The sequence below is a fragment of the Bacillus sp. GW821-FHT01G09 genome (assembly GCF_059422205.1).
The window spans coordinates 168,451-282,229 of sequence record NZ_JBWKWL010000004.1; the positions used below are offsets into that span (position 1 = coordinate 168,451).

General features: G+C 43.1%; 128 protein-coding genes, 1 other RNA gene and 2 riboswitches (2 of these 131 running past the window's edge). Of the genes, 16 read left to right on the top strand and 113 right to left on the bottom strand.

What is annotated here, in order from left to right:
* On the top strand, positions 1-87 hold the 3' end of the coding sequence (locus tag AC07VD_RS14345) for a DUF2564 family protein (protein ID WP_004398863.1). Its footprint begins 183 nt before the window's first position; only the last 87 of its 270 coding nucleotides appear in the window; the start codon falls outside the window, past its left edge; its stop codon occupies positions 85-87.
* A 27-nt stretch (positions 88-114) separates the two neighbouring features.
* On the opposite strand, the gene AC07VD_RS14350 is transcribed toward AC07VD_RS14345, so the two are convergent.
* Together AC07VD_RS14350 and AC07VD_RS14355 are read right to left on the bottom strand one after the other, a co-directional pair.
* Positions 115-297 carry a zinc-finger domain-containing protein gene (locus AC07VD_RS14350; RefSeq protein WP_004399003.1) on the bottom strand — a complete coding sequence of 61 codons (183 nt, stop codon included), beginning with the start codon at positions 295-297 and terminating at the stop codon, positions 115-117.
* Positions 290-970: a ribonuclease H family protein gene (locus tag AC07VD_RS14355; RefSeq protein ID WP_014477138.1), complete on the bottom strand. Its 681-nt coding sequence runs from the start codon at positions 968-970 to the stop codon at positions 290-292. The genes AC07VD_RS14350 and AC07VD_RS14355 overlap by 8 nt, the downstream gene beginning before the upstream one ends.
* Before the next feature lie 82 nt (positions 971-1,052).
* Here AC07VD_RS14355 and AC07VD_RS14360 point away from each other — a divergent pair, with 82 nt between their 5' ends.
* From AC07VD_RS14360 to sspL, 3 genes are read left to right on the top strand one after another with little or no spacing between them, the layout of a single operon-like run.
* The gene (locus AC07VD_RS14360) at positions 1,053-1,742 is read left to right on the top strand and encodes a queuosine precursor transporter (RefSeq protein ID WP_024572337.1); all 690 of its coding nucleotides are present in this window, start codon (positions 1,053-1,055) and stop codon (positions 1,740-1,742) included.
* On the top strand, positions 1,742-2,140 hold the full coding sequence (locus AC07VD_RS14365) for a reverse transcriptase-like protein (protein ID WP_494721827.1): 399 nt from the start codon (positions 1,742-1,744) through the stop codon (positions 2,138-2,140). The genes AC07VD_RS14360 and AC07VD_RS14365 overlap by 1 nt, the downstream gene beginning before the upstream one ends.
* A 41-nt stretch (positions 2,141-2,181) precedes the next feature.
* On the top strand, positions 2,182-2,310 hold the full coding sequence (gene sspL / locus AC07VD_RS14370; protein WP_003218255.1) for a small, acid-soluble spore protein L: 129 nt from the start codon (positions 2,182-2,184) through the stop codon (positions 2,308-2,310).
* A gap of 7 nt (positions 2,311-2,317) precedes the next feature.
* On the opposite strand, the gene exnP is transcribed toward sspL, so the two are convergent.
* From exnP to kdgR, 14 genes are all read right to left on the bottom strand, one after another.
* Positions 2,318-3,208 (bottom strand): 5'-3' exonuclease ExnP, encoded by an 891-nt coding sequence (exnP, locus tag AC07VD_RS14375; RefSeq protein WP_003230763.1) that lies wholly within the window; start codon positions 3,206-3,208, stop codon positions 2,318-2,320.
* Between the two features lie 100 nt (positions 3,209-3,308).
* Positions 3,309-3,455 carry a hypothetical protein gene (locus tag AC07VD_RS14380; RefSeq protein ID WP_003230761.1) on the bottom strand — a complete coding sequence of 49 codons (147 nt, stop codon included), beginning with the start codon at positions 3,453-3,455 and terminating at the stop codon, positions 3,309-3,311.
* 74 nt (positions 3,456-3,529) lie between these two features.
* A complete protein-coding gene (locus AC07VD_RS14385; RefSeq protein WP_003230757.1) occupies positions 3,530-3,787 on the bottom strand; it encodes a YpbS family protein in 258 nt (85 codons plus the stop codon).
* A gap of 64 nt (positions 3,788-3,851) precedes the next feature.
* Entirely contained in the window at positions 3,852-7,433 is a 3,582-nt protein-coding gene (gene dynA, locus AC07VD_RS14390; protein ID WP_494721826.1) for a dynamin GTPase, read from the bottom strand.
* A 175-nt stretch (positions 7,434-7,608) separates the two neighbouring features.
* Positions 7,609-7,698 carry a Fur-regulated basic protein FbpC gene (fbpC, locus tag AC07VD_RS14395; RefSeq protein WP_100069434.1) on the bottom strand — a complete coding sequence of 30 codons (90 nt, stop codon included), beginning with the start codon at positions 7,696-7,698 and terminating at the stop codon, positions 7,609-7,611.
* Positions 7,699-7,768: 70 nt separating this feature from the next.
* Complete coding sequence (gene bpsB / locus AC07VD_RS14400; RefSeq protein ID WP_004398552.1) at positions 7,769-8,275, bottom strand: alkylpyrone methyltransferase; 507 nt, start codon at positions 8,273-8,275, stop codon at positions 7,769-7,771.
* A gap of 3 nt (positions 8,276-8,278) precedes the next feature.
* The gene (gene bpsA / locus AC07VD_RS14405; protein ID WP_250635618.1) at positions 8,279-9,376 is read right to left on the bottom strand and encodes a type III polyketide synthase BpsA; all 1,098 of its coding nucleotides are present in this window, start codon (positions 9,374-9,376) and stop codon (positions 8,279-8,281) included.
* 72 nt (positions 9,377-9,448) lie between these two features.
* Positions 9,449-10,765, bottom strand: coding sequence for a xanthine permease PbuX (pbuX, locus tag AC07VD_RS14410; RefSeq protein WP_217018379.1), 1,317 nt, complete (start codon positions 10,763-10,765; stop codon positions 9,449-9,451).
* Entirely contained in the window at positions 10,762-11,346 is a 585-nt protein-coding gene (gene xpt, locus AC07VD_RS14415; protein ID WP_217018377.1) for a xanthine phosphoribosyltransferase, read from the bottom strand. Before xpt ends, pbuX begins: the two co-directional genes overlap by 4 nt.
* Before the next feature lie 89 nt (positions 11,347-11,435).
* A riboswitch (purine riboswitch) is annotated at positions 11,436-11,535 on the bottom strand.
* Between the two features lie 141 nt (positions 11,536-11,676).
* A complete protein-coding gene (gene ypwA, locus AC07VD_RS14420) occupies positions 11,677-13,182 on the bottom strand; it encodes a carboxypeptidase (RefSeq protein ID WP_047182781.1) in 1,506 nt (501 codons plus the stop codon).
* A gap of 111 nt (positions 13,183-13,293) precedes the next feature.
* A complete protein-coding gene (gene kdgT, locus AC07VD_RS14425) occupies positions 13,294-14,286 on the bottom strand; it encodes a 2-keto-3-deoxygluconate transporter (RefSeq protein ID WP_040082818.1) in 993 nt (330 codons plus the stop codon).
* 44 nt (positions 14,287-14,330) lie between these two features.
* Positions 14,331-14,921: a bifunctional 4-hydroxy-2-oxoglutarate aldolase/2-dehydro-3-deoxy-phosphogluconate aldolase gene (gene eda / locus AC07VD_RS14430; protein ID WP_015383933.1), complete on the bottom strand. Its 591-nt coding sequence runs from the start codon at positions 14,919-14,921 to the stop codon at positions 14,331-14,333.
* Position 14,922: 1 nt separating this feature from the next.
* On the bottom strand, positions 14,923-15,897 hold the full coding sequence (kdgK, locus tag AC07VD_RS14435; protein ID WP_015251846.1) for a 2-dehydro-3-deoxygluconokinase: 975 nt from the start codon (positions 15,895-15,897) through the stop codon (positions 14,923-14,925).
* Positions 15,898-15,934: 37 nt separating this feature from the next.
* Positions 15,935-16,954 (bottom strand): pectin utilization transcriptional regulator KdgR, encoded by a 1,020-nt coding sequence (gene kdgR, locus AC07VD_RS14440; RefSeq protein ID WP_015383935.1) that lies wholly within the window; start codon positions 16,952-16,954, stop codon positions 15,935-15,937.
* 221 nt (positions 16,955-17,175) lie between these two features.
* Here kdgR and kduI point away from each other — a divergent pair, with 221 nt between their 5' ends.
* On the top strand, positions 17,176-18,003 hold the full coding sequence (gene kduI, locus AC07VD_RS14445) for a 5-dehydro-4-deoxy-D-glucuronate isomerase (RefSeq protein WP_130572497.1): 828 nt from the start codon (positions 17,176-17,178) through the stop codon (positions 18,001-18,003).
* A 1-nt stretch (position 18,004) separates the two neighbouring features.
* Complete coding sequence (gene kduD / locus AC07VD_RS14450; RefSeq protein WP_130572498.1) at positions 18,005-18,769, top strand: 2-dehydro-3-deoxy-D-gluconate 5-dehydrogenase KduD; 765 nt, start codon at positions 18,005-18,007, stop codon at positions 18,767-18,769.
* A 41-nt stretch (positions 18,770-18,810) separates the two neighbouring features.
* Here kduD and AC07VD_RS14455 read toward each other — a convergent pair whose 3' ends face one another.
* Both AC07VD_RS14455 and AC07VD_RS14460 read right to left on the bottom strand, forming a co-directional pair.
* Complete coding sequence (locus AC07VD_RS14455; RefSeq protein WP_216998863.1) at positions 18,811-20,736, bottom strand: ATP-dependent DNA helicase; 1,926 nt, start codon at positions 20,734-20,736, stop codon at positions 18,811-18,813.
* 102 nt (positions 20,737-20,838) lie between these two features.
* The gene (locus AC07VD_RS14460) at positions 20,839-21,030 is read right to left on the bottom strand and encodes a hypothetical protein (RefSeq protein WP_003246090.1); all 192 of its coding nucleotides are present in this window, start codon (positions 21,028-21,030) and stop codon (positions 20,839-20,841) included.
* A gap of 163 nt (positions 21,031-21,193) precedes the next feature.
* Between AC07VD_RS14460 and AC07VD_RS14465 the strand changes: the two genes are divergently transcribed.
* Complete coding sequence (locus tag AC07VD_RS14465; RefSeq protein ID WP_010327933.1) at positions 21,194-21,346, top strand: YpzG family protein; 153 nt, start codon at positions 21,194-21,196, stop codon at positions 21,344-21,346.
* A gap of 52 nt (positions 21,347-21,398) precedes the next feature.
* Here the strand turns inward: AC07VD_RS14465 and AC07VD_RS14470 are convergent, their stop codons facing one another.
* The 9 genes from AC07VD_RS14470 to AC07VD_RS14510 all read right to left on the bottom strand — a co-directional run bounded on the left by AC07VD_RS14470 (position 21,399) and on the right by AC07VD_RS14510 (position 28,764).
* Complete coding sequence (locus tag AC07VD_RS14470; RefSeq protein ID WP_009967571.1) at positions 21,399-22,556, bottom strand: THUMP domain-containing class I SAM-dependent RNA methyltransferase; 1,158 nt, start codon at positions 22,554-22,556, stop codon at positions 21,399-21,401.
* Positions 22,557-22,656: 100 nt separating this feature from the next.
* An RNA gene (rnpB, locus tag AC07VD_RS14475) (RNase P RNA component class B) lies at positions 22,657-23,037 on the bottom strand.
* A 65-nt stretch (positions 23,038-23,102) separates the two neighbouring features.
* Complete coding sequence (gpsB, locus tag AC07VD_RS14480) at positions 23,103-23,399, bottom strand: cell division regulator GpsB (protein ID WP_003225629.1); 297 nt, start codon at positions 23,397-23,399, stop codon at positions 23,103-23,105.
* A 75-nt stretch (positions 23,400-23,474) separates the two neighbouring features.
* Positions 23,475-24,020: an SLOG family protein gene (locus AC07VD_RS14485; protein ID WP_169072847.1), complete on the bottom strand. Its 546-nt coding sequence runs from the start codon at positions 24,018-24,020 to the stop codon at positions 23,475-23,477.
* Positions 24,021-24,108: 88 nt separating this feature from the next.
* Complete coding sequence (cotD, locus tag AC07VD_RS14490) at positions 24,109-24,336, bottom strand: spore coat protein CotD (RefSeq protein ID WP_010886551.1); 228 nt, start codon at positions 24,334-24,336, stop codon at positions 24,109-24,111.
* Positions 24,337-24,419: 83 nt separating this feature from the next.
* Entirely contained in the window at positions 24,420-24,548 is a 129-nt protein-coding gene (locus AC07VD_RS14495; protein ID WP_003230707.1) for a hypothetical protein, read from the bottom strand.
* Positions 24,549-24,648: 100 nt separating this feature from the next.
* Entirely contained in the window at positions 24,649-25,890 is a 1,242-nt protein-coding gene (mrfB, locus tag AC07VD_RS14500; protein WP_128737976.1) for a metal-dependent exonucleaseMrfB, read from the bottom strand.
* Between the two features lie 15 nt (positions 25,891-25,905).
* On the bottom strand, positions 25,906-28,155 hold the full coding sequence (gene mrfA, locus AC07VD_RS14505) for an ATP-dependent helicase MrfA (protein WP_494721825.1): 2,250 nt from the start codon (positions 28,153-28,155) through the stop codon (positions 25,906-25,908).
* A 102-nt stretch (positions 28,156-28,257) separates the two neighbouring features.
* Positions 28,258-28,764 (bottom strand): PTS sugar transporter subunit IIA, encoded by a 507-nt coding sequence (locus tag AC07VD_RS14510; RefSeq protein WP_015483368.1) that lies wholly within the window; start codon positions 28,762-28,764, stop codon positions 28,258-28,260.
* A gap of 137 nt (positions 28,765-28,901) precedes the next feature.
* Between AC07VD_RS14510 and AC07VD_RS14515 the strand changes: the two genes are divergently transcribed.
* Entirely contained in the window at positions 28,902-29,321 is a 420-nt protein-coding gene (locus AC07VD_RS14515; RefSeq protein ID WP_004398640.1) for an Hsp20/alpha crystallin family protein, read from the top strand.
* Positions 29,322-29,341: 20 nt separating this feature from the next.
* Here the strand turns inward: AC07VD_RS14515 and AC07VD_RS14520 are convergent, their stop codons facing one another.
* Positions 29,342-29,719 carry a YppG family protein gene (locus AC07VD_RS14520; protein ID WP_014477159.1) on the bottom strand — a complete coding sequence of 126 codons (378 nt, stop codon included), beginning with the start codon at positions 29,717-29,719 and terminating at the stop codon, positions 29,342-29,344.
* A 187-nt stretch (positions 29,720-29,906) separates the two neighbouring features.
* Between AC07VD_RS14520 and AC07VD_RS14525 the strand changes: the two genes are divergently transcribed.
* The gene (locus AC07VD_RS14525) at positions 29,907-30,095 is read left to right on the top strand and encodes a YppF family protein (protein ID WP_003230690.1); all 189 of its coding nucleotides are present in this window, start codon (positions 29,907-29,909) and stop codon (positions 30,093-30,095) included.
* Positions 30,096-30,133: 38 nt separating this feature from the next.
* Here the strand turns inward: AC07VD_RS14525 and AC07VD_RS14530 are convergent, their stop codons facing one another.
* Positions 30,134-30,505 (bottom strand): YppE family protein, encoded by a 372-nt coding sequence (locus AC07VD_RS14530; protein WP_063335219.1) that lies wholly within the window; start codon positions 30,503-30,505, stop codon positions 30,134-30,136.
* A gap of 45 nt (positions 30,506-30,550) precedes the next feature.
* Positions 30,551-30,796 (bottom strand): YppD family protein, encoded by a 246-nt coding sequence (locus AC07VD_RS14535; RefSeq protein WP_004398488.1) that lies wholly within the window; start codon positions 30,794-30,796, stop codon positions 30,551-30,553.
* A 198-nt stretch (positions 30,797-30,994) separates the two neighbouring features.
* On the opposite strand from AC07VD_RS14535, the gene sspM reads away from it, so the two are divergent.
* Positions 30,995-31,099, top strand: a complete 105-nt coding sequence (sspM, locus tag AC07VD_RS14540; RefSeq protein WP_003225606.1) for an acid-soluble spore protein SspM — start codon at positions 30,995-30,997, stop codon at positions 31,097-31,099.
* A 24-nt stretch (positions 31,100-31,123) separates the two neighbouring features.
* Here sspM and AC07VD_RS14545 read toward each other — a convergent pair whose 3' ends face one another.
* Positions 31,124-32,086, bottom strand: coding sequence for a DUF2515 domain-containing protein (locus tag AC07VD_RS14545; protein ID WP_217018369.1), 963 nt, complete (start codon positions 32,084-32,086; stop codon positions 31,124-31,126).
* 40 nt (positions 32,087-32,126) lie between these two features.
* Between AC07VD_RS14545 and recU the strand changes: the two genes are divergently transcribed.
* Together recU and AC07VD_RS14555 are read left to right on the top strand one after the other, a co-directional pair.
* On the top strand, positions 32,127-32,747 hold the full coding sequence (recU, locus tag AC07VD_RS14550) for a Holliday junction resolvase RecU (protein WP_024571847.1): 621 nt from the start codon (positions 32,127-32,129) through the stop codon (positions 32,745-32,747).
* Between the two features lie 21 nt (positions 32,748-32,768).
* Positions 32,769-35,507: a PBP1A family penicillin-binding protein gene (locus AC07VD_RS14555; RefSeq protein ID WP_217018368.1), complete on the top strand. Its 2,739-nt coding sequence runs from the start codon at positions 32,769-32,771 to the stop codon at positions 35,505-35,507.
* Positions 35,508-35,583: 76 nt separating this feature from the next.
* Here the strand turns inward: AC07VD_RS14555 and AC07VD_RS14560 are convergent, their stop codons facing one another.
* The 18 genes from AC07VD_RS14560 to AC07VD_RS14645 form a co-directional block, all read right to left on the bottom strand.
* Positions 35,584-36,078: a YpoC family protein gene (locus tag AC07VD_RS14560; protein WP_024571845.1), complete on the bottom strand. Its 495-nt coding sequence runs from the start codon at positions 36,076-36,078 to the stop codon at positions 35,584-35,586.
* Complete coding sequence (gene nth, locus AC07VD_RS14565; protein WP_009967580.1) at positions 36,075-36,734, bottom strand: endonuclease III; 660 nt, start codon at positions 36,732-36,734, stop codon at positions 36,075-36,077. Before nth ends, AC07VD_RS14560 begins: the two co-directional genes overlap by 4 nt.
* A gap of 18 nt (positions 36,735-36,752) precedes the next feature.
* Positions 36,753-37,451, bottom strand: a complete 699-nt coding sequence (gene dnaD, locus AC07VD_RS14570; RefSeq protein ID WP_004398499.1) for a DNA replication protein DnaD — start codon at positions 37,449-37,451, stop codon at positions 36,753-36,755.
* Positions 37,452-37,543: 92 nt separating this feature from the next.
* Positions 37,544-38,836, bottom strand: a complete 1,293-nt coding sequence (gene asnS / locus AC07VD_RS14575) for an asparagine--tRNA ligase (protein ID WP_004398777.1) — start codon at positions 38,834-38,836, stop codon at positions 37,544-37,546.
* A 143-nt stretch (positions 38,837-38,979) separates the two neighbouring features.
* Positions 38,980-40,161, bottom strand: a complete 1,182-nt coding sequence (gene aspB, locus AC07VD_RS14580) for an aspartate transaminase AspB (RefSeq protein WP_003230667.1) — start codon at positions 40,159-40,161, stop codon at positions 38,980-38,982.
* A gap of 22 nt (positions 40,162-40,183) precedes the next feature.
* Positions 40,184-40,669, bottom strand: a complete 486-nt coding sequence (gene tseB / locus AC07VD_RS14585; RefSeq protein ID WP_014477164.1) for a cell wall elongation/penicillin-binding protein regulator TseB — start codon at positions 40,667-40,669, stop codon at positions 40,184-40,186.
* A gap of 8 nt (positions 40,670-40,677) precedes the next feature.
* Entirely contained in the window at positions 40,678-40,848 is a 171-nt protein-coding gene (locus tag AC07VD_RS14590; RefSeq protein ID WP_003225588.1) for a YpmA family protein, read from the bottom strand.
* 142 nt (positions 40,849-40,990) lie between these two features.
* Positions 40,991-43,786, bottom strand: a complete 2,796-nt coding sequence (gene dinG / locus AC07VD_RS14595) for an ATP-dependent DNA helicase DinG (protein ID WP_494721824.1) — start codon at positions 43,784-43,786, stop codon at positions 40,991-40,993.
* Positions 43,787-43,911: 125 nt separating this feature from the next.
* Positions 43,912-44,295: an aspartate 1-decarboxylase gene (gene panD, locus AC07VD_RS14600; RefSeq protein ID WP_003225586.1), complete on the bottom strand. Its 384-nt coding sequence runs from the start codon at positions 44,293-44,295 to the stop codon at positions 43,912-43,914.
* A 1-nt stretch (position 44,296) separates the two neighbouring features.
* Positions 44,297-45,157 carry a pantoate--beta-alanine ligase gene (panC, locus tag AC07VD_RS14605; protein ID WP_024571841.1) on the bottom strand — a complete coding sequence of 287 codons (861 nt, stop codon included), beginning with the start codon at positions 45,155-45,157 and terminating at the stop codon, positions 44,297-44,299.
* A 1-nt stretch (position 45,158) separates the two neighbouring features.
* On the bottom strand, positions 45,159-45,992 hold the full coding sequence (gene panB, locus AC07VD_RS14610; RefSeq protein WP_003230652.1) for a 3-methyl-2-oxobutanoate hydroxymethyltransferase: 834 nt from the start codon (positions 45,990-45,992) through the stop codon (positions 45,159-45,161).
* 245 nt (positions 45,993-46,237) lie between these two features.
* On the bottom strand, positions 46,238-47,215 hold the full coding sequence (locus AC07VD_RS14615) for a biotin--[acetyl-CoA-carboxylase] ligase (protein WP_114523467.1): 978 nt from the start codon (positions 47,213-47,215) through the stop codon (positions 46,238-46,240).
* A complete protein-coding gene (locus AC07VD_RS14620; RefSeq protein WP_217018364.1) occupies positions 47,200-48,393 on the bottom strand; it encodes a CCA tRNA nucleotidyltransferase in 1,194 nt (397 codons plus the stop codon). The genes AC07VD_RS14615 and AC07VD_RS14620 overlap by 16 nt, the downstream gene beginning before the upstream one ends.
* Positions 48,394-48,397: 4 nt before the next feature.
* Positions 48,398-49,531, bottom strand: a complete 1,134-nt coding sequence (gene bshA, locus AC07VD_RS14625) for an N-acetyl-alpha-D-glucosaminyl L-malate synthase BshA (RefSeq protein ID WP_217018362.1) — start codon at positions 49,529-49,531, stop codon at positions 48,398-48,400.
* A complete protein-coding gene (gene bshB1, locus AC07VD_RS14630) occupies positions 49,528-50,238 on the bottom strand; it encodes a bacillithiol biosynthesis deacetylase BshB1 (protein ID WP_014480112.1) in 711 nt (236 codons plus the stop codon). Before bshB1 ends, bshA begins: the two co-directional genes overlap by 4 nt.
* Positions 50,231-50,644: a methylglyoxal synthase gene (mgsA, locus tag AC07VD_RS14635; RefSeq protein ID WP_014477171.1), complete on the bottom strand. Its 414-nt coding sequence runs from the start codon at positions 50,642-50,644 to the stop codon at positions 50,231-50,233. Before mgsA ends, bshB1 begins: the two co-directional genes overlap by 8 nt.
* Positions 50,645-50,659: 15 nt before the next feature.
* Positions 50,660-51,463 (bottom strand): 4-hydroxy-tetrahydrodipicolinate reductase, encoded by an 804-nt coding sequence (gene dapB / locus AC07VD_RS14640; protein WP_024573475.1) that lies wholly within the window; start codon positions 51,461-51,463, stop codon positions 50,660-50,662.
* An 11-nt stretch (positions 51,464-51,474) separates the two neighbouring features.
* Positions 51,475-51,810 (bottom strand): nucleotide pyrophosphohydrolase, encoded by a 336-nt coding sequence (locus tag AC07VD_RS14645; protein WP_004398044.1) that lies wholly within the window; start codon positions 51,808-51,810, stop codon positions 51,475-51,477.
* Positions 51,811-51,949: 139 nt separating this feature from the next.
* Between AC07VD_RS14645 and AC07VD_RS14650 the strand changes: the two genes are divergently transcribed.
* The gene (locus AC07VD_RS14650) at positions 51,950-52,822 is read left to right on the top strand and encodes a YitT family protein (protein ID WP_003230635.1); all 873 of its coding nucleotides are present in this window, start codon (positions 51,950-51,952) and stop codon (positions 52,820-52,822) included.
* 41 nt (positions 52,823-52,863) lie between these two features.
* Here the strand turns inward: AC07VD_RS14650 and ypjB are convergent, their stop codons facing one another.
* The 36 genes from ypjB to AC07VD_RS14830 all read right to left on the bottom strand — a co-directional run bounded on the left by ypjB (position 52,864) and on the right by AC07VD_RS14830 (position 84,673).
* Positions 52,864-53,658 carry a sporulation protein YpjB gene (gene ypjB, locus AC07VD_RS14655; RefSeq protein WP_015251822.1) on the bottom strand — a complete coding sequence of 265 codons (795 nt, stop codon included), beginning with the start codon at positions 53,656-53,658 and terminating at the stop codon, positions 52,864-52,866.
* 68 nt (positions 53,659-53,726) lie between these two features.
* Positions 53,727-54,320, bottom strand: a complete 594-nt coding sequence (gene lhaT, locus AC07VD_RS14660) for a lipoprotein heptaprenylglyceryl N-acetyltransferase LhaT (RefSeq protein WP_217018357.1) — start codon at positions 54,318-54,320, stop codon at positions 53,727-53,729.
* A gap of 110 nt (positions 54,321-54,430) precedes the next feature.
* Positions 54,431-55,198, bottom strand: coding sequence for a menaquinol-cytochrome c reductase cytochrome b/c subunit (locus tag AC07VD_RS14665; RefSeq protein WP_003225562.1), 768 nt, complete (start codon positions 55,196-55,198; stop codon positions 54,431-54,433).
* Positions 55,199-55,232: 34 nt separating this feature from the next.
* Positions 55,233-55,907, bottom strand: coding sequence for a menaquinol-cytochrome c reductase cytochrome b subunit (gene qcrB, locus AC07VD_RS14670; protein ID WP_003225560.1), 675 nt, complete (start codon positions 55,905-55,907; stop codon positions 55,233-55,235).
* Position 55,908: 1 nt separating this feature from the next.
* On the bottom strand, positions 55,909-56,412 hold the full coding sequence (locus AC07VD_RS14675; protein WP_003230627.1) for a Rieske (2Fe-2S) protein: 504 nt from the start codon (positions 56,410-56,412) through the stop codon (positions 55,909-55,911).
* Positions 56,413-56,554: 142 nt separating this feature from the next.
* A complete protein-coding gene (locus AC07VD_RS14680; RefSeq protein ID WP_124058507.1) occupies positions 56,555-57,001 on the bottom strand; it encodes a YpiF family protein in 447 nt (148 codons plus the stop codon).
* Between the two features lie 54 nt (positions 57,002-57,055).
* Positions 57,056-57,595 carry a ReoY family proteolytic degradation factor gene (locus tag AC07VD_RS14685; protein WP_015251820.1) on the bottom strand — a complete coding sequence of 180 codons (540 nt, stop codon included), beginning with the start codon at positions 57,593-57,595 and terminating at the stop codon, positions 57,056-57,058.
* Between the two features lie 71 nt (positions 57,596-57,666).
* Positions 57,667-58,938, bottom strand: a complete 1,272-nt coding sequence (locus AC07VD_RS14690) for a tetratricopeptide repeat protein (protein WP_021481536.1) — start codon at positions 58,936-58,938, stop codon at positions 57,667-57,669.
* A gap of 334 nt (positions 58,939-59,272) precedes the next feature.
* Positions 59,273-60,559 (bottom strand): 3-phosphoshikimate 1-carboxyvinyltransferase, encoded by a 1,287-nt coding sequence (gene aroA, locus AC07VD_RS14695; protein WP_015251819.1) that lies wholly within the window; start codon positions 60,557-60,559, stop codon positions 59,273-59,275.
* Between the two features lie 10 nt (positions 60,560-60,569).
* The gene (locus tag AC07VD_RS14700; RefSeq protein ID WP_014480118.1) at positions 60,570-61,685 is read right to left on the bottom strand and encodes a prephenate dehydrogenase; all 1,116 of its coding nucleotides are present in this window, start codon (positions 61,683-61,685) and stop codon (positions 60,570-60,572) included.
* A gap of 48 nt (positions 61,686-61,733) precedes the next feature.
* Positions 61,734-62,816, bottom strand: a complete 1,083-nt coding sequence (gene hisC / locus AC07VD_RS14705) for a histidinol-phosphate transaminase (protein ID WP_004399129.1) — start codon at positions 62,814-62,816, stop codon at positions 61,734-61,736.
* 10 nt (positions 62,817-62,826) lie between these two features.
* On the bottom strand, positions 62,827-63,630 hold the full coding sequence (gene trpA, locus AC07VD_RS14710; RefSeq protein WP_130572509.1) for a tryptophan synthase subunit alpha: 804 nt from the start codon (positions 63,628-63,630) through the stop codon (positions 62,827-62,829).
* Positions 63,623-64,825 carry a tryptophan synthase subunit beta gene (gene trpB / locus AC07VD_RS14715; protein ID WP_494721823.1) on the bottom strand — a complete coding sequence of 401 codons (1,203 nt, stop codon included), beginning with the start codon at positions 64,823-64,825 and terminating at the stop codon, positions 63,623-63,625. The genes trpA and trpB overlap by 8 nt, the downstream gene beginning before the upstream one ends.
* Positions 64,806-65,453, bottom strand: coding sequence for a phosphoribosylanthranilate isomerase (locus AC07VD_RS14720; RefSeq protein WP_024573431.1), 648 nt, complete (start codon positions 65,451-65,453; stop codon positions 64,806-64,808). Before AC07VD_RS14720 ends, trpB begins: the two co-directional genes overlap by 20 nt.
* A gap of 4 nt (positions 65,454-65,457) precedes the next feature.
* Positions 65,458-66,210 carry an indole-3-glycerol phosphate synthase TrpC gene (gene trpC / locus AC07VD_RS14725; protein WP_003230601.1) on the bottom strand — a complete coding sequence of 251 codons (753 nt, stop codon included), beginning with the start codon at positions 66,208-66,210 and terminating at the stop codon, positions 65,458-65,460.
* Positions 66,203-67,219: an anthranilate phosphoribosyltransferase gene (trpD, locus tag AC07VD_RS14730; RefSeq protein ID WP_134981823.1), complete on the bottom strand. Its 1,017-nt coding sequence runs from the start codon at positions 67,217-67,219 to the stop codon at positions 66,203-66,205. The genes trpC and trpD overlap by 8 nt, the downstream gene beginning before the upstream one ends.
* Complete coding sequence (gene trpE / locus AC07VD_RS14735) at positions 67,191-68,738, bottom strand: anthranilate synthase component I (protein ID WP_032722040.1); 1,548 nt, start codon at positions 68,736-68,738, stop codon at positions 67,191-67,193. The genes trpD and trpE overlap by 29 nt, the downstream gene beginning before the upstream one ends.
* Positions 68,739-68,953: 215 nt before the next feature.
* Positions 68,954-69,337 (bottom strand): chorismate mutase, encoded by a 384-nt coding sequence (gene aroH / locus AC07VD_RS14740; RefSeq protein ID WP_004398675.1) that lies wholly within the window; start codon positions 69,335-69,337, stop codon positions 68,954-68,956.
* Positions 69,334-70,422: a 3-dehydroquinate synthase gene (aroB, locus tag AC07VD_RS14745; protein WP_494721822.1), complete on the bottom strand. Its 1,089-nt coding sequence runs from the start codon at positions 70,420-70,422 to the stop codon at positions 69,334-69,336. The genes aroH and aroB overlap by 4 nt, the downstream gene beginning before the upstream one ends.
* Positions 70,422-71,594 carry a chorismate synthase gene (aroC, locus tag AC07VD_RS14750; protein WP_004398727.1) on the bottom strand — a complete coding sequence of 391 codons (1,173 nt, stop codon included), beginning with the start codon at positions 71,592-71,594 and terminating at the stop codon, positions 70,422-70,424. The genes aroB and aroC overlap by 1 nt, the downstream gene beginning before the upstream one ends.
* Before the next feature lie 74 nt (positions 71,595-71,668).
* Positions 71,669-72,439 (bottom strand): protein-glutamate O-methyltransferase CheR, encoded by a 771-nt coding sequence (gene cheR / locus AC07VD_RS14755; RefSeq protein WP_029726766.1) that lies wholly within the window; start codon positions 72,437-72,439, stop codon positions 71,669-71,671.
* Between the two features lie 236 nt (positions 72,440-72,675).
* Positions 72,676-73,125 (bottom strand): nucleoside-diphosphate kinase, encoded by a 450-nt coding sequence (gene ndk, locus AC07VD_RS14760; RefSeq protein ID WP_010886554.1) that lies wholly within the window; start codon positions 73,123-73,125, stop codon positions 72,676-72,678.
* A gap of 115 nt (positions 73,126-73,240) precedes the next feature.
* Positions 73,241-74,203 (bottom strand): heptaprenyl diphosphate synthase component II, encoded by a 963-nt coding sequence (gene hepT / locus AC07VD_RS14765; protein ID WP_003246013.1) that lies wholly within the window; start codon positions 74,201-74,203, stop codon positions 73,241-73,243.
* Positions 74,204-74,228: 25 nt separating this feature from the next.
* Complete coding sequence (gene menG / locus AC07VD_RS14770) at positions 74,229-74,930, bottom strand: demethylmenaquinone methyltransferase (RefSeq protein ID WP_086344019.1); 702 nt, start codon at positions 74,928-74,930, stop codon at positions 74,229-74,231.
* A 6-nt stretch (positions 74,931-74,936) separates the two neighbouring features.
* Positions 74,937-75,692 carry a heptaprenyl diphosphate synthase component 1 gene (gene hepS, locus AC07VD_RS14775; RefSeq protein WP_004398550.1) on the bottom strand — a complete coding sequence of 252 codons (756 nt, stop codon included), beginning with the start codon at positions 75,690-75,692 and terminating at the stop codon, positions 74,937-74,939.
* A 163-nt stretch (positions 75,693-75,855) separates the two neighbouring features.
* The gene (gene mtrB, locus AC07VD_RS14780; protein ID WP_003230576.1) at positions 75,856-76,083 is read right to left on the bottom strand and encodes a trp RNA-binding attenuation protein MtrB; all 228 of its coding nucleotides are present in this window, start codon (positions 76,081-76,083) and stop codon (positions 75,856-75,858) included.
* A 21-nt stretch (positions 76,084-76,104) separates the two neighbouring features.
* Positions 76,105-76,677, bottom strand: a complete 573-nt coding sequence (gene folE / locus AC07VD_RS14785) for a GTP cyclohydrolase I FolE (protein WP_003225516.1) — start codon at positions 76,675-76,677, stop codon at positions 76,105-76,107.
* Between the two features lie 187 nt (positions 76,678-76,864).
* On the bottom strand, positions 76,865-77,143 hold the full coding sequence (gene hbs, locus AC07VD_RS14790; RefSeq protein WP_003153447.1) for a non-specific DNA-binding protein Hbs: 279 nt from the start codon (positions 77,141-77,143) through the stop codon (positions 76,865-76,867).
* 372 nt (positions 77,144-77,515) lie between these two features.
* A complete protein-coding gene (spoIVA, locus tag AC07VD_RS14795; protein ID WP_003230572.1) occupies positions 77,516-78,994 on the bottom strand; it encodes a stage IV sporulation protein A in 1,479 nt (492 codons plus the stop codon).
* Between the two features lie 180 nt (positions 78,995-79,174).
* Entirely contained in the window at positions 79,175-79,909 is a 735-nt protein-coding gene (locus AC07VD_RS14800; RefSeq protein ID WP_015714176.1) for a YphF family lipoprotein, read from the bottom strand.
* 21 nt (positions 79,910-79,930) lie between these two features.
* On the bottom strand, positions 79,931-80,134 hold the full coding sequence (locus AC07VD_RS14805; protein WP_024572571.1) for a DUF2768 domain-containing protein: 204 nt from the start codon (positions 80,132-80,134) through the stop codon (positions 79,931-79,933).
* A gap of 339 nt (positions 80,135-80,473) precedes the next feature.
* Complete coding sequence (locus tag AC07VD_RS14810) at positions 80,474-81,511, bottom strand: NAD(P)H-dependent glycerol-3-phosphate dehydrogenase (RefSeq protein WP_144483039.1); 1,038 nt, start codon at positions 81,509-81,511, stop codon at positions 80,474-80,476.
* Positions 81,512-81,528: 17 nt separating this feature from the next.
* On the bottom strand, positions 81,529-82,839 hold the full coding sequence (gene der / locus AC07VD_RS14815; protein ID WP_003230565.1) for a ribosome biogenesis GTPase Der: 1,311 nt from the start codon (positions 82,837-82,839) through the stop codon (positions 81,529-81,531).
* Positions 82,840-82,992: 153 nt separating this feature from the next.
* Positions 82,993-83,187, bottom strand: a complete 195-nt coding sequence (locus AC07VD_RS14820) for a capping complex subunit for YIEGIA (protein WP_003230563.1) — start codon at positions 83,185-83,187, stop codon at positions 82,993-82,995.
* Positions 83,184-84,077, bottom strand: a complete 894-nt coding sequence (locus tag AC07VD_RS14825; RefSeq protein ID WP_003230562.1) for a YIEGIA family protein — start codon at positions 84,075-84,077, stop codon at positions 83,184-83,186. Before AC07VD_RS14825 ends, AC07VD_RS14820 begins: the two co-directional genes overlap by 4 nt.
* Positions 84,074-84,673 carry a YphA family membrane protein gene (locus AC07VD_RS14830; protein WP_032726048.1) on the bottom strand — a complete coding sequence of 200 codons (600 nt, stop codon included), beginning with the start codon at positions 84,671-84,673 and terminating at the stop codon, positions 84,074-84,076. The genes AC07VD_RS14825 and AC07VD_RS14830 overlap by 4 nt, the downstream gene beginning before the upstream one ends.
* Before the next feature lie 77 nt (positions 84,674-84,750).
* On the opposite strand from AC07VD_RS14830, the gene AC07VD_RS14835 reads away from it, so the two are divergent.
* Complete coding sequence (locus tag AC07VD_RS14835; protein ID WP_003225499.1) at positions 84,751-84,882, top strand: YpzI family protein; 132 nt, start codon at positions 84,751-84,753, stop codon at positions 84,880-84,882.
* Between the two features lie 42 nt (positions 84,883-84,924).
* Here the strand turns inward: AC07VD_RS14835 and fni are convergent, their stop codons facing one another.
* From fni to AC07VD_RS14920, 17 genes are all read right to left on the bottom strand, one after another.
* On the bottom strand, positions 84,925-85,974 hold the full coding sequence (fni, locus tag AC07VD_RS14840) for a type 2 isopentenyl-diphosphate Delta-isomerase (RefSeq protein ID WP_217018347.1): 1,050 nt from the start codon (positions 85,972-85,974) through the stop codon (positions 84,925-84,927).
* 12 nt (positions 85,975-85,986) lie between these two features.
* Complete coding sequence (gene rpsA / locus AC07VD_RS14845) at positions 85,987-87,135, bottom strand: 30S ribosomal protein S1 (protein ID WP_014477197.1); 1,149 nt, start codon at positions 87,133-87,135, stop codon at positions 85,987-85,989.
* A gap of 232 nt (positions 87,136-87,367) precedes the next feature.
* On the bottom strand, positions 87,368-88,042 hold the full coding sequence (gene cmk / locus AC07VD_RS14850) for a (d)CMP kinase (protein ID WP_024572170.1): 675 nt from the start codon (positions 88,040-88,042) through the stop codon (positions 87,368-87,370).
* Between the two features lie 78 nt (positions 88,043-88,120).
* A complete protein-coding gene (locus AC07VD_RS14855; RefSeq protein WP_003230553.1) occupies positions 88,121-88,297 on the bottom strand; it encodes a YpfB family protein in 177 nt (58 codons plus the stop codon).
* A gap of 44 nt (positions 88,298-88,341) precedes the next feature.
* Positions 88,342-88,995: a cyclic di-GMP receptor DgrA gene (dgrA, locus tag AC07VD_RS14860; protein ID WP_494721821.1), complete on the bottom strand. Its 654-nt coding sequence runs from the start codon at positions 88,993-88,995 to the stop codon at positions 88,342-88,344.
* A 93-nt stretch (positions 88,996-89,088) separates the two neighbouring features.
* Positions 89,089-90,441, bottom strand: a complete 1,353-nt coding sequence (gene ypeB / locus AC07VD_RS14865) for a germination protein YpeB (protein WP_029726759.1) — start codon at positions 90,439-90,441, stop codon at positions 89,089-89,091.
* 34 nt (positions 90,442-90,475) lie between these two features.
* Positions 90,476-91,393, bottom strand: coding sequence for a spore cortex-lytic enzyme (gene sleB, locus AC07VD_RS14870; RefSeq protein WP_015714181.1), 918 nt, complete (start codon positions 91,391-91,393; stop codon positions 90,476-90,478).
* A 138-nt stretch (positions 91,394-91,531) separates the two neighbouring features.
* On the bottom strand, positions 91,532-92,188 hold the full coding sequence (gene prsW / locus AC07VD_RS14875) for a glutamic-type intramembrane protease PrsW (protein ID WP_014480144.1): 657 nt from the start codon (positions 92,186-92,188) through the stop codon (positions 91,532-91,534).
* 119 nt (positions 92,189-92,307) lie between these two features.
* Positions 92,308-93,282 carry a YpdA family putative bacillithiol disulfide reductase gene (locus AC07VD_RS14880; RefSeq protein WP_217018340.1) on the bottom strand — a complete coding sequence of 325 codons (975 nt, stop codon included), beginning with the start codon at positions 93,280-93,282 and terminating at the stop codon, positions 92,308-92,310.
* Between the two features lie 108 nt (positions 93,283-93,390).
* Positions 93,391-94,665, bottom strand: coding sequence for an NAD-specific glutamate dehydrogenase (gene gudB / locus AC07VD_RS14885; RefSeq protein ID WP_003230536.1), 1,275 nt, complete (start codon positions 94,663-94,665; stop codon positions 93,391-93,393).
* A gap of 155 nt (positions 94,666-94,820) precedes the next feature.
* Positions 94,821-95,405: a genetic competence negative regulator gene (locus AC07VD_RS14890; protein WP_003230533.1), complete on the bottom strand. Its 585-nt coding sequence runs from the start codon at positions 95,403-95,405 to the stop codon at positions 94,821-94,823.
* A 158-nt stretch (positions 95,406-95,563) separates the two neighbouring features.
* Complete coding sequence (locus AC07VD_RS14895) at positions 95,564-96,343, bottom strand: metallophosphoesterase (RefSeq protein ID WP_494721820.1); 780 nt, start codon at positions 96,341-96,343, stop codon at positions 95,564-95,566.
* Between the two features lie 86 nt (positions 96,344-96,429).
* Positions 96,430-96,873, bottom strand: coding sequence for a YpbF family protein (locus AC07VD_RS14900; protein WP_003230531.1), 444 nt, complete (start codon positions 96,871-96,873; stop codon positions 96,430-96,432).
* A 62-nt stretch (positions 96,874-96,935) separates the two neighbouring features.
* Positions 96,936-97,673: a LysM peptidoglycan-binding domain-containing protein gene (locus AC07VD_RS14905; protein WP_046663505.1), complete on the bottom strand. Its 738-nt coding sequence runs from the start codon at positions 97,671-97,673 to the stop codon at positions 96,936-96,938.
* A complete protein-coding gene (locus AC07VD_RS14910; RefSeq protein WP_024573135.1) occupies positions 97,624-98,226 on the bottom strand; it encodes a CPBP family intramembrane glutamic endopeptidase in 603 nt (200 codons plus the stop codon). The genes AC07VD_RS14905 and AC07VD_RS14910 overlap by 50 nt, the downstream gene beginning before the upstream one ends.
* Positions 98,227-98,252: 26 nt before the next feature.
* The gene (locus tag AC07VD_RS14915; protein ID WP_494721819.1) at positions 98,253-99,743 is read right to left on the bottom strand and encodes a RecQ family ATP-dependent DNA helicase; all 1,491 of its coding nucleotides are present in this window, start codon (positions 99,741-99,743) and stop codon (positions 98,253-98,255) included.
* Positions 99,736-100,794 (bottom strand): YpbB family protein, encoded by a 1,059-nt coding sequence (locus AC07VD_RS14920; RefSeq protein WP_494721844.1) that lies wholly within the window; start codon positions 100,792-100,794, stop codon positions 99,736-99,738. The genes AC07VD_RS14915 and AC07VD_RS14920 overlap by 8 nt, the downstream gene beginning before the upstream one ends.
* A gap of 265 nt (positions 100,795-101,059) precedes the next feature.
* Here AC07VD_RS14920 and AC07VD_RS14925 point away from each other — a divergent pair, with 265 nt between their 5' ends.
* On the top strand, positions 101,060-101,308 hold the full coding sequence (locus tag AC07VD_RS14925) for a ferredoxin (RefSeq protein ID WP_003225461.1): 249 nt from the start codon (positions 101,060-101,062) through the stop codon (positions 101,306-101,308).
* 37 nt (positions 101,309-101,345) lie between these two features.
* Here AC07VD_RS14925 and fmnP read toward each other — a convergent pair whose 3' ends face one another.
* Positions 101,346-101,918, bottom strand: a complete 573-nt coding sequence (gene fmnP, locus AC07VD_RS14930; protein ID WP_124058524.1) for a riboflavin transporter FmnP — start codon at positions 101,916-101,918, stop codon at positions 101,346-101,348.
* A gap of 153 nt (positions 101,919-102,071) precedes the next feature.
* Positions 102,072-102,206: riboswitch (FMN riboswitch) on the bottom strand.
* A gap of 208 nt (positions 102,207-102,414) precedes the next feature.
* On the opposite strand from fmnP, the gene serA reads away from it, so the two are divergent.
* Positions 102,415-103,992: a phosphoglycerate dehydrogenase gene (gene serA / locus AC07VD_RS14935; RefSeq protein WP_014664444.1), complete on the top strand. Its 1,578-nt coding sequence runs from the start codon at positions 102,415-102,417 to the stop codon at positions 103,990-103,992.
* 42 nt (positions 103,993-104,034) lie between these two features.
* Here serA and aroD read toward each other — a convergent pair whose 3' ends face one another.
* From aroD to spmB, 10 genes are all read right to left on the bottom strand, one after another.
* A complete protein-coding gene (gene aroD, locus AC07VD_RS14940) occupies positions 104,035-104,802 on the bottom strand; it encodes a type I 3-dehydroquinate dehydratase (RefSeq protein WP_342819521.1) in 768 nt (255 codons plus the stop codon).
* Positions 104,803-104,913: 111 nt separating this feature from the next.
* Entirely contained in the window at positions 104,914-106,020 is a 1,107-nt protein-coding gene (gene rsiX, locus AC07VD_RS14945) for an anti-sigma-X factor RsiX (protein WP_077671402.1), read from the bottom strand.
* A complete protein-coding gene (sigX, locus tag AC07VD_RS14950) occupies positions 105,956-106,540 on the bottom strand; it encodes an RNA polymerase sigma factor SigX (RefSeq protein ID WP_003230521.1) in 585 nt (194 codons plus the stop codon). The genes rsiX and sigX overlap by 65 nt, the downstream gene beginning before the upstream one ends.
* Before the next feature lie 203 nt (positions 106,541-106,743).
* On the bottom strand, positions 106,744-108,513 hold the full coding sequence (gene resE / locus AC07VD_RS14955; protein ID WP_029726754.1) for a sensor histidine kinase ResE: 1,770 nt from the start codon (positions 108,511-108,513) through the stop codon (positions 106,744-106,746).
* Positions 108,510-109,232 (bottom strand): DNA-binding response regulator ResD, encoded by a 723-nt coding sequence (gene resD, locus AC07VD_RS14960; protein WP_003246107.1) that lies wholly within the window; start codon positions 109,230-109,232, stop codon positions 108,510-108,512. Before resD ends, resE begins: the two co-directional genes overlap by 4 nt.
* An 80-nt stretch (positions 109,233-109,312) precedes the next feature.
* On the bottom strand, positions 109,313-110,488 hold the full coding sequence (resC, locus tag AC07VD_RS14965; RefSeq protein WP_015714189.1) for a cytochrome c biogenesis protein ResC: 1,176 nt from the start codon (positions 110,486-110,488) through the stop codon (positions 109,313-109,315).
* A gap of 19 nt (positions 110,489-110,507) precedes the next feature.
* Positions 110,508-112,136 (bottom strand): cytochrome c biogenesis protein ResB, encoded by a 1,629-nt coding sequence (gene resB / locus AC07VD_RS14970; RefSeq protein WP_086344030.1) that lies wholly within the window; start codon positions 112,134-112,136, stop codon positions 110,508-110,510.
* The gene (gene resA / locus AC07VD_RS14975) at positions 112,133-112,672 is read right to left on the bottom strand and encodes a thiol-disulfide oxidoreductase ResA (protein WP_003230513.1); all 540 of its coding nucleotides are present in this window, start codon (positions 112,670-112,672) and stop codon (positions 112,133-112,135) included. Before resA ends, resB begins: the two co-directional genes overlap by 4 nt.
* 94 nt (positions 112,673-112,766) lie before the next feature.
* Positions 112,767-113,501 (bottom strand): 23S rRNA pseudouridine(2605) synthase RluB, encoded by a 735-nt coding sequence (gene rluB / locus AC07VD_RS14980; protein ID WP_004398815.1) that lies wholly within the window; start codon positions 113,499-113,501, stop codon positions 112,767-112,769.
* Positions 113,502-113,592: 91 nt separating this feature from the next.
* Positions 113,593-113,779 carry the end of a spore maturation protein SpmB gene (gene spmB / locus AC07VD_RS14985; RefSeq protein ID WP_003230509.1) on the bottom strand. 350 nt of this gene lie beyond the right edge of the window, so 187 of the gene's 537 nt are visible here — the last part of the coding sequence; its start codon lies beyond the right edge, outside the window; it ends in the stop codon at positions 113,593-113,595.

Here is a 113,779-nt window from a genome sequence, read left to right on the forward strand (position 1 = left end):
GCAGCTCTCGATGATCCTGAATTTGTAAAGCAGCAACAGCAGCTGCTAGATGACAGCGAGCATCAGCTGGATGAATTCAAAGAATAAAAACCGCAGCTTCTGCGGTTTTTATTTTTAGTGATTGGTTAAGACATCTCCGTATTGTTTCAGCTTTTCACCAACCGTACATTTATTGATACAAAATGAATGCGCATAAGTTTTGCCAAATTCTTTGCGAAACTGCTTCTTAATAAAACAGTCCTTGCAATATTCATCGTGCAGTTCTGTCAGTTCTTTAAAGATCATTTTCTTATCCAATATCGTCATCTCCGTTACGGTCTAATTTCGTGTGGCTTTCTACGAATTGATGGGATAGAATTTTTTTAGCGAGGCCGTCAGCTTCCTGATTGTCTTTTCGTTGTATTGTTTCGTAGGTTGGAGTAAGCTTCAGCGATTCAAGGAGTGCTTCTATTTTGTCCAGCCATTCATTATGAGATGGATCATAACAAGGCCAGCTGCCGTCAAGCTGATTCAGCACAACAAGCGAGTCCCCTTTGATTGTAATTGAATTTCTGCTTGCCCCAAGCTCTCTTACTTCTCTTATTGCTTCATAAAGCGCTGCGTATTCAGCTTCATTATTGGTTTTCAGCCGGAAGCTTTTATTTTTTCTCAAGCGATGCCGGGTTCCTCCCAGTGAATAATAGATGACGATCCCGAGACCGGCCAGTTCGCTCTCCTTATCGAAACTGCCGTCAAAATAAACAGTAATGTCATCAGGCTCTTGAGCAAGCTCCTCTGTCAGCTTTTCCAATTCCTTCAGCGTCCAGCTGCCGCCTTTCTCGTCTTCGAACTCTAGCTCTTTCATGTATGGAAAACGTCCAAGTTCTCTGGCGAGCATACGTGCCTGCTGTGCTGTCAGCCAGTCTTCGCTAAAAAATGAGACGGATCCTGTTCCTTTTGCTTCTATTTTCAAATGCGGTCTGAGCTTCATTACAATCACCTTACCATTCATTAGTTGCCGGGCATATGCTATAATCAAACCAATCTTACCCCGGAAAGGAAGCTTTTTCATCTTGTTTAATAATTCGTTTTGGATCTTTTTTGCGATCATTCATTTTATCATTGTTCTTTTATTTTATAAAGGATTTGGCAAAATGGGACTGTTTGTTTGGATCGGTTTTGCGACAGTCTGCGCCAACCTCCAAGTCGTCAAAACAGTCGAACTGTTTGGCTTAACAGCGACACTCGGGAATGTGATGTATGGCACAATCTTTTTTGCGACAGATGTGCTGAATGAAAAATACGGACCAGCTGAAGCCAGAAAAGCGGTATGGCTCGGATTCTCAACGCTCCTGACGCTGACATTTGTCATGCAGGGCGTGCTGCTTTTCGAACCGGCTTCCAGCGACATATCACAAACAGCGCTGGAAACGATTTTCGGATTCCTTCCGCGAGTTGCGTTAGGAAGTCTGCTTGCCTTTATCTTCAGCCAAACGCTGGATGTTTATGTATATTCGGCAATTAGAAGGATATTTCCTTCTGATCGGCTTTTATGGCTCAGAAACGGCGGCAGTACAGCAGTCAGCCAGTTGTTTGATACATTCATATTCACTGCAGTCGCCTTTCTCGGCATTTATCCGGCAGGCGTGTGGCTTCATATTTTTATTTCTACATATTTGATTAAGTTTGCGGTATCTTTAATTTCATTGCCTTATGCCTATGCAGCCAAAAAAATGATACCTAATGATGAAAGGAGTTTATAATGCCTACAGAAATATATGTAGACGGCGCAAGCGCCGGTAATCCAGGGCCTTCCGGTATCGGCATTTTTATCAAACATGAGGGAAAAGCAGAATCCTTCTCTATTCCAATCGGAGTGCATACAAACCAGGAAGCGGAATTTCTTGCATTAATTGAAGGGATGAAGCTATGTGCAACGCGCGGGTATCAATCGGTTTCCTTTCGAACCGATTCAGATATTGTGGAACGCGCCACTGAGCTTGAAATGGTTAAAAATAAAACGTTTCAACCGTTCGTAGAAGAAATCACCCGATTAAAAGCGGCATTCCCTCTTTTTTTCATCAAATGGATACCGGGCAAGCAAAACCAAAAAGCCGATCTTCTGGCAAAAGAAGCGATTCAGCTGAATGAAAAGAATTAAATCTTGATCATTGGTTCATCCTAATGGCGAGGTGAACTAACATGAAAAAGAAAGATAAAGGCCGGCTGACCGGCGGTGTTACTCCGCAAGGCGACCTGGAAGGCAATACACATAATGACCCTAAAACAGAGCTTGAGGAGAGAGCAAAAAAAAGCAATACAAAACGCTAGAGAAGATCTAAACGATCTCTCTAGCGTTCAGCTTTTCAAGCATACGCTCAATTCCTTTAATTTGGTGGCGGCGAAGCATGTCAGCCGCCTGCTCCATTTGCAAAGTAAATAAAGCGTCTTTCAGTGTGCAGGCCAGCGGCACTGAGCAATGGATTTCCGCAAGCTTCCTCGACATCTCCAAATCGCTTAAACCTTGCTGAATTTTTCCCTGCTGTCCTTTTGGAAGAAGAGAAAGATTTTCCAATAAACGGTCAATCGTTTCGTATTCACGAATCAGTTTGTAGGCTGTTTTTTCTCCAATGCCTTTGACTCCGGGATAGTTATCACTGGAATCACCCATAAGCGCTTTAATATCAATCAAAGCCTTCGGCATTACGCCTGTTTCTTCATAAAAAGTCTCTTTTGTATAGACTTTATAATTTCCGATTCCTTTTTGAAGCAAAGCAACGCTTACTTTATCCGTTAACAGCTGAAGTAAATCTCTGTCCCCTGTTACGACCGTAATGTCCGCTTCATTCGCAAATAAATCGGCAAGAGTGCCGATACAGTCATCCGCTTCATAGCCGGCAAAGCCAATATTCATGATTCCAAGCTCTGCGGCTGCTTCCTTTGCCAAATCAAACTGCGGAATCAGCTCCACAGGCGGCGCGCTGCGGTTGGCCTTATAATCTTGAAACAAGTCATTTCGGTACGTTTTGCTCCCCATGTCCCAGCAGCAGACGACGTGTGTCGGCTGGAATGTTTCCACAGCTGTAATCAAATGCTTTAAAAAGCCGTTGACGCCGTTCGTCGGCACCCCGCTGTCATTTATCATAAAGTTGCGATGTACGGCCGTGGCAAAAAAGGCCCGGAATAAAAGAGCCATGCCGTCAACCAGCAATAGTTTATTATTATTCATCAAATAACTCCCTTTTCTTTCATTCCTTCTATTTTATCATAAAGCAGCCCAAAAATAAAAAACAGTATCTCTTTAATTAGAGATACTGTTTGGATATTTATCAATCGTTGTGTCTTTTGTTGCTGGCGATCAGCTTTTCAGCTTCGCGTCCTGCGTAAGAGTCAAAATGGGTTTGAAATCCGTTTTTCTTTTTGGCATTGTTATTCGCCTGTGCATTTCTGTTTCCGAGCTTTGTTCTGCCCAACATGAATCCCCCCTTACGTCGGATGCATATAGTATATGCTTCCGGCAGGAGGTTCACTCGCGACAGGATCATCCAGCTTACATGCGGCTTACGTATTCTCTGACCATTTCTTTTGATACAAGCCGTCTTGTCGGGACGATGCCTTTTTTAGCGAGCTGATTCATTTGCTCGGTAATTTCATTAATTGCATCTGTAGTATAAGGCTCATCGTTTCTGCATTTAGCAACAGCTTCTTCAATCGCCAATTCACGCATATTTTCAAGACGCATAAATGCTTTGATATGCTCGTGCTGTTTTGATGAATGTGCTGAAATTGCTTTATGTACCTCTGACATTAATCGTTCATCTCGCTTTTTTCTATTTAGTCTATCATGACTTGAAATACAAGCCAACTGAAATTTACATTTTTATTGTATTGTCTGAATTTTTCCAGGAGATGCACGCCTGATACGCCATTTCAATCTCTTTCGCATGTTCCCCTTCCGCATATCCTCTTAAATATGTCTCTTTTTGATCCGTTATTTGCGCGATTGCTTTTTCACCCATATCTTCCTGTAAGCGTCTGAGGTGAGCTGTGTAATGAGAGATCAGGCTTTCTTCTTCATTTTTTATCCATGCCTCTGTGATTTTCGTAAGTTTCATCCGTACAGCTTCGATAAAGGCCGCTTTTCCTTTCTGCTCAAAAAACTGCTTCGGTGATCTGATCTCTTTTAGTTCCTGCTCAAAAGCACGTTCTTCTATTTCCGGTTCAACTTCCTTCAACTGTATGCCGTTCGAATGCTGATCACCCGCATAAACGGAAAAATAACCGTCCTCGTTTAATGTTTTTTGAAAATGATCCAGCCATTCTTCATTGATATGCCGTTCGATGAAACCGCTCATGCGAACATCAAGCGTTTTGATTTCCTGAATATATTCAAATTGATATTCATGTAAGGCTGTTGTCATCGCTTTACTGACGTTCTTTTTCCAATCCCCGTTTTGCAGCCCGGGATGAAATGCCGATTTTAATAAATCATTTGCAAAATATGATAATCGCTGTGCAATGTGATATAGCTGCTCTCTTGTATCTTTTTTTACTTTTTCAATGATGGTTTTTGAGTTCCGCCGTTTCTCGATATCGGCCGCTGTCCGCTCAAATGACAGCATAAGGCGCTGTTTCTGCGCTTCCTTCTCTTCTCGGGACTGATGCTGGGATTGGTGAAGCTGAAAAACAGTTTCGCATAGTTTGTCTGCCTCCGAACTGAGCTGCGCTGCTGACGCTTTTTTTACATCCACTTCGATAAACCGGTCTAAGTGTTTTCTTACTTTCGAGAACTGATTGTAAAATGACTCCGGTTTTCCCACCAGTTCCTCCTTACTTGATACGGTAAAGAGCTGCGGCTCATAAACCCCTTCTTTTACAAGCTCTGCGCTGACATAATCGGTCACTGTTTCGAGCTCTGTTTTATCTTTTGCAAGGTCTGCAGCATTAATAATAAAAAACATTTTATCCATGCTGAGCGATTCTTTCACAAGTCCAAGCTTTCGCAAAAATGAACGGTCTCCTTTTGAAAAAGAGTGCTGATAATAAGTCATATAAAAAAATGCATCAGCATCTTTGATATATTGGAATGCCAGTTCTGTATGCCGTTTATTCATGCTGCTCGCGCCGGGTGTATCAACGATCGTAATCCCTTTTTCAGTTAGCGGGCATGTATAGTAGACCGTTACCTCTTTCACAGCACAGGCCGTTGTTTCCTCTGCTACATACGGCTTTAATTCAGAGAGCGGAATCGTTAATTTCTTCTGTTCCTGTATATACTGCTGATACTTCTCGTATGCAAGCAGGAAATTGCTGATCAATTTCACGTGTTCTTCCTGCAGCCTGTTTTTTTTGACTGCCTTTTCCCACTTCTCTGTGAAGGAACGGCCTGCCGGTTCCTTTGGTATTCCGGTGAGCTGCAAAATTTCAGCCGTTATGTCATCCTCTGTCTTAAACACTACATCCGCTGTTTTGTTTAAGTTGCCATTGATTGGCTTTGTGATCTTGTTAATTGTCGCTGTGGTTGGCGTTGGTGAGGATGGCAGCACTCTTTCGCCGACAAGCGCATTGGCAAATGATGATTTCCCCGAGCTAAAGCCTCCAAAAAGAGCGAGTGTAAATTTCCGTTCCTCAAGCCTTTTCACCCTTTCACGAAACGCTGAAGTTTGCTTTAACAACATGCTGTATTCGCCTAAAAGGTCAGACAAAGTGTAAAAGCGTTTGATTTGGTCTTGAAGCGGCATTTCTTGTTCCATTTTGATTTCTGATTTCGGCATCGGCTGCGCCGTCAGCTGGCTTCGGCCTTGTTTCTGCTCTGGAGCCGCCACTCTTGTTTTCTTCGATTTAAACCATTCTGTGTCTATATGCATTGGGCATGCGGACTCTTCTTCCCAAATGGCCCACAGGCGATCGGTTTTCTCTCGGACATTATTCTCTAAACGCGCCTGTTCTTGAAGAAATACAAGTTTTTCTGATTCTTGGACGAGCCGGTCGTTAATTGTTTGCACATCTTTGGAAACACGCTCTTTCACCATAGCGGAGAGCACCTTTATGATGTCTGCAGCTTCTCTTTTCGCCTCTTTCCTGATGAGCTCTGCTAAGTCTTTTGTATATTGCAATACATATTCAGAGGAAAAGGCTGCACCATGCTTGACCGCGCGTTTAATGATGGTTATATCAAGCGGTGTGCGATAGGCCTGAATCAGCTTTTCACTTTCAGCGGTATAGACATCAAATACCTTGGCGAGTTTATGAAGCGTGTCTATCATATGCCAATCCGCTTCGGCCTCTGTTCGTTTTGCCACATCAGAGAAAAAAGCATTCCGCCTTTTATCTCTTTCCTGTGCAGTTTTCGCTTTAGAAAAGAAAAAGCCGGTTTTAAAAGAAGGCTCTTGTGATTCTAAAAATGCAGCCGCCAATTCACGCATTTCAAAAGGCGTCAGGTTGGCGTTTTTTAAAATACGATTGATTTCTTCCTGCATCCTCTTCTCTGCCTCAGTCGTTTGTTTTTCGGCCTCATCCAATTGATCACGCAGCGATTGGACCAGTCCAGTTTGGATATTAAGCTGTTCAGCGAAACTCGGAGCGCCTGTTTCGTCTTTCTTCAGCATTTCCGTATGTTCCTTTAGCAGATTACGGACTTTTTGTTCGGTTAAAGCCTGCATATTGCTTTTTGATTGCTGTTCTATTCTTCTTAACTCTTCTCTCAGGGCCCCCATCTGATTGAACGGGTGGTCCGGTTCTGTTACTGACGTAAAATAGAGCGCTTCCTTTGAAATCCCTTCATTGCAAAGCATCTCCTCTACCTGCGCTTGATAGTCTCCAAATTTCGTCTCCGTCTCATCATGGCGGTCAATTTGATTGACGATAAAATACACATTCGGAATGCTTTCTTTTATTGATCTGAGAAACTTTACATTTTCCTCAGAGTGCACGTGATTATAGTGAACGACGTAAAACAGCGCATCCGCTTGGTGAAGAATAGAAGCAGCCGATAGAAAATGAGCATCATCTGTTGAATCTATCCCTGGAGTATCAATATACGCAACCCCGGAATCGATCTCAGTATACCTGTCAAAAATTTCGACGCTTTCAATCTGTTCCCCGTCTTTACAATATTGCTGCACCTTGTCTTTCTGGTAAGTCCCTTCCAGCTCAGCACACGTTCCGTCTGTTGTATGAAGCCGAACTCGCTTTTCTCCGTTTCTGATCACAACAAGGTTAGCGCTTGTCGGAATCGGGCTTGTCGGCAAAATATTCTCCATTAACAGGCAGTTCAGCAGTGACGATTTTCCCGCTGAATAATGCCCGGTAAACGCGATATAAACCTCTTCATCAGCCGCTTTTTTCATGACTGCAGCCAGTTTAGCAGCCCTTTGTTCATCTTGATTCTCAATAAATTGCTTATAAATTTCCCCGGTTTTATGCAAAAGCTCTTTTCTGTTTTGATCTGTCATAAGTCTGAACCCCTTTGTGCCATTTCAATTGTGAACCTTTTTCGAAAGATCTGAATTCATTCCCTTTTCATTTTACACAAGAATAAACCAAATTTCTTTAGGAGAATAGAAAAAAGCCGCCATTACGGCAGCTTCTATAAAAGAAAATCTGCAACTTTTACAAGTTCCAGATTCATCAAACAGATTTATTAGAGATTCCTTTTAATACAAAACCAATTAATACACTATATGTACAAACCGCTCCAAGCAAAAACAGCATTGTCATTTGCTTCACCATCCTGATTGAGAATCTTTTTCAAATTCATTTTAACATGGTTGAGAATGATTTTCAATCGCTATTTTACGCTGTATTCCTGTAATGCTTTGTCTTCTGCGCGAATTCTGACGCTTAACAACACGGCATTGAAAATGGAAAACAGACACATGGTGACGTATGCTTGATAAAGCAGCGGAATCAGCAAAATTTCAAGTATAACAACGGCATAGTTTGGATGTTTCATCCATTTATATGGACCTTTTTTTACAAGCTCTACACCTGGAACAACAAGGATTTTCGTATTCCAATATGCCCCTAAGGAACAAAGCGCCCAATACCGTACGATCTGTACGCTTAAAATCACTGCAGCGATACCGAGCCACCAGCTGGACGGCTGTTTATTCATCAGCAGCACCTCGGCAATTAAGGACAGGAAAAAAAGGATATGCATCGTAATGATATACGGATAGTGGCTCTCGCCAAATTCAATTGCTCCTTGCTTCTTTACCTTTTGTTCGTTTTGCCTGGCCACTGCCATTTCTGCTGCTCTTTGAACAATGAGAATGGCGATCAACAACCAAAACATGAGTCAGGCCCCCTTTTCCCAGCTGAATAATAGCAACTCTGATGAAAAACCTGGCCCTAATGCGCCAATCAGTCCTCGTTCATCTTCCTTTTTATGTCCGTTCTGCAGATGGTCTTTGATCACATACAAGATTGTGGCTGAAGACATATTTCCGTGCTTTTGCAAAATACTTTGCGCAGATGAAAGCTTTTCTGACGACAGCCCGAGACTTTTGATGTATGCATCGATCACTTTTTTTCCGCCTGGATGCGCCAAAAAAACACTGATATCATGGAATGACAACTTATGTTTGTCCAAAAAAATCTGTACATTTGTTTTGAGCCATTTTTCCACCAAGGTCGGAATATCTCGTGAGAAAATGACTTTGAATCCTTGATCGGTAAAGTCCCAACCCATGACATCTTCTGATTGTTTCATCAAAACAGATTGGGCGTCCATTATCTTCGGCGCAAGTTGCAGCTTTGACATCCTGCGGTCCGCCTTCTCTCCGCATAATAAAGCTGCGGCAATGCCGTCACCAAAAAGCGAGGTGCCGATCAGATTGCTTTTTGTTTTATCTTCCGGCTGGAATGTCAGGCTGCACAGCTCGGCAGCAATGACAAGCACAAAAGCCTTAGGATACGCTTTGCAGTATTCGGCTGCACGCGCAAGTCCGCTGGCTCCTCCTGCACAGCCAAGCCCCCAAATCGGAATCCGCTTCGTATATGGAGAAAACGGAAGTTCATTCATAAGCCGCGCCTCGATACTCGGTGTGGAAAGGCCTGTGCTGGAGACGAAAAAAACAGCTTCCACTTTCTCATAAGGAATGGCTTCTTGAAAAAATTCCGGATGAGAGAGGCACTCACGAACAGCCGCTCTGCTGTGTTTAAGTGTTTCTTCTATGTATATTTGATTTTTTTCTTCAAAGCTGTGCCCCTCTTTATACCATTCAATCGGCTTAACAAACTGTCTCGAATGGATTTGCCCGTTTTTAAAGGAGGATAACAGCCGGTCAATATCCTTAAAAGAATGCTGAAACATATAGCGGGCGAACTCGGCCGCTTTCTCTTGGTTTACATTATACGCAGGAAGACTTGTTCCAATGGATAAAATAAACGCCATGCGATCACCTCTTTGCATACATTGTGCCGCAACAATCTTTTTTATATGCAAAAAAACTCCGCCGCGGCGGAGTTAGACTGCTGTTTTTTGTTCAGCGAGGTCAGCTTCTTGTTCTGATTTTTTAGCTTTAGAAAAAACGTTATATACAATATTTAAGACGACTGCAGTAAAGCTGCCCGCCACAATGCCATTCGTTGTAAGCAGCGTTAAGGCACTCGGAAGCTGTTTGAAAATATCCGGCACAACGGTCACACCGAGCCCCAATCCCACTGAGCAGGCAACAATCAGAAGATTTTCCTGTTTCGCAAAATCAATGCGGCTGAGCATTTTAATTCCGTAAGCAATCACCATTCCAAACATCGCCACCATTGCACCGCCCAAAACAGCGGATGGAATAATGGTCGTGAAAGCAGCGATCTTTGGGAACAGCCCAAATGCCATTAGGATCACACCTGTGACCACAATGACGGCATTTTTTTTGATCCCTGTGAGCTGAACAAGCCCGACATTTTGAGAGAATGCCGTGTAAGGAAAAGCGTTAAAAATACCGCCCAGAAGCACAGCCAGTCCTTCAGCTCGATAGCCTTTAGACAAATCTTTCTCTGTCAAACGGCGGTTTGTCAGGTCACCTAAAGCAAAGTAAACACCAGTTGACTCCACAAGGCTGACAATTGCAACGATGGACATCGTAATGATAGGCGCTGCATGAAAAGACGGCGCTCCGAAGTAAAATGGCTGAATCATTTGAACAACTGCCGCGTCCGAAACATTATCAAATTGAACTTTCCCCATAAAATAAGCGATGAAGGTGCCAATCAAAATACCGATCAAAACCGAGACGGACTTGATAAAGCCTTTTGTAAAACGGTATAGAAGCACAATGATACTCAACACGGTAAAAGCAAGAGCAAGATTGGAGAGATCTCCGAAATCTGCACTTCCTTCTCCGCCGGCGATGTTATTCATGGCAACCGGCATCAGTGTAATACCGATAATCGTAACAACAGAGCCTGTCACGACCGGCGGAAAAAATGATACGAGCTTTCCAAAGAAAAATGAAATAAGAATGACAAGAATGCCTGAAGCGATAATGCTGCCGTAAACTGTTGAAACCCCATATTCAGATCCAATCGCTATCATCGGCGATACAGCTGTAAAGGTACAGCCAAGCACTACCGGAAGCCCGATCCCAAAAAATCGGTTGCTCCACACTTGCAGAAGTGTAGCCACACCGCACATAAAAATATCAATCGATACTAAGTAAGTCAGCTGCTCGACAGTCAGTCCCATTGCTTTTCCGACAATCAGAGGAACGACAATGGCGCCGGCATACATGGCAAGAACATGCTGAATCCCTAAAGACAGCGTTTTGCCGAATCCATTTCTCATGAATAAACCTCCTGTACGAAGGACACTTTTCCTTCTTCTAAAGACTGAATTCTTGCCAAAGATTCCACTCGATAGCCCAGTTTCACAAGTTCATCTCTTCCCGGCTGAAATGACTTTTCAATAACAATGCCAATTCCCGCAATAGAAGCTCCCGCTTGCTTCACAATCGACACAAGCCCGTGCGCTGCCTGTCCATTTGCCAAAAAATCATCGATAATCAGTACATGATCCTGATCCGACAGATGGGTCCCAGACACTGCGATTTGGCTTTCTGTTTGCTTCGTAAAGGAATAAACAGACGCTGTCAGCAAGTTGTCGGTGAGTGTTAACGATTGATGCTTTCTCGCGAAGACAACTGGCACACCCAGCTTCAAGCCCGTCATTACAGCGGGAGCGATACCTGATGATTCGATTGTCACAATTTTGGTAATACCGTCTTTTGCAAACCTGGACGCAAATTCGTCACCAATTCTCTGCATAAGCAGCGGATCAATTTGGTGATTCAAAAAAGAATCCACTTTCAATACCTGATCAGATAATACGATGCCTTCTTCCTCTATTTTCCGTTTCAGTGCTTCCATCCTGTCTACCTCCGTTATGAGAATAAAAAAAGCATTGCCCGCTCAAATAAAGAGCAAGCAATGCTGATATCACAAAAAACCGTACACGTGCGGTTCCATTGCTCACCCATAGTCGGACATTTACGGTGCCCGGTAGAAACTTGCGTGCCATATCCACGCGATTATATGAGTGTTCCTATTATATTGTAATAAATTATATCAAGATTCTAATCTCTTGCATAGGCTGAAAATAAAAATTCCCGAACTTTAATTTTGTTTTTTTAGATATCATTCGTATTTCAAGGGGATTCGATATAAAAGAGCCTGACGACCGCGCCGCCAGGCTTTTGATTATGACAGATAGAGATTTGAATATTTGTTTGATAAATAATCAATTAAATAGCGAACATTCAGCTCTTCTCCTGTTGCATCTTTAATAATGTCTAACGGCTTTTTCCGTTTTCCGTGAATGTGCACCTTTTCCGTCAGCCATTGCTTTATCGGATGGAACTCTCCTCTTTCCAAGAGAGCGTCAAATTCAGGGAGATCCTCAAGCATTTTTTGTTTCAGCTGAGCCGCATACATGTAGCCGAGCGCATAGGATGGGAAGTAGCCGAAATCTCCACCTGCCCAATGGACGTCCTGTAAAATCCCCTCTGCGTCGGTCTGCGGTGTAATCCCTAAATAATCTTGGTATTTTTGATTCCAAAGCGACGGCAGATCTTCCACAGACACTTCATTGCTGAAAATCGCTTTTTCAATTTCATAACGGATGATGATATGAAGAGGATACGTCAATTCATCCGCTTCGACCCTGATAAATGAAGGTTTTGATTCATTGATTGCCCGGACAAAATCATCCAGGGAGATGTCCTTGAACTGTTCAGGTGATGCTTCTTGAATCTTCTGATAGTACGGTGTCCAAAAATGCTTGTTGCGGCCGATAAAATTCTCGTAAAATAATGATTGCGATTCATGAATTCCCATTGATGCGCCGTCTGACAAATTCGTGCCACTGAGTGCTTCATCAATATTTTGCTCGTATATCGCGTGCCCGCACTCATGAATGGTGCCAAAGATCGCCGTCCGGAAATCTTTTTCATCATATCTCGTCGTGACCCGAACGTCTCCCCGATTCAGCGTAGTTGCAAACGGATGAACGGTTTCATCAAGTCTTCCGCCATCAAAATCGTAGCCAAGCTCCTGTAAAAAATACAGACTGAGCTCTTTTTGCTTTTCTTTCGGGAACGCTTTTGTAATAAAGCTTGTATCTGGTTTATTTCCGGAAGCTGTCACCTGTTTAACAAGAGGGATAATCGCTTCCTTCAGCTCAGTAAACAGCTGATCAAGCACCTTTACCGTGACGCCGGGCTCAAACAAATCAAGCAATGCATCATAAGGATGCTCTTGATATCCCCAATACGTAATAAAACGTTTATTGAATTCAATCAGCTGTTCTAAATAAGGAGAAAACAAGCTGAAATCAGATTTTCCTTTCGCTTCCTCCCACGCTGTTTCTGCCTTTGAACACAGAATCACGTATTCTTTGTATTCAGCCTCAGGGATTTTCTTATTCTCTTCATACTCTTTTTTCGCCAGTTCCACTGCTTTTTTCGTATCTTCCGACAAGTCATCAAATCGTTCATACAGGACATCGATAAGCTCCTTCATTCGATCTGATGTTTGGATATTGAATATATCTGTTGAAAGCTGGCCGATGCTTTCGGCACGATCCTCTGAGCCGTTTTTCGGCGCGCCTGTTCTGGAGTCCCAGTGCATTAACGCAACTGCTTCGCTGTAATGTGAGATTCTTTTTAAAAGATCAAAAAATTCTTTTTCATATGTATGTATCTCCATATCCATTCCCTCCCTATTATAGCCGTTCCATTACAGGCTAATGGAAGGGGGTATGAAAGTCAAATTGTTTGTATAAAAGGCTGCCGGTATGTTTTGCGGCAGCCTTTTTATTCAGTTGATCGTCATTTGATTTTTTGGCGGAGGTGTTCTTCGCTTTTTCTGCTTGATTTTTTTATCCACCCACACTGTTGCCAGCGGGGTTAAGAGCGAGGTGACAATAACGCTTGTCGCGATGATTGCAGTTGCCGATTCAGCAACTGGCGCAAATGAGGCATTCGCTTCCGCTAATGCGTATGGCACAGCTACAGCAGCCCCCGCCGTAGAAGAAGCGGCCACACCCGCGACACCGTCTCCCCGCGCGACAAAACGATCAAGTAAAAACAAGGAACTGCCCGATAAAATGACGACAGAAACTCCGATAAAAATGCCGAGCAGCCCTGATTGGATCAGCATTCCAAAATTCAAGGTATTGCCGAGCGAAAAGGCGAAAAATGGAATGATCGCCGGCACAACCTTGCTGAATAAGTCTCTGAGATCGTGATCCAGATTTCCAAGTATACATCCAAGTAAAAACGGGATAACTGTCGCTGCCAGCGTTTCCCATGGGAATGCGGCAAGTCCCGTCACACCAAACGTCACCATGGTCATAAAAGGACCAGATTCTGTACTGATAAAGGCGAAAGCGCCCGCATCCTCTTTTCTTCCCATATGGTTCATGAGCGCCAAATATAGTCCGCCGTTCGTTTCATTCATTACCGCGACAATTGCTAAAACAGAAAGGCCTGCAAAAAAGCCGGATTGTATGCCTTCGTCAGGTATAAATTGCGCTGCGATCACGCCGAGCAGCGCCGCAAATCCGACCTTTCCCAATAATAACGTGATTCCTTTTCTTGCGATATAGCCTGAAGAACGAAAATCAATCGTTGCTCCTACGCAAAAGATAAAAACACCCAGTATCGGCAGCGTTCCGGTAATCAAAGCACCCGTAAACCCTCCAAAGAACTCCGCTGTTCCAGGCGCAAACGTGTTGAGCGCCGCTCCAAGAAATAGCGGAATAATCATCATTCCGCCAGGTACCCGTTCAATTGTCGCCTTGATTTTCATATTGTGGATTCTCCCATCCTCCGGTTATGAAAAAACAATTCCACTTACACTTGGAAAACAGCCTGCAAATCCTCTTTTGAACAGCTGCCCAGCTGGCTGCCGACTCCGACGGCGCCAGCTCCGGCTCTAAGCCAATCCGGCACTTCAGACGGATGTATCCCGCCTGTCGGAATAAAGGTCACCTGCGGGAAAGGACCCGCTAAATTTTTCATAAACGGGATGCCAAACACACCGCTTGGGAACAGCTTTAATGTCGTAAAACCGAATGTCAGCGCTTCCATAATTTCGCTCGGAGTCAAGACGCCGGGGATATAATGTGTCTTTACAAAAGATAGATGTTCAGCAAGATCAGCTGAAAAACCCGGACTGACAATAAACTGCGCGCCAGCCTCAGCAGCTTCCCCAGCTTGCTGCGCGGTGATGACAGTGCCCGCGCCAATTAAAATATCTTCCCTATTACGGAAGGATTCGATAATATCTGATGCCCCGGGGGTCGTATACGTCACTTCAACTGCACGAATCCCTTTATCTAATAAACTCTCAATCTGCTGACAGGCCTCCTGCTTATCCTTTGAACGAATGACTGCAATCAGCTTTGCTTCTTTCAGACGGTTTTCAACGACTTTGGACTCCATATTAATAATCCCCTTTCTTTTGGTGAACCGTTCTTTGAGCAGATAAAAAAGAAGCTAATTTCTCCCTGGTCGGCAAACCGTCCATATCCCCCGGTGCCTGCACTTGCAAAGCGCCAATCGCATTTCCCCTTTGCACCGCATCCTTGTACGACAAACCGTCTAGGATACCGCTGATTACACCGACTGCAAATCCGTCTCCGGCGCCGACCGTATCAACCACCCGGTCGACCCGGCAACCTTCTAGAAATCCTTCACTTGTCCCCGTTTTAAAGTAAGCGCCTTCTTTTCCGAGTTTAATAGCGACAAAGCTGGCACCTTTTTTCAAATAATAGTCGGCAATGCCTTCAGGTGTTTTTTCTCCGGTCAATAGCTCTCCCTCTGCGATACCCGGGAAAAACCAGTCTGCAAGCCCAGCCAGATCGTTGATTGTGTGTACCATTGTTGCTTGATCAGGCCAAAGCGAAGGTCTTACATTAGGGTCGAATGAAATGGTTTTCCCTGCGTTTCTCATGTCGTTCATGACATGGTACGTGAAGTCTTTCATCTCGGCTGATAAGGCAGGCGGAATACCTGTCACATGCAAATGGCCTGCGCATTGAAAATAATCTCTCGGATATTCAGCAGAAGTTAATGTGCTTGCAGCTGAGTTTTTCCTATAGTAGGTAACTTGCGGGTCGCCTTCTTTCACTTTTGACTTAAGCAGCAGCCCGGTGGGATTTTCGTCCTGCGAGCGGATCACGCGGGACACATCCACTCCCTCTTTTTTAAGCTCTTGTAAAATAAACGTTCCGAGCTGATCATTGCCGACCTTGCTCATCCATCCCATTCGGAATCCGAGTCTGGCAAGGCCGCAGGCGACATTGCTTTCAGCTCCGGCAAGCCCTTTAGAAAAAGTGGATACTTCATGAAGGCCTCCATACTCATTTGCGTAAAACATGGCCATTGATTCCCCGAATGTCACCGCATCAAGCTTCATCTCTTCCCAACCTCCTCTTAGTTGAGGGCACCTAAGATTAAAGTGACTTTCTCATGATGACTTTTGCCTCTAATTCAATGGTTTGAGGCGCTCCTTTGTCACCTTCAATCCTTTTTAATACACGTTCCATCGCCGTCCTGCCCATATCATGTGACGGCTGGGCGATCGTTGTAATGCCTGGACCGATCAGTTTGTACCACTCCGTATCATCGAATCCTGCAATCCCTATATCTTGAGGGATGCGCAGGCCAAGCTCTTCCATACAGCTGATGATTTTCAGCATAATCAAGCCATTCAAAGCCAGAATCGCTTTTTTTTGCTCCGGCATTTCCTTGTGAAAAGAACGAAGCGCCGCCTTAAGCTGCTCCTTGTCTTTTACGTCAATTTCATGCAATCTGACAAGCCCGTTCACATTTTGAACCGAAGCCATTTCCTGATACACAGCTGCTCTTTCTGCACGAGGGCTGATAGAGGAAATCGGTTCGGTAAACAGCGCGACATCAGTATACCCTTTGCTGTAAACCTTCTGAAGAATCTCTTTTGTGATCCATCTGTTGTCAGTCGTTACGGTATCCAGTTTCAGATCCGGCAGTTTCCGGTCAATTAAGATTGTTGGAATTTGCTGTTCAGCAAAAGCGCGGAGTACATCCTTGTTTTCCCCTGTTGCGTTTAAAATCAAGCCCTCAACCGAATGGGCTTCTAGCTTTAAGAGCATTTCCCGCTCTTTTTCAGGACTGTTATCTGTGTTGCACACCATAATGCTGTATCCATATTGATCACAAACCTCTTCGACTCCCCTGAAAGCAGCGACCGAAAAAGGATTTGTAATGTCAGCTACAACAAATCCGATTAACTTGCTTTTTTTTATTTTCAAACCTTGTGCCATTTTACTCGGCCGATAATTCAATTCTGCGATTGCCTTTTTAATGTTTTTCACTTTTTCAGGAGAAATCGCGTCAATTTTTCCGTTAATATAGCGGGAAACTGTCGATTTCGAAACTCCTGCACATTCAGCTACGTCTTTGATGGTTGTATGGCCTGTTGTTTTCTTTTTCATTCAAGTGCTCCTGTATCTCATATATTTGAAACCGATTTCAAAACCGTTACAACAAAAGAATACCATAATTTTAAAATTTGGGAAGAGTTTTTTTAATAATGTGTCAATTCATTATTTTTTCGTTGACTCTTTTCACTATTTATCCTAAAATTTTCTTTGAAACCGTTACCAAAATATTTTCATTCAAGTGATGCTGAAATCCTAACCAAGGGGGAAATATAATGGAAAATCGTTATTCTGTACATCCTGAACAAGTAAAACGCTTTACAACAGAGGAGCTTCGCAGTCATTTCTTAATGGATTCTTTATTTACAGAAAACAAACTTACGATGTATTACTCACATGAAGACCGGGTTGTCATCGGCGGAGCGGCTCCAGGGCAAAGTGAACTGAAGCTTGATGCAGGTGATTTTCTAAAAACAGACTTCTTTTTGGAACGGCGTGAAATCGGGATTATTAATGTCGGCCAGCCTGGCGCTGTCAGGGTTGGCGATGATGAATATGTGCTTCAAACAAAGGATTTTCTCTATATTGGAATGGGCAATCAGGATGTATCGTTTTCAAGCCTGAACGGGGAAAAAGCGAAGTTTTACTTCGTCTCCGCTTGCGCCCACAAAAGCTATCCGACACAAAAAGCCGCCCTATCTGAACTGACACCGGACCGCCTTGGTGATGATGCAGCGTCTAATGTCAGAAGTCTGTACAAAGTCATTCATCAGGATGGCATTAAAAGCTGTCAGCTGATGATGGGAATAACGATGTTAGATCAAAACAACAACTGGAATACCATGCCAGCACACGTTCATGACCGTCGGATGGAGGCTTATCTTTATCTGGATCTTGAAAAGGACTCAAAGGTATTTCATTTCATGGGCCAGCCGGACGAAACACGCCATCTTGTTGTTGGAAATGAGCAGGCTGTCCTTTCTCCCGCCTGGTCTATTCATTCTGGCGCAGGAACATCAAACTATAGCTTTGTATGGGCGATGGCTGGAGAAAATTACACATTTACGGACATGGATCTCGTTCCGATGGATGGGCTGAAATAAGATGGGTTATCTACATGACGCCTTTTCATTAAAAGGAAAAACAGCGCTGGTGACAGGCCCGGGAACAGGGATCGGTCAAGGAATAGCCAAAGCCCTAGCCGGGGCTGGCGCTGATATTATCGGCACATCACATACAAGCAGTCTGTCTGAAACACAGCAGCTTGTGGAACAGGAAGGCCGGATATTTACATCTTTTACATTGGACATGAGCAAGCCGGAAGCGGTAAAGGATTCTGCAGCTGAGCTGTTTGAAAACAGGCAGATCGACATCCTTGTCAATAATGCCGGCATTATTCATCGGGAAAAAGCGGAAGATTTTCCAGAAGAGAACTGGCAGCACGTACTGAATGTCAATCTAAACAGCCTGTTTATTCTGACACAGCTTGCTGGCAGGCACATGCTGAAAAGAGGTCATGGAAAGATTATTAATATTGCCTCTCTCCTGTCTTTTCAAGGCGGCATCCTCGTTCCGGCTTACACCGCGAGCAAACACGCTGTAGCCGGTTTGACAAAATCATTTGCAAATGAGTGGGCAGCGTCAGGTATTCAGGTCAACGCAATCGCCCCAGGCTATATTTCTACTGCGAATACAAAGCCTATTCGGGATGACGAAAAGCGAAATGAGGACATTTTAAAGAGAATTCCTGCCGGCCGCTGGGGCCAAGCGGATGATATCGGGGGGACTGCAGTCTTTTTGGCATCACGTGCTTCAGATTATGTAAATGGACATATTTTAGCAGTTGATGGCGGCTGGCTATCCCGCTGACAAATAAAAAAAGCTGACGAACGATCGTCAGCTTTTTTCCATTACATCATGTGCGGTTCAACAGGCAAGACCTTTTTGACCTCATCAATGATGCGTTCATTTTCTCCGCCAGCGTAAATGTGAATCGAGCCGCTGTCTTGATTCGAGCGAATCAGGCGCCCGATGCCCTGCCGTACACGTAACAACATATATGGCAGATCAACTTCTTCGAACGGATCTTTTTTCGCTCCGTTGCGCTTCGCTGTAAATACAGGATCGTGTGGCGGGAACGGCAATGACCAAATGGTAACATTCTTCAATGCGTCACCGGGAATGTCGAGTCCTTCCCATAAGTGAACTGAACAAAGTACTGTTTCCTCTTCCTCTTGGAATTTCTCTACTAAGCTGCTGATTTCCTCATCACCTTCAAAGAAAATTGGATACGGCAGCTCCCATGCCGCCGACAGCTCTTTAAACTCGTTTAATTCTTCAAAAGAAGGGAAAAGCACCAGCGTTCTTCCTTTGTAACGTTTGATTGTTTCAATCGTTTCAGCCGTTTTTTGTTCAGCGGCCATATCTGTTTTTGCGTATAGATTAATACTCATTTGCTTGTCATAATCATAAGGGGAATCAACAGTTAATGACAAATAATCATGAATCCCAAGACTGTCGGCAATATAATCAAACGAACCGCCTTCTGACAGCGTAGCAGAAGAAAAGATATAAGGAATTTTCTTAGAAAACACTTTTTCGCCAAGTACTTCTGCTACCGTTCTCGGCATCACGACAAAAGTTGATTCTGCTTCCTTTTTCTCCAGCCAGCTGATCGCATCCTTTTGATATAGAGATAATGAATACGCCATTTGTTCAACATATTCTTCCACTACTGACAGCTCGTATTGATCAATCGTATACATTTCAGACTCAAATACAAGTGCCTCACCGATTTTATCAAGTAAACGGCAAAGCTCGTCCGCCGCCTTTTTGACACGCTGGTCATTTTTTATTTCTAAACGGTGTGAACCGGCTACTTCCTTTGATTCTTCAGAAAGAACATAGAAAAATTCGTCGTTTGCGAGAAGCGCATCTTCAATCAATTCTGCAAACTCTTCTCTGATGTCATTTTGCAGCAATCGTTCTAAAAACAATTCAAGAGTAGACTGCTTCACTCTATAGGTTAGCGCTTTTTGCGCAGCAAACTCTAACAAATGCCCCTCATCAAATACAACTGCACTATGATCAGGCAAGAGCGGCAGCTGGCCCTCTCGTTTGCGTGATTCTTCCGTCCACACATGCTCCATATAAAAATCATGGGAACAAATGATTAAGTCCGTTGACTTGCGGTAGTAATCTCTGGAAAGCGTCAGACCGCATCTGTGTCTCATATCACAAGTCAGACAGTCCTGAAACGAGTCGTAGCTTACGTCAGACCACTCTTCATTCGATAGATTTGCGTACTGCTTACGGTCGCCATACGGATAAAAGCGCTGCATTGCCTGTGACTCGTGGACAAATGACGGTAACGACTCATAAAGATCCAGCCATTTATCATCATCAGAACGCTGCATTGTTTTTTCAAGCTTCTTCAAGCATAAATATTGCTCATGCGATTTTGACAGCCTTGTATCAATTTTCAGATCAAGATGCTCAGCCAGCTTAGAAATATCGCCCTCTTTTTTCACCAGCTGTTCAATTAATGTTTCATCTGCACAAGCGATGATGGCGGGTTTGCCGACATATCTTGCATAGCTGATTGCAAAAAGAAGATAAACCAGCGTTTTCCCCGTTCCCACTCCAGCTTCGGCGAACATGACTTTTTTCTCTTTAAACGCCCGCTCCAGCTGAAAAGCCATAAATACTTGCTCATCCCGAAGATCAAACCCTTTTTCGGGAAGGATATCGTAAAACACGTCACCAATCCAATTGTTCAATTCTTCATAAAAATTCTTTGTTTTCGTTAAAGAAAAAGGCAAACGTGATGTTGTCACCTAGTTCCAACCCCCAACTATTCGACATTCAGACCACCAATAATATCATTTTCCGCTGATGAATACAATAAAAAAACTTGGCAATGCCAAGTTTTTTGCAGTTTACTTACGATTGATCACATGCGACGATAAAAAAGGATGGTCTGTTGAATAAATATGTTCTACCGCTTTTTCTAAATCAGTTTGCGCATGCGAAATCACAGACGGAGACGAATCAGTCCCGAGCTCCTTCAGCTCGTTTGCTGTTGCGTCAAGCGCCCTTTGAATAAGATTAAAATGTTCGCTGTTCAGCATGAGATCACCTCTGATGGAAATAATCATCATTGTATGCGAACTTTTCATTTTATATACATGCTTTACCGCATGTTATCACCGAAACATGCACAAACTACACTTGATATTCCGTCTCCGGATTATCCGTCTTATCAACAATATTCTATCAGGGAGTGATGTTGACATGAGTTATAGAAACCGATTAGATCAGCATTCTGAACTGTTTCATCACAATTGGACGCGGCCTAAACGTTCTAAGTCTCAAGTAAACGGTCACACTGAAATGTCCCAAACCAACATTATATTGAGAAGCAACGCGAAAGCTCACCGTTGGTAACGATAGAATAGGGCTGAAAGATGAAAGAAGACGCATGCAGAGCGTCTTCTTTTTATGCGTTTTCTGTTTTCTTGCGCTGCGGTCTTACTTTTGACCAGTATTGATAATAATCCGTTTTAATAAACCCGTTAAAGAGTTTTCGTTTCTTCGTTGCTTTTCTGCCATATGCTTCCTCAAAGTTTTCATTTGATGTCAGCATATACACAGACCAAGTATCAAGCGGCTCGAACGCCTGCCCCATTTCTTTGTACATCTGTTCAACGGCTTTTTTCTCGCCGAGACGCTCTCCATATGGCGGGTTGCCAACAATTACGCCAAACTCCAGATTTGTGGTAAAGTCTTTGACCTGCATCTGTTTGAACTGGATTAGATCTCCCAGTCCTGCTTCCTCTGCATTTTCTTTTGCGATTTGAACCATGCGGTGGTCTATGTCGCTAGCGAAAATTGTAAGCGGCTGATCATAATTTGCCTTTTCTTCGACTTCAAGCCGCGCTTTGTTCCACAGATCTTTACCGATCCATTCCCAATCCTCTGATACAAAATCGCGGTTGAATCCCGGGGCGATGTTTTGGCCGATTAACGCCGCTTCTATCGCGATTGTTCCGGAGCCGCAGAAAGGATCAACAAACGGGCGGTCAGGCGTCCAATTGGTTAATTGCACCAAAGCGGCAGCAAGTGTTTCTTTAATCGGCGCACCGCCCTGATCGACACGGTATCCTCGTTTGTGAAGGCCCGTCCCTGATGAGTCCAGTGTAATCAAAGCCTGATCTTTCAATAAAGATATTTCCACTTTATACTCAGCACCTGTTTCTTCAATCCAATCATTGGCTTTGCCGGACTGCAGCTTGAGCTTTTCGACAATTGCTTTTTTGACGATCCGCTGACAGTCGGGAACGCTTGCAAGTGTTGATTTTACCGATTTTCCGATGACAGGGAATTTCCCGTTTTCAGGTATAAACGAGCGCCAGTTAATCGCTTTCGTTTTTTCAAACAGTTCATCAAATGTTTTCGCTTTAAAAGAAGCAACCTGAACCTTTATGCGGTCGGCTGTTCTAAGCCAAAGGTTCGCACGGCAGATGGCAAGTGCATCACCTTCAAAAATAACTTTCCCGTTATCAACCTTGCATTCGTATCCTAAATCTCGTACTTCCTTTGCGACAACAGCTTCAATGCCCATCGGCGCCGTTGCAATTAGTGTATACTTCTTCATCGTATCACCCTGTCTTTTAAAACTTTTCTCTTTTCAAGATAAAAGCTCTCCTTATACGGGAGAGCTTGTTTTCATCATTTTAAATGTAAGTGGTCTAACGTTCTGTAAGCCATGTTTTGTTCCGTCGTACTGCAAACGGCTCATCACCTCGTACTCAGGCGGCAATCATCTATCTACAGAAAGCATTCTGTCCTTCTCTCCGTTGAATTCCGTTAAGAAGGTTCCCCTACCAAAATTTGGGTTTCTCGCTCGAGGGGTTTACCGCGTTCCACTCTCACCATTTCTAGTGAGACTTCGTCACTGTGGCACTTTCAAGGATACTCAGCCATATCCGAAGACGTAGGCTTTTTTCCTGCCGTCAGCCTCTAAAGACTGCCCTAGCTTATGACTTCGCTAGGCACGAACACTACGGGCATCTCAGCACCGTGCGAGCATGGACTTTCCTCTACAGATTCAAGATCTGCAGCGATTACCCGAACGTTAAGAACATGAATTATTATATAACAACTGATTACAATTTACAAGCGCCATTTTTTTCAAGCGTGATCAATCATAAAGCTTGCTGCCAAAAACGTGTTTTTCTAAGTTAGACAGCCGTTTTAAAATATCAAAGTTTGTTGTGTTAGATTGCACAGGCTGTTTTTTGCTGGCTTCTTCAAGCTGTTTTTTCAGCTGCAGATTTTCCTGCTGCAGTTCTTCAATTTCTTGATGGAAGGTTTCATAATCCTTAATAATCATATCTAAAAATTTGTCAACGTCTTCTTGCTTGTAGCCTCTAACGCCTGTTTTAAATTCTTTTTCCAAAATTTCTTTCGCAGAAAGCTTTACTTTATCAGCAAGCATCTTTTTCACCTCGTATCGTGAATCATCACATATATTTTTTCAGAAATCTGTACGGTTGTCAAATTTCTCTTATTGCTATGAGTAGCTGTCTTCCTCTACTGTCACTCTCAAGTCATCCATTGTAATAAAGTAGATGGGATAGCCATCCTGTTCGCGCCTTTTTTCCGCTGTCCCAAGCATATACTTAGGGGAGCCTTCCTTTTCCGGGTCATATAAAAGCAGAAGCCCGTCGGACTTATCAATGAAGAACTGATTTTTTTGTTTGAATTGAAGCGGGCTTTCATAAGGACGGTGAGTCAGGCTTGCTTCATAGTCTGCCTGAGCCAGAACTGCTTCATACTGTTCCTTATTCGGTTCTTTCCAGTTCTTTTCCTGCTCGTAAAATGGTGTGATGACAGCTACCTTTAAGTCAGGGTATTCTTCCTGCAAATCATATGCAGCTTCTGCCGCCCACAGCTCTGCTCCAAGCTGGCCCGAAATTAAAATCCATTCTAATCCTTCATCCAAAAAAGCAATCAGCCGGTTCTTAATGGCTTTTTTTATGTAATACAGCGCCTTGTCATCCTGCTTAAATATCCCGAGTTCAAACGGTTTATAGCCCGTTATTGCCAATACTTTCATCATTTCACCTGCTTTAAAAAATGGGGCTCCCGTGGGCCCCATTTGTTGTCCTGCATTGTTTACACCATCAAGCTGCACGTTTTCCATACTAGTAGTCGCAGCAAGGTTTTCCTGCTTGAAAATGCTGATGCGTAGCCGGGTCAACATTTGAGAAAGTGTGTGGAAAGTAGTGAACGTGCTGAAAATGCTGGTGGTTTACGTTTGTTGTATGCTGTGGGTGAATGTGCGGCACGATAGTCTTCGAAAACGTATGGTGTTCACAGCAATGAGTAGGATGGACAATTGGCGCCATCATATGCGGTCTGCAGTGATGCATGATAAAATCCCCTTTCCATAAACTTTATTACAATACTAAGCTATGAAAAATAAGGGGTACATGTTCTGATGCAAAGACCTATTTTAAAAGTGTGCAATTAAGCTGTCTTTAAAGTTTGAAAACACAAAAGCAATCAAAAATACCACAACAAAGAACAAGTAAAAAACACCCTTATACATACCAACTCTCCCTTTAAAAATAACTAACGTCATTTTACAGGATTCGCCGCTATTCTACAACAAAATCAATGTGAATTCAGCAAAAAAAATTCATGGCGAAACAAGTCGTCTTTTGCGCTTTCCCGGGGAATATTCAAGAGGAATATTTCCTCTTTAGCCGGGCAATTCTCACATGCAGTTTTTCAGTTTCTTTCTCTGATAAGCATGCCGCATCGCTAAGCAATTGCTCTGCTATTTGCAATGCTTTTCCGAATTCTTTTTTCTTATGCTCAAAATATTTCGCGAGCTCTATTACAGCAGCGTATCTGCACTTCTGGTTATGCGAGCGGGACAGCTTTTCCCAAAGCGGCACTGCTTCTTCCAAGCGGTTTTGTTTTTTGTACAGAAGCGATAAATCCAGCTGTGCACTGTCCTGGTCCTCAAACGATTTTTCTATAAGCCTTTCCAACTGCTTGATCGCTTGGTCCGTTTCTTTATGAGCCATAAACCATTTCGCCATAGCATAGGCTTCACTGTGTTCTTTTGGCGCATGTGATTCTGAAAGGATTTTTTTAGACATATGGATGTACAATGAAATGAGCGATAACACATCCATTTCATTATGATGCAGGACACCTTTTAAAAGATCCGGCTCTTGCGCCTTTATAAAATGAAAGTAAAGCATTGGCGCCAAGTAGCCCGGTGTGTCTTCTAGTCTGCGGATGCCGAGCTCCTCTTTTTCAACCGTGCCAAGAGATACGCGGTCCATTTTGTGTTTCCACAGGCGTCTAGCTCCATGCAAAAGATCAAAGTGGCCAAACTCCGGAAGCTTCGGAAGTCTGTCACGGATCAAGGTGTGCCTTGTTTTCACCTGCGGCCAATCAAAGGCTTTGCCGTTGTAGGTCACAAGTGATGTAATGTCAACCTCGCTTAAAAAGCTTTGGTACAAGGCGACTTCGTTCCCCGGTTTGGGCAAAAGATGCTGTTTGACTGTCACTCGGTCTTCATATACTCTCGCATGCCCAAGCAAAAAAATGGTATTCCCAGCTCCACCCCCAAGACCGGTTGTTTCTGTATCAAAGAAAAAGAGGTTGTTTTTGTTATACCCTTTTGCTGACAATGTATGCGACAGGCCGCTTTGATTCCACAGTGTGATCACTTCCTCAAGCTCAGAAAAGCTGTATAACCCATGGCGGTGAGAAAGCGGATATTCCACTTCTCTGATAAGGCAGTATTCATCTTCGAAGATGAAAGGCTTCATGCCAAAAGCCTCCCACTCTTCTAAAAACGGGATGTCATCAAAGTGGTTTTCTTGTTTGCCTGCTTCTATTTTTTGTTCTCCTTCATCGAGCACCATGTGCTTTTTCATCCGCTGGAGTTTCCCTTTTAATGACATATCCGGCCCCCCTCCTTACGACATTTGATCCAACAGCTGCAAAATTCTTTTCTTTGCTTTTATCCCTTCTATTTCCGTACCTATACAAGACGGACAGCCGTCATGACAAGGACAATGTGTAATCAGTTGTTTCGCCGCTTCATTAATGTCTGAAAAACGTTTAAAGACTTCCTCCGCCAAACCGATACCGCCCGGATAATGATCATATAAAAATATGGTTGGCAATCCGGTATGGGCTGCTTTAATTTGAGAAACTACATGAACATCATTTCGATCACACATGATATACACAGGGACAATATGCTGCAGCACATTCGAGATGCCAAGAAGCAGCTGTTCCAGTGTCTTTTCCCCGATGTCTTCATCCGCTGTTTTGATTTCGAGCCAAGCTGCACTTGTATGCAGTTCTTCTTCCGGCAAATGAATAGGTCCAGACCCAATATTTTCAAAAGTGGTCATTTTTATTTTTTTAAAAATGGTCGGCAGGGCATTGACAGTGACGTCTCCGTAGTGCAATGACGTACGGCTTTTTTCTTTCGTTTTATCGATTTCTAATACCTTCAGCTGAACTGCCAGGTTTGCATCCGTATAATATTCGACATCGACTTTTCTGACATACGCCTTTTTATGGTCCCAATCGAGCTTCTCAACTTGATACTGAACACCTTCATGCAAATAAATTGCTTCATCATGTAAAAGCGTCATCGCGCTAAAACGGTCCATTTCACCGATAATCCTTACATTTGCAATATCCGACTGATCAACTATAACGACATTTTCCTGGGAGGCGGAACGCAAACTGATGTTTGAAGCAGGGAACGACTCACTTGCCCAATGGTACCGTTCGCCGTTGCGGTGAAGAACAGCCTCTTCCTGAAGATACTCAAGAATATCACTGACTTCTATGGCTCCAAATTCTTCATCAGCTCTAAAAGGAAGCTCATAAGCCGCACACTTTAAGTGGTCTACTAAAATAATCAAATTCTCCGGATTGATTCTTGCAGATTCCGGCGAACGATTAAAGAAATATTCAGGATGCCGCACAATATATTGGTCAATCGGTGTTGAATTGGCTACCATGATAATCAAAGATTCACCGTGTCTTCTGCCGGCCCGTCCCGCCTGCTGCCAAGCACTTGCAACACTTCCGGGATACCCCGTCATTACACACACTTGCAGCTGGCCGATATCAACACCAAGCTCTAAGGCATTCGTACTGACCACTCCTAAAATGTCGCCTTCTCTCAGGCCTCTTTCGATTTCTCTTCTCTCTTTCGGCAGATAGCCTCCCCGATAGCCTCTGATTGATTTTGTTCCAATCTCTTTTTTCACAAGCTCCTGGATATGGCTTAAAATAATTTCCACCCGAACTCTGCTTCTGGCAAAAACAATGGTCTGCACTTTGTTTTTAAGGAACTCTTTCGCCAGTTCATTCACTTCTGCGGTTGCGCTCCTTCTAATATTCAGCGGTTTGTTCACAATTGGCGGATTGTAAAACACAAAATGCTTGCGTCCGCTCGGTGCGCCGTTGTCATCGACCAGCCGCATCGGTTTGCCTGTCAGCTGCTCTCCCAATTCCTTTGGGTTGGCAATCGTTGCGGAAGTACAAATAAAAACTGGATCACTTCCATAAAACCGGCAGATCCGCTTCAGCCGCCGGATCACATTTGCCACATGGCTGCCGAACACACCTCGATACGTATGAAGCTCATCGATGACGATATACTTAAGGTTTTCAAACAAGCTGACCCATTTCGTATGATGCGGTAGAATGGCAGAATGCAGCATATCGGGGTTTGTAATGACAATATGACCTGCTTTTCTCACCTTTTGTCTGATTGCCGGAGACGTATCCCCGTCATATGTAAAGCTTTTAATATCAATGCCCATTTCATCAATAATTTCATTTAGCTCGCTCTTTTGGTCTTGTGCCAGCGCTTTAGTCGGAAATAAATATAACGCCCGGTTTGTTTCATCTTGGGCGATGGACTGCAGGACTGGGAGGTTGTAGCATAACGTTTTTCCTGATGCTGTTGGCGTTACGGTAACGATGCTTTCTCCTTTTTGCACATATTGAAAAGCGGAATATTGGTGAGTATATAGTTCATCAATGCCCCTTTTCGAAAGGGCCGCTTTGATTCTCTCGTCTATACTTTCGGGCATAGGCCTTGTTTTTGCTTCCCGAGGCTCAATTTCATGCCAATTCACAACGTTTTCATTTCCTTTTAAATCAGAAATGAGTTCAGTCAGTGATTTCTTTTTCATTCTTTACACCTCTTTGTCAAGTACAGTTTACCGAATATTTGTTTGCATGGCTAGGTGCAAATTTTATACAGTTGAATAAAAAAAGCAAGGCATACGCCCTGCTTATTTCGCTTTTATTGTAAGGAGCTTTGATTCGCCTTTACGAGCAGCCTTTTCGCCTGCCGGCACAATTGACCCTACAGCCTCACCATTCATTATAACGATTGGGATGACTGTGCTGCTCGCTTTTTCTTTTATTAATTCCAAATCACATGTAATCAGCGGGTCACCGACCTTCACTTTATCCCCTTCTTTAATGTGGGCAGTAAATCCTTCTCCGTTCATATTGACTGTCTCCAGCCCGACATGAATTAACAGCTCAATTCCCGAGCGAGTCCGAATGCCAACGGCGTGTTTGGTGTGGAAAATCTGAATGACTTCACCTTCAGCGGGAGAAACGATTTCACCGCTAGAAGGTTCCACCGCTATTCCTTCTCCCATCATTTTCTGTGAAAAAACAGGGTCCGGCACATCTGACAGGTCCATTACTGTACCGTCTGCCGGAGAATAAATAACCTCTTCTGTCACCTTTTCCTGAGTTTTGCCCATTCCGAATAATTTTTTCAGCAATGTATTTTCTCCCTTCTCATTCACTTCAACCGTTATCCCTTCATTCACCACTATTTAACCACACTTTCAATTTTGCTTCAATTTATAACAACATCTGGCATAGACGCATAATCTGGTTAAAAAAGGCGGTGGCGAAATTGGAATTCCATGATGACAAAAAGAACGAACTGCAAAAGAAAGAAGAAATCATAACGGAGGCAATCGACACTCTTTTTCAATCCTCAGCGTTCGGCAACCTTATAAACGGATTTCAGAACCTGATCAACTCGAGTTTAAAGGATGTGCAGACGACCATACATGTCAGAGAAAGAGATACTGGGCTGTATATCGATATTACCATTCCGGCGACGTTTCGAGATGGCGAGATCGTCGTTGATGTTAAATCGAGGTATCTCCATGTAACACTCCAAGAAAAACAGAAACACCAAAATGAGGCTACCTTTACAAGCATGACAAGAACAGTTCAGCTGCCTTATGAAGTTCGCCAAGAAGATATGGAAACGTCTTGGAACGAGCAGACAATGACACTTTTCTTTCCAAAAAATAAGCATGAATGAACGATTCATTCATGCTTCTATCATTTAAAAAAGCTGGTAAATCCCTTTATTAAAGATCCGACCTGATTCATTGCACTCATTACTTGACCTGTCGTATCCATCATTTTATTAAAATCAAATTGCCCATTGGCTTTTTTGAACTGCGACATAATGCTTTGAAATTGCGAAGGCTGCTGTTGATTAGGCCTTGGGATAGGATAAGGGTTAGAAAATACAGGCGGCTGCATAGGCATAGGCTGGATCGGAGCATAGGGCTGATAATAATCCTGCTGTCCATAATGCTGCTGAGGCAGTTGTTGCTCTAAATAACCGGGTGCAGCCTGCTGATAATATCCTTGCATTTGCTGAGGATAATAATAGCCCATTTGCCGAGGATAGCTTCGAGAGCTCCTGTTCATTGCGATTCCCCCCTAAACACAACATATTTCTCTTCTATATATGTATGAATGACTTCTATTGTTTGTGTCACAAGTGATGATTAGCATTTGTCAAATTGTGTCGAAAGTTTAAATTTTTTAAAAACAGAAAAAAGTCGAATCATTATGGTACCATATTTTCAATACAGATGAGAGGGGATGCACCATAATGAACGTATCATACTTAAGCAAACGTTTTGCAGAAATGAAGAAATATGAAACAGACTGTATGAATAAACTGATGGACTTTGCCAAGTTCCTCTATATTCAAGGACATCTCAGCATAACTGAGTTTCGTAACAGTATGAAGGTTCTCGAAGCAAATGGAGCAGAAAGCCCGGCATATGAGATGAATTAACGTCCGGCCCCCTATAAAAACGAAAAGAAGACAGCCTTTTACCGGCTGTCTTCTCTTGCAATTTCATCCTTTACTGCGTGCAATGTATAAAGGACTGATTCAGTGATGTCCTTGAACCGTTTTTTATGAATATGATGAACATATGATTGAAGGACCAATTCCAGGAAATTATCCTTTACGGTCTCAATTTGCTCTTTATGCACATATTTTGGCCGGCGGGCTTTTATCAATTCAAGAGCACCCTCTGCCCAGCGAGCCGCCAGTTCATCATTCTCTTCAACTGCAGGCTTTATCGTCTCAAAAAAATCATAAGAATGATTACTGTTTTTTCCTTCCTGATACCGATCAGCGCCTTTTTCAGCAACTTCAATCATTTGCTCGGTCATTTCCAGCAATGTTTGTGATAGCAATACCTTTCACCTCAATGCTTATCGTACCAAATTTCACTCACAAATTCAGCCGATGCGGTATACCTTCTCAAACGCATACCTGTGTTCAGGCGATTGATACAGCTCATTTATACAAATATGAAGATCTATGATTTCTTCTTCAAGCACACTTAGGCGATCGTTTTCCGTTTCCCGCATCTCAGCCTCTAATGCATTTACAGAATGATTCAGGCTTTGCTCAGCTCGCGTTAATTCATCTTCTATATCAGAAAGCATACGGAGAATATCTGTCTTGCATACATAACCGGACATTCGTGTACCTCCCTTTCCTTGTCTCTCCCGGTTAAAATTCTTTGCTCTCCAGGCTCTTTCCTTCCTCATGACAAAACTAGAAGCAAATCGCCAAACAAACAGGTATTCCACGAAAAGCTGAAGTTTTCGACAAAAACACCCGCAAAAATTGTATGATCCTCCTCCTTAATGCAAACGATACTTGTGAGGAGGTGCCGTATGAAAACAAGACCGAAAAAAGCCGGCCAGCAAAAAAAGACTGAATCAAAGGCAATCGATTCTTTAGATAAAAAATTAGGCGGCCCGAACCGCCCTTCTACGTAAGAAGCAAGGAATTTCCTTGCTTCTTTATTTTTTTAGCCACTGCTCCACCGCAAAAAGCGCATGAAGCTGGCGCTTTTTATGTAAATACCAGTCTGTCAATTCAATCTGCTTCGGCAATTCCTCGCGCCTAAAGAACGTTTTCTTTATCTTTCCATGAAACCAATCTGTTTTCGTTCCGTCTAATGAGTGGATTAACTCAGGGTAGCATGTCCTTAGCATAGGAGATGTTCTTTTTGTAATCCCGATCATCTTTTCCATATCAAAACGGGAACCTGTGTGCGGCACTGTGTGCAAAAAGTGATAAAAAGAGGAGAACAATTCTGGCTTGAACAGCAATTGAGACAGCTGCTTTCCCAGCCTTATCCTTTCCTCCGCCTTTGAAAAGCGTTTCACTGAAATGCCGTAAAGAAACCCATTTGAGGAAGGAAAAATAACGGTGTTAAAATGAAACCAGTCACTTAAATAAAAAGGAATCGTGTCAAAAACATTCTTTTTAAACGAAGGATTTTGTATAATAGGTGTTTGGATAGTGTTTTGTTCATTTATAATGAGGGCATACATTAGCCGCTCCGTATTTCGCTCATGCCAAAAACGGGTCCATTCTTCCGACATAAATTGTGAGACGCCAAACACATGCAGAAGATGAAACAGCGGTTTCCCAACTCTTTTTGACCAGTGGTATAGTAGAAGCTGCGGATAGGCATCCGAAAAAATAAGCCAGTTCGCTCTTTCATAGGCTAAAAAGAACCATTTTTGCTGTCTCTCACGAAGTCCAAGCTGAAACAGACTGCCTTTTAAGTCAGTCATTGACCAGCCGGCATTACGAGAAACGAAAGAAGCCAAAAGCGACCATTTGATTTCCGGATGACGGTCGTAAAATGCTTTATAAGCATTTGTTCTTGAAATGTTATCCGCGTTTTTTATTTTTGTCTGCCGCTCAATCCGGCTCAGAAGCTTTATGATGGTCTGTTGTTCTTGCACGTTCATTCACTTCCGTCATGATTAGTTTAATAAGGAGGATGAGAAAGTGATTCGGTATCCTAACGGAAAAACATTTCAGCCGAAACATTCGGTTTCATCCCAAAACAGTCAGAAAAGGTCCCCGTCTTACAGTAATCGCGGAATGACCCTCGAAGATGACTTAAACGAAACGAATAAGTATTATCTGACAAACCAAATTGCCGTTATACACAAAAAGCCGACACCTGTTCAAATTGTAAATGTCCATTATCCAAAAAGAAGTGCCGCAGTGATTAAAGAAGCTTACTTTAAACAATCATCGACAACAGACTACAATGGGATTTACAAAGGGCGGTATATTGATTTTGAGGCGAAAGAAACGAAAAACAAGACCTCTTTCCCCCTGCAGAATTTTCATGACCATCAAATCGAGCATATGAAGCAGGTAAAGGCTCAAGACGGTATTTGTTTTGTTATTATATCCGCTTTCGACCAGGTTTATTTTTTGGAGGCCGATAAGCTGTTTTATTTCTGGGACAGAAAAGAAAAAAACGGCAGAAAATCAATTCGAAAAGATGAGTTGGAAGAAACAGCTTATCCGATTTCTCTTGGATACGCACCCAGAATTGATTATATTAGTATTATTGAACAGCTTTATTTTTCGCCATCATCTGGTGCGAAAGGTTGATTAACGAAAGGTTGAGATGTTATGTCAGATCAATTTAACAGCCGTGAAGCTCGACGAAAAGCGAACAGCAAGTCGAGTCCTTCACCGAAAAAAGGCAAGAAACGAAAAAAGGGCGGATTGTTTAAAAAGACCCTTTTCACTTTACTCATTCTGTTTGTTTTAGGCGTAGTCGGCGGTGCTGTTACATTTGCCGTCATGGTTTCTGATGCGCCGTCCCTTGATGAAAGCAAATTGAAGACGCCTTATTCATCAACGATTTATGATAAAAATGGAAAAGAGATCGCCGAAGTCGGCGCCGAAAAACGGACCTACGTCTCGATAGATGAAATTCCCGATGTTGTAAAAGAAGCCTTTATCGCGACAGAAGACGCCCGTTTTTATGAGCACCACGGGATTGACCCTGTCCGTATCGGCGGTGCTTTAGTTGCCAACTTTAAAGACGGCTTCGGGGCTGAAGGCGGAAGTACGATCACCCAGCAGGTCGTCAAAAACTCCCTTCTTTCACATCAGAAGACGTTGAAACGGAAGGTGCAGGAAGTATGGCTTTCGATTCAGCTGGAGCGCAATTACTCTAAAGATGAAATTTTAGAAATGTATTTAAACCGGATTTATTTTTCTCCTAGAGCATACGGAATTGGAAAAGCGGCGGAAGAATTTTTCGGCGTTACAGATTTAAGCAAATTGACTGTCGAACAGGCTGCCACACTGGCAGGCATGCCGCAGAGCCCAACAGCGTATAACCCGGTTAAAAATCCGGATAAAGCGGAAAAAAGACGGAACATCGTCCTCAGTCTGATGAAAAAACAAGGATTTATTTCTGATTCTCAATATAACAAAGCGAAAAAAGTGGCAGTGAAAGACGAAGGCGTCGTGTCACAGAAGGAATATGAAAAAGCAAGTACAAACAAATACAGCGCATTTGTTGAAGAGGTTATGAAGGAAATTGATGAAAAATCTGATGTCGATCCATCTGCTGACGGATTAAAGATCTATACGACATTAGATACAAAAGCACAAGATAAACTAGATGAATTAATGGACGGAGACACCGTCGGATTTACTGAAGGCATGCAGGGCGGCGTTACCCTTCTCGATACAAAAACCGGAGAAGTACGGGCGATTGGTGCGGGACGCAATCAGCCTGTCGGAGGCTTTAACTATGCTACTCAAACTAAGGCACAGCCTGGTTCGACCATAAAACCGATTTTGGACTACGGACCAGTTATTGAAAATAAGAAATGGTCCACATACGAACAAATTGATGACTCAGCTTATACGTATTCTAACGGAAAACCGATTCGTGATTGGGACCGCAAATATCTAGGGCCTATCTCAATGCGTTACGCTCTGGCCCAATCAAGAAATATACCTGCTTTAAAAGCATTCCAGGCAGTCGGTAAAGATACTGCTGTAGACTTTGCAAATGGACTCGGGCTTGGTTTAACAAAAGATAATGTAACAGAGGCCTATTCTATTGGTGGTTTCGGTGGGAACGATGGTGTTTCTCCTCTGACAATGGCAGGTGCATACAGCGCGTTTGGAAATAACGGAACGTATAATGAACCGCATTTTGTAAAATCTATCGAATTTAACGATGGCACGAAGCTTGACTTAACACCAAAATCAAAATCAGCCATGAGTGATTATACTGCGTTTATGATTACAGATATGCTGAAAACAGCTGTGAAGACAGGTACTGGACAGCTTGCACAAGTACCTGGTGTAGAAGTTGCAGGAAAAACAGGAACGACTAACTTTGATGATAATGAAGTCAAAAGGTACAATATCGCTAGCGGTGGCGCCCGAGATTCTTGGTTCGTTGGCTACACACCGCAATATACAGCTGCCGTCTGGACGGGAATGGGAGAAAACGAGGCTGGAAAGAAATCACTTTCAGCTGAAGAGCAAAAAGTTGCAAAGCGCATCTTCGCCCAGCTCATCGCCGATGTCGATGACGGAAGCGGATCATTTGAGAAGCCTGACAGCGTAGTGGAAGCCTCTGTAGAAAAAGGCTCAAACCCTGCAAAACTGGCAGGGCCAAATACGCCAAGCGATAAGAAGCTCACAGAGTACTTTGTTAAAGGCACAGCTCCTTCTACTGTTTCTAAAACATATGAGAAAGAAGAAAAAGAGGAAACAGCTAAACTGTCTGGTTTAAACGTGAAATACGATAAAGACAATCAATCTTTAACGTTAAGCTGGAATTACGACGGAGATGCGACCTTTGCTGTTAAGCAATCTGTTGACGGCGGCAGCTACTCGGAAATTCAAAACAGCTCTGCAAAAGAGGCAGTCATTTCGGGTGTGCAGCCAGGATCTGTGTACAAATTCGAAGTAACAGCCGTCAGTGATGATGGCAAAAGTACAGCTTCCACATCCTTTGCGGTGCCAAAAGCTGAAGACGATGAAGATAAAAAAGACCAGCAACAAACGGATGATGAAAAACAAGATGATGAGAAGACTCAGGATGATACACAAACTGATGATTCTCAAAAAGATGACGGTCAGACGGATCAAGATCAGACAGATGATTCAACAAACGATCAAGACAAAAAACAAGACAATACGAACACCAATCCGTCCGACAACAATAACCAAGACCAATCAAACGATAACGACAACAGTAACAACCAGGATACGTCGGATGGTGATTCGAACTCTGGTAAGAATGATTCAACAGGTTCTGACACGAATAAAAATAAAACAGACACATCTAATAAAACACAAACAAACTCATCATCCATTGAAAAAACAAATTAAACAAAAAAGCCGTCACCTTTGGGGTGATGGCTTTTTTGGTACACAATAAAAAAACCTCCCGTTTTAAGAGGAGGTTTTATCGATTCATCGCATGATATTTATAAAAATGCTTTTTCATTTCGGTAATCAGCTCATCAAGCTGAATAAAGCAATGGTATTGGGTCGGCTTAAGAAGAATAAATTCCACTCGTTCAGCCCAATTAATCGGCTTTGCGGGATATGATTTCTCCCTCAGTTCTTGCCAATCGAGCGATTTCACCGGCTCACCTGCTGTCCAATGTAACGAAGCCAGCAAACACACAATGCCCTTTAACATTTCGTTTTGGTCACATCTCGATTTTCGTGTTTGAAAGACTGGGAGAAGTGATGCTTTGATGTCATCCCACACTTCAAATAAAAGCGGAACGTATTTCCCGCTGTCCTCCCATGGCAAATCGCCTTGTAATTCCGTGCAGAAATCAAAATACACGGGATTGGTCTGCAAGGTTTTCTTCATATCCGAGGAACTCTTCTGGCCAAGACTGCGCAAGTATTGCTCATAGGAAGACAACACTTCTTTTGCTTGCGTCATCGTTTCACCAGTCCTTTTTTATCTCTCTTCTGCCCTTCTCTGCACAAAGAAAGCAGCGGACACTCCGCACAGCGCGGAGATTGGGCTTTACAGTGATATCTGCCGAAGAAAATAAGCCGGTGATGCGTAACGGACCAGTCTTCTTTGGGAACCTTGCGCATCAGCGTCTTTTCAACTTCCAGAACCGAGTCCTTCCACCGGCAAATGCCCAATCGTTTGCTGACTCTCTCCACATGGGTATCTACGGCTATGGCCGGCACGCCAAACGCAACGGATACCACTACGTTTGCGGTCTTTCTCCCGACCCCTGGCAGTTTGACAAGCTCATCGCGGTCTCTCGGCACTTCTCCGCCGTAATCTTCAATAATCATTTTACTCAGCTTTTGAATATTTTTCGCTTTATTACGATATAAACCGATTGATTTAATATCCTGCTGAAGCTCTTCCAGCGGAACAGCCAAATAGTCTTCCGGCCGTTTGTATTTTTGGAATAATGTTTTGGTCACTCTGTTTACAAGTGCATCTGTACATTGCGCAGATAAAGCAACAGCCACCACTAATTCAAAAGGATTGGAATGAACCAGTTCACACTCCGCATGAGGAAACATGTCACCTATCTTGTCTAAACAGAATTCAATTTGTTTTAGATTTAACACGATTGTCACCTTTTCACTTTATTGTTCAAGCCAATTGTAAAAAGGAACCTGCCTTTTATACTCTTTTTGCGGTTCATTCTGCTTTGCTTGTACACGCCGGAATTTTTGGCTGTGTATTTTTGCTTGCTCCACAGTTTTAAGCCCGTTTTTCTTCCATTCAAACAAAATCCGGTCAATGTAGCGGAAACTGAGTTTTCCTGATAGTACAGCCTCTTTTAACGCGTGTTTGATCAGTTGTGCGTCATGCTGATCCTGGTCCTGCCAGATCGCCAGCGTTTCACACTCCAAAGGCGATAACGGCCTTGCGAACTCTTCCTCAAAAATGGTATAAAGGCTTTTTTGTTCCCCTTCTGCTTTTCTTTCCTGTGTTTGATTCTGTGCAAGCTGAATATACTCGTACAGCTTGCCCCATAAAGGCTGAAGAGAATATTTCTCAAATTTGATGCCGTTTTGATCCTCGCATTCTTCAATAAACAGAAAGCCTTTTTGAATAAACATCCGCAATCTGTTTGTGCATTCTTCAACAGAAATTGACATACCTTCCTGCAGCTGATTCGGTGTAGGAAAATATGATCCTTTTTCTAAATGCATTTTAATTTTTAACAGCAGAATAAGTTCTGTTTCATTAAGCCCAAGCTGTTTATAATGCGTGAGCAGAAGATTGGGGATGGTTGATGTTCCCTGCTCCTGCATATCAATAAATTGCTGTTTTTTCATCGTCACACCTCTTACTGTAAAGGATTGTGATTGCCCCTTTACTGTAAAAAGTCTCCCTTGCAGGAGACTCTTTTTTGTTTCATTTGAATGTATTACGGATACAGACGGTTTAACAGTCTTGGGAACGGAATCGTTTCACGAACGTGAGGCGCTCCGCTGATCCAAGCTACTGTCCGCTCTAATCCAAGGCCGAAGCCGGAATGAGGAACTGATCCATATTTTCTAAGTTCAGCATACCATTTATATGCGTCAGAATCCAGTCCATGTTCTTTAAGACGCGATTCCAAAAGTTCCATATCGTGAATCCGTTCAGACCCGCCGATGATTTCTCCATAGCCTTCCGGAGCAATCAAGTCAGCGCAAAGCACAACGTCCTCACGGTCAGAAGCCGGCTGCATATAGAACGGTTTTAAGGACGTCGGATAGCGAGTGATGAATACCGGTTTGTCATAGTGTTCAGCAATCGCTGTTTCATGAGGCGCTCCGAAATCATCTCCCCACTCGATATCGTCAAAGCCTTTTTCTTTCAGAAATTCAATCGCTTCATCATACGTGATTCTTGGGAATGGAGCTTTGATTTGCTCAAGTTTTGACGTGTCTCTTCCCAATGTGTTTAATTCAATTTTGCAATTCTTAAGAACTGATTGCACGATGAAAGAAACGTAATTTTCCTGTACTTGAAGGTTTTCTTCAAATTCTACAAACGCCATTTCCGGTTCGATCATCCAGAATTCGATTAAGTGACGCTTTGTTTTAGACTTTTCCGCTCTGAACGTCGGTCCGAAAGAGAATACTTTTCCTAAAGCCATTGCCGCAGCTTCCATGTAGAGCTGGCCGCTTTGAGACAGATAAGCATCTTCATCAAAGTACTTTGTCGCAAAGAGTTCTGTTGTTCCTTCAGGTGCACTTCCAGTCAGAATCGGCGGATCCACTTTTACGAAGCCTTCGTTATTAAAGAATTCGTAAGTCGCGCGAATGATTTCATTACGGATTTTCATGATCGCATGCTGGCGCTTTGAACGCAGCCATAAATGTCTGTGATCCATCAAAAATTCCGTTCCGTGTTCTTTTGGTGTAATTGGATAATCGGTCGCTTCGTGAATGACTTCAATATCTGTCACAGCAAGTTCATATCCAAGCGGAGAACGCTCGTCCTCTTTGACAATCCCTTTTATATAGAGCGACGTTTCCTGCGTCACTGATTTAGCTGTTTGGAAAATGCTTTCTTCCACTTCCGCTTTGACTACGACACCCTGAATAAAACCGGTACCGTCCCGAAGCTGTAAAAACGCAATTTTCCCGCTTGAACGCTTATTAGCGACCCAAGCTCCGATCGTTACTTCCTCACCTACGTGCTTGTACACTTGGTTGATTGTTGTTTTCAACATATTTCCCTCCAAAACAAGAAAGACATTCGGAAGCTCATTGCCCCGCGAACTCTTTTATCATCACTTTATTATACCCGCTCTTAACTAACCGGGTCAATGCAGATAAAAAGCGGCTTTTCTGTCAGCCGCTTTTTGATCTGTTAGCTATGTTTTTCTACAAAACGCTTGATTCTTTCAATGGCTTTTTCAAGAAGATCTAACGATGTTGCATAAGAAAGACGGACATTCTCAGGAGAGCCAAATCCGGATCCTGGAACAATCGCAACTTTTTCCTCCTCGAGAAGTGCTTTAACAAATTCATCTACATCTTTGAAACCGCAAGATTGAGCTGCCTCTTTTGCATTCGGGAACAAGTAAAAAGCACCTTCCGGCTTCACACAGCTGAACCCTGGGATTTCTATAAGCTTTGCATAGATCGTATTTAATCTATGTTCAAATGCTTCTCTCATTTCTTCCAATGGCTCAGAAGGCCCGTTATAAGCAGCAATCGCTCCGTACTGTGCGATTGATGTCGGGTTTGACGTGCTGTGGCTTGCAAGGTTCGTCATCGCTTTAATAATGTCTTCAGAGCCTGCCGCATAACCGATTCTCCAGCCTGTCATGCTGTGGGACTTCGATACGCCGTTTATAATGACCGTTTGCTCTTTCAGTCTGTCTGACAGCTGTGCAATGGAAACATGTTTCTTTCCACCGTATGTAAGTTTTTCATAAATTTCATCTGACACAATCAAGATATCATGTTCAAGGCACACTTCACCGAGTGCAGATAGTTCTTCTTCCGTATACATGACACCAGTCGGGTTGCTTGGAGAGTTAATAACGATTGCTTTTGTTTTTTCCGTAATTGCATTTTTCAGCTGCTCAGGCGAAATTTTGAAGTGATTTTCCTCAAGCCCTTCTACATAAACAGGCTTTCCGCCAGCGAGTTTCACCTGCTCCGGGTAGCTTACCCAGTAAGGCGTTGGAATAATAACTTCATCTTCTTCATCCAAAATCACTTGGAAAAGGGTATACAGAGCATGTTTGGCACCAGTGCAGACAATAATTTGAGACGGTTTGTATTCAATATTCTGGTCGCGTTTAAATTTCTCTGCAATGCTGTTTTTCAGTTCAGCCAAACCACCGGAAGGCGTGTATTTCGTATGGCCCTCGTTCATCGAACGCACAGCGGCATCAATAATATGCTGCGGTGTATTGAAGTCAGGTTCGCCTGCTCCTAAGCCGATGACATCATGGCCTGCGGCTTTCAGTTCTTTCGCTTTCGCTGTGATTGCCAGTGTGGTTGATGGTGTTAATGCGGATACTCTTTTTGCCAGTTTCAACTTGAACTCCCCCTAATTCGTCTTAAGGCGTGATATTTTTGAGAATCTTTCCAGTTGTAAAGTCCACATAACTTAAACTGTATTGCCCTTCTTTGTCTAAGTACGTCACTTCCCAAAGCAGGACGTTTCCTTCTCTTGCCAGATGAACCTCTTTTTGCTTTGAAACCAGCCCTTCATCCTTTATGATTTTCGCCGCTTTGTCTTCAGAGATTCCCTCTTTCGCTTCTTTTGAGAGAATTTTTGCTTTTTTATCAGCAGGAACCCAGACATATAATGCAGTGCCTTTTTTATCCGTTCCCTTTACAACATAATATTTTTCTTTTCCGACAAATGTTTCGACTTGATCAACATTGGCGAGATCGGTTTCTTTTTTAGCTTCAGCAGCTGCTGCTTCGTGCCCCTCTTCCTTTTGTGCCATGGCTGATTTATAAATGCTTGCCGAGACAAGAAGTACTGCTAAAAAAATAATACCAAAAATGACGGTAAATATTAATGCTTTTTTTCTCATCTTCTCACCTACGTACGATATATGGTAAAAACGGCTTGGTTTTTGTTTTCTTCATCCAGCGCAAGGCCGAACATCAGATTGTCTCTTTTCAGTGTACGATTCAATGTGTCCACAATTTTATACAGATCATCAGAATGCTCTACATTAATTGTTGAAAGAATTTCGATTTTACTTTCCATTTTTTCATCCTCCAGTTTGAACAAATATTGTTAGTCATACTCCATTTCAGGACACGCCATACTAGTATCACAGAGCGGGAAATCCGCTTTTAAATAAAACACCATCCTACTCCCACACCGCAAAAGCCGCTTTATGCGGCTTTTATTCTTTTTCCCCTGCAACATAAGCTTCAAGCTCGCTGTCAGTCATTTCGGATACTGAGGTTGTCGGCAAGGCATCAAGAAACAGCCGGCCGTAACCAGCGGTTTTAATCCGTCTGTCCAATATAATAATCGTTCCCTTGTCTCCCGCAGAACGCAGCAAGCGTCCGATTCCTTGCCTGAAGGTCAGCACAGCTTCCGGTAATGACACTGTTTGAAACGGATTCTTTCCTTTTTTGCGGGCAAGCTCACATTTTGCAGCATGAAGCGGGTGATCAGGGGACCGGAATGGGAGCCTCACGATCATTACTGTCGTCAGCTCATCACCAGGGAAATCAACGCCTTCCCAAAAATGATTTGTTCCGAGCAGGATCGCCTGATTGGATGTTTTAAAAGTCTTCATGAGTTTGCCGGGACTTCCGCCTGTAATCCCTTGTGCCAAGAGCTGAATGCCGGAAGCACTCATGTTATGCTTAAGCTCCTGGTGAACCTTTTTCAGCATATCATGGGATGTAAACAGCACAAGGATTTTAGGCTGTTTTTCCTTTGCCATCAGTTCGATATAACGGGCTGTACCCTGTATAAATTCAGGTTGCCCTGTATCCTGAATTGATTTCATTTCTTTTGGAATCATCACCTGCATACGCTCATCGTAAGAAAAGGGTGAATCAATTCTCATTGTCCGCGGGAAAAAGTCACTCAGTCCCAGTCGTTCAATCATAAATTGAAAAGAACCTTCGACTGTAAGGGTTGCAGATGTCAGCACCACACTATTTTTGCGCGCGAAAAACTGATCAGCCAGAAGTTCACCAGGTTCAAGAGGCTGTGAGTAAATGGCCACTGCATTTTTCGCACCCTTTGCATCTATTTCAATCCAAACCGCTTCATCGTCATCAGACCCAAAGAAGAGCTTCTGCAACGCCTGACAGTAATGCTGCAAGCCTTTCATGCTTCTTTGGTATTCATCGGCTAAAAAGACGGTTTTGCTCTTCATACCCTTCAAATGTTTTTCCATCAGGGATGACTGTGCCTCAAAAAGCTGCTGCAAATGTGTCAGCATGGAACAAAGCCTCTCCGCACCATCCGTTAAGATCGACCAGCTTTTATCCTGGCTTTCTTTGTTCACCTTAAACACTAGACGATTTAAGTCTTCTTTAGGTTTTCTTCGTTTGACAAAAGAATGTACAGAGCTGAAGAAAGCATCACTTTCTGCTTGAACGTGCTGAAGCCACTCTTCCAATTCGAAAAATGAATCAACCGGTAGTCTGTTTCGCTGGAATAGCTGTCTCATCTTTTTTAGAAGTCCTTGCTCCTTCAGAGTGCCGATTCTGCTCAATTTCGTATGCAATTCTATGTACGTGGCTCTTTTCCCTAAATGTTCGCTTGCCGCACGTTCAAAATGGTGTGCTTCATCAATAATAAATGTGCCGCTTTCGGGAAGCCTTTTTTTCTGGCTGCCTTCATCGGTCAGCAAAAGGGAATGATTGGTGATCACCAAATCGGAGCGCATAGCAATCTGTTTGGCCCGCTCGTAAAACCCGATCACATGCTCACTGCGACTTCTTTTATAGGAGTCATCGTCATATGCCAATCTGTCCCACAGCAATTTTCCGCCTGAAGGCAAATTCAGTTCCGCTACATCTCCTGTATCTGTCTCTGTCAGCCAAACGAGAAGCTGTGCCTTCGTCAGTACGGCATCATAATTATCATCTTCTTCATGAAGCACCTGCTCAAATTTATACAGGCATAAATAATGCGATTGCCCTTTTAAAATCGCCGCTGTTACCGGAAATGGAAACAGATCTTGGACAATCGGCAAATCCTTTGTGAGAATCTGCTGCTGTAAAAGCGTCGAATACGTGCTGATAATGACTGGCTTTTTTGATTTCTTGGCAAAAAGCGCAGCCGGAATAAGATAGCCAATCGTTTTTCCGATTCCCGGAGGAGCTTCAATCAGCGCATGCTCACGATTGGCAAACGCATCAGCCACCTCTCTCATCATCATCATTTGGCCGTCTCTTTTTTCATACCCAGGCATTAACTCTGACAGCGCTTTTTCATTTCCCGCTTCCCAGCTTTCGATCTCAAATGAGAAGTTCTCGTCCTCATTTATACGAGCATCGATAGCTTCAGGTTCTCTGACAGAAAACGAAGAAAAGCGCGTATAGCCCGGTATCTCGGTATGTCTGTTTTCATTAATGAACATATCCAACAAATGCGTCAGATCACTGATGAAATGCTGCGAAAGCCTTCTTAACTGCTTTAATGTCGGATAAGGAAGCTGCCGCAGCTTTTCAAGGATTTTCAAAAAAATAAGCCCTGTCACTTCAGCATCGCTGTCAGCCCGGTGCGGCTGATCATGCCGCAGCTGAAGCTCCTCGCTTAATTCCGTCAGCTTATACCCTTCAAATCCCGGAAAAACAATGCGTGAGAGCTCGACAGTATCAAGCACTTCACAATCTGGGAGCTGAAAGCCCGCCTTATGCAGCTCATACTTGACAAATCCAAGGTCAAAATGGATATTGTGGGCGACAAAATAAGCGCCGTCAAGCAATTGGAATACTTCTTCAGCAACTGCTTCAAAGGGCTGTTCATTTTCTACCATTTGATTAGAGATTCCAGTAAGCTGCTCAATAAAAGCAGGGATTGATTTATTTGGATTAATGTATTTTGAAAACCGCTCAGTAATTTGTCCATTTTCGATTACAACCGCTGCGATTTGTATGATTTTATCGCCTTTCTTCGGCGAATTCCCTGTTGTCTCTACATCTATAACAACGAACCGTTGCTTATTCATTAAAATGGACACCTCAATTCTTGCATACGACAAAAGTGTAACACGTTTTGTACGGAAATGGAGCGGCAAAACCGTTTTACTCTCAAAATCTTAAAAGAAAACCCCCGATAAAGGGGGCTTTTCTTCTACAAAATTGTACGGGCTGGTTCGTTTCCCAGCATTTGTTCAATTTTGTTTTGATCATTCAGAACAGCCACTTTCGGCTCGTGGCTTGCCGCTTCTTGATCAGACATCATTTTGTAGGAAATAATAATGACCTTATCTCCTTCCTGCACAAGGCGTGCGGCTGCACCGTTTAAGCATATGACGCCGCTTCCCCGTTTACCAGGAATAATATACGTTTCAAGACGTGCTCCATTATTATTATTCACAATTTGTACTTTTTCATTAGGAAGCATTCCCACAGCATCAATGAGATCTTCATCAATTGTAATGCTTCCCACATAGTTCAGGTTTGCTTCCGTAACAGTTGCCCTGTGAAGCTTGCCGCTCATCATTGTTCGATACATATTATATTCTCTCCATTTCTCGAATATCAATAATGATATTATCTATTAAACGCGCTTTTGAAAAAGCAACTGCAACAGCGAGAATCATCTTTCCAGCAATTTCATTCACAGGCTCGAGTTCCGGATAGGAATAAAGCTCCACATAGTCTATGGTTCCGCTTGTCGTTTCAATGATTTCTTTTGCAGCTTTTATCACCGCTTCAGGATCTCTTTCACCGGCTTGGATCAGCTCCGCACTTGTTTGAAGGGCCCGATACAGCTTAGGCGCTTCTTTTCTTTCCTCAGCTGTTAAGTATACATTGCGAGAGCTTTTGGCTAAGCCGTCTTCCTCTCTGACCGTATCGACAGGAACCAATTCAATATCCATGAAGAAGTCACTGATTAACCCATCAACAACAGCTACCTGCTGCGCATCTTTTAAACCGAAATAGGCACGAGTCGGCTTGACTAGGTTGAAAAGCTTCGTCAGTACGATCGCGACCCCGTCAAAATGTCCTTCTCTTGAGCGCCCGCATAACACGTCTGTGCGTCTTTCTACATGAATCGTGACATTCTTTTCACCGGGATACATATCATGAGCATCTGGCGTAAATAAAATATCGACTCCGGCGTTTTCTGCAAGAGCTGCATCCCGCTCAATATCGCGCGGATATGCTTCAAAATCTTCATTAGGGCCGAATTGTGCAGGATTCACAAAAATACTCATAATAACGGCGTCGTTTTCTTGTCTTGCTTTGTCTGCTAAGGTTAAATGCCCCTCATGCAGAAACCCCATCGTCGGAACAAATCCGATTGACTTGCCCTCTGAATGGTATTGTTTTATGGCTTCTTTCAGCTGTGAAATATCAGTAATCTGTCTCATCTTATTTTCCCCCGTACAAGCCGTCAAGCACTGTCTGGTTCATTTGAAAGGAATGCTTTTGTTCAGGGAAAGCACGATGTCTTACATCCTGAACATATCCGCTGATTGCTGTTTCGATGGTTTCATCAATGCGCGTATATTGCTTTACAAATTTAGGTGTTCTCTCAACACCGTGGCCGATAATATCATGATAAACGAGAACTTGTCCGTCCGCTTTCACACCAGCCCCGATTCCAATGACCGGTATGCTTAGCGTCTCGGCAATTTTGGCTGTGAGTTCTGCCGGCACACATTCCAGCACAAGCATCATAGCTCCTGCTTCTTCGCATTTTATACTGTCTTCTATTAATTTTTTGGCGCTTTGTTCGTCTTTGCCCTGTACTTTATAGCCGCCCAGTACGCCGACTGACTGCGGTGTCAAACCTAAGTGACTGACTACTGGAATGCCTCCAAGCGTCAATGCGCGAATGGATTCAAACACGCCTTCTCCGCCCTCAAGCTTCAGTGCGTCAGCTCCGCTTTCCTGAACGATAGCCGCTGCATTTTTCAGCGTATCTTCCTTAGACAGGTGATAAGACATAAACGGCATATCTGTCACAATAAAGGTATTCGGCGCACCCCTTTTAACGGCTTTTGTATGATGGATCATGTCCGCAACTGTCACACCGACAGTTGAATCAAGGCCGAGGACGACCATTCCAAGTGAATCACCGACTAAAATCATGTCAACTCCCGCTTGTTCAGCAAGTTTAGCTGCCGGATAATCATAAGCGGTCAGCATGACAATCGGTTCTTCAGACTCCTTCATTTTTAGAAAATCCAGTTTTGTTTTCATGTTTTCTCCTCCTCATGTTTAGAGGAGATGATCTGCCGTTTTCTTCTGCAAGCCAAAAAACCTTCCGTTACAACGAGAAGGATTCTTCACTTTCTAAAGTTCGGCGAGTTTCATCCCTCTGTCCCAGTCCTTTTTTGGATCAAGGCAGACTGCTGCAATGTCTATCTATTTTAATAATAGGTGCAGTTCGCAGGCGATACTGCCCAATGGAAGTATACCAAAATCAACGGGCTTGTACCAACACATTAGCCCAATTCGATATCGGCAGAATAGATTTTTTTAATGCCTTCGTTCGTTTCTAAAAGCAGAACGCCTTCATCATCTATACCTAACGCCTTACCGTAAAAGGTTCCGTTTAACGTTCTGGCTCTCATATTAGTGCCAATACCGAGCGCATAGCTTTCCCATAAAAGCTTAATCGGCGTAAATCCGTGCGTCATATAATCCCGGTACCGTTTCTCAAAGCATAGTAAAATATGCTGGATGACGCCGGCCCGATCAATTTTTTCCTCAGCAGCTTGGCTGAGGCTTGTCGCGATGTCCTTCAATTCATCTGGAAAATCATTAGGCTGCTGGTTAACGTTAATGCCGATCCCAATGATCACTGAACGTACGCGGTCTTCTTCAGCCTGCATTTCCGTTAGGATACCGACTGTTTTTTTTCCGTTAATCAAAATATCATTTGGCCATTTAATATCCGTTTGGATGCCTGCTGCCTCTTCTATTCCCTGCACAACAGCTACTGCAGCAAGCAGAGTCAGCTGCGGTGTTTTTTGGAGCGGAATGTCAGGCCGCAAAATCAGGCTCATCCAAACACCGTTTCCTTCTTGAGAATGCCATACCCTAGACATTCGGCCCCTTCCGGCTGTTTGTTTGTCAGCCACCACGAGGGTGCCTTCCGGTGCGTTATTATTCGCGAGCTCATGAGCCGTTTTTTGCGTGCTTGAAAGAACGTCATGGTAAATAAGATGCTGGCCCATCACTTCCGTTTTTAATCCAAAACGAATTTCGCTTTCACTGAGTTTTCCGGGTTTTTTGATGAGCCGATATCCTTTTCTTCTAACGGCTTCTACTTCATAACCCTCTTTCCGAAGCTCTTCAATATGCTTCCACACAGCAGTTCTTGAACAGCCGAGAGCATCACTGATTTTTTGGCCGGAAATAAATTCATTGCCGGCCTGAGAAAATAATTCAATAAGGTCTTTTCTTAATGTTGACCGCATGTCTTCAGCCACTCCTCTATGTGTTTCTTTTGATTGGAGAGCTTCCCTGTCACAACAGCCTGCTCGATCCGCTGTAATTCTTCCGACACCCATTTTCCGGCCGGTCGGTTTCGAAGCGCAAGCAAGTCCTTACCCGTGATATCAAGATCCTTAAGGCTTTTGATCGGCAGGTTTTGATAAGCGTACTGAATGTCCTTCAGTTTCTTTTCATCCAGTTTTTCGTTTTGCCGAAGCTGCGATATTTTGGCCGCTGAGAGCAGTGCTTTTTCCCCAGCTCTGTACATTGTCATTGCGTCAAGGCTCTGGCCAAACGTATAGGCAATGTGAATGGCTTCCTTGATCACTTTTCCCGGGAGCTTCCAGGCTTTCAGGAAAAGGGGCGCGTCTTTCAAGACTATGCCAAGGTTAATTAACAGAGCAGCCCAAAGCTCCTCACGGGATGTTAAAGAGAAGAATGGAAACTCACTCGTTGAAATCAGGTTTTCTCGTTTATGATAAAAACCAGGAAGCTCTTCATACAATCTCGTTTGAATGAGCGTTTGAAGCGCCTGGCGAGAAGCTCTTCCCTGCAGCAATTTCTCGAACTCTATAGTTTTTCGTTCGACTGAAACATGGGAGAGGAGTGATTTATCTTTCGCAATGGCTTCTTCTGTTTCCGGTGAAAGCGTAAAGCCAAGCTGGCTCATAAAACGTACGGCTCTCAGCATACGAAGCGCATCCTCTTGAAATCTATCCTCAGGCTTTCCAACGGTTCGAATCACTTTCTGATCAATATCTTTCTTGCCGCCAAAATAATCAAGCACCTTCCCGTCCGCTGTCATGGCCATCGCATTGATCGTTAAATCTCTTCGTTTTAGATCCTCTTCTAATGATGAGATAAATTGCACTTCTGACGGTCTTCTGAAATCAACATAATCAGATTCAGTCCGGAATGTCGTGACTTCATAGGTTTCATCCTCCCAGAGCACAATAATGGTCCCATGCTCTTTGCCTACATCAACAGTTCGCTGAAACAGCCGTTCTACTTGATCAGGTGCCGCATCTGTCGCGATATCGACATCTCCGATCGTTCGTTTCATATAGCTGTCACGAACTGCGCCCCCGACAAAATAAGCCTGATGGCCCGCTTCGATTAAGATGCGGAGCACGGGAAGTGCTTTGATAAAAACTTTTTCCATGTGATCACTCCGGTTCTGCTAAATCGGCATAAATCTGTTCATACTGGCTGACAATTTTTTTAGAAGAAAATTCATTTTCAAGCATCTCTATTGCCGCCTTTGTAAAACGATTGCTTAGCTGTTCATCTTCTAAAATGCTCATCGCGCGGGCTGTTGCGGCCGCAACATCACCGACATCCACCAAAAATCCGCTCACATTGTTTTTAATAACCTCAGGGATACCGCCAATGTTTGTTCCGATACAAGGCACTCCGCAAGCCATCGCTTCAAGCAGGACAAGACCGAAGCTTTCTTTTTCAGATAGCAGCAGCTTCAAATCGCTAATAGAATAAAGTTCTTCAACACGGTCTTGATTTCCAAGCATTAAGACTTGGTCTTCCAAGCCATATTTTCTGATAAGCTCGCAGGCTGTCGATTTCTCCGGACCGTCTCCGACTAAAAGCAGCTTCGCTTTCGTTTTGCCAGCGATATTGCGGAACACACGGATGACATCCTGCACGCGTTTAACCTTTCTAAAGTTGGACACATGGATGACGACTTTTTCATCTGGTAAAATTCCATGTTTCTCTTTAATCACCGCTGTGTTTTTCTTCAGATACACGCGCTCGTCTATAAAGTTATAAATCGTTTCAATTTTTTTCTCCGGTTTAATTAAATCGTACGTTTCAGCCGCAAGCGCTGAGGAGACTGCCGTCACTCTGTCTGATGACTCAATAGCAAAACGGATCAGATCTTTTAGAGACGGATCATAACCTAACACCGTGATATCCGTGCCATGCAAAGTTGTAACAATGCCGATATTGCGTTTCAGCATTTGTTTTGCAAGATAGGCGCAAACGGCATGCGGAAGAGCATAGTGAGCATGGATAATGTCTAAATTCTCCCGTTCCGCCACCTCAGCGATTTTGCTTGCCAATGTCAAATCATACGGAGGATATTTAAAAACAGCATATTGATTAACCTCAACTTCATGAAAATGAATATTGGGATGATATGTATTCAGTCTAAACGGAATGCTTGATGTGATGAAATGGATTTCATGTCCCTTTTCAGCAAGCTGCTTCCCCAGTTCTGTCGCAATGATACCTGAGCCTCCAACGCTCGGATAGCATGTGATTCCTACTTTTAGTTTTCTCATTGTTCGCCCCCAAGCACATCATGATCAAGCATCAGCATCCGTTTGGAAAAGAAACCTTCGGCATACTCCACGCCCGCTTCTTTACCGTAAAGCTTTTCTCTCGCTTCAACGATCTCGATATAACCATTCGTCAGAGGAGTAGAAACTGAATCCTTTGACGGGATAAACTGGCTTTTGTAGGCGTTGAGGCTTTGTTTCTTTGCCTCTATTGTATCCGAGATATCAATGACAAAATCCGGCTGATGAAAACCATTTATCATATAATAGTAAACCTTGCTGACTTTATGCGCCGGAAGGCTTTTTTCATCTTTATATTTATGGATTCCGGCGGAAAAGATCGCTTCTTCCACCAGTGCAGCCGCATTGCCGTGATCCGGATGGCGATCCTTTTTATACGGCATAAAAACCGCTTTTGGGCGGCAGGTTCTGATGACAGTGACAATCGACCGAATTGCCTGATCACTCATTATTAGGCCGCGGTCTGGAAGCGTCAGCTGAATTCTTTTATCTGCGCCTAATATGCGGGCTGCTTCAGCTGCTTCTTCTTTACGTAAACTGACCGTACCGTTAGAAGAGAGTTCCGCTTCTGTCAAGTCGCATATCATTACTTTTTTTCCCTGTTTGACAAACTTCGCTATTGTGCCGCCCATTCCGATCTCGACATCATCACTGTGGGCGCCAAAAGCAAGAACGTCAGCATTATACATTCGGCTCTTCTCCCCGAAGAAGGTCACGGAATTCGAAAACACCTTCATCAAGTGTGCGGACAAGAATTTCCGCAGTACCCATATTTGTGGCGAGCGGAATGGAATACACATCACATAACCGGATTAATGCCGAGACATCCGGTTCATGCGGCTGCGCGGTCAGCGGGTCGCGCAAAAAAATGACAAGATCGAGTGCATTGGCAGCGATCAATGCACCGATTTGCTGGTCTCCCCCTAAAGGGCCGGATTGAAAACGTTCAATTTGAAGACCTGTCGCCTCTTGAATTTTCAACCCTGTGGTTCCGGTTGCGTATAAATCATGATTCTTTAAAATATCCCGATAGGCAGTCGTAAATTGAACCATGTCCTGTTTTTTCTTGTCATGCGCGATCAAAGCAATTTTCATTGTTTATCCCCCCGTCTAATCAATGATATTTTCTAAACCGTACACAAGCTGATCAATCTTCATGACTTGTTCGACTGACAGTTTAACGCCTGACATGAAAGAAGCACGGTTATAAGAATCATGGCGTATCTGAAGCGTTTGGCCATCCATGCCGAACATGACCTCCTGATGCGCGATCAGTCCCGGAAGACGGACGCTGTGCAAGCGAATACCGTTTTGCTCCGCTCCTCTTGCTCCTGGGAGAATTTCTTTTTCATCCGGATGTCCTTGCTGCTTTTCTTTACGGACTTCTGAAATCATTTCCGCTGTTTTAAGCGCAGTTCCGCTTGGTGCGTCAAGCTTCTGGTCATGATGAAGCTCAATAATCTCAACATCCTCAAAATAGTTGGCAGCCATTTTTGAAAATTTCATCATCAGTATCGCACCGAGCGCAAAATTTGGCGCGATGATGGCTCCGATCCCTTTTTCTTCTGTTAAAGACGTGAGCTCTTTTAAATCAGCTTCTGAGAAACCGGTTGTTCCGACAACTGGACGGACTCCGTGCTCTAATGCAATTTTTGTATGTACTTTTCCGATTTCGGGCGTTGTTAAATCAATCAAGACATCCGGTTGTGTTTCTGTAAAGCAGGCATGGATATCTGTGTAAATTAAAGCATCTGACTCAACAGGCATCACATCAGATAATTTTTGCTGATCGTATGTATGGTCTATGGCCCCGACAAGGTCAAAATGAGGTGTTCGTTCTGCCAATTTAACAGCTTCCTGCCCCATTCTTCCACGCGGTCCCGCAATGACTACTTTAATTGTTTCGTTTGACATCTTGATCTCCTCTACTTTCCTTCTTCTTTTCTGGTCCAGCGATCTTTATCTCTTGTATTAAATTTATGCATGACTCGGTCGTGAGCTTCCTCTAAAGAGATATCAAGAGAGTTGGCTAAACAAACCAATACAAATAGCACATCGCCCATTTCCTCTTCCATGCTTTTATCATCTTCAGTCGCTTTTTTTGGTTTTTCTCCATAACGGTGATTCACTTCTCTGGCAAGCTCGCCCAGTTCTTCAGTCAGCCTCGCCATCATGGCCAGCGGGCTAAAATATCCTTCTTTAAATTGGCCGATGTAACGGTCTACTTCAGCCTGTATGTCTTTCATTGTTTTATCACTCACTGAACGAAACCTCCTATCATCCTCTTACATGTTAGCTAATTCAGATACGTTTGACAAATGTTTAAGCACGTTTGCTGTTTTCTTTTTCATCCACTATAATATAAACGCTATCTAATGGAAGGAAAAGGGGTTTTGTGTGATGCTTGGAGAAATTAGATTAAAAAACATATTTTTTATTTTAATCGGAGCGGCAATTTTTTCATTTGGCTTGGTTCATTTCAATATGCAGAACAATCTGGCTGAGGGCGGTTTTACAGGTATTACACTTTTGCTTTATGCCCTTTTCCACATCAGCCCCTCTATCTCGAACCTGGTGTTGAACATTCCGATTTTTTTTATTGGCTGGCGTTTGCTCGGCAGGACAATGTTTGTTTATACCCTTGTCGGCACTGTAGCCTTGTCTTTGTTCCTCAGCATCTTTCAGCGATATGAAATACATATGCCCCTTCAGCACGACTTAGCGCTCGCCGCTTTATTTGCCGGCGTATTCATCGGAGCCGGATTGGGAATTATTTTTAAGTTCGGCGGTACGACAGGCGGTGTTGATATCATCGCACGTTTAGTGAATAAGTATTTTGGGATCCCGATGGGCAGAACGATGTTTGCTTTCGATGCCTGCGTCATCATTTTGTCTTTGCTTACTTATCTCTCCTATAAAGAAGCGATGTATACGCTGGTAGCTGTATTTGTAGCGGCAAGATTAATCGATTTTATTCAGGAAGGCGGATACGCTGCTAAAGGCGCTACGATCATCTCCTCGAAAAACGACCTGATTCAGAAAAAGATTCTTGAAGAAATGGAACGCGGCGTCACCATTTTGAAAGGACAAGGTTCCTACACAAAAGAGGATATAGATGTACTTTATTGTGTGGTGCCGAAAAACGAATTGGTGATGCTAAAAAGCGTGATTAACTCCATTGATCCCCATGCCTTTGTAGCGGTAAGCGATGTTCACGATGTGCTCGGAGAAGGATTTACGCTTGATGAAAATAAAAATCCGCTTCCGCGCTGACATGTAATAGAAAAAAGGCGGCTGACCGCCGCCCCTCATCCTTATTTAGGGTAGTCCCTTTTTTTCAGCTTGTTTTTTTCCGCCTTGTACTTTCTGTAACCGACATAGGTGAGAGCAGTAATGATGATACTGCCGGTTGTAATCATCACCCAGAGTAAAGACGGATCGGCATCATCCTCCTCCACCCTGTCAAACACATTTTTCAGGTCATGCTGAAGAAGGGAAAGCCGTTCAAGCTTCGTGCTCTCTGTCATTTGCTGAAATTCCTCTTGCTCAATAACATCTATATGTTTTCCGACTGTTTCAAGCTGATCCTCTGATACATCGATTGTAAGACTAGGGTAAATCAAGTCATATAAACTGATAAATTCATTCCACTTTTCATGAAAGCTTGTGCTTCCATTCTTTTGGACATCTCGCTTCAGCTCAGTAAAAGCTTCCATAATCGGTTTTTCCAGTGATCCCCAAAGCGGGTCAGACCGATTGTCAACCGCATCCATCAGCATTCTGAACTGCGCGGCTGCTCTGAGTTTTTGTGTGTCTGATGTATCAGCTTGCTTTAAACTCCGAACCATATCATTATAGCCCAATGTGATTTGACGAATTTGGGCTCCCGTTAGCATGGGGTCTTGCTGTTTTTTCTCAGCGGATTTTAATGTTTTTTCAAAATACTCCAAGACTTGAAGCGCCTCTTCATATTTCGCCTGTCGGGTCATTTGAAAGACTGTATCGGATAAATCATTCAATTCCTCGAGGCTTCCCCGCTCTGCAGCCTTGGCATTTCCATTATAAAAAATAAGTGCAATCAACAAACAGATCGTCAGCTTTCGTTTCATGCAGGTCCCTCCCACTCTCTCTCCTTACAGAATATGAAGAAAGGGACAAGGATAGACCAACATTGTCTTTACATCAGCTCAAGCTTCGTTTGCTTTTTCGAGACCACAAGATAGTAAGCAAGCCCGATTGAAAAGATGCTTAGCCAAAATGTTCCGTATCCTATTTCAGTCATATAATCAGAAAGCATTGAATACCGCGGCATCATATCAAACAAGTAGTCAATGACATCGTTATGCAGTGTCCAGACTGCAGCAATTGCAAGATGCCAAAATGAAAAACGAAAATACGGACTGTATAATACGCCTTGAACTGCCATTGCAAAATGCGAAGCAATTAGCATGTAGCCCTCCCACGGCAAGTCACCAGTTACTGTAAGCACAAGAAAATTCATAGCCACCGCCCATAGGCCATACTTTACGAGGGTAACTAGCGCAAGCGCCTCAAAGAGCGGAGCATTCCGTTTCAAGAGAAAGGCTAGCAGCACAAACAGAAAGAAAAACGTTGCTGTCGGACTGTCCGGAACAAAAATCAGGAAACGGGCCGGTGTCTCCAAAAGCTGCGGCAAGTACCAATAGTAGCCGTAAACCGTTCCCAGAAAATTAATGGCTAAGACAAGAATAAGCATCGGCCGCTGCCCTAATACATATTGAAACCATTTCACATCGAATCAACTCTCAGTCTGTAAAAATAATATGTCCATATAAAAAAGCTGACGCTGGGTCAGCTTTTGATAATAAAAGTATATCCTTCCATTTGACAATTCACAATACGTTATTTTGCGGTTGTTTCAGAAATAAATTTTGCAAGTTCTTCGAGCTGCTTATCATTTCCTTTGAACACACCCGCCGGCATTTTGCCTTTCCCTTCTACAGCGATTTTTTTGATTTCATCCGGTTTCAGCCCGCTGTCAACCAATGAAGGCCCGGCCGCTCCTCCTTGAAGGTTATCCCCATGGCAAGAAATACAGCCCTGTTCCTTAAAAACCTTATATCCTTCTGCATTGGTGTCAATGTCGGCTTCTTTTGTAATTTTCCCCTGTTCTTCTGCCTTGGCCCAGTCATGAGTAGCAACTGACTGCCACGTCAAAAATACAGCAGCGGAAATGGCCAGAAGCATCATACCGACAGCAACCGGACGCTTCCACGGCCTTCTTTCTGTCCCTCTGTCTAGGAATGGAGCCAAAAGCAGGGCCCCAAAAGCGAGACCTGGCATAATCATGGCGCCGACCACTGTAAAGCTTCCAGCGGCGTATTCATACTTCAACAGCTGGTATAAGAAAAGAAAATACCAATCCGGCAGCGGAATATAACCAGTATCAGTCGGGTCCGCCATCCGCTCCAAAGGCGGCTGATGCACAATCGTCAAAACGAGAAAACCGATGAGAAAGACAGCTCCAACCATCCATTCCTTTAACAAGAAATTTGGCCAGAAAGCCTCTGTTTTACCGGGATACTCCGAATAATCCTTCGGTATATTCGGCTTTTTTTCAGCCGGTATCCTTGAGTCGCCTACAAATTTCATCCCTTTGCCCCGGTGCATGTCATCCCCTCCCTTTTATTCGCAGATCAAGAGTTTAAAGCGGTCCTGAAATCCCCTGCTTCCGGATCATAATAAAATGTGCAGCCATCAGCCCGAACAATGCGGCAGGAAGAAAAAATACATGGATCGCAAAAAACCTAGTCAGCGTTTGGGCGCCTACAATATCCGGATGCCCTGCAAGGAGCGTTTTAACTTGCGTTCCGATCAAAGGCGTGGCTTCGGCGATCTGCAGCCCGACTTTTGTTGCAAACAGAGCCTTCATATCCCAAGGAAGCAAGTAGCCTGTAAAGCCAAGACCGAGCATAACAAAAAAGATCAGCACACCGACAATCCAGTTCAGCTCGCGCGGTTTTTTATACGCGCCTTGGAAAAAGACCCTCAGCGTATGTAAAAACATCATCACAATGACCAGGCTCGCACCCCAGTGGTGCATCCCCCTGACAATCTGGCCGAATGCTACTTCATTTTGCAAATAATATACCGATTCCCAGGCATTTTTGATATCAGGCACATAATACATCGTTAAAAACATTCCAGATAATACTTGGATAACGGTTACAAAAAACGTCAGTCCCCCAAAGCAATACACAAACGCAGAGAAATGATGGGCGGGATTCACATGTTCCGGTACTTCGTGATCGGCAATATCCCTCCACATCGGTGTAATATCAAGCCGCTCGTCTACCCAGTCATAAATTTTGTTCAGCATGTCACCCTTCCCCCTTAGGCTTTGCTTTTCCAAGATACAGGAAGCCGTCTTTTACTTCTTGCTCATAATGATCAAGAGGCGCAAGCGGCGGCGTGCCAGGGACATTGGTGCCGTCCTTTTCATAGAGTCCGTAATGGCATGGACAAAAGAATTTATTCGGGTTTTTAGGATCACTATTCCAGTTCACCGTACACCCTAAATGTTTACAAATTGGCGAAAGTGCTACAATTTCATCCCCGTTTTTGAAGACCCAGGCTGATCTTGACTCTTCTGACTCATACCAGGCATCGACTTGATTAATTTTAAAATCAAAGCGCTGCGGCTCTTTTGTCAACTCATCAACGCTGACAACCTGAACCATATCCTGCTTCCCTGTCGATTTTAATACCGGGTCGAGTGCGAAGCGAACCATAGGCATGAGCATACTAGCCGCCATAAAACCTCCTACGCCTGTGAGCGTGTAATTCAAAAATTGACGTCTGGATATATCATGTTTTCCGCCCATCTCTTCTCCCCCCTCTAGGTCACCCCTGCAAACTGACTAAAATAGAAAATATTGCAATAACTCTAGACACCCTCATAATATATGAATCTCTCAGCAAGGTCAATATAGCCAAAATATTGTTTATAAGGAAATGTAAGTGTTTTTATGAAGTGCTCCATAACTGTAACAAAACGTTCAAAATTTCAGCAGTGCGTTCATCCAATATTTTTCTTTTTAAAGAGTCATTTAAATGCTCTAATGGAACAGACGGTGTAACAATGATTTTGCCTAACGCATCCTCAGCTCTCCAACTTTCGTCAGATGTGAGCAGGACAACATGCGGAAATTCCGTTATCAGCTCTTCCCGCAAATCCTTAAGCCCTTGAACGGTTATTTCATTTCTATCAACATATGTATAAGGTGGAAGTAAATATACCCGTCCCTTTAACTGCCTTTCAAGTTCTTCTGAGAGAAGCTGCGTAAACTCGCCTTTCTCCGCCGCCATTTTAAAATGGTTATTAACCCTTATGTTAATTAATGGTATGACAGCGGTATCAATGTAATCCTTAGCTTGTAAATAGTCCTTGGCATCAGTGATTCTCCACCTCATCGTTCTCCCCCTTTACGGCAACAAGCCTTGCAATTCACTGCAAGGCTGGTCATATTATGTGAGCTGATTTAATTGGCGCGATAATTGTTCAAATGCCTCTTTATCATGACGATCTAACGCCTCGTCAATGTCTTTTAATAATTTTTCTCTTTGGAATGTGGAAATAGCGTGCTCTAAAATCTGTTCCGCCAATCCCTGATCTTTTTTATTCTCAAAAAGGTTTTTCGGAATATGCGGGTTGGACTCCAGCACCGCCGCATATTCAGGTGAGCTGTAAGCCGAACGGAAATTAAGCTGGATAAACAAATCCTGCTGTTTATTTAATCTAATATCATGAAAAGATTTTTCCGCGTCGGTAGTCATGACATTCTCTTTATAGAACCGGAACGGAACTTCTTCAACACAATGTGTTGACATTATAATGCCTCTCGGGCAAAATTCAGCCTGCTCCACAAAATGAACCTTCTCCATGAGAGAATCATGGCTCATTAAGTAGTTCAAGATCCAAACGCACTCTCGGCGCTTTAACTGATAATGGTTTAAAAACCAACGGATAAAATCTTTTTTCTCATTGACAGAAACAGGGGTCTGCATGTAATTCCCTCCTCTATCGTTCGTATAATCTATATACTTATATGTTCCACATGAATGGTTAATATTCCTGCTTATCTAGAAAATTCATCCTCGATTCGCAAAATCGTTTCTTCCAGCTCTTCATTGGCTCCGTCCATTTCAAGAACCTTTTTCAAAAGCGGCAGCGCTTCTTTTTGAAGGCCTTCTTCTAATAGGAAGCTTGCGTATTCATATAAGAAATCTCTATCCTCCCGGTAATGAAGATAGGCAGCCTCAAAGGATTGTTTTGCTTCCTCGTATTGCTCTAATTCAGTATATGCGCTTGCAAGATACCAATTGTATTTCGGATCTTCTTCACCGTAGCTTCGAACCTCTTGAATAAGATCAATGATCTGATCATAATCCTCTTCTTTGTGATACACGGCAAGAAGTGTATGAAGCGCCTCGACAAAGCCCGGATCAAGCGCAAGCGCCTCCTGAAGCAGCTTTTTTCCCTCTTCTGACTTCCCGATTTTTAAGGCCATTTTGGCGGCATAAAGGAAAAGTTCTTTGTTATATTCATCATATCTGATACCCTCTTTTGCCGTTTTTAATGCCTCTTCATACATTCCTTCAGCTTCATAGCTTTTCGAGAGCGGCATATAAAGTGAAGTATAAGATGGATCAAGCTCCTTTAAATCAGACAGCTGCTTAATAGCTGTTTTCACAAGCCCCGCCTGTAAGGCTGTAAAACCATAGCCGAAAATCGTATTAGGATCAGGATTCTCATCGACAGCTTTCTCGTACCATGGAATGGCATCCTCAAATTCACCTGAGGCACTTAACGATTCTGCCAGTCTTTGATGGACATTAACGCCTCCGATCTCACTCTGCTCCTCAGCCGTTGTTTTAAAATATTGAACCGCTTTTGCATAGGCTCCCTGAGCAAAGTAAAGTTCTCCAAGTGCAAAATCAATAACAGGTTCATTGTCCAGAATGGACTTTGCTTGTAAAAGCTTTTGTTCACTGACTTCGAATAACCCCTGCATCTGATAAAGATCCGCCATAAGCAGCAAACTTTCTGGATATGATGGATCTGTTTCCGGAATAGTCTCCAGCACAGCGAGGGCTTTTTCTTCTTCGTCAATATCTATTAAAAGTTCAGCGTAGAAATTCGTCAGTTCTGTTTCATTTGGATATAAATCATGTAGATCACTAATCAGTGAAATTGCTTTTTCTACATCGCCCCACTCGTAATAAAGCTGGGCTGCAATGGCTTTATCTTCATCATGCAGCTGTTTTTCAGCCTTCGAGAGCGTGTTGAGGCCTTTTTCTGTTTCACCTGCTTCAACTAATTTTATGGCTTCTTGAATCAATGTATTCAAATCGGACCGGTCCTTTCTTTTCCTATACAACATCAACCATACAAAAAAGCTTTATTTGTTCGGGTTAATCTTATCATAATTCAGACGAATGCCCCCGGCAAATAAGATGCTTCTGTACGGAAGGGAATTATTGAGTCTTATTAGTTTACCAAAAGATCTTGAGATAGAAAATGAAAAAAGGAAGGTCGCCCTCTGTACAGTAAAGCAGCTCTTTGACCTGCCGGCTTGTAAGTAAAGCTCATCCCCCCTTTTCGTTTTTCTATCCCCTCTATAAGACAAGCTATGTTTTTTTGCCTCAAATTATGATCTGCATAAAAAATCCTGAAGTAAAACTTCAGGATTTTTTCGAAAGCTTATTTAAATGCTCGAAGAAGGTTGGATAAGAAACGTGAATGGCATCCGTGTGCTCGATTTCAATCGGCTCCTCCGTTATACAGGAAGCAATACCAAGCATCATTCCGATTCGATGATCTCCGTGGCTGGACACTGCAGCGCCGCCTTTCAACGTTTGTTTGCCATAAACCTTCATTCCATCTGCTGTCGGTTCAATTTCAGCACCCAGCTTGCGAAGCTCAGAAACAACAGTATCAATACGGTTTGTTTCTTTCACTTTTAGCTCTGCCGCGTCCTTAATAACGGTAGTTCCTTCCGCCTGAGTCGCAAGAAGCGCGATGATAGGGATCTCATCAATTAAACGCGGAATGATATCTCCTCCGATTTCAACTGCTTTTAGAGATGACGTTTCTATAATCAAATCTCCATAAGGCTCTGCACCGCTATCAGCAGATGGTTTGATTTCAAGTTTTGCCCCCATGTTTTGAAGGACATCAATAATACCTGTCCGAGTCGGATTTAAACCTACGTTTTTCAATACAATTCTGCTGTTTGGAACCATCGCGCCAGCAGCAAGGAAAAACGCGGCTGAAGAAATGTCTCCAGGAACAAAAATATCAGCAGCTGTCAGTTTCTGGCCACCAGCAATGGAAACACTCGTTTGATCTTCAGAAAGCTTAACGCCAAAAGCAGAAAGCATCCGCTCAGTGTGGTCCCGAGATTTATGGGGCTCTGTGACAGTTGTTGTGCCCTCAGCCTGTAATCCGGCCAGCAAAACAGCAGATTTAATTTGCGCGCTTGCAACAGGTGATACATATTCAATGCCTTTTAATGAAGCGCCGCTCACCGACAGCGGTGTAAATTCTCCGCCGGCTCTGCCGTCGATTTTAGCCCCCATTTTTTTCAAAGGCTCAGTCACACGCTTCATTGGGCGCTTCGCAATGCTCTCATCTCCGGCTACCGCGCTGTAAAAAGGACGGCCCGCTAATATTCCGAGCATCAGGCGAATGGTTGTACCTGAATTTCCGACATCTAAAAGGCTTTCTGGCTCTTTCAGGGCATCGATTCCTTTTCCGTGAATCACGACATCGCTGCCGCTTTGCTCAATGTGAACACCCATTTTTCTAAAGCAATCGATCGTGCTCAGACAATCTGCTCCCGGCAGAAAGTTTTTAACTGTTGTTGTGCCTGCCGCTAGCGCGCCAAACATAACAGAGCGGTGAGAAATGGATTTATCACCGGGAATATGTATTTCTCCATGTAAGGTCTGCACCTTTTCTCGTTTCATTTTTTCCACCTCAATCAGCATAAAAAGTTTCATATTCCGCCCGGGCTTCAATGCATTGTTCTGCCCTTTTGCGGTCGTCATCAGACTGAAAACTGATCCTTAAAATCCCGTTAATATCTTCTCGTGTTTCGATAATGCGGATATTCGTGATACTGATGCGTTCCGCAGCTAAAATCGCTGTTATCTCGGATATCACACCCGGATGATCGGGTACATCCACATATAAATCATAAAATGCAGGTATCGCTCCCTTCTGCCGAAGCGGCAGCCCGTCGCGATAATCCTTGGCGGTTTTAAAATAACGAAATAGATTTTCCGCATCTTCTTGTTCTACATATGTACGGATCTTGTCAATTTCACGAATCCACTCATCAAAACGGTCTAAGATTTTATCTTTATTATGTAATAAAATATCCCGCCACATTGCCGGGCTGCTTGATGCAATCCTTGTAATATCTCTGAACCCGCCGGCAGCAAAACGTTTAACAAGCGGATACAGGTTTTCCGAATGATGGGTTTGGTGAACAAGACTAGCTGCTACAATATGCGGAAAATGACTGATTACACTTGTAACACCATCATGCTCCTCTGGCGACATTTCCACAAAATGGGCATTTGTCCCCTTCAGCAGGTTTTTTAACTGTTCCACAGCTTGTTTGTCCGTTTTCTGGCCTGGCGTTAAAATATAAAATGCATTTTCAAACAGGAACTCCTTCGCAGCGGCCACTCCTGATTTATGTGAACCCGCCATCGGATGCCCTCCGACAAATTGATAGCGGCTAGGCAGCACTTGATCAGCGTAATCAACCACTTTTTGCTTTGTGCTTCCTACATCCGTAATCAAAAGCTCATGTTCAATTCCTGAATGAGCCAGCTCTTCAAGCATAACCAGTGTTTGTTCGACAGGTGTCGCAATGATTACTGTAGCTGCCTCTTTCGCACCGCTAATAAACGAATCAGCACGATCGTCTATCACGCCTAATTTTAATGCCGCTACCGCCTGTTCATCAGAGATGTCGATTCCGATAATCCGTTTGCCGGGATGATTTTTTTTGATGGCTAGGGCAATCGAACCGCCTATCAATCCGAGACCGGCGAGCAATATTGTATCTTTCATTTGATTCATACGTCATCACCTGGTTTATAGACTAAAGAGGTGATATTTGATCACCTCTTATAAAATTTCAGCTAAAATTGCAAGTATTTCTTCATTTTGCTCTTTTGTTCCGATCGTAATCCGGAGTGATGTCGGGAAACCTAATGCATTTCCTGACCGGACGATATAGCCTTTTTCCAGCAGAGCCTGAAACAGTTCATCAGCAGGACGTTTAAAGTCAATTAACACAAAATTTGTCTGTGAAGGGTAGCACTTTAAACCATGAGTTTTCGCAAAATCATAATACTGCTGAAGGCCTGCATTATTTTGCTCAACACAGGAAGCAATAAACGCTTGATCATCAAGAGCGGCAATCGCCGCAGCCTGGCCCAGACGGCTCGTATTAAACGGCTCTCTCGCCGGCTCAATCTGGCGAATCAGGTTCTCGTCAGCAATTCCGTATCCGACTCTGAGCGCTGCCAGACCGTATGCCTTTGAAAATGTGCGCAAAATCATCAAATTGGAATACTTGCTTAAGAGCGGCACGGTTTCCGGGTAATCCTCTGCTGTTACATATTCATAATATGCTTCGTCAAGAACAACAAGGACACGTGAAGGAACGCGCTCCAGAAATGCGAGTAATTCTCCTTCAGATGTATAAGTGCCAGTCGGATTATTCGGGCTGCATATCCAAACGACTTGTGTCTGTTCGTCGATGGCTTCTAACATGGCGTCTAAATCATGTGAGCCGTCGGGACGAAGTGCAATTTCACGCACTTCAGCACCTTCAATGACCGCATTATGTTTATATTGCGGAAAAGTGGGGGCAGCAGTAACCGTGTTTGTTTTATCGTTTAAAAATGCCCGGCAGATGATCTGTATGATTTCATCAGAACCGTTGCCGAAAATAAGTGATGTTTCGCTGACATTGAGGTGCTTACTGAGCCTTGTCCGCAAAGCGGCGCTATACCCGTCCGGGTAAAGGGCAAGCTGTTGAATCTCATGATGAAGCGCCTCTTTTGCAGCCTCTGAACAGCCGTAAGGATTCTCGTTTGAAGCAAGCTTCACCACTTTATCCAAGCCATATTCTGATTTCACTGCTTCAATCGGCTTTCCAGGCTGATAAGGCTTCAGCTGTTTTAAATGTTCTTTGATACGCAAATCAGTCACCTCATTTTAAACTGTACAAGCCGCTAAACGCCATTGCATAATCCTCAAACTCCTGCAGCGCCTGATTTCTCGTTTCAGCGCTGATGAGCCGGTCCTTTAATTCTTCTATTTTTCTGACGAGCGCACTTCCCACTACGACACCGTCACTAATTTCATTCATCTTTATGACCTGTTCACGGTTTGATATACCGAACCCTACAGCAACCGGAACAGTGCTGAGATTCTTCACAGTCCGAATGAACGGGTACACGGATGAATTGAACTCATTGCGGACACCGGTCACACCCAGAGAAGATACACAGTAGACGAACCCCTCGGCTTGTTCAATAATGGTTTTCAAACGGCTTTCGCTTGTCGGCGCAACCAAAGAAATATACGTCACCTCATGGCTTTTACATTCCTCTTGAAGGCTGTTGCTTTCTTCTAATGGCAGATCCGGAACAAGCAGACCGTCAATATGATTTTCCCGCAGTAAAGCGAAAAAGTATTCTTTGTTCAATTGTAACACAGGATTATAATACGTAAAGAGGATAATCGGAATATTCACTCCGTTTTTTTTCATTTCTCCGCCTAATTCGATTGCCTTTACGATATTCATTCCTTGATCAAGTGCCCGCTTTGAAGCCCGCTGGATCACCGGACCGTCTGCAAGCGGGTCAGAGTATGCAACACCAAGCTCCAATGCAGTGGCGCCTGCTTTTTGGAGTGATTTCGCCAGTTCAATCGAAACCTGAGGAACTGGATCGCCCGCCGTAATAAACGGGATAAACAATTTTTCTGATGGTTGAAGATCCAATTTAAACATGGGCTTTCACCTCTTCTTCCAATACATTCATTAATGTGTTGACATCCTTGTCTCCCCGTCCTGATAAACAGACGAGAATGAGTTGACCGCGATCCATTCCTTTGGCGAGTTTGAATGATTTCGCTAACGCATGGGCAGATTCGATTGCCGGCAAAATCCCCTCTTTTTCTGACAAAAGCTTTAATGCATCCACCGCTTCTTCATCGGTGATACTGTCATAAGTGACACGGCCGCTCTTATGCAAGTATGCGTGCTCCGGACCGATTCCAGGATAGTCGAGACCGGCTGAAATAGAGTAGGGCTCAATAATTTGCCCGAACTCATCCTGAATGAGATAAGTCAATGAACCGTGAATAACCCCTACGGTTCCTTTCGAAATAGTGGCGGCATGAAGAGGCGTATCAATTCCTTTTCCTGCTGCTTCAGCGCCGATCAGTTCAACATCTTCATTTAAAAATGCCTGAAACATACCCATCGCATTGCTTCCTCCGCCTACACATGCCACTACTTTATCAGGCAGAGTGCCTTCAATACGTTTCAACTGATCCTTCGCTTCCTCTCCGATCATTTTTTGAAATTCACGGACAACTTGCGGATAAGGGTGCGGGCCGACAACTGATCCAATCATATAAAAGTGATCCTCACAATGCTGAACCCAGTACCGGATCGCCTCATTTGTGGCATCCTTCAATGTTCCGTTTCCACTTGTTACAGGCACTACCTCCGCTCCAAGAAGCTTCATGCGGAAAACGTTCAGAGACTGGCGGGCAACATCCTCTTCACCCATAAACACAGTACAGGAAAAGCCGAATTTAGCTGCAACTGTTGCAGCGGCAACGCCATGCTGGCCGGCACCAGTTTCAGCAATGATTTTCGTTTTGCCCATTTTTTTAGCAAGCAGCGCTTGACCTAGCGCATTATTGATTTTATGAGAACCTGTATGGTTTAAATCTTCTCGTTTCAAATAGATTTTCGCGCCGCCTAAGTATTCAGTGACTCGATCAGCGTATGTTAATGCAGTCGGCCGGCCGGAATAGTCCTTTAACAGCTTATAATATTCTTCACGAAAAGCAGGATCATCCTTGATTTGTTTAAATGCTGTTTCTATTTCATCTAACGGCTGCATGAGTGTTTCCGAAACAAACTTTCCTCCAAAATCACCGTATCTGCCTATTTCATTCGGATATGGATACATATCGGTTCATCCTTTCTTCTAAAAGCCTCATCAGATTCTGATCTTTTTGTCCGTTTTTTTCAATTCCGCTGGCAAGGTCAATTCCTTCTGGCTGCCATTTCAATAGGCCTGTGATGCTATCCGGATTCACGCCGCCAGCGATAAAGCAGCGTTTACCAATAGCCGCCTGCTGATATTCCGGCACACATTCCCAAGAAAATGCAACACCAGTTCCGCCTCTAGACCCTTTTACAGATGAATCAATCACAAAGCCGTCAACATTATCTTTAAAGCGGGCTATTTCTTGAGTTGTGTTATCCTGATGGTGAAGCGCCTTCCATATTTCACAGCCAGTCAGCTTGCGAAGAGCATCAGCATCCGTCGGTTTTTCATCACCGTGAAGCTGAATGACGTCGAGCTTCAAGCTCTTGGCAATACGTGACATCGTCTCTATTGATTCATTAACAAAAACACCTGCAACCTGTTTTTCGACACGAACTTGGTTCAGCCATTTTTTCACATTTTCCGGAGATACTTTTCGTTTGCTTTCAGCAAAAATAAATCCTAGGTAATCAGCCTGTGATTCCGCCGCAAGCTGCAAATCCTTTAGTGACCGAATACCGCAATATTTTAATGCCGGTTTCTTCACAACCTCACTCCCTAAACAAAGCATGGATTGCTTTACGCTGAGAAGTTTGTCTCATCAATGATTCACCGATAAGTACAGCTCGCGCCCCATGTTCATTGACAAATGTTAAATGTTCTAAAGAACCGATTCCGCTTTCGCTGACAAGCAAGGATTCTTTCGGAACGAGAGATGCGATTTGTTCTGTCTGCTTTACAGATGTTTCAAACGTTTTTAGGTTTCGATTATTTACGCCGAGAATGTCGGGTGTGAACACTTTCAATATTTGTTCTAGCGTTGATGCATCATGAACCTCCACTAACACGTCCATCCCCTTTTCACCTGCTTCAAGATATAATTCATGAAGGTGTAAGGGATCAAGCACCTCGCCGATTAACAATATGGCATCCGCTCCGATTCTTCTTGATTCCTCTACTTGAAGAGAATCAATAATAAAATCTTTTCTAAGTACAGGAATCGAAACAGCACGCTTTACGTCTGATAAATAGCTGTTTTCTCCTTGAAAAAACGGGGTGTCTGTTAAAACGGAAATCGCATCTGCCTTCGCAGCTTCATAGTCTTTTGCAATCTGAACAGGCACAAAATCCTCTTTAATAAGCCCTTTTGACGGCGATGCTTTCTTCACTTCGGCAATCAACCCGATAAACCGATTCGGGCTTGCCAGCGCCTCCTTAAATGAACGTTTCTCGAAAGGCTGCTCTACCGGCAAAACCAGTGTTTTCACTTCTTCTTTCTTTTGTTTGATGATTTTTTCAAGCATAGATCTCTTCCTCTTTCTGCTTTAGTCGTTCAAGCTGCGCGGCAGCGCCTCCGCTTGTAATCGTCTCTAACGCCAGCTCCGTTCCTTCCTTCAGTGAGGCGGTAATTCCCGCCGTGTAAATCGCAGCTCCCGCATTAAAAGCCGTAATAGATAAAGCGGAACTGCTGCTTTTATTTTCAAAAATATTCTGAATGAGATAGGCGCTCTCTTTCGGTGACTGCACCTGTAAATCTTCAAGTCTGCCATTTGTGAAACCGAAATCTTCGGGTGAAACGGTATATTCCCGGCGCTCTCCGTCCTTTAATTCAATCACGTCGGTCGGTGCTGTAATTGAAAGCTCATCTAAACCGTCACGGCTTGATACAAACATAACGTGCTTCGGCTGAAACGTCTCCAGTGCGCTTGCCATCAGTCCAGCTTTTTCAACAGAATAGACCCCAATCACCTGACGCTTCGCCTGTAAAGGATTGCTGAGCGGCCCAAGCAGATTAAATACCGTTCTGAAACCTAGCTCTTTTCTAGTACCTGCTACATGTTTCATAGACGAATAGTAAAGCGGCGCAAAAAGAAATCCCATGTTGTTTGTTTCAATGCTGATTTTGACCTTTTCGGGAGTGGTTTGAATAGAAACCTCTAGCTCCTCTAAAACATCAGCGCTTCCGCTTTTAGAAGAGACAGAGCGATTGCCATGCTTAGCGATTTTCGCGCCAGCTGCCGAGGCAACTATTGCCGAGGCCGTTGAGATATTAAAAGTGGAAATACCGTCTCCCCCTGTTCCGCATGTATCAACAATATCAGGAAGTCCATCGACTGTAAGAGCGTGTGCCCGCATTGCCTTCACAAAACCCGCAAGCTCTTCTGGCGTCTCCCCCCGATGAGCAAGAATTGACAATATACCACCCATTTCAGAAGGAGTCATTTCCGCTGCCATCATCATATTCATCAGCGTTTCAGCCTCACCGGCAGTAAGGGTTTTTCCGTCAACGCACAATTGTAGAAATCTGTTCATCAGCTTTATCCTCCTTGCTATGAAACATGTCTTCTGCAATATGAATCGTTTTCAGCAGCGCACCGGCTTTATTACAGCTTTCTTCGTATTCGGCTTCCGGAACAGAATCAGCAACAATGCCAGCACCTGCCTGTATCGATGCAACGCCGTTCTTTACACTCATCGTGCGAATCGTAATACAAGAGTCGATATTCCCGTCAAACCCAATGTAGGCAATACATCCTCCGTATGTCTCTCTCGGTGTTGGCTCGAGCTCTTGCAAAAGCTGCATGGCACGGATTTTGGGTGCGCCTGTTAAAGTCCCCGCCGGGAAAGCAGACATCAGTGCATCGACAGGATGAACCCCTTTTTTCAATCGGCCTGTAACCACCGAGATAATGTGCATGACATGTGAAAAGGAAACAATTTTTGTGAACTCCGGCACAGAAACTGAACCATACTCTGCTACTCTGCCGATATCGTTTCGGGCAAGATCAACGAGCATGTAATGCTCCGCTTTTTCTTTTTCATCCTTCATGAGCTCAACCTTCAGTCTCTCATCTTCAGCTTTGTCTGCACCGCGTTTTCTCGTACCGGCAATCGGATGGATTTCTAAGTGCCCGTCTTGAACGTGTATTAACCGTTCCGGAGAGCTGCCGACTATTTCTCTGTCTAGCAGTTTCATATAATACATATACGGCGAAGGATTGACGATCCTAAGCACTCGGTATAACTCAAAAGCATCTGCTTTTATCGGCACCTCAAATTTTTGTGATAAAACACCCTGGAAGATATCGCCTGCTTTTATATAGCTTTTGATTTTTTCTACATCAGCCATAAAAGCCGATTTTTCATAATTAGAAGATACCGTCTCAAAGCTGGGTGTCTTGTATGAATCAGCAGAGAGAAACAGCTCTTTTATGTTTTTTTGGTCCATCATTTTTTCGATGAGATTTTGGAGCTCCAGATGATTTTGATGGAATACATCCATTTTTTCGTTTTCTGTTTCCTCTCCAGTGAGCCTTGCATATTGGATAAAGTGGACGTTTTTGGTTTCATGATCATACGCAATTAATGTCCGGCAAACAAACAGCATGCACTTTTCCATGTCTGTTTCTTTTGTATGCGAAGGAACAGAAGGCTCAATCAGCGGGATCATATCATAGCTTAAGTACCCGACAGCTCCGCCGACAAAAGGAATGCCAAGCTGAGGTGTTTTGATTTTGTATGTGGTATTCATCCAGTTCAGCACTTCTTTTAGTTCATTTCCTGTGTAAAGAGATTTGCTGTCCTGATCAGCGGCCGAAAAACGGCCCTGCTCTTCTTTAATTGTGAGAAATGGATTCAGGCCGATAAACGAATATCTTGACCAAGTGGATGTATCGTCCTTGCTTTCAAGAAGATACGTAATCTCCCTGTCAAGCTTCTCTATCATTTGAATGGGTGTCAGTGTATCGACTGTGAAGGTCTCCACAATCGGTATCGTGTGGTGGGACAAGCTGTCCTCTAAAAATGCGGAAATGTTTGATTGGAAATTCATTGCTCTCACTCCTTATGGCAAGGAGAATGAGAAGATGGCATGAGAGGATAAAATACTGTATAACAAATAAACCCAAAAGAAAGACTTCTTTTGGGTAGAATAAACATACATGTCTCAGCTCAACTAAACTCATTCTCTGCTACCCTATTCTCAACTCAACTCATTCTAATCGCTTTATACACACTCTTGTGTATTTCTAAGCTATTCTTATCGTATTACAATTCAGTATTTTTTGTCAATGATAAATCGGGCCTCAATACGACGGCTTTTTCTAAATATACATGTCTGATCTGATCCTGAGGGACATCTGTCTGGACCGTCATCATGACTCTTATGCACTTTTTCAGACCGCCCGTTACGTCCATTTCCTGCATACATGTTACCGGTACATACTGCCATCCTGAAAGCTCGCGAACAGCTTTTGCCGGGAAAACAGCGTGCAAGTCAGGTGTAGCCGAAAGAAGCATTTGAACAACATCTTCCGGTTTTGTATGATTTTCTTCTATGATTTTCTCTAACAGCTGTTTTGTTTTTTGTAAAATTTCTTCTTCAGTATCCCGTTCAACTGTAGTTGCTCCGCGAATTCCGCGAATCATCATGATGTCTCCTCCAATCGCCATTTGTTCAGCCAGCTCTCAAGTTCATTTCTGGAAAATGTATGATCAGCAACTTTCCCTAATTCGTTGAGCACAATAAACTGAATCTTCCCGCCACGGGTTTTCTTATCATTCATCATACGGTTCAAGAGAACCGAAGTTTCCGTCTCTTTTCTGATTTGACTTGGATAACCCAGGCTTTTTAGCCAGCTGACCAAACGTTTTCTGTCCATTTCACAGCCTACAGTCTTATCGCTTATATATAAAGCAAACTGCATTCCGAGGGCTACGGCATCACCGTGAGTGATCTGCCCATATCCATATTCCGCCTCAACGGCATGACCGAGCGTATGCCCAAAGTTTAAGTAAGCTCTTATCCCCTCTTCTTTTTCATCCTGCTGAACGACAGACGCTTTAATTGAAATGCCTTTAAAAATCATGTCATTCAGCTGATCATTAGTGATATCACGCAGTGAGTGGATATTCAGCAGCTCCTCCAGAAACGCTCTGTCATAGATAAAAGCGTGTTTAATCACTTCTGCCATTCCGGACCTAAGCTCTTTTTCAGGCAGAGAACGCAGGAAATCTGTATCATAGAGCACGGCTTTCGGCTGATAAAACGCACCGATTAGATTTTTTCCAAGCGGATGGTTCACGGCTACTTTTCCTCCGACTGCGCTGTCATGCGCCAAGAGCGTCGTAGGCATTTGGATGAAATCAATGCCGCGCATAAAAGTGGCAGCCACAAAACCGGCAAGATCCCCTACAACACCGCCACCGAATGCGATGATGCATGAGGAGCGATCCATATGAAAACGAATCGCTTCACTCTGCAATTTTGTGTACATGTCCACGGATTTTGCCTGCTCTCCACTCGGTACCGTCACTTTTTTCACAGGCCATTTATCTTGCAGCAAATGAAGCATTTCATCACCATACAGGCGGTCTACTTCTTCATCCGTGACAAGCATAATCCTTGTTAAAGGCCTGTTTAAAGAGGTTAATAGTTCGCAAGCCTTTTTTCTGATACCTTGTCCGATAAAAACAGGATATGACGAGGAAGCAGTTTGAACATGCAGTGTCTTCATTAAAATTCCCTCGACAGTTTTCTCATATTCTCCACATTTTCTCTAATGCGGTCAATTTGATCTAATCCGAATTGTTCAACGACTGCGTTCGCAATTTCCCAAGCGACAGCGGCTTCAGCGACTACACTTGCCGCAGGAACAGCACAGCTGTCTGAACGTTCTATGCTGGCGGAAAACGGTTCTTTCGTTTCAATATCGACACTTTTCAGCGGTTTATACAAAGTCGGAATCGGCTTCATGACTCCGCGGACAACGATTGGCATTCCTGTCGTCATGCCGCCTTCCAGTCCTCCAAGTCTGTTAGTAGCACGGGTGTATCCTTTTTCCTCGTCCCAAATGATCTCGTCATGGACTTCGCTTCCATTTCGCCCTGCCGCCTCAAATCCGATCCCGAATTCCACACCTTTAAATGCATTAATTGACAGTACAGCGGCAGCAAGCTTGCTGTCCAGCTTGCGGTCATAATGGACATAGCTGCCCACGCCTACCGGCATTCCCTCGACAATGACTTCTACTATTCCGCCGATGGAATCTCCGTTTGCCTTTGCTTCATCAATGGCAGCCATCATTTTTTTGCCTGCCTCTTCATCGTAGCATCTGACAGGAGACTCTTCCGTTACGCGCTGCAGGTCTTCAATTGACGTATATTCTGTTTTTTCAGCTTTAACAGCGCCAATTTGCAACACGTGGCCCGCCACCTTAATGCCAAGCTCAGAAAGAATCTTTTTAGCTACAGCCCCTGCCGCCACTCTGACAGTTGTTTCCCTTGCTGAAGAACGCTCAAGCACATTTCTCATATCACGATGATTATATTTAATTGCACCGTTTAAGTCAGCGTGCCCAGGTCTAGGTCTTGAAATCTGGCGCTTCATTTCCTTTTCTTCATCTTCTGTAATTGGAGCGGCGCCCATGATTTTTGTCCAATGCTTCCAATCGTTATTTTCAACTACGAGAGCAATTGGTGAACCGAGTGTACGTGCATGGCGCACCCCGCTCATAATTTTGGCCTGGTCTTTTTCGATCTGCATGCGGCGGCCGCGGCCGTGTCCTTTTTGGCGTCTGGCAAGCTCAAAATTGATATCTTCCTCCGTTATGTAAAGCCCGGCAGGTACACCCTCAATAATCGTTGTCAGTTGGGGGCCGTGTGATTCTCCGGCTGTTAAATATCTCATGACTTCTTCTCCCTTCATCGCATTAACGCTTTTAAGTAAGACTACTATAACATATTTTTCAGCAAAAAGTCAGTCTATCTTTTTTGATAAAAGAATGTATCGGCTGGGACTAGGCCAAATTTCTCGGGGTTGAAGATTTGCTCGGTGCTGCCGACAAAAAGAACTCCATTCTTCTTCAAGCTATGTGCCATTTTTAAATACAGTTCTTCCTTCGCGCTTTCTGTAAAATAAATAAATACATTACGGCACACGATTAAGTCAAAGTCTTGTTCATAACGATCCGCCAGCAAATTGTGCTTTTTGAATGTAATATTCTTTTTGATTTCCGATTTCACTTCATAACTTCTATTTGCGTTTTGCGTAAAATAACGATCTTTCACAGATAGCGGCACTTCCTGTAAAGACCGCTCCTGATAAACGCCTTTTTTAGCTTTTTCCAATGCTTTTTCATCAATATCCGTCGCCAAAATCTGATAGCCCGGAAGACCTTTTTGCTGGTCCAAAAGCATGGCAAGCGTGTATGGCTCCTCCCCCGTTGAGCAGGCGGCACTCCAAATCTTTAAAGGCCTAGAAGTCTTGATTAACGGCAGAATTGCAGTCTCAAGAACTTCCCACCTTTTATAATTACGATAAAATTCTGAAACATTGATCGTCATTCTGTCCAATGTTTCATTTAAGAGAGCTTGATCCTTTTCCAATGCCGCCGCAAAGTCCTTAAAGCTTTGGAACCCCTTTTTCTCATAAAGTGACGTTAGCCTTCTCTTCATTTGTGCTTCTTTATATAGTGTCAAATCGACTCCGGTTAATTGTTTCCATTTCGTTGTAAATACGCTGTATGTATCCATCTCTACTCTCCCAGTCTCGCTGTCTTTTTGTCCTAGTATAGCTTGTTTTATCAGGAAATTGTATTGTTTCAATAAAAAAATCAGCTTTTCAGCTGATTTTAGATCGTTGGGAAAGGCAGAGGTCTGATGCACACTGCCATTCAACCCTTTATTCACTTTAATGTAAACCTTTACAAAACAGATCAAAAACCGGCGGCGTTATATGATGCCGGCTCTGTTACTTATTTTCACAATGATTAATAGATCCAGCCTGCCATAAGCTGCTGATATGATACTAATTCTTCATTCTTAAAGAAAATGTTAATCTCGCGTTCTGCACTTTCGAGAGAATCAGAGCCGTGGATGATGTTTTTTCCGACAAACATACCATAATCCCCACGAATCGTACCAGGTAAAGCTTCTTTAGGGTTTGTTTTCCCGATCAGCTGTCTCGTCACTTCAATGACATTTTCGCCTTCCCACACCATTGCGAATACAGGTCCTGAAGTAATAAACTCAACGAGCTCTCCGAAGAAAGGCTTTCCTTGATGTTCGGCGTAGTGTTTCTCAGCCATTTGTTCAGTCACTCTCATTAACTTGGCGCCAGCTAATTGTAAGCCCTTACGTTCGAATCTAGATAAAATGTCCCCAATGAGCTGACGTTGGACACCGTCTGGTTTCACCATGATAAAAGTCTTTTCCATCATATTCTCCACCCCATCATTATGTATGTATAGGCTTTCACACTGCACACCGAAATCGTAACATCTTTCTGATAATTAATCAATCCGGGGCGGAGAAATTTCTTAATATCTACAAAAATTAAAATTTTCTTTTACCGATATATTTTGCGATGGCTGCAAGAGACGAGCGTGCGCGCCCTCGTGGAAGCGTGTTTAATTTCTGAAAAGCTTTCTGCAGATACATTTCGCTTACTGCCATAGATGCTTCAATTGCATCTGTTTTTTTGATTTCTTCAATGATTGGTTCAAGCTGCTCCTGCGTTGTCTCACTGTTAATCAATTTAAGCTGGTTTTTTAATGCAGGATTTTTCAGGGCATACAGCACTGGCAATGTGACGTTTCCTTGAAGCAAATCTCCTCCAACGGGCTTACCCAGCTCTTCTTCAGTTGAAGTAAAATCAAGAATATCATCAATAATCTGATAAGACATGCCGACGTAATACCCAAACCAGTACAATGCCTTATGAATCTTCTCATCAGCTCCAGACGCAATGGCACCAAGCTGGCAGCTGACCGCGATCAAGAGAGCCGTTTTTCTTTTGATACGCCGGAGATACGTTCTGAGATTTTGTTCCATGTTGTATTTGTCTTTGATCTGCTCAATTTCCCCTAGACAAACTTCAACGATCGTCTGTGACAAAATCCTATGGGCTTTCGGTTCGTTAATTCTCGTCATCATTTCAAGAGATCCCGCAAGCATATAATCGCCTGTGTACATCGCAATACGATTGTCCCACTTTGCTTTGATTGTCGGTTTTCCTCGGCGAAGCTCCGCATCATCAATGACATCATCATGAACCAAAGATGCCATGTGAATCATTTCCAGAGTGACGGCGACATATTTAATCTTATTAATATCGTAATCGCCAAACATGCCGGAAAGCAGCACGAAAACAGGACGAATACGTTTCCCTCCGGCCTGCAGCAGGTGAAGACCTGCCTCGCTTAAAAGCGGGTAATCGGAACGTACGGTTTGTTCAAGTTCTCTTTCGATTACATCAATATCGTCATTTAAAAAAGAGTAGGCCATTTTAAATTTCATATCATTCACCCAAACATCTGTGTTTTCATTTCCATCCGATATGCGTGGCAGCGACTCCGCCAGTAAACGAATGATATTTAACATTTTTCAGGCCCGCCTCTTCAAACAGGCCTGCCAGTTCCTTCATTCCAGGGAAATCTCTGGCTGATTCTTGAAGCCAAGAATATTCTTTATAGCTCTTCGCAAACAGTTTCCCGAAAAACGGCATAATATACTTAAAGTACATAAAGTAAGCCTGTCTAAATCCGAACATTTCCGGCTGGGACGTTTCCAGACATACCACCTGCCCGCCCGGCTTCACTACACGTCTCATCTCTTTCAGTACAGTCAAGTAATCAGGGACATTGCGGAGTCCGAAGCCAATGGTGACATAATCAAATGTATCATCATCAAAAGGAAGCTCCATCGCATTTCCGTGCAGCAGTTCAATTTGGCTGAATCCGCCGTCTTTTACTTTCTGCTCGCCGACACTCAGCATATTTTCACTGAAATCCAAGCCCTTGATCGCGCCGCTTTTGCCGGCCGCTTTTGCAAGAGCGATCGTCCAGTCAGCCGTTCCGCAGCAGACATCAAGTGCTTTTGCGCCTTCTTTTACATTCATGATGCGCATCGTTTTGTCGCGCCATTTTTTATGCTGCTGAAAACTGATGACAGAGTTCATTTGGTCATAGTTTTTATATATTTTTTCAAATACTCCGTGTACGCGCTGTTCTTTTGAGTCCTGCATAATGGTTTACCCTTCTTCCACTTTCTGATGATAGGTTTGATCTTGGCTGATTGTCTTCAGACGGTTTATTAAAATGTTCTGAATAGGTGAATTTAGAGGCAGAAGTGACTCAATGCTGTTTTTCGCTTTTTTAAAACAATCTTCTAATATCTCTTCTTTTGTTTTTCCCAGCTGTATAAAACTGCCGATCACATCCAGAAATGCATCATTTCCGTTCATAAGCCGCTTAAATACAAAAAAATCACTCGACAGCTTTTTCCAGCGCGGGAGGTTGAAGTGTTCCGCCACACGATGGAATAAAGCTGATTCAACGATGCCGACACTTTCGAAAAAATCGTTTTCGTCCTTGAAAGAACGGTCATATAGACGAATTTTATGTTCGTTGATTTCTTTAATGGCTGTAGCAAGCGTCCGAATCATGTAGATATCCTTCATTTCAGATAGTAAAGAGTAGTACAGCCCGCTGAAATAATCGCCCGCGAGAACAGTCAATTGGCGGTTTTTGTTTTCGTCTCGTTTTATGACTCTAGCTGTCGTCACTTCATCATGGGTATCAAGGGCGCTTTGTACAAGCATCGCTGTTACAATATAATTTTCTCTGTCGTTGTTTTTTATGTCAGCTTCTTCAAATAAAGCATGAAAAAGAAGAAGCTTATCCTCATCAATTTTCGGCGCAGAAATATGCTTCGCTAAATAAGGATGAGACAGCTTTTGTTTTAATTTCGTGTTCAGATTGGCTAAAGTTCCGTAGATGTCTTGCAAAAATATCACCCTTGTCCCCAAATTCACATTTATTTCTTAATCTATGTATGAGTTTTATCTTTTCATTCGCTTACGCAGGTATCATTATAGCATAAAAAAAAGAAATTGGCTGTATCCTCCCGCTGTTTGCGAGCATTTGCTTTTAACAGCGGGGACAGCCAGCTTATTTTTTTTCGCTTTTCATTTCTCCGTACGCGGTTTGAATCAGTGCCTCTCCTCTGACTTTAATGGCAGAAGTATGCTCTGTAAACTGAGCGATGATCACTTCTCCCTTGTCGAGTTTTTCGGAATGGTGAAACTTTGTGTCTGTTCCTCTTGTCAGGCCGATCACATTCACTCCGTCCTCAACGGCTTTAATGACGACAAAATCACTTGAATGCTTTTGGTTCATTTATAGCACCCTCTATCTTTATTAGTCCTGGCGTTTAATATGTTCCAATACTTCTGCACGGGCAGCGGCATCATCTTTAAAAACGCCTCTGACTGCTGAAGTCACAGTTTTCGCACCCGGTTTTCTTACACCGCGCATCGTCATGCACATATGTTCCGCTTCAACCACTACCATTACGCCATGCGGATCAAGCGTTTCTACGATGCTTTCTGCAATTGTAGAAGTGATGCGTTCCTGAAGCTGCGGGCGCTTTGCAACGGCTTCAACGGCACGTGCCAGTTTGCTGAGTCCTGTGACCTTTCCGCCTCGCGGGATATATGCAACATGTGCTTTTCCATAAAAGGGAACAAGGTGATGCTCACACATAGAATGAAACGCGATATCTTTTACAAGAACAAGCTCCTCATGGTTTTCACCGAAGATAGTCTGGAAATGTTCTTTTGGATCTTCATTCAAGCCGGAGAATACTTCGGCATACATCTTTGCGACTCTTTTCGGAGTATCAAGAAGCCCTTCTCTATTCGGGTCTTCTCCGATCGCTTCTAAAATTTGACGAACAGCTTGTTCGATTTGCTCTTTATTAACTTCTTTCATGTTCTATGTCCTCCACCAATGAATACATTTAATTTCGATTCTAGCACATATGCCCCGCTAAAAGCAAAGTGAATGCCCTGTCAGGAAGCCCATGCTCTTGAAATATGAAAAGCCCCTTAGAAAGGGGCTTTTCTGTGAAGAAATAAAGTGTATGTAAGCTAGATGCATACACGATCTATATTCACAATTATTTTCCGGCAACAGCGTCTTTAAGCGCTTTACCTGGTTTGAAAGCAGGTACTTTGCTTGCTGGAATTTCGATTTCTTCACCTGTTTGAGGGTTGCGTCCTTTACGTGCAGAACGTTCACGCACCTCGAAGTTACCAAAACCGATCAGTTGGATTTTATCACCGTTTTTAAGTGCATCTAAGATCGTATCAAAAACAGAGTCAACTGCTTTTGTAGCGTCTTTTTTAGACAATTCGCTTGCTTCTGCAACCGCATTGATAAGTTCTGTTTTGTTCATGCCTTTCACCTCCTCCCAAAAGGATACATTCAGTTCGTTTATTATCATTTCTTCACAGTTCAGTCTGATTCTAAACCTGTCTCAGAAAAAAATGAGAGCAAGTAAGAGAAAGACAATTAAACGGCTTTTAAGAAAAACTGCACTCTGAGGAATGTTTGTCCAACAAAGTGAAGAATTTCTGTATGTAGAGTAACACATATAAAAAGCCATATCAAGCATTTTAAAGCGTCAATCCCTTGCTCGTCAAGGATTTAAGGTGATTTACCGAACAAATATTCCTTTTTTTCCTTTTTTCATCCTATTCCTTGATCCTTTTCCATTATTAAGAGCAAAGAAAAAAGACCTCCCATTCTATAAAGAGGTCTACCGGTATTACAGGATGATGGCGATTAAGCCGCCAGAGCCTTCGTTTATGATTCTTTCTAATGTTTCTTTTAATTTATACCGTGCGTTTTCAGGCATTAATGACAGCTTTGCCTGAATCCCTTCTCTCACAATTGAGCTCAGCGACCTTCCGAAGATATCGGAGTTCCAGATGGAGAGCGGATCATCCTCAAAGTCCTGCATTAAATAGCGTACAAGCTCTTCACTTTGTTTTTCCGTTCCGATAATCGGGGCGAATTCGCTTTCGACATCGACTTTGATCATATGGATCGACGGAGCGACAGCTTTCAGCCTCACACCGAATCGCGAGCCCTGCCTTATAATTTCCGGCTCATCGAGACTCATATCAGCTAAAGCAGGCGCTGCAATGCCGTATCCCGTCTGTTTGACCATTTTTAAGGCATCAGACACTTGATCATATTCTGTTTTCGCATGGGCGAAGTCTTGCATGAGCTCAAGCAGATGGTCTCTTCCTCTGATTTCGACGCCCACAACTTCTTTTAGGATTTGATCATATAGATGATCCGGCGCGTACAAATCAATTTCTGCCACCCCTTGGCCCAGCTCAATTCCGGCTAATCCGGCACTTTCAATGAATTCAAACTCGCTGAATTGGCCGACAACCCTGTCTACGTCCCGGAGCCGTTTAATATCCTTAACCGTTTCCTTCACGGACTCCTGATAGCTTTCACGCAGCCAATGGTTTTCTTTCAGCACCATTACCCAGCTTGGGAGATTGACATTCACTTCTAGCACCGGAAACTCGTAGAGGGCCTCTCTGAGCACACTCAGCACATCTGATTCCCGCATGCTCTCTACACTCATTGCCAATACGGGGATATCATATTTTTCGCTTAAATCCTGGCGCATGGCTTCCGTTTCCGGGTGATACGGCCTGACTGAGTTGATGACCATAATAAAAGGTTTGCCAACCTCTTTCAGCTCTTCAATGACTCTTTCTTCAGCCTCTATATAGTCACTTCTGGCGATATCTCCAATGGTGCCGTCTGTCGTAATGACAACTCCGATGGTCGAGTGTTCTTGAATGACTTTTCGAGTGCCGATTTCAGCAGCCTCATGAAATGGGATCGGTTCTTCGTACCAAGGCGTATTGATCATCCGCGGCCCGTTTTCATCTTCATATCCTTTAGCCCCGGGCACTGTGTAACCTACACAATCTACTAATCTTATATTCACATCGAGTCCGTCTGACACATGAACAGACATCGCCTGATTCGGAACAAATTTAGGCTCTGTAGTCATAATGGTTTTGCCGGCTGCGCTCTGCGGCAGTTCATCCTGCGCTCGGGCCCGGTCTGCTTCGTTACTGATATTCGGGAGCACCACAAGCTCCATAAATTTTTTAATGAACGTGGATTTTCCTGTACGGACAGCACCTACGACTCCTAAGTATATATCGCCTCCTGTTCGTTCAGCGATATCCTTGAAAATATCGACCTTTTCCAAGTGATCCCCTCCCGGACTTCCTATCCTTTTCAATTTTATTAAGCTCTTTCAATCAAACACAGGACACTATATGTGTATGACGTTGTCCTATTTGAATATGACATCTTTAGAAAATTTCTCATCCTCAATCTATTAATATAAAAAAACCTTTCTCCCTATTTGTATGCAAGGGAGAAAGGTTCATTCCTTTTTCATATCATTTTCTAAAAAAACAGGTTCCTGTTTGTCATTTACCGTATATTTTACAGAAAACGCGGGGACAAAGGGGGTTTCCTGCCAAATCATATCCTGGATTTCAGTCCCGGGTTTAAACGTTTTCTTGCTTTTTTTGAGGCAAGAAGCCAGCTCAGTCCGGTAATCAGCATATATTTCTCCGTCTCCGTCAATCATAAGCGGCAAGGAATTCCCTGAGATTGGGCTTGTCACTGTAAGAGAGCTTCCATCCCCAAGCTTCTTCTCATCGAGTGTAAATAAATCACGAGATAGCACATCTTTGTAAGGCGGATATTGATGCTCCTGACGATACATTTGGATGCGTAATTTCACATCGCGAATTTTTTCTGCCATCTTTAGATCAATTAATTTAACAGTCGGATCGTTCTCTACGTCAACAAGCACGTATTGATAGTCTCCCCCGCTTTCAAATGCCGTACTTGGAGGTTCAGCTATGTATCTTGGCGCTAACCGGTTAAAGTCTATCGGATATTTTTGATATAGCGGTGTCGACATATCTTTGGTTTGAATGGGAAGCAGCCCTCCATTTGCCTTTTGAAATTCATCAACAGCAGATTGAACCTGCTTTAGCTGGTCTTGATAAGGAATGGCATGCACACTGCTTTTCCGTTCATTTGGATATAAACATCCGGATAAAAACACGACTGCCGCAAAAATGATTGCGCACTTCAGTTTACCCATACAGCACTTCCTTTTACAGCTTTATTCATTGACAGGGCCGCTAAAAACCACGACAAACACAATAATTCCAGATATGAGCATACACATGTATGCGAATGATGAAATCGCAATCTTCAAAAAACGGTTTCGGCATTTAAAGCGGCTTAAATAGATGGAAGCTACAGCCAGAAACATCAGACCCATGGACCCTAGAGCAAACCACATTTTCATCAATGCCAGATTCAATGACGTGCGCCTCCCCGATATGTATGATGTAAGCGTTATATTATATTTTAATATACAGCGCCGGAAAAGATCAACCAGATTTTCCATCCTTTGATAGAACAAAAAAAAACTGAAGCAAAGAGGGGGACCTTCGCTTCAGTCAACTTGACTATATTCACCTGCACGTTTAAGAAACACTCTCTTGGACTTCGATGCTATAGTATGCGACTTGACATACAGATGCATCCTCTATTGCCTAAATCGGCAAAATGTTTCAGGAGATCCCAAGACTTGGGTGTTCTTCTGTTTTTCGGGCTTTCGTTCAATTAAGATATGCGATCCATCATTTGATTGACACTTTTACTTCACTTGATTTTCAAACGTATTTACCAAATCCTCCATCTCGTGGGTTTTCCCTCTCGCCATTAAAGATTCAACAGCGGTTTCCACTTTTTGTCCGTTGAACAGGACCTGATGGAGAGCTTCTGTAATCGGCATTTTAACATCATATTTCTTCGAAAGCTGATAAGCCGCTTTCGTCGTGCGAACGCCTTCGACTACCATTCCCATCTCTTCAAGAACATCTTCAAGCTTGTACCCTTTTCCGAGCAAATTGCCCGCACGCCAGTTTCTGGAATGAACACTTGTGCACGTCACAATCAGATCGCCTACTCCTGTCAATCCAGAGAACGTCAAGGGATTTCCGCCCATTTTCGTTCCGAGTCTCGCGATTTCGGCAAGTCCGCGTGTAATCAAAGCAGCTTTGGCATTGTCGCCGTACCCTAAACCATCTGTAATTCCTGCAGCAAGGGCAATAATATTTTTTAAAGCCCCTCCGATTTCAACTCCGATAATGTCAGGATTTGTGTACACCCGAAAATTGTGATTAATAAATAGATCCTGCACCTCTTCTGCTGCCCTCATGCTCTTTGAAGATGCAGTAACAGTTGTGGGGTGCCGCAGCCCTACTTCTTCCGCATGACTCGGGCCGGAAAGGACAACGATATCTTTTCTGACATCACTCGGGAGCTCAATTTCCATAATTTCAGAAATGCGCAGAAGTGAATCTGGCTCGATACCCTTGCTGACATGAACAAAGACTGCCTTTTTCGTTATAAAAGGAACAGCCTGTCTCAGCACTTCCCGAATTGCTTTTGTTGGAACAGCAACGATAATGAAATCCGCGTCTGAAACAGCTTCTTTCATATCCGTTGTTGCCTCTATAGATTCTGGAAGCTTGACGTTCGGCAAATAATCTTTATTTTCATGCTGATCATTGATTTGATGGATCAGATCTGCACGGTGCCCCCACATGGTTACATCGTGATGATTATCAGCTAACACTAAAGCCAGTGCTGTTCCCCAGCTCCCCGCTCCGAGCATTGTGACTTTTTTCATATTTGCTTCACACCTTTTTATTTTCTAGCTCTTGCAAATATTTTGATTGGTGTCCCCTCAAAACCGAACGCGTCTCTGATTCGGTTTTCTAAAAACCGTTCGTATGAAAAATGCATCAATTCCGGATCGTTTACAAACACAACGAAGCTTGGCGGCTTTACCGACACTTGAGTCGCATAGTAAATTTTCAAACGAGAACCGTTATGAGTCGGTGTCGGATTCATTGCCACAGCGTCCATGATGACATCATTTAAGACGTTTGTCTGAACTCGAAGTGAATGATTTTCACTAGCTTTGATAATCGCAGGCATCAGAGTATGGATCCGTTTTTTCGTTAAGGCAGACATAAATAGGATTGGCGCATAATCCAGAAATTGAAAATGATCGCGAATATTTTCTTCAAATTCTTTCATCGTGCTCTCATCTTTGTCAACAGCATCCCATTTGTTTACGACGATGACGACGGCCTTGCCCGCTTCGTGTGCATAGCCGGCGATGCGCTTATCCTGTTCAATAATGCCTTCTTCGCCATCCAGCACAACCGCCACGACTTCTGAGCGGTCAATCGCTTTCAGCGCCCGCAGTACACTATACTTCTCAGTCGTTTCATAGACTTTTCCTTTTTTTCGCATACCTGCAGTATCGACAATGACAAACTCCTGCTGGTTGTAAGTAAATGACGTATCAACAGCATCTCTTGTCGTTCCAGCCACGTTGCTGACAATAACGCGTTCTTCGCCGAGCATCGCATTCACAAGTGAGGACTTTCCGACATTTGGACGTCCGATCAGACAGAATTGAATAACTTCTTCATTGTATTTCGTTTCAGGAATGTTTTTAAAATGCTCTGCAACGGCATCCAGTAAATCACCCAGTCCGAGTCCGTGTGTTCCCGAAATTGGATATGGCTCGCCAAAGCCTAGCGAATAAAAATCATAAATATTCGCTCTCATTTCTGTGTTATCCAGTTTATTAACTGCTAAAACAACAGGCTTTTTTGTGCGGTACAAAATTTTCGCCACTTCTTCATCAGCAGCTGTCACACCTTCACGGCCGTTCACCATAAAAATAATCACGTCCGCTTCATCCATGGCGATTTCAGCCTGCTGGCGAATCTGCGCTAAGAACGGCTCATCACCGATATCAATACCGCCCGTATCAATCAAATTAAAATCATAATTCAGCCATTCAGCCGAGCTGTATATCCGATCCCTTGTCACGCCAGGGGTATCTTCTACTATTGAAATTCTTTCTCCCGCAATCCGGTTAAAGATTGTGGATTTTCCTACATTTGGTCTCCCGACAATGGCTACGACAGGTTTACCCATAGTACCCTTCCTTTCAATCCAGCCGCTTTCATTTTTACATAAATTTTCAACCGGTTATTAAAATCATTTCATTCACTTTTATGAAAAGAAACCCTTCAGAGGAAGGGCTTAACTCATTTATTATATCAGTTTTTACTGGGATCACAACTATTCTTAAAAATGTTTCACGATCAAATACACGTCATCTCCGATTCTGTGAGCTATTCCATCAAGGATCGCCTCAAGATTTTTAGCGAAAAGCTCCATCTCCTTTTGGTCATTGCAAAAAAAGACAGGTGCTCCCCCTGCAACCCGGTTTCGATTTGTCGTGATTACAGACAAAATCACTTTCGTAAGAGATTCACTCATCCTATCACCTTATCCTGATTCTTGATAAATTCAGTCGGCATTCTAATCGCATTTTCCAAGGTTGGAACATTGCTAATAATTTGAACAGCCGTTTCGGGATGGTGAATTTGCGGGAGAACAAATACTGCCACTCTCCCATCATTTAAATCCCGTTTTGCAATTGGTGTCAAAGATGGCTCTCCTGAATCCCGGTAAACCCCGAGCACATTGGAAACATCAAATAAAATGGCCTGACGCTGCCCTAAATTTGCTATCGTCGCTGCTGAATTAAAGTTTTTTGGCGTTAAGATAAAGCCCATGCCATGCTTTAAAATCAGTTCCTGTTTCTCTGGAAGCCCGATATTCATCATATAAATATTATCAACAAACAGTCCCGGACCGTCAAAGCGCGGCTTTATGTACTCGATATCTACAATATCCTTCAACACACTGCCCGACATAAACTTCATGGCCAGTAAAAAACAAACGACAGCCGCTATAACTGCAGCCCAGATGGATAAAAACACATACGCAGAGGTTGTCAAAAGCGCTGTAAAGATCACAATATAATTTCTGCTTTCAAATGCAATGGCAATCCCCTCAATATATGTGCTTCCTCTTGAGACAAGCTCATACGAATCCATTTGCGTCAATGTGTTCCGCTCCATATTTCGGACATCTCTAAATTGCGTCGCTGCCAATGTTAAAAATGTGATGGCCGTAAATTCCTCCTGCAAAAGCGCCGGCATAATAATTGCACCTAAACCAGCCGCTATCAACCCCAGTGCGATGTGAATCACTTTCCCATGAACATAGGTGGGATACTGGCGGTAATCTGTTTTCAGCATATAAAGCCTTGTCGCAATTCCGGCAATGACCCCAGCAATAATCGGATAGATGTAATCACTCATGACATTTTGGTAGCTCCTTTGTTTGATCTTTTGCTTTTCTGACCAATCTGGCTTGCGAGGTGTTCGTATTTAGATATGCCAAACAGCAATATCATCCCCGCAGAACACGCATTCAGCCATTGAAAGCCGCCGACAGCCATAGCCCCGGCCAACTTCTGGATCACAAATGAATACACCAGTTCGCCTTGGCACATCCCTAGGACAAATAAGACAAGCTGCTTCTCAAAATTCCTTTCAACAGAAGCTGTTAAAAGCACTATTAATATAACAGCAGCCCACTCAGGTTTTATGATGAACCAAACCGGGTCATATAATGCAAAAAGATAAACAAACGCATACGCGGCAACAAGCGTCAAATAGACCATAATGTAACGAAAACGATACATTCCCAAATACCCGGCATAGACACATCCGCAAACGAAAAACATCATATATGCAGCATTCAGGGAAAAATATAAAGCGATGTCATGTATGCTTAGAATAATATTAGTTAAAATAAAGACAGAGACGGCAATTCGTCTTTTCGTCTTTTCAAAAATAAATGTTGTCAAAACCCACAGAAACCACATTGACCAATAGTAATAAAATTGTTCCATTTTACTTCCTCCATATTCCCAGTATGGAGTTCAAGCACATTTTTTAAACAATCGATCTCACATTAAGGAGTATGATCATGGGAAAAGACAGACAAGAGAAAAAACTCAAAGCTTCAGGCAGAGTTGAATCAGACCGCGACCAATCCATTCACTATGACGGAGCGACAAGCCTTGAACAAAACGGAAGATTCAAAAAACGAAAATCATAATACAAAAAGCCCAAACCATATATGGTTTTGGGCTTTTATCATTTATCGCACACTATAACTTGATGTATTGACCCCTCTCTCTGTAAGCCAATGATGGGTTGCACCTTTGATCACAAGGGGCGCCTTTTGTAAATCGGCAATCGTTCTGGCGCCCAGCACGGTCATAATCATCTTTAATTCCTCAAGGATCAGCTGAATCTCCTCAAGCAGTCCTTCCTCACCGCTGTCAGTCAGCGCTTTTAAAAAATGCCCTGCCATTCCGGTGCAAGAGGCCCCCAGCGCAATTGCCTTTGCCACGTCAAGTGCATCCTGCAGACCGCCAGAGGCGATCATGGTGCTTGCAGGAAACTCAGAGCGGATTTCCGCCAAACTTGCAGCTGTCGAAATGCCCCACGAGTTAAAAAAGGAGATTTGCCGCTGTCTTCGGAGATTTTCGATTTTCGAGAAATTTGTTCCCCCGTAACCGCCAATGTCAACAGCTGCAGCACCAGCTTCATACAGCTTTCCTGCTGATTCTTTGCTCATACCGAATCCGACTTCTTTCACAATGACTGGTACACTGACATGACTGCAAAATTGTTCAATACGTTCCAGTGCGCCGCTAAAGCTTCTGTCTCCTTCAGGCATCACAATTTCCTGAATCACATTGAGGTGGATCTGCAGTGCGTTTGCTCCAATCATCTCAACGGCTTCCTTTGCCTGGGCAGCCGTTGCCTCGCTTCCCAGGTTGGCAAAAATCAGCCCGTTTGGGTTTTCCTTTCGAACAATTTCATAGGAAAGACGCTCTGATGGATCTTTTAATGCTGACATTTGCGATCCCACAGCAAGGGGAATTCCAGCCTGAGAAGCCGCTCGCGCAAGCGATTTATTAATTTCATATGTAAGTTTTCCGCCGCCGCCAGTCATTGCATTGATAAAAATCGGCGAACTGCTTGAAAGTTCGCCGATTTTTGTGGAAATATCTACTTGTTCTAATGCAAGATCGGGCAGACTGACGTGAACAAACGTAATATCATCAAGACCTGTTTCCCGCTTCTGGCCGGTGGACAAGGCATGATTGATGTGTTGTCTTTTTCGTTCTGCTCGAGTCACGTTTATCACCAATTATTTTAGTTTATTCAGCTTATCTCCGATCAGATCTCCAAGCTGGAAGCCAGTGCTTGTTTCTTCCTTCGCTTGATATTGACGGTAATCTTCCTGATCAGCTTTGGGCGTTTCTTCAAGTTCACGCATGCTTAATGAAATGCGCTCCTCATTTTCATTCACATCAAGTACCTTCACTTTTACAGTCTGTCCTTCTTCAAGGACTTCATGCGGCGTGCCGATGTGTTTATTGGAAATTTGAGAAATATGAACGAGACCTTCAACACCTGGAAGGATTTCAACAAAGGCACCGAAGCTTACAAGACGCTGTACAGTTCCTTCAAGCACATCGCCAGGCTTCACTTTTTCGCCGATTTGGCTCCAAGGTCCAGGCAGTGTATCTTTGATCGATAAAGAAATACGTTCATTATCACGGTCAACCGATAACACTTTCACTTTTACTTCTTGTCCCTCTTCAACAACGTCAGACGGCTTCTCTACATGAGAGTGGGAAAGCTGTGAAATGTGTACAAGTCCGTCGATGCCTCCAATATCAACAAACGCGCCAAAATCAGTCAGGCGCTGTACTTTGCCATCAAGTACACTTCCAACTTCAAGAGACTGAAGAAGTTCTTGTTTTTTATTCGCTTGTTCACTTTCAACAACAGCACGGTGTGAAAGGATCACGCGGTTTTTATCACGGTCAAGCTCTACAACGAGCAGTGACAGTGTTTTTCCTTTATAGTCAGTGAAGTCTTCAACGAAATGTGCTTCAACAAGTGATGCCGGAATAAAACCGCGAACGCCGATATCAACGACAAGGCCGCCTTTCACGACATCTTTCACTTCAGCTTCAAACACTTCTTTTGTTTCAAATTTTTTCTCAAGGTCTTCCCAAGCGCGGTCTGCATCAACAGCACGTTTAGATAAAATCAAAGCATCGTCTTCCACTTTTGTTACTTTCAGGTCAAGCTCGTCGTCTACTTTAACAACATCCGATGCTTTCTCTACATGAAGACTTGATAATTCACTGATTGGAATAATACCGGATTGTTTGACATTGATAATTTCTACATCTACATGTTTGTCTTCTACCTTTGTCACAATCCCTTTAACTACATCTCCAACCTCTGGCACTTGAACATCAATTTGATTCATTTCCTCTGTCATTTGAATAACCTCCTTGGTCCAAACCTACACAGCTTAATTAAAACGGTTTGAAAGCTGAACATATAACATGCCCGCTTTTAGCCGAATATGTATTAAAGAATCATCCAAAAAAGTTTTTTGAATGATCAATAAAAAGTTTTATTAGTATTAACTTCTAATAAAAGGACAGGTTTGTCAAGCAATAACATTCTATCTTCGTTGAAAAATTCAAAAAAAGTGGCATTTGCCATCCTCAGCGGGACTTTTGCTCCACAGCCTCGAGGATTTTATCAGCTACCTCTTGAATGGAAAGCGATGTCGTGTCGATTTCAAGAGCGTCTTCTGCTTTACGCAGCGGAGATACTTCGCGCTCTGAATCAAGCTTGTCTCTTCTTGCAATTTCCTCAATTAATGTTTCGAAGTTGACATCAAAGCCTTTTTTCACATTTTCTTCATAACGACGTTTCGCTCTCTCTTCAACAGATGCCAAAAGAAAGATTTTCACTTCTGCATTTGGCAGCACATGCGTCCCGATGTCACGACCATCCATGACGACGCCGCCTTTTTCCCCAAGCTGCTGCTGGCGTTTCACCATTTCTTCTCTGACACTTCTGTGCTTGGCCGCAATTGAAACTTGGTTGCTGACTTCATCTGTTCTGATCGCCTCAGTTACATCGGTGCCGTTTACAAGCACTTTTTGTCCATCTTTTGTTGTAATCAGCTCAATGTCTGTCCGCTTTAGCAGCTCAGCCAGTTTTTCTTCATCTGTCAGATCAACGTTTTCCTGTAAAGCCGCGTACGTAATCGCCCGATACATCGCTCCTGTATCAATATATATGTACGATTTTTTCTCAGCCACAATTTTGGCAACGGTGCTTTTCCCCGCAGCTGCCGGGCCGTCGATTGCAATCGATAATTTCTTTTCCATAATTCCTCTCCTTGCTCTTTTCTCCTCTATGGATTGTATCACGAACTTTATGAAAAAGGGTGAAAAATTGATGAATAATTAATGTTTGAAGGTTTCAATCCTATTGTTTTCCTCCATTTTATCCACCCCTTCATATTGAATCACTTTTGATACGTATGGTTCAATATGCTGATAGTGAAAAAGAAATTGGACACCAAGTAAAATGATGGCCTGAATGAACAATAATTTGATCAGCAGCCGTTCAAATGTTTTCATTGGAGCACCTCCATTACAAATAGTATGGAAGTGTTTGCCGATGTTTATTCCATTCGGGCCTTTCTTCTCTTATTTAACTGGCGCCGGATGCAGTATTGAAGCAAAGCCTGCTGTTCACCTGCTGCAATTTCTGAATACTCTAAAGTCATTTTTCGTTTTTCTGACTTGGGGTCAGTAAAGATTCGTCTGACAACTGCTTCTGTTTCTATTTGACGTGTGTGTTCCTCTTCAGGAAGACGGATGATCAGGCGCAATGATTCCCCCGATTGAAAAGAAAGGCCATCAGCTAAAACCACGGCGATGCCGCCTGCACTGATGTTATAAGATAGTGTGCGGATCTCTTCTTCATTTCCCGGCTGAATTTGCACATCTAATACCGCATCAGTTCTTACATATTGGCGGCGCTGGATTCTTTTCATTTTTTCACGTGGAGGCACTTCAAGACAGATCATTTGAAGTTTGTCCTTCACTTTACCTTTTATACGGCTTATAAAGCGATAAGGAACTTCGTCTTTTCCCACAAACTCTACCGTTACTTCCATATCGTTATGTAAAATCACAGTTCGCCCTGTAACTACATCAACAGGATACGCGATCAAAAGTTCATTGTTTTCGATGCTGACCGCCTTGCTTTTTGCCTTTTTCAATTCATTTTCTTCTATATATTCTAAAAGTACAGTTTCTCCAATCTCTATCATTGACTTCACTCTTTCGCATTCAATATACTCACGTTTTTATTAAAGCACGTAATGAAAAAAAGGAAAAGACATTTAGTCCTTTCCTCCTGTTTTTTATAGGTCTTTATATATAGGTTCTGCATTTTTTAGTTTTTCAACCTTTTCTTCCGATCCGTCTTTGGCATTGATATACATTCTGAATGTGTCATTTTCAATTGTTCCAAGCATTTCGTAACATAACACTTCTTGACCTAGTTCATTTGTAATCAAAGCGAGCCTTGTTTCTCTCACTTGTACATTTTTATTTAATTTAGACTTTGCCTCTGCTTCAGTAATTGCAGGCTTAGGTATGGTTCTTTTTCTATGAGATGTGAGGAAGTCTCTTGCTGAAAAGCCGACAACCTCACCGTCATCCAAGGCCACTTTCATACGAATTGCCTCCGGGTACATCCGGACTTTATTTTCAACAGGAACATATGAAAATACACCGATTTTATCATATTGGGCACTTTCATCAATTTCCAAATCATCTGTTTCAAATCCGTTTTTCTTTAAAAATGCAAGCGCTCGGTTCGATCCGTCATTTAAACTGATTTTCTGATCTTTCACTTCTCTGTTTTGGATCAAGTATACCGGATGCCCGCCCTTCTTCGTAATATCCATATAAATCACTGCTTTATGGTCTGGGTCTTTCATGCTGATGCTATATACATCGCGATTTGTTTTTTTTCCGCTCTTTACCACTTTAATTGAATAATTGTCATCTGGGGCAAAGCGCTCAGCAATTTGTTTTGCTTCCTGTTCGGAAATTTGTTTTCCCTTCAGATGGCTAAAGCCTTTCTCTTCTTTTTTCGTACTGGTGAAACTCGGGCCAAGATCAGTGCCAGTGGAGAATGCACCAACATTTTTTTCGACTGTTTTAAAGCTGTTGATAATCGTATTATCACTTTGTTTTTCGTCAGAAGCCAGGGCCATTTCTACGTCCATCCAACGAAGGTTTTTGCTCATGACAAGGTGCTGAACATGACGCAATTCATTTTGTATATCTTCGGACTGCTGATATAGCTTATTTAGTGATGTATACTCGTTTTTATCAAGCGGCTTTTGGTCCAAATCTCTGACTGACGTTTTATAGCTGAAATCGCCGATCTTTGATAATAGCTCTTCAGTTTTATTAAACGGCATTAATGTAAGCGGCAGCTGACTGACACTGTTATGAGCTTCTGATGTAATCCTCCACACATCGATCAATGCAGGCGACAGTGATTTTTGGCTGTTCATGGCAAGTGTTGTTCCGATTTTATCATGAAGCTGATCCATCTGATAGGTAAGCTCATGAAACGCCCGCTGATAGTTATTTTCAGCATGAAGAAGAACTGCGTCTTTTTCCTGGTGTTCTTTGTATCCCCAGTAGCCTGTACCGACTATTGCAATACCAAGCACGGCGATTAAAATTCCTCTGATCATTTATCACACCTCTTTTTATGCTTTCTCATATCTGCTACTCACAGAAAATGTGTTTACCGATTCTTTTAATCTGTGGACGCCCCCAAATCCACGGACTTGTAGCCGTATCCGGATTAAAGTAGTAAAGTGCTTCCTCTGATGGGTCCCAGCCATTGATGGCATCCAGCACTGCTTCTCGTGCCGTTTCATTCGGCTGCATGTAAATTTGTCCGTCGGCTACTGCTGTGAAGGCAAGCGGCTCAAAAATAACCCCCGCTACTGAATTTGGAAATAACGGGCTGTTCAAACGGTTTAAAATGACTGCTGCAATAGCAACCTGCCCCTCGTACGGCTCGCCCCGGGCTTCGCCATAAACCGCTTGAGCAAGCAGCCTGATATCGTTGTTGGAAAATCCACCAGGCATGTTCGCTGCTACCGCATCCTGTTTTCTTGCTTTTGCTGGTGTATTGTTTTGCTGTTTATTCGCATTCGCTTTAGGCTGCTGCGTTGTTTTTTCTGCAGGCTGTTTCTGCCGTGCTTCTGCTTGTTGTCTTGCCTTTTGTGTTGCTGCTTTTGATGGTTTCGTCTGATACTTTAGCGGAATTTTTCCGTAATGCGTGAATGTATTCCCTTTATTGAGCTGTTCCATGACATATTCACGATAGTATTTTGATTTACATATTAAGGTTTGCTTAGTTTTAGCTCCTACAAGGCCGTCAACCTCTTTTAATCCGAATTGATCCTGAAAATTTCGAACTGCCCAGTACGTCCCCCATCCATAAACCCCGTCAATTTTTCCGTTATAATATCCGTTGTATTGAAGACGCGCCTGAAGCTCGACCACATCATCCCCTGTTGCCCCTCTTTGAATGACCTGATTCGAAAAGGCAGAGATCGTTTCAGTATTAATAAACGTCGTTATTGTAAAGGAAAAAAGGATGAGACATGCCATAATCGATCCTTTGGACTTCATCTTTTCAAGCCTCCTACTGCAAATTTTTAAGTGTAATCGTATTTTCTGTAACGAGGTTATTTTTATACACTCTTTCCTTGTTATCCCTCAGAACATAAAAACTGCACACAAAAAAGCCGCACGGTTGCTGTGCGGCTTCTATACTTGCATCATATTAACGGAACGGGCTTTTTTCGCTTTACGCAAACCAAACCACCATAAAAATACCATAAATGGAAGCATATAATAAATCCAATTGCTAAGCGCTGTTAGGATAAAATCATATGATCCATGCAAAAGGGATGGGACAACTAAAGAAAGAGTAAGCCACTTTACACGCGCCTTATCAGCGGAAAAACGGGCTTTTCCAAGGTAAAATCCCATTATAACGCCAATCAAGGCATGGCATGAAACAGGCAGCAGCGCCCTGACAAACGCATGCTCCACGCCGTGGCCAATTAAATAAAGAATATTTTCGAGGGTTGCAAAACCGAGTGATACACTTGTACCGTACACAATCCCGTCATAATGCTCATCAAAGTGGGCGTGCGGGTAAACACTGATCATCAGTATAAACCATTTTAATGATTCTTCCAAAAACCCCGAAGATAAAAAAGAAACGAAAAAGCTTCCGCCTCCTACATTCTCTTTTTCAAGTACATACTGGATAAACATTATGGGAAATACAAGAACAACCCCGAGAAAAAACGACCGTAGCACCATATGTACAGGTTCATTATCATACTGATCTTTCAAATAAAAATAACTTAATAACGCGATGCCGGGGGCAATTCCTGCAGAGATGATTGCAAACATCAGGCAACCTCTTTCCTTTATATTCCTACGTCTATCCTACCATGTTGTTTAAAATTTTACATCTGTCTGCACTTAAAAAAACAAAAAGAGCATACGAATACATCATATGCTCCTCATCTTTAATGGTTTTCTCTTTTGGCGATTTCCGCTGCGATATGCCCCCCGTGAAACCTGCCGTTTTCAATAAATATTTCATTTGCATTGTTTCCCGCAGCAATAACACCGGCAATAAAGACACCTTCAACGTTCGTTTCCATCGTTTCTTCGTTGAAAAATGGACGCCCTGTTTCTTTATCAATTTCAACACCAATTTTTTCAAGAAATTGATGATCGGGATGATAGCCTGTCATGGCAAATACAAAATCATTTTTAATGGTAATGAGTTCTTTCTCTCCGGAGCGAAACACAACTTCATTCTCGGTGATTTTTTCGACACAAGCGCCAAATTCCATACGGATTGTACCGTTTCTGACGAGAGCTTCAAATTCCGGCAGAATCCACGGCTTAATGCTCGGAGAATACTCATTGCCCCTATATAAAACTGTGACACGCGCCCCAGATTTCACGAGTTCAAGGGCGGCGTCCACGCTTGAATTTTTCCCGCCGATGACAACAACATCTTTATCAAAATACGGGTGGCCTTCTTTAAAATAATGAAATACTTTCGGCAAATCCTCACCGGGTACGCCCATATAGTTTGGATGATCATAATAGCCTGTGGCGATGATACAATATGGCGTCTTGTAGGTCTCTTTTGACGTCTCAATAACAAATGTATTATTTTCCGTTTTCGTCACTTTACGCACCATTTCAAACGCATTAACACGGATGTTTTTCCGTTTAACGACTTCCCGGTAATACGATAAAGCCTGAATTCTGACAGGCTTCCTGTTCTCTGTAATAAATGCCACATCTCCGATTTCGAGCTTTTCACTTGAGCTGAAAAAGGTTTGATGCGTCGGATAATTGTAAATACTGTTAACGACATTGCCTTTTTCGATGACGAGGGCATCAATGCCAATTTGTTTTAGGTGAATGGCAGCAGATAGTCCGCAAGGTCCTCCGCCTATAATAATTGCTTTTTCTTGAATCATTTCTGTCAACTCCTGCGATTGGCATTTCACTTCATATTTTCTATTTCCGAATAAAAAAATCTCCTATTTTATCATAGGAGATTTTTTATTTTTATGCAAATCATCAACTTATATCCAGCCTCTAAAACGCGAAGCTTCAGCCATTTTGCGAACGCCGACCATATATGCAGCGAGCCTCATGTCAATTCTTCGGTTGTTAGCCATTTCGTAAATATTGTTAAATGATTTGACCATCATTTTTTCTAATTTTTCTTCTACCTCTTCTTCACTCCAGTAGAAGCCTTGGTTATTCTGAACCCATTCAAAATAAGAAACTGTTACGCCACCGGCACTTGCCAGCACGTCTGGTACAAGCAGAATGTCCCGGTCTGAAAGAATTTTTGTTCCTTCAAGCGTTGTTGGCCCGTTCGCTGCTTCAACGACAATTTTAGCCCGGATATTATGGGCATTTTCTTCTGTAATTTGATTTTCAATCGCAGCAGGAACGAGAATATCACAATCCAGCTCCAGCAGCTCTTGGTTGGTAATGGTATCGTTGAAAAGCTTTGTTACGGTACCGAAGCTGTCGCGTCGGTCGAGTAAATAATCGATATCAAGGCCTTCCGGATCATAAAGTCCGCCATACGCATCTGAGATGCCGACAACTTTTGCCCCCGCATCATGCATAAATTTTGCCAAATAGCTTCCCGCGTTTCCGAAGCCTTGGACAACGACACGCGCACCTTTAATATCGATGCCTCTCTTCTTAGCCGCTTCTTTAATACAGATGGTAACACCTTTTGCTGTCGCAGATTCTCTCCCGTGAGATCCGCCAAGCACAAGCGGTTTGCCTGTAATAAATCCAGGCGAATTAAATTCATCAATTCTTGAATACTCATCCATCATCCAAGCCATGATTTGTGAGTTTGTAAATACATCCGGTGCCGGCACGTCTTTTGTCGGGCCGACAATTTGGCTGATCGCTCTGACATACCCTCTGCTCAGACGCTCCAGCTCTCTAAACGACATATCCCTTGGATCACAAACAATTCCGCCTTTACCACCGCCATATGGAAGATCAATTATGCCGCATTTTAAACTCATCCAAATTGAAAGCGCCTTCACCTCTTTTTCTGTTACGTTCGGGTGAAAACGTATCCCGCCTTTCGTTGGACCGACAGAGTCATTGTGCTGCGCACGATATCCTGTGAAAATCTTTACTGAACCGTCGTCCATACGAACAGGTATTTTTACCGTTAATAATCTCATCGGCTCTTTTAACAATTCGTATACCTCTTCGGGATATCCTAATTTTTCCAGAGCCTTATGTATTACGGTTTGGGTTGATTTTAATACATCAAGTTTGTCCTCTTCTGTATGACCGGTGTTTCGATCGGCTGCCATTTGAGTTAACCTCCTAGAATCTTCTGTTTCTCACATGCTCCCTTTCAGAGAATAGTATACACCTTCATATGATCTGTGCATAGAATAAACGTTATGTTTTTCCATGTTTTTTAACGAAAAAAAACTGCTGAAATCAGCAGTTTTCCGTTGCATTCTTATGAAAAATGAGTTTGTATCGTCTCTACGGCATTACCGTCCATAATGAGCTTACCATACTCTTGCAGGCGATAAATCGTTAAAGTTGTCGGATTGCCGTATTCAGCCAGAACCGCCACAACCCCTTCAGCCGTATGTGACCCTAGATCTTCAAGGCTTAAAAAGTACTGCCCGTCATAGTGGTAGACAGTTCCCCCTGTGATACCGATTCGCTGTAAGCTTTCTGAAAGCTGAATGATATCTTCAAAGGAATGGAATTGATATATGATGTCCGCGCTTTCATCAAGCTTGACTTGCATTTCGATGTAATCATCATCATACTCATCGTCTTCTGAATCGGCGTCTTGGTTCTTTGTTACAATCACGACCATCCCTTGTGCTTGGAGAGAATACACTTCCACTGCAATCGGTCCATTCGCTTCAAAGCCGAGCTCTGTATTTGCTTCATTCATCATATCTTTAAATAACTGGTGGACTTTAAATGAGTCCTTCCAGAGGTCTTCTTTTGTCAATCCCCGGTCTGTCAAATCATCGAGGGTTAAAAAGATTTTGATCTTATTATAATTCAGACGCTCAAGCCGCATAACGTTCCCTCCTGCCTCTACTTGCACACAAATCATATAACACATTATATGAGATGATGAGTCATAGGTTCTTAATTGTTATCAGTTTACACTGAGTTCACTAGTAAGACAAGCACAATGCAGTTTTTATTGCCATACGGATTTTTGCTTTTTAGAAGTTATTCTGGCCCGCAAAGAGTCACAATGTGTGTTTCAGGCTCAGCACCTAAACGAAGAGGCACTTTTGTCGTGCCGTAGCCGTTGCTGATCAGATATGCCGCGTTTTTAACAATACCTGTTTTCCCCAGTTCATAAGGGCCAAATTTTCCAAACCTGATCTGGCCTCCATGGGTATGTCCGCTGAATATCACATCAATACCGTCATCTTCATTGATTTGTTCATGAATCTCCGGATTATGGCAAACCAGAATATTCAGCTGGCTTTCATCAAGTTCTTTGATGGCTTCCTCATAATGATCCATCTCCATCCTGATATCATCAACCCCCGCAATCGCAATCGTATGCCCATTGTATGAAAACGGGACTGACTCATTTCTCAGAGTGATGACGCCGTGCGCTTTAAATATGGAATACAGCTTATGCTGCCTGACTTCATAATCATTATTCCCCCACACAAACACGATAGGGACCCCGAAATGTACGAGCCTTTTGATGTTTTCCTCGATTCTCGCACTGGGCACCCCGCCCTCAGCTAAATCACCGCCGATTATAACCAAGTGGGGGGCATGGCTTCGCGCTTTTTCTAAAAGGTCTTGATCGATGAGACGTTTGTGAATGTCTGAAATAAAAAAGATTGTCAGAGGCGGCTTGCCCTTCATCTTTGATAAAGGAAACGTATGTGTCTTCAAATGATTGCCTTTTGCTGCTGCATACATTTTTGCCGTCATTGCCGCTGCCGCAACAGTTAGTACACCGGCAATTTTCACTGATAGCTTCATAAAAAACTCTCCATTCTTTTTAGAACTTATCAATAAGACGGACAATAAAAAAAAGACGTTTCTATCGTTTGAGAAAACGCCCCATTTTATTTACTTTCAAAATATAGATTAATGTCATATTTGTGCTTCATCATATGAAAAACAGACTCTCTCGCCTTCCATTTATCGGGCTGCGGCCAGAGATCAGTGCTTTTCTGAATAATTTCACATCTCAGTTTATGGAAATCAGTCTCGGATTTTTCTTCCTTTTTCTTGAAATAATATGAAGTGCAGTAGGCAAAAGCGGTTGCCAGCATCCAAAATAAATAAAAGGTATGGCTAAGTATTTCTTGAAGTATAAGCTGAGGCTCCGGGCTTTTGATCATGATCATAACACATAATAAGCCTAGGCAGATAAGTGAAGCCCATCGCCATCTGCGGCATTGTGCTGCATAATTTTCGAATTTTTGTTTTCGTTTTACCAGCGCTTGGAGCATCTGTTTGGTCGGCGCGTCTGTAAACTGATCCAGCTGATTCCATAAGGATTCCATACGCTTCACACCTTGTCCATTTTCATTGCTACAATATATGAACGTAAAATAAAAATAATACCCTATTCATCCATTAAGGGGATGTCCAAAACTTGTCCGGTGTAAACATCATTTCCATTCAGATGATTATACGCTCGAATTTTTTCTTCTCCTGTCCGGCTTTTATAATACTTCATGGAAATGCGGTATAGCGTTTCTTTCTTTTGGACGGTGTGCTTGACAACGCGATTCGGCACATTTTGAACTGGCTCAGCCGGCTGCTGTTGCTGTTCTTGCTGTTGTACTGTTGATTGGGAAGAGGAAGCAGCCGCGGCGGTTGCTTCCTCCTTATTTGCCGAGTCTTCTTTTTCCGCTACAGCAGTCTGTTTCTTATCATCAGCGGTTTTTGCCGGCTCTTTTGGCTTGGAATCTTCAGGCTCTTTTTTTGACTCCTTCTGCAGTGCGGTTTCTTTAGTGTCTGCGGTATCGTTTTTATCCTCTGATTTCGGGACAACCTCATATTTGCTTTGGCTGCTGTCAATAAAAACATCTTCATAATCGTCATGATTATCCGGGTGGCTCTTTAGATAAAATAAGGTGACTAAAACGATAACCGGCACAAATACAAATATTACTGCAAGTACTGTGAATAATGGCGTTTTTGTTTTGCCTTGCTTTTTTTTCTGTTCTCTTTGATTTTTTACAGATTGTCTTGTCGGAAGGCTTTCTCCATCATCGACATAATCGTCCGCCAATGCGGCGTTTTGATCTTCATAAAGATTCTGGGCTTTTCTTCTCTCTACTCTCGACATGTTCGTCATGTTTATCCCTCCTCACATGTTCAAAACGAATCTGACAGGCAAACACGGCATCAATGATAAAATGCGCCGTCATCGGAACAAATAAGTTGCCGGTCCATTCATACATCAGACCGAGCAAAAAGCTGATTGCTGTCACCATAATAAATAACAGCCATTTTGACAAATACCGAAAGTGCAGAGCGGCAAATATAAGGCTGGCCGCCCATAAACCGATATGAGTCTGCAGCACTCCCCTGAATAACATTTCTTCCGCGAAAGCAATCAGAAGCGTTAAAAATATAATATGAGGGATTGACCTCTTACTGAATATTTTTTTATTGATTCCGCCGTCATCATATAAATGAGACGGAAACCATTTCATTACTGCCATATCGGCTAAAATAACAATAACAGCTATAGAAACACCATACCAGATGATTCGCATATCGCGAATGTCCCAGAGCTTTAATACGTCCCGTACATCCTCAAAAAAGAACAGTCCTGCTGCAGCAGCGGCAAAGATGATGAGTAGCTGCGTCAAATATAACTGCTTCAGCATATCACGGTCAGACATATGCTGAATATAATCTTTTTGCTGTTTCAGTTCAGCTCACCTACAGTCTGCAAGCTGAATATCCGGTGCAATTCCGAACTCCAGCTGTCTAATTGCGCCATTTTACTCCGTTCCCCTTTTTGTTCATACAAGGATAAATCAAAATCGCAATGTGAACAGCACGGGAGGTTTCCGTCATCAGGCTCGTATGATTCATCAAAGTAGGTTAACAGCGCCTGCCTTAAACAGCCGTCACGCTGAAGTAAAAATGATACACGGTGCATTTTTTCCAGCTTCAGCTCCATGCGATATGAAATTTCTTTCTTCATCAGTTCAACTGATGTTTTTCCCTGCATAAAGAGATGAATCATCATACGGGCCTGTGTCTCTCCGACTCCATACTGAAGTAATACGTCACGAAGCCTTCTCTCATCCCGCTCCTCCGTCTTCTCTAGCACACGGATCACGTCGGCGATTTCTTCAGCTGTGACACTCTCCATCTGGATAATCTGTTCCTGCAATTCAAAATCCCCTGGCGCCCGCAGCAAAATGCTGACACTCGGCTTTCCGTCGCGGCCCGCTCTGCCGATTTCCTGCATAAAAGCTTCTGCCGTCTGCGGGAGGTGAAAATGAATCACATATCTGATATCGGGTTTATCGACACCCATTCCAAACGCATTCGTACAACATATCACATCAAGCTGGTTATGAATAAACTGCTGCTGAATTAAAATCCTGTCCCCTGACTCCAAACCGCCATGGTAAAAGTCGGCTCTGCTGCTCGTTTTGCTTTTAATTTCACCCGCTAATTCCTCAGCCCATTTCCGTGTCGGACAATAAACAATTCCCGGACCTTGCAGGTTTTCAACCAGCTGAATGACCCTATCTATTTTTTCGGCAGTATCCGCCGCATTTTCAACCCTCAGTGCGATGTTTGGGCGGTTGACTGAGTTGAGATGACGTACAGCATGCTGCAGCTCCAGCAGGTTCATGACATCTTGCAGCGTTTCCTTTGTAGCCGTGGCGGTCAATGCCAGAACGGGCGGGTGACCAAGTTTTTTTCTCAGCTGCCCGAGCTTTGAATAATCAGGCCTGAAGTCGTGTCCCCATTCAGAAATACAATGCGCTTCGTCAATAACAAATAGGCTGATCGGGACGCTTTTCAATTTTTCCAATACATATGGAGACTGTAAAGCTTCAGGAGACAAGTACAAAAATTTATATCGATGAATATGTTCTAAAACAAATTGTCTTTCCTGCCTGTTAAGCATGCTGTTCAAAGCTGCAGCACGCTTTTCCCCCCGGGCTTTGAGCTGCTGCACCTGATCCTCCATTAAAGAAAGCAGTGGAGAAACGATTAATACCATGCCGTCAAGCATATAACCAGGCAGCTGGTAGCAAAGCGATTTCCCTCCCCCAGTCGGGAGCATTGCAATGGTATCCTTCCCGCTGAGTATACTTTCAATAATGTCCTGCTGCCCTTTTTTAAAGGAAGTAAAACCAAAAAACTGATATAACGTTTGCTGTAATTTAGTCATATTGCTGCACCTGCTTTGTCAATGCCAGTCTGATTTGAAAGTAGCTGAACCGCTGTTCCAGCCCATCGCGAATTTGTTTGATTTTATTCGTCCGCATCCGTTTGGCAAACTCTGCGATTTGGAGCTGGTCTTCTGCTGATACATAGTCATTAATCATAAACGCAGGCTCATGGAGAGAAATCTCGACAATGTGGTCTTCGATCGTCGCTGTTTTCAGCTTTCTGATTTCAGCAATTCGATGTATCGGAAACCCTTGTTTGACCATCTGCCATGTTTTCCTCGTCGACTCTGTCAGGGCATTATCTAAGTGCACATCAGAAAGGAGATCCTTTAACAAAGCATCTTCACACTCCGGAAGAGAATGAATAAAATAATGTACCGAAGCCCAAAACATGATATAGACATACCATTCATCTTCTTTCAGCGTATCAGCAAGCTGCCTGCTCGTATAACCGATCCGATCGTGCGAAGTTAAGGAGTAGACAAAAATTTGCGCTGCTTTGTCTTCAATCATTTTCAGATGCGTCTCAAGCATGGCAAAAAGGCTTTTTACCATCTCTATATGATCCGTATGCCGGGACAGGTATTTCTTTACCCAGTGAAGTGTCTTATGATCCTTTGTGACAGGGATATACTGCCTGCTGCCTTGCTGTTTATGGGATAGGACCTGCACAAGCAGCGAAAGCCTTTTCCAAAGCACGCCGGCAGCCTGCTGATAATGAGCGCCGTGACAATGAACGGGCCAAGGCCGCTCGCTAAGGGCATGTCTCAAAACTGCTGCGCCGCTGGCTGTCACTTTGTATGTATCTGTTTCAGACATTGGCGAGAGATATGAATGCTTTTCAAGCTTATCAAGCGACGCAGAAATATCGCTTCTCGAACATTGCGCCGCCATTCCAAAGTATTTTGCAGTCTGAAATAAGCCGGCATCTTGAATGGTTTGTGACGACCTCTTGCCTTTGAATAGGTGGAAAACAGCGCTTCCCGACCGTTCCCCGTTTATTTTGCAAAGGCAATCGAGAACCATAATATCGAAGTAATTTAATGACAACCTATCCACCTACATTCTTCCTGACAAAAATCGTTGATTTGCTCTTTTTATTTTAACAGATTTCAAACAGAAATCGACGTTTAAAGTCATCATTAAGGGGGATGTTATGTAGATAACCCCTTATGTGATAAGCATTCTCAATCATTTTTCTGTTGAAATGTGGCAGCAACATCATTACAATAAGTAAGAGGAATAGGTGTTAAATTGATTAAATATAAAGATTGATCCATTTGTTCCACCAAGAACAATCTGGGAGGTTTTATTCATGGCAAAGTACACAATCGTAGACAAAGATACATGTATTGCATGCGGCGCTTGCGGAGCTGCTGCACCAGACATTTACGATTACGATGATGAAGGCATCGCGTTCGTAACGCTTGATGAAAACAAAGGTGTTGTCGAAGTTCCTGAGGTACTGGAAGAAGATATGATTGACGCTTTTGAAGGATGCCCTACTGATTCCATCAAAGTGGCGGATGAGCCATTTGAAGGCGACCCGCTTAAATTTGAATAGAAGTAACAAAAAAGCTCCCGAACGGGAGCTTTTTTAGTTAATGGATATGTGCACTTCGCTGCTGCTCAATCCATGGCTTAAGCTTGATAAAAATTAGTGAGAATACAACCGTAATTACAATACCTTTTATCATGTTAAACGGCAGGATACCTGCGACGACTGCTGTTTTTAGCGCGCTGTCGGATAATGCCGGTGAATGTAAAAACCATGTGTATGCCGGAAGAATTAGAACATAATTTAAAATACTCATTAAAATGGTCATCGCTACAGTTCCCAAAAGCAGGCTGACAGCCAAGCCCTTTGCTGAGTTGAGTTTTTTAAATAAGAAAGCAGTCGGTAATATAAAGAGTGTTCCTGCAATAAAATTCGCAATTTGCCCTACAGGAACTCCGGCCATGCTTCCCTGAATGATATACTGAAGAACATTTTTTATCGCTTCTACGGCAATACCCGCCAAAGGTCCGTAAATCAGAATGGCAATAATAGCGGGAACGTCGCTAAAATCGATTTTTAAATAATCCGGAAGACCCGGAAACGGGAAATTTAACAGCATCAAAACAAATGCGATGCTGCTCAGCATGCTGACCACAACTAATTTTTTTACTTTCACTTCATTCTCTCCTTTTCGATCACATCTTACTCGAAAACGGAAAGGTTCTTTTCCAGCCAATAAAAAAACCGCTTCATATATAAAAGCGGGGTTTCGAAAATTAGGCTAGGCAAAGAAACGTTTGAAAAATTCAATTTCAAAACGCTTATGAACCTCCATCTTCTCCCATCCAGACTGTACTGTCGGCTCCGGAATCTCACCGAATCCTGCTGTAAAGACAGCTCGCGGGCTTAGAGCCATTGGCTCATCACCGCCGGTAGGGAATTTCACCCTGCCCCGAAGATTGATCATATGAAATTTAATTACATTATAAACGATAACTGGTTGGCTGTATAGAGAATTGCTTCAAATTAAATATATTACCTGCAAGCTATCAGATCATTGATTTATTAGGCTTTACTTTTATCCTTTACTGCGTCAATACACGTTGACACTCTTTTGAGAATATGTTAAATTATCAGATATTTAGTTTGTCAATTTAGGAGGAAATCTAACGATGTTTCGAGTATTGGTCTCAGACAAAATGAGCAACGACGGTTTACAGCCACTTATTGAATCAGACTTTATTGAAATCGTTCAAAAAAACGTAGCAGATGCAGAAGATGAATTACATACTTTTGATGCTCTTTTGGTGCGAAGTGCGACAAAAGTAACAGAAGACCTTTTCAACAAAATGACTTCTTTAAAAATTGTCGGAAGAGCCGGTGTCGGTGTCGATAATATCGATATTGATGAGGCTACGAAACACGGGGTAATCGTGATCAATGCTCCGAACGGCAACACCATTTCGACAGCTGAGCATACATTTGCAATGATCTCTTCTTTAATGAGACACATTCCGCAGGCTAATATCTCAGTGAAATCCAGAGAGTGGAACCGCACAGCTTATGTCGGTTCAGAGCTTTATGGAAAAACGCTTGGTATTGTAGGATTAGGCCGAATCGGAAGTGAAATTGCACAGCGTGCAAGAGCATTCGGTATGACTGTGCACGTTTTTGATCCTTTCTTAACGGAAGAAAGAGCGAAAAAAATCGGCGTAAACAGCCGTACATTTGAAGAAGTGCTTGAAAGTGCGGATATCATTACCGTTCACACGCCTTTAACAAAAGAAACAAAAGGCTTATTGAATAAAGAAACGATTGCAAAAACGAAAAAAGGTGTTCGCTTAATTAACTGTGCGCGAGGCGGAATTATCGATGAAGCAGCACTTCTCGAAGCTTTGGAAAGCGGGCATGTTGCGGGAGCAGCGCTTGACGTTTTCGAAGTTGAACCGCCAGTTGACAACAAACTTGTTGATCATCCATTAGTCATTGCCACTCCTCACTTGGGAGCATCAACGAAAGAAGCACAGCTCAATGTCGCCGCCCAAGTGTCAGAAGAAGTTCTGCAGTTCGCAAAAGGCCTGCCTGTCATGTCAGCTATCAACCTGCCTGCCATGACAAAAGATGAATTTGCTAAAATTAAGCCCTACCATCAAATTGCAGGAAAAATTGGCAGCCTTGTATCACAGTGCATGAAAGAACCAGTACAGGATGTTGCCATTCAATATGAAGGCACAATTGCTAAACTTGAAACATCGTTCATTACAAAAGCCCTTCTGTCAGGCTTTTTAAAACCGCGCGTTGACTCTACTGTTAACGAGGTCAATGCCGGGGGTGTCGCAAAAGAACGCGGCATCAGCTTCAGTGAAAAAATTTCCTCTTCTGAATCTGGATACGATAACTGCATCAGCGTAAAAGTGACAGGAGACCGCAGCACCTTTACTGTAACGGCTACGTATATACCTCATTTCGGAGAACGAATTGTCGAAATCAATGGATTTAATATTGATTTTTATCCGACAGGTCACTTGGTGTATATCCAGCATCAAGATACAACAGGTGTCATCGGCCGAGTAGGACGTATTCTCGGAGATAATGATATTAACATTGCAACTATGCAGGTTGGCCGTAAGGAAAAAGGCGGAGAAGCCATCATGATGCTTTCCTTTGACAGACATCTGGAAGATAAAATTGTGAAAGAACTAACAAATGTCCCTGATATTGTGTCTGTGAAGCTCATTGATCTGCCATAATCAAAAAAACTCAAGCTATAAAGCTTGAGTTTTTTTATTGTTCTATCCCCGTGTGTTTTTATGCAAAATATCTAAGACACTCCTTAGCTCAAAAACAGGTATTTGACCTGGTGCGGACGCCTCTTCTCCAGCTCCAAAAGTACAAGCCGATCCAAAAACCTCACCGCTCAGCCTGCTGATGAGCCCTGTTGCAGCCATTGACATTGTAATAATGGGGCGGTCTGCATATTTTGTTTTCATTGTATACGTCGCATCAAGTAGCGTTAGGAGATCTCCAGTATCATTCGGCATGACAGCCATTTTGGGAATATGTGCCCCTAAATCCTGCATTTTCCGAAGTCTTGAAAGAATCTCATCTTTCGAAGGTGTTTTTTCAAAGTCGTGATTTGACATCACCACATAGACGTTGTTTTCTTCCGCCAGCGATACTAACGCCTTTACATGTGCATCTCCTGAAAATAATTCGATATCTATCAGATCGATGTCTTTTGTTTGGATTGCCGATTCCAGCAAAGCAAGATAGGAGCTTTCGTCCATCTCCATGCTCCCGCCCTCTTTGTGGGTTCTGAATGTAAATAGAAATAGCTTGTCTTCTAAAGAATTACGAAGCTTAGAAATGAGCTTTGTGACCGCTTCTCTGTCATTAGCTTTTTCAAATACGTCGACTCTCCATTCAACAATGTCCGGATTCAGTAATTTTACTGCCTCTGCTTCATTCAGAATTTGTTTTTCCGTCTTTCCCATCAGCGGAACGATGATTTTCGGCGTTCCTTCCCCGATGGAAACTCCTTTAATTGTTAACACGTTCACTCATCTCAAATCCTTTCAATCGTTACCTTGTTTTATTATACACGTACAACTTTTTTTTGAAAATTTCTATTATATGAATAGCAACTAAAAAAGAGCCTCAAAGGGCCCATTTTAGTTTAAGAAAATCGGATTTGGAGCAGCCGGTACCGGAATTGCATCTGATACGTCATATTTGCCGATTTTGTTTGTTCTGGTTTCGGTAAAGGTCACTTCTGTGAAGCCAAACTCTTTTGCGGTTAAAAGAAGTCCCTCAATCATTAAAATACTGGCAATAGAATCATCAACTTCTGACTCCTTTGAAAAGCGGATATATAAGTGTTTCTGTTTCTTCGTTACAGATTGGACAGCACCCGCTTGAATAAGAGGTGTCGTATCTTCTTGGCTGCTCGATTCCATTTCCTTAATCGCTTCTTTTACTGTATCAAAAGAATTATTTGACGGAACGAGAAAGTCTTGTCCTTGTTTATTTTGGTACAAGTAGTAGGATCGTTTTGACTGTTTGGGAATCGAAATTTCCGTAAAAGTGCCATATGAGCCAATCCGAACCCCAGTCTCATTTTGATCCGATAAAAATTTGACTTTTTCATAAGGACTCCATTTTAAGGATTCTTTAAGCAATTTTTTTAACAGTGTATCATCTTTTACAGAAAATGCCGTAGCTGGCTGATGGACTCGTATACTTAATTCCTTCTGCTTTGGTTTTTCCTTTATTTCTACTTCATCTATGAAGGTTGGAATTGTAATGGCATGATCAAGGATGCCCAATTCACTACTTTCAAACAGCATATCCTGGATCGTTTGGTCTGCATTTGTTTTTTGAATGCTGACGGGTATGATTGCAGATGTATCGGCATCAGCAACCGCTACAGTTATGTAGTTGTTCTGGTCCCTTTCAGGAACGACAAACGATGTCTGATCCAAGGATGATGCAGCTTTTGGGCTGTCTTCTGTCTCAGTTTTCGTTACTGCGTTCTCTTGGGACGCTTCTTTTTGTTGAGGCTGTGCCTGATCAAAGAAATGAGGAGAAATAATGAAGGCGATATAAACCGCAATTGCAGCGGCACACGCGGGGCCAATCCACCTGACAGCGGGCTTATTTTTACGCTTTGCCATCGTCAGCCGCTTGTAAATATCCTGAGGCGAACGATGGTCTTTAACTGCCGGAAGTTGACTTAACAACTCCTTTATCTGTTCTTCGTTCCATTCTGACTTCATCATCCATTAGCTCCTCCCTCAAAAGCTCCATATGTTTCCGAAGTACTTTGAGCCCTCTGTGTTGGGTCGTTTTTACTTTGCTTTCCGAGAAGCGCAGAGCCTTGGCTGTTTCCTGTATTGAATACCCCTGAATAAACCGCAAGATAATCACAGCTCTTTGATCGATTGTACATTGATCAAGCGCAGCATAAATTTCCCGGACATTTTCATGTTGAACCGCAAGTTCGTCCGGCAGCAATTGCTGATCCCTGACATCCTGTGTATCCCAGTCAAATGTACCGAGTATACGCTGTCTGATTGTTTGCTGTTTACGGAACCAGTCTATCGCAACATGGCGTGCGATAGACAAAAGCCATGTTTTTTCACTGCTTCTTCCTTCAAACGTATGATAAGAATTTAATACCCGGATATAAACCTCTTGAAGAAGGTCTTCTGTCTGGTTTTTATCCTTTACCATATAAAATAAAAATTGGTACAAATCTTGATGATATGTATCATATAATAATTGAAAGGTTTCTTCCATTTGAAACCCCTCCGTTCACTTTTTTGTCGTATGAATAGCTTGAAAAGTTACATTACAACTATATTACGAGTAACTGGAATTTGGAAGGGAATTTATATTAACATATCCTTAAATTTTATTAATGTTGGCTATTAAAAAAACACCCGCTCAGTCAGCGGGTGTTTCTTATGGAACAAGATTCTTCGGCAAATTCAGACTCGATTTTACCGTTTTGTCGGAATATAAAAAGTAAATGTTGTTCCTTTATCTATTCGGCTGTGCACAGTGATTGATCCGTTGTGGGCTTCCACGATATTTTTAACGATAGCCAGCCCTAACCCGGTTCCTGCTCTGCCCCTTGTCCGCGCTTTATCTGCCTTATAAAACCGCTCAAAGATAAATGGCAGATCTTCTTCCGGTATGCCGGACCCGGAGTCTTTGATATCAATTTTCAATCCATCCTTCACAGAATGGACTGAAATGGAGACACTGCCGCCGGCTGAAGTATGCCGCAGCGCGTTATCAATCAAATTGGTAAATACCTGCTCCATCTTGTCTTCATCAAACATAAATTCCTCTTCTGTGAGAGAAATGTCATGATCTAAAGCAATATTTTTTTCTTTCGCAACACCGGAAAACTTCCGGATGATCTTTTCTAAAAACTCATTCACATTGATTTTTTCATAATGTAAGCCTGTATGGCCTGATTCCATTCGGGCTAAATCAAGCAAATCATTAACTAAACGGCCCATTCGGAGTGATTCGTCATAAATGATTTGGGCAATTTCTTTCCGGTCTTCTTCAGAGCTTGCAATGTCATCAACAATTGCTTCACTGTATCCCTGAAGCATGGAGATCGGTGTTCTCAGCTCATGACTGACATTTGCGATAAAGTCCTCCCGCAGCTTATCAAGGCGGCGTTCTTCTGTCATGTCACGCAGTACGGCAACCGCTCCTCTGACATGCGATTCCGCATAAAGCGGCGACATCAAAAGCACCCATGATCTGCCTTGCAGCGTCATCTCAATCATTTGTTCTTTTTCAGTGCTGACAGCGTTTTGAAACAGCTCTTTTGCTTCAGGCGGAAGGTTGTCGCCTTCTTTGATATTCATGTTCTGTTCATAATACCAAGCCTGAAGAAAACGTTCAGCCGGCGGGTTGGTCACAAGAATCGTACCGTCAATATTAATGGTAATAACCCCGTCAGCCATACTGCTCAAAATGTTAGAAAGCTGCTCTTTTTCTTGATTGAGCGCATTGATATGAAAGTTAAGCTGCCGGCCCATTTGATTAAAAGCGGTCGCCAGTTCACCGATTTCATCCTGAGTTAAAATCGGGATTTTTGTATCGAACTTGCCCTTCGCCAAATCCTGCGCGCCTTCTCTCATTTTTCGGAGAGGGTACGTGACCCTGCTTGATAAAAAGAATGCGAAAAATGTGGTCAGCACAATCGCAATTCCAGCGGCAAGAAAAATATAGCGGGTCGTATGTTTTGTTGTATCTTTAACGGCAAGCAAAGACTGGGATAAAAAGACCATGCCTTTCTTTCCGTCTTTTTCATACGGGACACCTACAATCAGGCGTTCATTATCCGTGTCTGTATCGCTCAGTCCCGTCCGTTTGCTTACTTTTTTATGGTCTTTGAGAGCTTTATTTAAGTCTTTGTCATGCTGTATTTGCTCAACCGTAATAGACGACAGGCGATTTTTATCATTCGGAGAATACCAGTGGTTCTTCTCATCCTGGATGATGGCAATGCTTGTTAAGTTATCAGCGAGCTCCCAAGTGATTGACCTTGCCAGTGCCTGGTCCTCGTGATTTTCTAGGATGACAGCAACTTTATTCGCAAGCTGTGTTAAATCATTCTCGGCTTCTTCCACATGGTAGTTTTCAATAAACTCCAGCAAAAGAACCGTTAAAATGAACAATACGATCAAGACGAGTGAAAGGATCGTAAACCACAGCTTGCCTACTACGCTTTTCCAAAATTTCATTCAGCGCCGACCTCAAATTTATAACCTACACCCCATACGGTGACAATTTTTTTCGCAGCCTCCGGAGAAACCTTGTTCAGCTTCTCTCTCAAGCGTTTGACGTGAGTGTCCACTGTCCGTAAATCACCAAAAAACTCATATTGCCACACTTCTTTCAGAAGCTTTTCCCGATCATACACCTTGTCAGGCGTTTTCGCTAAGAAATATAGAAGCTCATACTCTTTTGGCGTCAGGCTCACTTCTGTACCATCAGCTGTTACGCGGTGAGCGTCATGGTCTATGGACAGATGTGAAAACACGAGCACATTTTTCGTCGGTGTATTGGCATTGAAATAAGAGGTTTGGGATGCTCTTCTCAAAAGGGCCTTTACACGCAGCACGACTTCTCTCGGGCTGAACGGCTTAACAATATAATCATCTGTTCCCGCTTCAAACCCCTGCACCCGGTTTGCTTCTTCTCCTTTTGCGGTCAGCATGATAATGGGTGTCGCTTTTTTTTCACGAATTTGCCGGCACACTTCAATTCCATCAGTCCCCGGCATCATCAGATCAAGCAAAATTAAGTCATAATTGGCTTCAAGCCCTTTGGCAATGGCTTCATCACCATTTTCAGCTTCATCTATAGCATAATTTTCACGTTCAAGATACATTCTTAAAAGGCGGCGAATTCTGGCTTCGTCATCAACTACTAATATTTTTGTTTCGTTCGTTTGGTCCATGTTTTCCCCCTGCTTTCCTTCTGTTACTTTCATTTTATCAAATCGTGAGAAAGTTTGAGAACTGTGTCGCTTTCAAAGGACTATGCATAAGAATGAAGTCCGGCAAGCACAAGATTTACGAATATTAAATTAAACATAATAATAGCAAAACCGATTACGGCCAGCCATGCTGACTTCTCACCGTGCCAGCCTCTTGACAGTCTTAAATGCAAGTAAGCGGCATAGAACAAAAATGTGATCAGCGCCCATACTTCCTTAGGGTCCCAGCCCCAAAATCTGGTCCACGCGAGCTGAGCCCAAATCATTGCAAAGATCAGCGCGCCGAGTGTAAAGATCGGAAATCCGATTGATACGGCCCTGTACCCAACCTCATCCACCAGATCAAGATTGACGTTTTTCACCAGCGGATGTAATAGAGCGCTGATTCTTTTTCTGATGATCAGACGGAGAGCCCCATACAACACAAGACCTGCTCCAAATGACCAAATGACAGTGTTCACTTTTCTGCCTGAGAAAAGCGCGGGAAGATCAACAAGCGGTTCCATTCTTCCTTCGGTCAAAAGCTCTCCCTGATGCGGACCGACAAGCGCGGGCATTTCGTACACCATCACGCTTTTTTCTTTATTTTTGTCCACCCAGTTAAACTCCGCTTCATAGCCTGCAAGACGAAATGCTGATGTGATTGCAATAAAGGCGACGGTTGTGACCAGGATAAACATAATCGCTTCAAGCCAGAAGGTCTTTTTACTTGGCTTTGTCTGGTCTACATGCTTCAAAAGAAAGATGACACCAGCGACAAAGCTGATGGCAAGTATAGCTTGCCCAAGCGCGGCCGTTGTTACATGAATATACAGCCAGTTGCTTTGGAGCGAAGGAATTAAAGGCGAGATATCTGTTGGAAACATGCTGGCGTAGGCAATCAGCAATAAAGCAATTGACAGCGTAAACAGGCCTAATGAAGGCAATCTATAGAGAAAATAAAGAATGATAAACGCCAAAACAAGCATCATGCCAAAAGCGGTGGTGAATTCAAACATATTGCTGACAGGCGCATGGCCGCTGGCAGCCCACCTTGTGATGAAATATCCAAGGTGGCAGAAAAAACCGACAATAGAAAGGGTGATTCCAATGTTGGCCCATCGGTTTGGCCTGCCCTTTTTATCTTTATTCCCGCGTATGGCCCCGCCGAAGATTGGGACAGCGATTAAATACACAAGAAAGGCCGCATAAAGAAAATTTCCGCTCAGCTCTGCCATGACATCACTCCCTTTTCGCCTATTTCTGTGTTTTGATTAATTCTTTTTGGTCCACCGGTTCAGTCAGTCCGGAATCAGCCAATATAAATGCTAAATCCTTCTTCAGGCCAAACCAGTTTTTATTGGTATGCCCCGCTACCATAACTGCACCGTCCTGTGAGTGCAGCCAAATTCTTCGATGCTGCCAGTACATACCTTGAATAACACCGATCATAAAAATGGCTCCGCCGACAGCAAGCACCCAGAGTGTCAGATCCTTTCTGACTGTAAGTCCAGTAATGTTTTTCGTTTCGACATGGTCAAATTTCAGCTTGTATTTATTATTGCCTGATCCTTCGATGGTTTCTTGGATGGCGACAAAGCTCTTTTCGCCTTTCGGTTTGTCCGGCGTTATAATATTAAAGACAAAAGCCGGATTGTTAGGGATCTTTGTTTTTGTACTCGGCTCTCCGTCCTGATTAAAATAGAAGTCAGGCAGGTAGCTGGCGATTTCCACCTTGTAACCGTTGCCAAGATCATAGACCGAATCTGGATCCAGAAGGTTGATCTTCAGGCTCCCAAAGGATTTTTTTGTTTTTTTATCAATCAGCTGGAACACCATTTGGTCAAGCTGATTCTCTTTGTAATCCACCTGGTAAACGGAAAAAGAATCAAAACGCAGCGGCTGATTGACACGGATGTCTTCTTCTGTTACTTTTTTCAGCTTCGGCTTCTCGCCATAAACAATTTTTCCTTCTCTCTTGTAGAGTACGGCCTCGGTTTGAAAGTTCTTTGCCACTCTACCGTCCCCGACTCTGTCAATGGCATCTGCAAATACCTTTTTTTCTGTTTTGCTGTTATAGGTCTCTACGCTGAATTGATTGTTTTTCAAATAATATTTTCCGTCTGTACCCGGAATTGCGGCGGTTTCGCCTTCTCTGACCCAAAGCGTCTCATCGACGTACATGCCAGGCACAAATCTCAGCATCGCACCAATCAAAAAGATGATCAATCCAATATGGTTGACATACGGGCCCCAGCGGGAAAAGCGTCCTTTTTCAGCAAGAATGCTGCCCTCTTTTTCTCTGATTCTATAATGTTTTTTCTTTAATAGAGCAACTATCTTTTCTTTCGATTCCCCGTTCAGTACAGTAACTGTTTCACTGAACAAGCGCTGCCTTCTTAAAAAAGCTGGGCTCCTTCTGACACCTTGGTTTTTTAACGCTCTGTACAACGGAATGACCCGATCAAGGCTGCAAATCACGAGTGAAATGCCGATCGAGGCAATGAGCAGCAAATACCACCAAGAACCATATAAATGATGAAACCCGAGCAAATAATAAAGCTGGCCAAACGTGCCGTACTGCTCCTTGTAATAAGTATCAGCCTGTGCGCCCGGAGGCAGATAGGCTTCCTGGGGAAAAATGGTGCCGAACGCTGATGCGGCAAGGGTTATGACGATAAGCCATATTCCCACCTTAACCGAGGAAAAGAAATTCCAAATTTTGTCGATGATCGTTTTGTTATAGGTTTGCGAACGTCTTGCGCTTCCGTCATATCTCATATCAGCGAGCGGAGGTTGAGTTTCCTGAAGAGCTCTTCCGCACGATTCGCATAAAACGGTTCCGACCGGGTTTATATGTCCGCATTCACATTTGACTTGCTTCATCCCGAAGTCTCTCCGGGTTTTATGAGATTCATATAATCGTGTATCATGCTTTCTGTCATAGTGCCGGTCACCACCTTGACAACTTTTCCTTCCGGATTGATCAAAAAGGTTGTCGGAAGCGGAGATACGTCATAGGCATCAAGCACTTGGCGATCTGTATCCAGAACAACCGGGAAATTGACTCCGTAGGATTTCATAAAATTATGTACTGCTATCTTTGACTCCCCAACATTTACAGCGACAATTTCAACACCTTGGCTTTTAAAATGCTTATATTGGTTTGCCATATAAGGAAACTCTTTTTTGCACGGTTCACACCATGTACCCCAGAAATTCAAAAAAACACCTTTCCCTTTTAAGTCACTGAGCTCGATACGTTTCCCATTCGTATCCTCTAGGACAAAATTCGGTGCGTCGGACCCTTCGGATATACTCTCTTTGCCGGCAAATACAGCGTTGTAAATGGTATAGCCGAGTGCGCAGATTAAAACGAGAAGGATGCCGGTCCGAATGAATAAACGCCTTTTTTTCTTCATTGTCCACTGCCCCCTTCCCCCTATTGCAGATCCATTCAATTATATCATTGCACGTTCATTTCACATTTCTTACTTTTTGAAGGTTATGTGAAATTTAGAAAGCGTTTTTACCGTGATCCGCCAGTGCTCTGAGCCTTTTTACTTCGTGAGGCGTAAGCTCTCTGGCATCGCCCGTGTGCAGGCCTCGCAGGTTTAAAAACGCGTATTCCTCACGCTTCAGCTTGATTACCTCATGTCCGATCGCTTCAAACATGCGGCGCACCTGTCTGTTGCGTCCCTCATGGATCGTCAGCTGAATAATGCTTGTCTGCTTTTTCTTATCCAAAGACAGCAGCTTCGCTTTAGCAGGCGCTGTTTTGCCTTCCTCCAGCCTAATTCCGCGCTCCAGCTTTCTGAGCAGCTCTTTAGGCGGGATTCCTTTCACCTTCGCCACGTATGTTTTGTCTATTTCATACTTAGGATGCATAAGCTTATTGGCAAATTCACCATCATTGGTTAAAAGCAAAAGACCGCTCGTATCATAGTCCAGACGCCCAATCGGATAAATGCGCTGCGGAATATTTTTAAAAAAGTCCGTCACCACTTTGCGTCCTTTATCATCTTGCGCTGCGGAAATAACGCCTCTTGGTTTATATAAGAGAAAGTAAACCGGCTCTTCGCGTTCAACCTTTAACCCGTTTACCTCAATCTGATCAGAACCGGTGACCTTAACACCTAGCTCTGTTACTACTTTGCCATTCACCTTTACTTTTCCTTCTTTAATCAGCTCTTCTGCCTTTCTGCGCGACGCAACTCCGGCATGAGCAATCACTTTTTGCAGTCTTTCCATGTCTTTCACCTCAAGTATTATCTTACTTTTTTCAACCTTAACAAACAAGCTTTTTCAAATTCCTATGCCAAATCTAAAAAAAACGCCGTTTTCAGGCGCTCCCAAATAATAACGTAACGATGATGATAGATGCAACTACGCCGATTAAATCTGCAAGAAGCCCCACCTTTAATGCATCACCCATTTTTTTAATGCCGACTGCTCCGAAATACACAGTCAGTACGTAAAGCGTTGTATCTGTAGATCCCTGCATAACGGAAGCCAGCCTGCCGATAAAG

Excerpts from the sequence above, each read along its gene's own strand:
- AC07VD_RS14590 (WP_003225588.1), bottom strand. The coding sequence starts at position 40,848 with ATGGAAAGTAAAATCGAAATTCTTTCAACAATTAATGTAGAGCATTCT.
- kdgK (WP_015251846.1), bottom strand. The coding sequence starts at position 15,897 with ATGAAGCTTGATGCGGTGACATTCGGGGAATCAATGGCCATGTTTTAC.
- AC07VD_RS14680 (WP_124058507.1), bottom strand. The coding sequence starts at position 57,001 with ATGAGGTGGAGAATCACTGATGCCAAGGACTATTTACAAGCTAAGGAT.
- tseB (WP_014477164.1), bottom strand. The coding sequence starts at position 40,669 with ATGAGAAAAAAAGCATTAATATTTACCGTCATTTTTGGTATTATTTTT.
- AC07VD_RS14495 (WP_003230707.1), bottom strand. The coding sequence starts at position 24,548 with ATGACGTTAGTTATTTTTAAAGGGAGAGTTGGTATGTATAAGGGTGTT.
- trpA (WP_130572509.1), bottom strand. The coding sequence starts at position 63,630 with ATGTTTAAATTGGATCTTCAACCATCAGAAAAATTGTTTATCCCGTTT.
- AC07VD_RS14810 (WP_144483039.1), bottom strand. The coding sequence starts at position 81,511 with ATGAAAAAAGTCACAATGCTCGGAGCGGGGAGCTGGGGAACAGCACTG.
- folE (WP_003225516.1), bottom strand. The coding sequence starts at position 76,677 with ATGAAAGAAGTTAATAAAGAGCAAATCGAACAAGCTGTTCGTCAAATT.
- AC07VD_RS14460 (WP_003246090.1), bottom strand. The coding sequence starts at position 21,030 with ATGCTGAACAGCGAACATTTTAATCTTATTCAAAGGGCGCTTGACGCA.
- sleB (WP_015714181.1), bottom strand. The coding sequence starts at position 91,393 with ATGAAGTCCAAAGGATCGATTATGGCATGTCTCATCCTTTTTTCCTTT.
- bshB1 (WP_014480112.1), bottom strand. The coding sequence starts at position 50,238 with ATGTATAATGCTGACGTTCTTGCTTTTGGCGCCCACAGTGATGATGTC.
- trpC (WP_003230601.1), bottom strand. The coding sequence starts at position 66,210 with ATGCTTGAAAAAATCATCAAACAAAAGAAAGAAGAAGTGAAAACACTG.
- menG (WP_086344019.1), bottom strand. The coding sequence starts at position 74,930 with ATGCAGGACTCAAAAGAACAGCGCGTACACGGAGTATTTGAAAAAATA.
- serA (WP_014664444.1), top strand. The coding sequence starts at position 102,415 with ATGTTTCGAGTATTGGTCTCAGACAAAATGAGCAACGACGGTTTACAG.
- AC07VD_RS14520 (WP_014477159.1), bottom strand. The coding sequence starts at position 29,719 with ATGAACAGGAGCTCTCGAAGCTATCCTCGGCAAATGGGCTATTATTAT.
- AC07VD_RS14675 (WP_003230627.1), bottom strand. The coding sequence starts at position 56,412 with ATGGGCGGAAAACATGATATATCCAGACGTCAATTTTTGAATTACACG.
- aroC (WP_004398727.1), bottom strand. The coding sequence starts at position 71,594 with ATGAGATATTTAACAGCCGGAGAATCACACGGCCCCCAACTGACAACG.
- resB (WP_086344030.1), bottom strand. The coding sequence starts at position 112,136 with ATGAAGCAAGTCAAATGTGAATGCGGACATATAAACCCGGTCGGAACC.
- AC07VD_RS14465 (WP_010327933.1), top strand. The coding sequence starts at position 21,194 with ATGAGTTATAGAAACCGATTAGATCAGCATTCTGAACTGTTTCATCAC.
- aroH (WP_004398675.1), bottom strand. The coding sequence starts at position 69,337 with ATGATGATTCGCGGAATTCGCGGAGCAACTACAGTTGAACGGGATACT.
- AC07VD_RS14825 (WP_003230562.1), bottom strand. The coding sequence starts at position 84,077 with ATGAGTGATTACATCTATCCGATTATTGCTGGGGTCATTGCCGGAATT.
- ypeB (WP_029726759.1), bottom strand. The coding sequence starts at position 90,441 with ATGATCAGAGGAATTTTAATCGCCGTGCTTGGTATTGCAATAGTCGGT.
- rpsA (WP_014477197.1), bottom strand. The coding sequence starts at position 87,135 with ATGACAGAGGAAATGAATCAAATTGATGTTCAAGTGCCAGAGGTTGGA.
- AC07VD_RS14380 (WP_003230761.1), bottom strand. The coding sequence starts at position 3,455 with ATGTTGGGCAGAACAAAGCTCGGAAACAGAAATGCACAGGCGAATAAC.
- ypjB (WP_015251822.1), bottom strand. The coding sequence starts at position 53,658 with ATGAAACGAAAGCTGACGATCTGTTTGTTGATTGCACTTATTTTTTAT.
- AC07VD_RS14855 (WP_003230553.1), bottom strand. The coding sequence starts at position 88,297 with ATGAAAACATTTGAACGGCTGCTGATCAAATTATTGTTCATTCAGGCC.
- cmk (WP_024572170.1), bottom strand. The coding sequence starts at position 88,042 with ATGGAAAAGAAATTATCGATTGCAATCGACGGCCCGGCAGCTGCGGGG.
- trpE (WP_032722040.1), bottom strand. The coding sequence starts at position 68,738 with ATGAATTTCCAATCAAACATTTCCGCATTTTTAGAGGACAGCTTGTCC.
- mrfA (WP_494721825.1), bottom strand. The coding sequence starts at position 28,155 with ATGAAAAAGAAATCACTGACTGAACTCATTTCTGATTTAAAAGGAAAT.
- AC07VD_RS14910 (WP_024573135.1), bottom strand. The coding sequence starts at position 98,226 with ATGTCTGACCGTGATATGCTGAAGCAGTTATATTTGACGCAGCTACTC.
- AC07VD_RS14355 (WP_014477138.1), bottom strand. The coding sequence starts at position 970 with ATGAAGCTCAGACCGCATTTGAAAATAGAAGCAAAAGGAACAGGATCC.
- sigX (WP_003230521.1), bottom strand. The coding sequence starts at position 106,540 with ATGGAAGAAACCTTTCAATTATTATATGATACATATCATCAAGATTTG.
- hbs (WP_003153447.1), bottom strand. The coding sequence starts at position 77,143 with ATGAACAAAACAGAACTTATCAATGCGGTTGCAGAAGCAAGCGAATTG.
- dapB (WP_024573475.1), bottom strand. The coding sequence starts at position 51,463 with ATGTCAAACGAAACAATTAAAGTAGTCATTGCGGGACCGCGTGGAAGA.
- AC07VD_RS14485 (WP_169072847.1), bottom strand. The coding sequence starts at position 24,020 with ATGAAAGTATTGGCAATAACGGGCTATAAACCGTTTGAACTCGGGATA.
- rsiX (WP_077671402.1), bottom strand. The coding sequence starts at position 106,020 with ATGATGAAGTCAGAATGGAACGAAGAACAGATAAAGGAGTTGTTAAGT.
- AC07VD_RS14615 (WP_114523467.1), bottom strand. The coding sequence starts at position 47,215 with ATGCGGTCAACATTAAGAAAAGACCTTATTGAATTATTTTCTCAGGCC.
- kduD (WP_130572498.1), top strand. The coding sequence starts at position 18,005 with ATGGGTTATCTACATGACGCCTTTTCATTAAAAGGAAAAACAGCGCTG.
- der (WP_003230565.1), bottom strand. The coding sequence starts at position 82,839 with ATGGGTAAACCTGTCGTAGCCATTGTCGGGAGACCAAATGTAGGAAAA.
- dgrA (WP_494721821.1), bottom strand. The coding sequence starts at position 88,995 with ATGATAGAGATTGGAGAAACTGTACTTTTAGAATATATAGAAGAAAAT.
- AC07VD_RS14535 (WP_004398488.1), bottom strand. The coding sequence starts at position 30,796 with ATGTCCGGTTATGTATGCAAGACAGATATTCTCCGTATGCTTTCTGAT.
- bpsA (WP_250635618.1), bottom strand. The coding sequence starts at position 9,376 with ATGGCGTTTATTTTATCCATTGGAACAAGTCTTCCTGCGTATAATGTA.
- AC07VD_RS14890 (WP_003230533.1), bottom strand. The coding sequence starts at position 95,405 with ATGCGGCTTGAGCGTCTGAATTATAATAAGATCAAAATCTTTTTAACC.
- AC07VD_RS14880 (WP_217018340.1), bottom strand. The coding sequence starts at position 93,282 with ATGATTCAAGAAAAAGCAATTATTATAGGCGGAGGACCTTGCGGACTA.
- AC07VD_RS14560 (WP_024571845.1), bottom strand. The coding sequence starts at position 36,078 with ATGACGCAAGCAAAAGAAGTGTTGTCTTCCTATGAGCAATACTTGCGC.
- sspM (WP_003225606.1), top strand. The coding sequence starts at position 30,995 with ATGAAAACAAGACCGAAAAAAGCCGGCCAGCAAAAAAAGACTGAATCA.
- xpt (WP_217018377.1), bottom strand. The coding sequence starts at position 11,346 with ATGGAAGCACTGAAACGGAAAATAGAGGAAGAAGGCATCGTATTATCT.
- rluB (WP_004398815.1), bottom strand. The coding sequence starts at position 113,501 with ATGGAAAGACTGCAAAAAGTGATTGCTCATGCCGGAGTTGCGTCGCGC.
- kdgR (WP_015383935.1), bottom strand. The coding sequence starts at position 16,954 with ATGAAAAAGAAAACAACAGGCCATACAACCATCAAAGACGTAGCTGAA.
- AC07VD_RS14895 (WP_494721820.1), bottom strand. The coding sequence starts at position 96,343 with ATGAAGCTATCAGTGAAAATTGCCGGTGTACTAACTGTTGCGGCAGCG.
- AC07VD_RS14830 (WP_032726048.1), bottom strand. The coding sequence starts at position 84,673 with ATGGAACAATTTTATTACTATTGGTCAATGTGGTTTCTGTGGGTTTTG.
- panB (WP_003230652.1), bottom strand. The coding sequence starts at position 45,992 with ATGAAAACAAAACTGGATTTTCTAAAAATGAAGGAGTCTGAAGAACCG.
- cheR (WP_029726766.1), bottom strand. The coding sequence starts at position 72,439 with ATGGATACATACAGCGTATTTACAACGAAATGGAAACAATTAACCGGA.
- AC07VD_RS14925 (WP_003225461.1), top strand. The coding sequence starts at position 101,060 with ATGGCAAAGTACACAATCGTAGACAAAGATACATGTATTGCATGCGGC.
- AC07VD_RS14545 (WP_217018369.1), bottom strand. The coding sequence starts at position 32,086 with ATGAACGTGCAAGAACAACAGACCATCATAAAGCTTCTGAGCCGGATT.
- AC07VD_RS14820 (WP_003230563.1), bottom strand. The coding sequence starts at position 83,187 with ATGAGTGAATCTCTTACGAAAGTGATTTTGTCTGTAATCACGACAAAT.
- AC07VD_RS14620 (WP_217018364.1), bottom strand. The coding sequence starts at position 48,393 with ATGGAAAAAGTTTTTATCAAAGCACTTCCCGTGCTCCGCATCTTAATC.
- dinG (WP_494721824.1), bottom strand. The coding sequence starts at position 43,786 with ATGAATAAGCAACGGTTCGTTGTTATAGATGTAGAGACAACAGGGAAT.
- AC07VD_RS14650 (WP_003230635.1), top strand. The coding sequence starts at position 51,950 with ATGCTTGGAGAAATTAGATTAAAAAACATATTTTTTATTTTAATCGGA.
- bshA (WP_217018362.1), bottom strand. The coding sequence starts at position 49,531 with ATGAGAAAACTAAAAGTAGGAATCACATGCTATCCGAGCGTTGGAGGC.
- AC07VD_RS14835 (WP_003225499.1), top strand. The coding sequence starts at position 84,751 with ATGGGAAAAGACAGACAAGAGAAAAAACTCAAAGCTTCAGGCAGAGTT.
- gpsB (WP_003225629.1), bottom strand. The coding sequence starts at position 23,399 with ATGCTTGCTGATAAAGTAAAGCTTTCTGCGAAAGAAATTTTGGAAAAA.
- aroB (WP_494721822.1), bottom strand. The coding sequence starts at position 70,422 with ATGAAGACACTGCATGTTCAAACTGCTTCCTCGTCATATCCTGTTTTT.
- kduI (WP_130572497.1), top strand. The coding sequence starts at position 17,176 with ATGGAAAATCGTTATTCTGTACATCCTGAACAAGTAAAACGCTTTACA.
- kdgT (WP_040082818.1), bottom strand. The coding sequence starts at position 14,286 with ATGAAAATCAAGGCGACAATTGAACGGGTACCTGGCGGAATGATGATT.
- AC07VD_RS14700 (WP_014480118.1), bottom strand. The coding sequence starts at position 61,685 with ATGAATCAAATGAAAGATACAATATTGCTCGCCGGTCTCGGATTGATA.
- dynA (WP_494721826.1), bottom strand. The coding sequence starts at position 7,433 with ATGACAGATCAAAACAGAAAAGAGCTTTTGCATAAAACCGGGGAAATT.
- bpsB (WP_004398552.1), bottom strand. The coding sequence starts at position 8,275 with ATGTTTTGGTTGTTGATCGCCATTCTCATTGTTCAAAGAGCAGCAGAA.
- mrfB (WP_128737976.1), bottom strand. The coding sequence starts at position 25,890 with ATGTCATTAAAAGGGAAACTCCAGCGGATGAAAAAGCACATGGTGCTC.
- ndk (WP_010886554.1), bottom strand. The coding sequence starts at position 73,125 with ATGATGGAAAAGACTTTTATCATGGTGAAACCAGACGGTGTCCAACGT.
- mtrB (WP_003230576.1), bottom strand. The coding sequence starts at position 76,083 with ATGAACCAAAAGCATTCAAGTGATTTTGTCGTCATTAAAGCCGTTGAG.
- resE (WP_029726754.1), bottom strand. The coding sequence starts at position 108,513 with ATGAAATTTTGGAAAAGCGTAGTAGGCAAGCTGTGGTTTACGATCCTT.
- AC07VD_RS14385 (WP_003230757.1), bottom strand. The coding sequence starts at position 3,787 with ATGTCAGAGGTACATAAAGCAATTTCAGCACATTCATCAAAACAGCAC.
- AC07VD_RS14470 (WP_009967571.1), bottom strand. The coding sequence starts at position 22,556 with ATGAAGAAGTATACACTAATTGCAACGGCGCCGATGGGCATTGAAGCT.
- AC07VD_RS14555 (WP_217018368.1), top strand. The coding sequence starts at position 32,769 with ATGTCAGATCAATTTAACAGCCGTGAAGCTCGACGAAAAGCGAACAGC.
- dnaD (WP_004398499.1), bottom strand. The coding sequence starts at position 37,451 with ATGAAAAAACAGCAATTTATTGATATGCAGGAGCAGGGAACATCAACC.
- gudB (WP_003230536.1), bottom strand. The coding sequence starts at position 94,665 with ATGGCAGCCGATCGAAACACCGGTCATACAGAAGAGGACAAACTTGAT.
- aroA (WP_015251819.1), bottom strand. The coding sequence starts at position 60,559 with ATGAAACGAGAAAAGGTGCAGACCTTACATGGAGAAATACATATTCCC.
- AC07VD_RS14900 (WP_003230531.1), bottom strand. The coding sequence starts at position 96,873 with ATGGAATCCTTATGGAATCAGCTGGATCAGTTTACAGACGCGCCGACC.
- cotD (WP_010886551.1), bottom strand. The coding sequence starts at position 24,336 with ATGCATCACTGCAGACCGCATATGATGGCGCCAATTGTCCATCCTACT.
- exnP (WP_003230763.1), bottom strand. The coding sequence starts at position 3,208 with ATGAATAATAATAAACTATTGCTGGTTGACGGCATGGCTCTTTTATTC.
- AC07VD_RS14525 (WP_003230690.1), top strand. The coding sequence starts at position 29,907 with ATGAACGTATCATACTTAAGCAAACGTTTTGCAGAAATGAAGAAATAT.
- panC (WP_024571841.1), bottom strand. The coding sequence starts at position 45,157 with ATGAGACAGATTACTGATATTTCACAGCTGAAAGAAGCCATAAAACAA.
- hepT (WP_003246013.1), bottom strand. The coding sequence starts at position 74,203 with ATGAAATTTAAAATGGCCTACTCTTTTTTAAATGACGATATTGATGTA.
- resC (WP_015714189.1), bottom strand. The coding sequence starts at position 110,488 with ATGGCAGAGCTGAGCGGAAATTTTCTTTATGCGGCCTTTCTTGTGTAT.
- AC07VD_RS14915 (WP_494721819.1), bottom strand. The coding sequence starts at position 99,743 with ATGACTAAATTACAGCAAACGTTATATCAGTTTTTTGGTTTTACTTCC.
- AC07VD_RS14800 (WP_015714176.1), bottom strand. The coding sequence starts at position 79,909 with ATGGGTAAACTGAAGTGCGCAATCATTTTTGCGGCAGTCGTGTTTTTA.
- AC07VD_RS14365 (WP_494721827.1), top strand. The coding sequence starts at position 1,742 with ATGCCTACAGAAATATATGTAGACGGCGCAAGCGCCGGTAATCCAGGG.
- resD (WP_003246107.1), bottom strand. The coding sequence starts at position 109,232 with ATGGACCAAACGAACGAAACAAAAATATTAGTAGTTGATGACGAAGCC.
- eda (WP_015383933.1), bottom strand. The coding sequence starts at position 14,921 with ATGGAGTCCAAAGTCGTTGAAAACCGTCTGAAAGAAGCAAAGCTGATT.
- resA (WP_003230513.1), bottom strand. The coding sequence starts at position 112,672 with ATGAAGAAAAAAAGGCGTTTATTCATTCGGACCGGCATCCTTCTCGTT.
- AC07VD_RS14685 (WP_015251820.1), bottom strand. The coding sequence starts at position 57,595 with ATGCAGACCCCTGTTTCTGTCAATGAGAAAAAAGATTTTATCCGTTGG.
- ypwA (WP_047182781.1), bottom strand. The coding sequence starts at position 13,182 with ATGGAGATACATACATATGAAAAAGAATTTTTTGATCTTTTAAAAAGA.
- sspL (WP_003218255.1), top strand. The coding sequence starts at position 2,182 with ATGAAAAAGAAAGATAAAGGCCGGCTGACCGGCGGTGTTACTCCGCAA.
- pbuX (WP_217018379.1), bottom strand. The coding sequence starts at position 10,765 with ATGAGAAATGGATTCGGCAAAACGCTGTCTTTAGGGATTCAGCATGTT.
- trpD (WP_134981823.1), bottom strand. The coding sequence starts at position 67,219 with ATGAACAGATTTCTACAATTGTGCGTTGACGGAAAAACCCTTACTGCC.
- prsW (WP_014480144.1), bottom strand. The coding sequence starts at position 92,188 with ATGTTTGCAATCATCTCTGCAGGAATTGCCCCCGGCATCGCGTTATTA.
- trpB (WP_494721823.1), bottom strand. The coding sequence starts at position 64,825 with ATGTATCCATATCCGAATGAAATAGGCAGATACGGTGATTTTGGAGGA.
- AC07VD_RS14665 (WP_003225562.1), bottom strand. The coding sequence starts at position 55,198 with ATGCACCGGGGCAAAGGGATGAAATTTGTAGGCGACTCAAGGATACCG.
- panD (WP_003225586.1), bottom strand. The coding sequence starts at position 44,295 with ATGTATCGAACAATGATGAGCGGCAAGCTTCACAGGGCAACTGTTACG.
- mgsA (WP_014477171.1), bottom strand. The coding sequence starts at position 50,644 with ATGAAAATTGCTTTGATCGCGCATGACAAGAAAAAACAGGACATGGTT.
- fbpC (WP_100069434.1), bottom strand. The coding sequence starts at position 7,698 with ATGACAATGCTGTTTTTGCTTGGAGCGGTTTGTACATATAGTGTATTA.
- AC07VD_RS14905 (WP_046663505.1), bottom strand. The coding sequence starts at position 97,673 with ATGACGAACATGTCGAGAGTAGAGAGAAGAAAAGCCCAGAATCTTTAT.
- qcrB (WP_003225560.1), bottom strand. The coding sequence starts at position 55,907 with ATGCTGAACAAAATTTATGACTGGGTAGACGAGCGGCTTGATATTACA.